Source organism: Microbacterium sp. ET2, from assembly GCF_030347395.1.
Taxonomy (GTDB): Bacteria; Actinomycetota; Actinomycetes; order Actinomycetales; family Microbacteriaceae; genus Microbacterium; species Microbacterium albipurpureum.
The window spans coordinates 3,285,244-3,398,911 of record NZ_CP128170.1; the positions used below are offsets into that span (position 1 = coordinate 3,285,244).

The 113,668-nt window shown below is 69.1% G+C and carries 110 protein-coding genes and 3 pseudogenes (1 of these 113 cut by a window edge); 72 read left to right on the forward strand and 41 right to left on the reverse strand.

The genetic code is table 11. From position 1 onward, the window contains the following. The 5 genes from QSU92_RS15905 to QSU92_RS15925 all read left to right on the forward strand — a co-directional run bounded on the left by QSU92_RS15905 (position 1) and on the right by QSU92_RS15925 (position 3,135). Positions 1 to 303, forward strand: coding sequence for a YggT family protein (locus QSU92_RS15905; protein ID WP_124293021.1), 303 nt, complete (start codon positions 1 to 3; stop codon positions 301 to 303). Positions 304 to 423: 120 nt separating this feature from the next. Next, positions 424 to 1,020 carry a DivIVA domain-containing protein gene (locus QSU92_RS15910; RefSeq protein WP_289263366.1) on the forward strand — a complete coding sequence of 199 codons (597 nt, stop codon included), beginning with the start codon at positions 424 to 426 and terminating at the stop codon, positions 1,018 to 1,020. A 3-nt stretch (positions 1,021 to 1,023) separates the two neighbouring features. Beyond that, on the forward strand, positions 1,024 to 1,605 hold the full coding sequence (lspA, locus tag QSU92_RS15915; protein ID WP_289263367.1) for a signal peptidase II: 582 nt from the start codon (positions 1,024 to 1,026) through the stop codon (positions 1,603 to 1,605). A gap of 1 nt (position 1,606) precedes the next feature. Next, entirely contained in the window at positions 1,607 to 2,527 is a 921-nt protein-coding gene (locus tag QSU92_RS15920) for an RluA family pseudouridine synthase (protein ID WP_289263369.1), read from the forward strand. 38 nt (positions 2,528 to 2,565) lie between these two features. Beyond that, positions 2,566 to 3,135: a GNAT family N-acetyltransferase gene (locus QSU92_RS15925; protein WP_289263371.1), complete on the forward strand. Its 570-nt coding sequence runs from the start codon at positions 2,566 to 2,568 to the stop codon at positions 3,133 to 3,135. A gap of 11 nt (positions 3,136 to 3,146) precedes the next feature. Here QSU92_RS15925 and QSU92_RS15930 read toward each other — a convergent pair whose 3' ends face one another. Beyond that, positions 3,147 to 3,620, reverse strand: coding sequence for an NUDIX domain-containing protein (locus tag QSU92_RS15930; RefSeq protein ID WP_289263372.1), 474 nt, complete (start codon positions 3,618 to 3,620; stop codon positions 3,147 to 3,149). A gap of 122 nt (positions 3,621 to 3,742) precedes the next feature. Between QSU92_RS15930 and dnaE the strand changes: the two genes are divergently transcribed. From dnaE to QSU92_RS15955, 5 genes are all read left to right on the forward strand, one after another. Beyond that, positions 3,743 to 7,207: a DNA polymerase III subunit alpha gene (gene dnaE, locus QSU92_RS15935; RefSeq protein ID WP_289265937.1), complete on the forward strand. Its 3,465-nt coding sequence runs from the start codon at positions 3,743 to 3,745 to the stop codon at positions 7,205 to 7,207. A 129-nt stretch (positions 7,208 to 7,336) separates the two neighbouring features. Continuing rightward, entirely contained in the window at positions 7,337 to 8,524 is a 1,188-nt protein-coding gene (locus QSU92_RS15940; RefSeq protein WP_422880389.1) for a hypothetical protein, read from the forward strand. Positions 8,525 to 8,538: 14 nt separating this feature from the next. Then, positions 8,539 to 9,837, forward strand: coding sequence for a histidinol dehydrogenase (gene hisD, locus QSU92_RS15945; protein ID WP_289263375.1), 1,299 nt, complete (start codon positions 8,539 to 8,541; stop codon positions 9,835 to 9,837). A gap of 12 nt (positions 9,838 to 9,849) precedes the next feature. Further along, a complete protein-coding gene (gene nrdR, locus QSU92_RS15950) occupies positions 9,850 to 10,335 on the forward strand; it encodes a transcriptional regulator NrdR (protein ID WP_289263376.1) in 486 nt (161 codons plus the stop codon). A gap of 10 nt (positions 10,336 to 10,345) precedes the next feature. Next, the gene (locus tag QSU92_RS15955; protein ID WP_289263377.1) at positions 10,346 to 11,386 is read left to right on the forward strand and encodes a quinone-dependent dihydroorotate dehydrogenase; all 1,041 of its coding nucleotides are present in this window, start codon (positions 10,346 to 10,348) and stop codon (positions 11,384 to 11,386) included. Position 11,387: 1 nt separating this feature from the next. On the opposite strand, the gene QSU92_RS15960 is transcribed toward QSU92_RS15955, so the two are convergent. Then, on the reverse strand, positions 11,388 to 11,987 hold the full coding sequence (locus tag QSU92_RS15960; RefSeq protein WP_289263378.1) for a DUF3043 domain-containing protein: 600 nt from the start codon (positions 11,985 to 11,987) through the stop codon (positions 11,388 to 11,390). 49 nt (positions 11,988 to 12,036) lie between these two features. Between QSU92_RS15960 and QSU92_RS15965 the strand changes: the two genes are divergently transcribed. The 6 genes from QSU92_RS15965 (at position 12,037) to QSU92_RS15990 (ending at position 17,981) form a co-directional block, all read left to right on the forward strand. Continuing rightward, positions 12,037 to 13,431, forward strand: coding sequence for a dipeptidase (locus tag QSU92_RS15965; protein ID WP_289263380.1), 1,395 nt, complete (start codon positions 12,037 to 12,039; stop codon positions 13,429 to 13,431). Positions 13,432 to 13,521: 90 nt separating this feature from the next. Further along, complete coding sequence (erpA, locus tag QSU92_RS15970; protein ID WP_124293033.1) at positions 13,522 to 13,884, forward strand: iron-sulfur cluster insertion protein ErpA; 363 nt, start codon at positions 13,522 to 13,524, stop codon at positions 13,882 to 13,884. 157 nt (positions 13,885 to 14,041) lie between these two features. Then, entirely contained in the window at positions 14,042 to 14,971 is a 930-nt protein-coding gene (gene ctaC, locus QSU92_RS15975; RefSeq protein ID WP_289263384.1) for an aa3-type cytochrome oxidase subunit II, read from the forward strand. A 2-nt stretch (positions 14,972 to 14,973) separates the two neighbouring features. Then, a complete protein-coding gene (gene ctaD / locus QSU92_RS15980; protein ID WP_289263386.1) occupies positions 14,974 to 16,737 on the forward strand; it encodes an aa3-type cytochrome oxidase subunit I in 1,764 nt (587 codons plus the stop codon). Then, on the forward strand, positions 16,738 to 17,178 hold the full coding sequence (gene ctaF / locus QSU92_RS15985) for an aa3-type cytochrome oxidase subunit IV (RefSeq protein WP_289263387.1): 441 nt from the start codon (positions 16,738 to 16,740) through the stop codon (positions 17,176 to 17,178). A gap of 2 nt (positions 17,179 to 17,180) precedes the next feature. After that, positions 17,181 to 17,981: a PP2C family protein-serine/threonine phosphatase gene (locus QSU92_RS15990; RefSeq protein WP_289263389.1), complete on the forward strand. Its 801-nt coding sequence runs from the start codon at positions 17,181 to 17,183 to the stop codon at positions 17,979 to 17,981. 27 nt (positions 17,982 to 18,008) lie between these two features. Here QSU92_RS15990 and QSU92_RS15995 read toward each other — a convergent pair whose 3' ends face one another. The 5 genes from QSU92_RS15995 to ctaE all read right to left on the reverse strand — a co-directional run bounded on the left by QSU92_RS15995 (position 18,009) and on the right by ctaE (position 22,991). Next, positions 18,009 to 18,434 carry a rhodanese-like domain-containing protein gene (locus QSU92_RS15995; protein WP_289263391.1) on the reverse strand — a complete coding sequence of 142 codons (426 nt, stop codon included), beginning with the start codon at positions 18,432 to 18,434 and terminating at the stop codon, positions 18,009 to 18,011. A 141-nt stretch (positions 18,435 to 18,575) separates the two neighbouring features. Next, entirely contained in the window at positions 18,576 to 20,372 is a 1,797-nt protein-coding gene (qcrB, locus tag QSU92_RS16000; RefSeq protein ID WP_289265938.1) for a cytochrome bc1 complex cytochrome b subunit, read from the reverse strand. Between the two features lie 44 nt (positions 20,373 to 20,416). Continuing rightward, positions 20,417 to 21,496, reverse strand: a complete 1,080-nt coding sequence (qcrA, locus tag QSU92_RS16005; protein ID WP_289263392.1) for a cytochrome bc1 complex Rieske iron-sulfur subunit — start codon at positions 21,494 to 21,496, stop codon at positions 20,417 to 20,419. A gap of 29 nt (positions 21,497 to 21,525) precedes the next feature. Next, positions 21,526 to 22,326 (reverse strand): cytochrome bc1 complex diheme cytochrome c subunit, encoded by an 801-nt coding sequence (gene qcrC, locus QSU92_RS16010; protein ID WP_289265939.1) that lies wholly within the window; start codon positions 22,324 to 22,326, stop codon positions 21,526 to 21,528. Positions 22,327 to 22,346: 20 nt separating this feature from the next. Next, the gene (ctaE, locus tag QSU92_RS16015; RefSeq protein ID WP_289263394.1) at positions 22,347 to 22,991 is read right to left on the reverse strand and encodes an aa3-type cytochrome oxidase subunit III; all 645 of its coding nucleotides are present in this window, start codon (positions 22,989 to 22,991) and stop codon (positions 22,347 to 22,349) included. 146 nt (positions 22,992 to 23,137) lie between these two features. On the opposite strand from ctaE, the gene trpD reads away from it, so the two are divergent. Genes trpD through QSU92_RS16045 form a run of 6 tightly spaced genes read left to right on the forward strand, consistent with a single transcriptional unit; the run spans position 23,138 to position 28,105 of the window. Next, a complete protein-coding gene (trpD, locus tag QSU92_RS16020) occupies positions 23,138 to 24,202 on the forward strand; it encodes an anthranilate phosphoribosyltransferase (RefSeq protein WP_289263396.1) in 1,065 nt (354 codons plus the stop codon). Then, positions 24,199 to 25,194: a PHP domain-containing protein gene (locus QSU92_RS16025; protein ID WP_289263398.1), complete on the forward strand. Its 996-nt coding sequence runs from the start codon at positions 24,199 to 24,201 to the stop codon at positions 25,192 to 25,194. The genes trpD and QSU92_RS16025 overlap by 4 nt, the downstream gene beginning before the upstream one ends. Continuing rightward, positions 25,173 to 26,489: an MFS transporter gene (locus QSU92_RS16030; protein ID WP_289263400.1), complete on the forward strand. Its 1,317-nt coding sequence runs from the start codon at positions 25,173 to 25,175 to the stop codon at positions 26,487 to 26,489. Before QSU92_RS16025 ends, QSU92_RS16030 begins: the two co-directional genes overlap by 22 nt. Beyond that, a complete protein-coding gene (locus QSU92_RS16035; protein ID WP_289263402.1) occupies positions 26,486 to 27,010 on the forward strand; it encodes a hypothetical protein in 525 nt (174 codons plus the stop codon). Before QSU92_RS16030 ends, QSU92_RS16035 begins: the two co-directional genes overlap by 4 nt. 13 nt (positions 27,011 to 27,023) lie before the next feature. Continuing rightward, a complete protein-coding gene (locus tag QSU92_RS16040) occupies positions 27,024 to 27,458 on the forward strand; it encodes a hypothetical protein (protein ID WP_289263404.1) in 435 nt (144 codons plus the stop codon). Continuing rightward, positions 27,455 to 28,105 (forward strand): DUF6226 family protein, encoded by a 651-nt coding sequence (locus tag QSU92_RS16045; protein ID WP_289263405.1) that lies wholly within the window; start codon positions 27,455 to 27,457, stop codon positions 28,103 to 28,105. Before QSU92_RS16040 ends, QSU92_RS16045 begins: the two co-directional genes overlap by 4 nt. A 16-nt stretch (positions 28,106 to 28,121) precedes the next feature. Here QSU92_RS16045 and QSU92_RS16050 read toward each other — a convergent pair whose 3' ends face one another. Genes QSU92_RS16050 through QSU92_RS16060 form a run of 3 tightly spaced genes read right to left on the reverse strand, consistent with a single transcriptional unit; the run spans position 28,122 to position 30,408 of the window. Then, on the reverse strand, positions 28,122 to 29,051 hold the full coding sequence (locus QSU92_RS16050; RefSeq protein ID WP_289263407.1) for a 5'-3' exonuclease: 930 nt from the start codon (positions 29,049 to 29,051) through the stop codon (positions 28,122 to 28,124). A gap of 41 nt (positions 29,052 to 29,092) precedes the next feature. Beyond that, positions 29,093 to 29,818 carry a hypothetical protein gene (locus QSU92_RS16055; RefSeq protein ID WP_289263409.1) on the reverse strand — a complete coding sequence of 242 codons (726 nt, stop codon included), beginning with the start codon at positions 29,816 to 29,818 and terminating at the stop codon, positions 29,093 to 29,095. 32 nt (positions 29,819 to 29,850) lie between these two features. After that, positions 29,851 to 30,408 (reverse strand): hypothetical protein, encoded by a 558-nt coding sequence (locus QSU92_RS16060; RefSeq protein WP_289263410.1) that lies wholly within the window; start codon positions 30,406 to 30,408, stop codon positions 29,851 to 29,853. Between the two features lie 153 nt (positions 30,409 to 30,561). Between QSU92_RS16060 and QSU92_RS16065 the strand changes: the two genes are divergently transcribed. The 4 genes from QSU92_RS16065 to QSU92_RS16080 are packed head-to-tail and all read left to right on the forward strand — an operon-like array spanning position 30,562 to position 34,859. Further along, entirely contained in the window at positions 30,562 to 31,497 is a 936-nt protein-coding gene (locus QSU92_RS16065) for a hypothetical protein (RefSeq protein WP_289263411.1), read from the forward strand. Continuing rightward, complete coding sequence (locus QSU92_RS16070; protein WP_289263413.1) at positions 31,494 to 32,693, forward strand: acylneuraminate cytidylyltransferase; 1,200 nt, start codon at positions 31,494 to 31,496, stop codon at positions 32,691 to 32,693. Before QSU92_RS16065 ends, QSU92_RS16070 begins: the two co-directional genes overlap by 4 nt. Further along, positions 32,690 to 33,562: an N-acetylneuraminate synthase family protein gene (locus QSU92_RS16075; protein WP_289263415.1), complete on the forward strand. Its 873-nt coding sequence runs from the start codon at positions 32,690 to 32,692 to the stop codon at positions 33,560 to 33,562. The genes QSU92_RS16070 and QSU92_RS16075 overlap by 4 nt, the downstream gene beginning before the upstream one ends. A gap of 22 nt (positions 33,563 to 33,584) precedes the next feature. Then, positions 33,585 to 34,859, forward strand: coding sequence for a DUF6716 putative glycosyltransferase (locus tag QSU92_RS16080; RefSeq protein WP_289263417.1), 1,275 nt, complete (start codon positions 33,585 to 33,587; stop codon positions 34,857 to 34,859). On the opposite strand, the gene QSU92_RS16085 is transcribed toward QSU92_RS16080, so the two are convergent. The 3 genes from QSU92_RS16085 to QSU92_RS16095 form a co-directional block, all read right to left on the reverse strand. Beyond that, on the reverse strand, positions 34,820 to 34,987 hold the full coding sequence (locus QSU92_RS16085) for a methionine/alanine import family NSS transporter small subunit (RefSeq protein ID WP_289263419.1): 168 nt from the start codon (positions 34,985 to 34,987) through the stop codon (positions 34,820 to 34,822). The genes QSU92_RS16080 and QSU92_RS16085 overlap by 40 nt on opposite strands. After that, positions 34,984 to 36,576 carry a sodium-dependent transporter gene (locus QSU92_RS16090; RefSeq protein WP_289263421.1) on the reverse strand — a complete coding sequence of 531 codons (1,593 nt, stop codon included), beginning with the start codon at positions 36,574 to 36,576 and terminating at the stop codon, positions 34,984 to 34,986. Before QSU92_RS16090 ends, QSU92_RS16085 begins: the two co-directional genes overlap by 4 nt. A 78-nt stretch (positions 36,577 to 36,654) precedes the next feature. Beyond that, positions 36,655 to 37,713 (reverse strand): FUSC family protein, encoded by a 1,059-nt coding sequence (locus tag QSU92_RS16095; RefSeq protein ID WP_289263422.1) that lies wholly within the window; start codon positions 37,711 to 37,713, stop codon positions 36,655 to 36,657. Positions 37,714 to 37,798: 85 nt separating this feature from the next. On the opposite strand from QSU92_RS16095, the gene QSU92_RS16100 reads away from it, so the two are divergent. The 8 genes from QSU92_RS16100 (at position 37,799) to QSU92_RS16135 (ending at position 46,921) form a co-directional block, all read left to right on the forward strand. Beyond that, the gene (locus tag QSU92_RS16100) at positions 37,799 to 38,455 is read left to right on the forward strand and encodes an SDR family oxidoreductase (protein WP_289263424.1); all 657 of its coding nucleotides are present in this window, start codon (positions 37,799 to 37,801) and stop codon (positions 38,453 to 38,455) included. Positions 38,456 to 38,503: 48 nt separating this feature from the next. Then, positions 38,504 to 39,001 (forward strand): MarR family winged helix-turn-helix transcriptional regulator, encoded by a 498-nt coding sequence (locus tag QSU92_RS16105; protein ID WP_289263426.1) that lies wholly within the window; start codon positions 38,504 to 38,506, stop codon positions 38,999 to 39,001. A gap of 82 nt (positions 39,002 to 39,083) precedes the next feature. Beyond that, positions 39,084 to 39,473 carry a hypothetical protein gene (locus tag QSU92_RS16110; RefSeq protein WP_289263428.1) on the forward strand — a complete coding sequence of 130 codons (390 nt, stop codon included), beginning with the start codon at positions 39,084 to 39,086 and terminating at the stop codon, positions 39,471 to 39,473. Between the two features lie 205 nt (positions 39,474 to 39,678). Next, on the forward strand, positions 39,679 to 41,133 hold the full coding sequence (gene rpsA, locus QSU92_RS16115; protein ID WP_289263430.1) for a 30S ribosomal protein S1: 1,455 nt from the start codon (positions 39,679 to 39,681) through the stop codon (positions 41,131 to 41,133). Positions 41,134 to 41,200: 67 nt separating this feature from the next. Continuing rightward, complete coding sequence (locus QSU92_RS16120) at positions 41,201 to 42,442, forward strand: MFS transporter (protein WP_422880390.1); 1,242 nt, start codon at positions 41,201 to 41,203, stop codon at positions 42,440 to 42,442. 9 nt (positions 42,443 to 42,451) lie between these two features. After that, positions 42,452 to 44,053 carry an MFS transporter gene (locus QSU92_RS16125; protein WP_289263435.1) on the forward strand — a complete coding sequence of 534 codons (1,602 nt, stop codon included), beginning with the start codon at positions 42,452 to 42,454 and terminating at the stop codon, positions 44,051 to 44,053. Between the two features lie 4 nt (positions 44,054 to 44,057). Continuing rightward, positions 44,058 to 45,743: a sensor histidine kinase gene (locus tag QSU92_RS16130; RefSeq protein WP_289263437.1), complete on the forward strand. Its 1,686-nt coding sequence runs from the start codon at positions 44,058 to 44,060 to the stop codon at positions 45,741 to 45,743. Further along, positions 45,743 to 46,921: a hypothetical protein gene (locus tag QSU92_RS16135; RefSeq protein ID WP_289263439.1), complete on the forward strand. Its 1,179-nt coding sequence runs from the start codon at positions 45,743 to 45,745 to the stop codon at positions 46,919 to 46,921. The genes QSU92_RS16130 and QSU92_RS16135 overlap by 1 nt, the downstream gene beginning before the upstream one ends. A 3-nt stretch (positions 46,922 to 46,924) precedes the next feature. On the opposite strand, the gene QSU92_RS16140 is transcribed toward QSU92_RS16135, so the two are convergent. Continuing rightward, on the reverse strand, positions 46,925 to 47,296 hold the full coding sequence (locus QSU92_RS16140; RefSeq protein ID WP_289263442.1) for a response regulator transcription factor: 372 nt from the start codon (positions 47,294 to 47,296) through the stop codon (positions 46,925 to 46,927). Positions 47,297 to 47,402: 106 nt separating this feature from the next. Here QSU92_RS16140 and coaE point away from each other — a divergent pair, with 106 nt between their 5' ends. From coaE to QSU92_RS16210, 14 genes are all read left to right on the forward strand, one after another. Then, positions 47,403 to 48,029: a dephospho-CoA kinase gene (gene coaE, locus QSU92_RS16145; RefSeq protein ID WP_289263443.1), complete on the forward strand. Its 627-nt coding sequence runs from the start codon at positions 47,403 to 47,405 to the stop codon at positions 48,027 to 48,029. 40 nt (positions 48,030 to 48,069) lie between these two features. Next, entirely contained in the window at positions 48,070 to 48,675 is a 606-nt protein-coding gene (locus QSU92_RS16150; RefSeq protein WP_289263445.1) for a hypothetical protein, read from the forward strand. Positions 48,676 to 48,712: 37 nt separating this feature from the next. Beyond that, on the forward strand, positions 48,713 to 50,791 hold the full coding sequence (uvrB, locus tag QSU92_RS16155; RefSeq protein ID WP_289263446.1) for an excinuclease ABC subunit UvrB: 2,079 nt from the start codon (positions 48,713 to 48,715) through the stop codon (positions 50,789 to 50,791). Further along, positions 50,784 to 51,221 carry a VOC family protein gene (locus QSU92_RS16160; RefSeq protein WP_289263447.1) on the forward strand — a complete coding sequence of 146 codons (438 nt, stop codon included), beginning with the start codon at positions 50,784 to 50,786 and terminating at the stop codon, positions 51,219 to 51,221. Before uvrB ends, QSU92_RS16160 begins: the two co-directional genes overlap by 8 nt. 73 nt (positions 51,222 to 51,294) lie before the next feature. Further along, a complete protein-coding gene (gene uvrA / locus QSU92_RS16165) occupies positions 51,295 to 54,249 on the forward strand; it encodes an excinuclease ABC subunit UvrA (protein ID WP_422880391.1) in 2,955 nt (984 codons plus the stop codon). A gap of 7 nt (positions 54,250 to 54,256) precedes the next feature. Continuing rightward, on the forward strand, positions 54,257 to 56,167 hold the full coding sequence (uvrC, locus tag QSU92_RS16170) for an excinuclease ABC subunit UvrC (RefSeq protein WP_289263449.1): 1,911 nt from the start codon (positions 54,257 to 54,259) through the stop codon (positions 56,165 to 56,167). A 25-nt stretch (positions 56,168 to 56,192) separates the two neighbouring features. Then, positions 56,193 to 57,071 (forward strand): RNase adapter RapZ, encoded by an 879-nt coding sequence (rapZ, locus tag QSU92_RS16175; protein ID WP_289263451.1) that lies wholly within the window; start codon positions 56,193 to 56,195, stop codon positions 57,069 to 57,071. A 74-nt stretch (positions 57,072 to 57,145) separates the two neighbouring features. Further along, positions 57,146 to 58,123, forward strand: coding sequence for a DNA-binding protein WhiA (gene whiA / locus QSU92_RS16180; protein ID WP_289263453.1), 978 nt, complete (start codon positions 57,146 to 57,148; stop codon positions 58,121 to 58,123). Between the two features lie 118 nt (positions 58,124 to 58,241). Beyond that, positions 58,242 to 58,868, forward strand: a complete 627-nt coding sequence (locus QSU92_RS16185; protein WP_289263455.1) for a superoxide dismutase — start codon at positions 58,242 to 58,244, stop codon at positions 58,866 to 58,868. 112 nt (positions 58,869 to 58,980) lie between these two features. After that, positions 58,981 to 59,991 carry a type I glyceraldehyde-3-phosphate dehydrogenase gene (gene gap / locus QSU92_RS16190; RefSeq protein WP_289263457.1) on the forward strand — a complete coding sequence of 337 codons (1,011 nt, stop codon included), beginning with the start codon at positions 58,981 to 58,983 and terminating at the stop codon, positions 59,989 to 59,991. Positions 59,992 to 59,999: 8 nt separating this feature from the next. Further along, positions 60,000 to 61,217, forward strand: coding sequence for a phosphoglycerate kinase (locus QSU92_RS16195; RefSeq protein ID WP_289263459.1), 1,218 nt, complete (start codon positions 60,000 to 60,002; stop codon positions 61,215 to 61,217). A 59-nt stretch (positions 61,218 to 61,276) separates the two neighbouring features. Beyond that, positions 61,277 to 62,023 carry a triose-phosphate isomerase gene (tpiA, locus tag QSU92_RS16200; protein ID WP_289265941.1) on the forward strand — a complete coding sequence of 249 codons (747 nt, stop codon included), beginning with the start codon at positions 61,277 to 61,279 and terminating at the stop codon, positions 62,021 to 62,023. Between the two features lie 73 nt (positions 62,024 to 62,096). Further along, positions 62,097 to 62,345 (forward strand): preprotein translocase subunit SecG, encoded by a 249-nt coding sequence (secG, locus tag QSU92_RS16205; RefSeq protein WP_124293074.1) that lies wholly within the window; start codon positions 62,097 to 62,099, stop codon positions 62,343 to 62,345. 3 nt (positions 62,346 to 62,348) lie between these two features. Beyond that, positions 62,349 to 62,702: an RNA polymerase-binding protein RbpA gene (locus tag QSU92_RS16210; RefSeq protein ID WP_289263462.1), complete on the forward strand. Its 354-nt coding sequence runs from the start codon at positions 62,349 to 62,351 to the stop codon at positions 62,700 to 62,702. Between the two features lie 27 nt (positions 62,703 to 62,729). Here the strand turns inward: QSU92_RS16210 and pgl are convergent, their stop codons facing one another. From pgl to tkt, 6 genes and pseudogenes are all read right to left on the reverse strand, one after another. Then, a complete protein-coding gene (gene pgl / locus QSU92_RS16215) occupies positions 62,730 to 63,503 on the reverse strand; it encodes a 6-phosphogluconolactonase (RefSeq protein WP_289263464.1) in 774 nt (257 codons plus the stop codon). After that, a complete protein-coding gene (locus tag QSU92_RS16220; protein WP_289263466.1) occupies positions 63,496 to 64,449 on the reverse strand; it encodes a glucose-6-phosphate dehydrogenase assembly protein OpcA in 954 nt (317 codons plus the stop codon). The genes pgl and QSU92_RS16220 overlap by 8 nt, the downstream gene beginning before the upstream one ends. Further along, positions 64,446 to 66,038 (reverse strand): glucose-6-phosphate dehydrogenase, encoded by a 1,593-nt coding sequence (zwf, locus tag QSU92_RS16225; protein ID WP_289263468.1) that lies wholly within the window; start codon positions 66,036 to 66,038, stop codon positions 64,446 to 64,448. The genes QSU92_RS16220 and zwf overlap by 4 nt, the downstream gene beginning before the upstream one ends. Positions 66,039 to 66,045: 7 nt before the next feature. Continuing rightward, positions 66,046 to 67,669, reverse strand: a pseudogene (locus QSU92_RS16230) (glucose-6-phosphate isomerase). Further along, entirely contained in the window at positions 67,666 to 68,796 is a 1,131-nt protein-coding gene (gene tal / locus QSU92_RS16235; protein ID WP_289263470.1) for a transaldolase, read from the reverse strand. Before tal ends, QSU92_RS16230 begins: the two are co-directional and overlap by 4 nt. A gap of 49 nt (positions 68,797 to 68,845) precedes the next feature. Next, complete coding sequence (gene tkt, locus QSU92_RS16240; protein WP_289263472.1) at positions 68,846 to 70,945, reverse strand: transketolase; 2,100 nt, start codon at positions 70,943 to 70,945, stop codon at positions 68,846 to 68,848. A gap of 289 nt (positions 70,946 to 71,234) precedes the next feature. On the opposite strand from tkt, the gene QSU92_RS16245 reads away from it, so the two are divergent. After that, positions 71,235 to 72,128 carry a heme o synthase gene (locus tag QSU92_RS16245; protein WP_289265942.1) on the forward strand — a complete coding sequence of 298 codons (894 nt, stop codon included), beginning with the start codon at positions 71,235 to 71,237 and terminating at the stop codon, positions 72,126 to 72,128. A 297-nt stretch (positions 72,129 to 72,425) separates the two neighbouring features. Further along, complete coding sequence (locus QSU92_RS16250; protein WP_289263474.1) at positions 72,426 to 73,277, forward strand: type IV toxin-antitoxin system AbiEi family antitoxin domain-containing protein; 852 nt, start codon at positions 72,426 to 72,428, stop codon at positions 73,275 to 73,277. A gap of 158 nt (positions 73,278 to 73,435) precedes the next feature. Here the strand turns inward: QSU92_RS16250 and QSU92_RS16255 are convergent, their stop codons facing one another. After that, on the reverse strand, positions 73,436 to 74,425 hold the full coding sequence (locus tag QSU92_RS16255) for a COX15/CtaA family protein (protein WP_289263476.1): 990 nt from the start codon (positions 74,423 to 74,425) through the stop codon (positions 73,436 to 73,438). Positions 74,426 to 74,688: 263 nt separating this feature from the next. Here QSU92_RS16255 and sufB point away from each other — a divergent pair, with 263 nt between their 5' ends. The 7 genes from sufB to QSU92_RS16290 are packed head-to-tail and all read left to right on the forward strand — an operon-like array spanning position 74,689 to position 81,290. After that, positions 74,689 to 76,107: a Fe-S cluster assembly protein SufB gene (gene sufB, locus QSU92_RS16260; protein WP_289263478.1), complete on the forward strand. Its 1,419-nt coding sequence runs from the start codon at positions 74,689 to 74,691 to the stop codon at positions 76,105 to 76,107. Next, positions 76,108 to 77,298 carry a Fe-S cluster assembly protein SufD gene (gene sufD / locus QSU92_RS16265; RefSeq protein WP_289263480.1) on the forward strand — a complete coding sequence of 397 codons (1,191 nt, stop codon included), beginning with the start codon at positions 76,108 to 76,110 and terminating at the stop codon, positions 77,296 to 77,298. Beyond that, entirely contained in the window at positions 77,295 to 77,621 is a 327-nt protein-coding gene (locus QSU92_RS16270; protein WP_289263482.1) for a non-heme iron oxygenase ferredoxin subunit, read from the forward strand. Before sufD ends, QSU92_RS16270 begins: the two co-directional genes overlap by 4 nt. Beyond that, a complete protein-coding gene (sufC, locus tag QSU92_RS16275) occupies positions 77,621 to 78,391 on the forward strand; it encodes a Fe-S cluster assembly ATPase SufC (RefSeq protein ID WP_141938250.1) in 771 nt (256 codons plus the stop codon). Before QSU92_RS16270 ends, sufC begins: the two co-directional genes overlap by 1 nt. 24 nt (positions 78,392 to 78,415) lie before the next feature. Continuing rightward, positions 78,416 to 78,745 (forward strand): metal-sulfur cluster assembly factor, encoded by a 330-nt coding sequence (locus QSU92_RS16280; protein ID WP_289263486.1) that lies wholly within the window; start codon positions 78,416 to 78,418, stop codon positions 78,743 to 78,745. Between the two features lie 8 nt (positions 78,746 to 78,753). After that, positions 78,754 to 79,905 (forward strand): MalY/PatB family protein, encoded by a 1,152-nt coding sequence (locus QSU92_RS16285; protein ID WP_289263488.1) that lies wholly within the window; start codon positions 78,754 to 78,756, stop codon positions 79,903 to 79,905. Further along, entirely contained in the window at positions 79,902 to 81,290 is a 1,389-nt protein-coding gene (locus QSU92_RS16290; protein WP_289263490.1) for an MFS transporter, read from the forward strand. Before QSU92_RS16285 ends, QSU92_RS16290 begins: the two co-directional genes overlap by 4 nt. 24 nt (positions 81,291 to 81,314) lie before the next feature. Here the strand turns inward: QSU92_RS16290 and QSU92_RS16295 are convergent, their stop codons facing one another. From QSU92_RS16295 to QSU92_RS16320, 6 genes are all read right to left on the reverse strand, one after another. Continuing rightward, positions 81,315 to 82,211, reverse strand: coding sequence for a siderophore-interacting protein (locus QSU92_RS16295; protein ID WP_289263492.1), 897 nt, complete (start codon positions 82,209 to 82,211; stop codon positions 81,315 to 81,317). Next, positions 82,208 to 83,044, reverse strand: coding sequence for an ABC transporter ATP-binding protein (locus tag QSU92_RS16300; protein WP_289263494.1), 837 nt, complete (start codon positions 83,042 to 83,044; stop codon positions 82,208 to 82,210). The genes QSU92_RS16295 and QSU92_RS16300 overlap by 4 nt, the downstream gene beginning before the upstream one ends. After that, the gene (locus tag QSU92_RS16305) at positions 83,041 to 84,117 is read right to left on the reverse strand and encodes a FecCD family ABC transporter permease (protein ID WP_422880392.1); all 1,077 of its coding nucleotides are present in this window, start codon (positions 84,115 to 84,117) and stop codon (positions 83,041 to 83,043) included. The genes QSU92_RS16300 and QSU92_RS16305 overlap by 4 nt, the downstream gene beginning before the upstream one ends. Next, positions 84,114 to 85,160, reverse strand: a complete 1,047-nt coding sequence (locus QSU92_RS16310) for a FecCD family ABC transporter permease (protein WP_289263496.1) — start codon at positions 85,158 to 85,160, stop codon at positions 84,114 to 84,116. The genes QSU92_RS16305 and QSU92_RS16310 overlap by 4 nt, the downstream gene beginning before the upstream one ends. A gap of 13 nt (positions 85,161 to 85,173) precedes the next feature. Continuing rightward, a complete protein-coding gene (locus QSU92_RS16315; protein ID WP_289263498.1) occupies positions 85,174 to 86,205 on the reverse strand; it encodes an iron-siderophore ABC transporter substrate-binding protein in 1,032 nt (343 codons plus the stop codon). 119 nt (positions 86,206 to 86,324) lie between these two features. After that, entirely contained in the window at positions 86,325 to 86,954 is a 630-nt protein-coding gene (locus QSU92_RS16320) for a biotin transporter BioY (protein ID WP_289263500.1), read from the reverse strand. 108 nt (positions 86,955 to 87,062) lie between these two features. Between QSU92_RS16320 and QSU92_RS16325 the strand changes: the two genes are divergently transcribed. Further along, positions 87,063 to 88,661, forward strand: a complete 1,599-nt coding sequence (locus QSU92_RS16325; RefSeq protein WP_289263502.1) for an ABC-F family ATP-binding cassette domain-containing protein — start codon at positions 87,063 to 87,065, stop codon at positions 88,659 to 88,661. 24 nt (positions 88,662 to 88,685) lie between these two features. Here QSU92_RS16325 and QSU92_RS16330 read toward each other — a convergent pair whose 3' ends face one another. From QSU92_RS16330 to QSU92_RS16345, 4 genes are all read right to left on the reverse strand, one after another. Beyond that, the gene (locus QSU92_RS16330) at positions 88,686 to 89,609 is read right to left on the reverse strand and encodes an SURF1 family cytochrome oxidase biogenesis protein (RefSeq protein WP_289263504.1); all 924 of its coding nucleotides are present in this window, start codon (positions 89,607 to 89,609) and stop codon (positions 88,686 to 88,688) included. Then, positions 89,606 to 89,824: a hypothetical protein gene (locus tag QSU92_RS16335; RefSeq protein ID WP_289263506.1), complete on the reverse strand. Its 219-nt coding sequence runs from the start codon at positions 89,822 to 89,824 to the stop codon at positions 89,606 to 89,608. Before QSU92_RS16335 ends, QSU92_RS16330 begins: the two co-directional genes overlap by 4 nt. Then, positions 89,821 to 90,093, reverse strand: a complete 273-nt coding sequence (locus QSU92_RS16340) for a DUF3099 domain-containing protein (RefSeq protein ID WP_289263508.1) — start codon at positions 90,091 to 90,093, stop codon at positions 89,821 to 89,823. Before QSU92_RS16340 ends, QSU92_RS16335 begins: the two co-directional genes overlap by 4 nt. Before the next feature lie 193 nt (positions 90,094 to 90,286). Then, positions 90,287 to 90,811 (reverse strand): DUF4190 domain-containing protein, encoded by a 525-nt coding sequence (locus tag QSU92_RS16345; RefSeq protein ID WP_289263510.1) that lies wholly within the window; start codon positions 90,809 to 90,811, stop codon positions 90,287 to 90,289. A 78-nt stretch (positions 90,812 to 90,889) separates the two neighbouring features. Here QSU92_RS16345 and QSU92_RS16350 point away from each other — a divergent pair. Next, positions 90,890 to 91,601, forward strand: a pseudogene (locus tag QSU92_RS16350) (beta-ketoacyl-ACP reductase). A gap of 25 nt (positions 91,602 to 91,626) precedes the next feature. Here the strand turns inward: QSU92_RS16350 and QSU92_RS16355 are convergent. The 3 genes and pseudogenes from QSU92_RS16355 to QSU92_RS16365 all read right to left on the reverse strand — a co-directional run bounded on the left by QSU92_RS16355 (position 91,627) and on the right by QSU92_RS16365 (position 94,294). Then, positions 91,627 to 92,349 carry an alpha/beta fold hydrolase gene (locus QSU92_RS16355; protein ID WP_289263513.1) on the reverse strand — a complete coding sequence of 241 codons (723 nt, stop codon included), beginning with the start codon at positions 92,347 to 92,349 and terminating at the stop codon, positions 91,627 to 91,629. 34 nt (positions 92,350 to 92,383) lie between these two features. Next, positions 92,384 to 93,145 (reverse strand): phosphoserine phosphatase SerB, encoded by a 762-nt coding sequence (serB, locus tag QSU92_RS16360; protein WP_289263515.1) that lies wholly within the window; start codon positions 93,143 to 93,145, stop codon positions 92,384 to 92,386. Next, positions 93,051 to 94,294, reverse strand: a pseudogene (locus QSU92_RS16365) (glucose-1-phosphate adenylyltransferase). The gene serB and the pseudogene QSU92_RS16365 overlap by 95 nt, the downstream one beginning before the upstream one ends. A gap of 77 nt (positions 94,295 to 94,371) precedes the next feature. Here QSU92_RS16365 and glgA point away from each other — a divergent pair. The 3 genes from glgA (at position 94,372) to QSU92_RS16380 (ending at position 96,762) form a co-directional block, all read left to right on the forward strand. Next, entirely contained in the window at positions 94,372 to 95,577 is a 1,206-nt protein-coding gene (gene glgA / locus QSU92_RS16370; RefSeq protein WP_289263517.1) for a glycogen synthase, read from the forward strand. Positions 95,578 to 95,607: 30 nt separating this feature from the next. Further along, a complete protein-coding gene (locus tag QSU92_RS16375) occupies positions 95,608 to 96,393 on the forward strand; it encodes an ABC transporter ATP-binding protein (protein ID WP_289263520.1) in 786 nt (261 codons plus the stop codon). A 117-nt stretch (positions 96,394 to 96,510) separates the two neighbouring features. After that, positions 96,511 to 96,762, forward strand: a complete 252-nt coding sequence (locus QSU92_RS16380) for a type B 50S ribosomal protein L31 (RefSeq protein ID WP_124293105.1) — start codon at positions 96,511 to 96,513, stop codon at positions 96,760 to 96,762. Between the two features lie 45 nt (positions 96,763 to 96,807). Here the strand turns inward: QSU92_RS16380 and QSU92_RS16385 are convergent, their stop codons facing one another. After that, the gene (locus QSU92_RS16385) at positions 96,808 to 97,563 is read right to left on the reverse strand and encodes an exonuclease domain-containing protein (RefSeq protein WP_289263522.1); all 756 of its coding nucleotides are present in this window, start codon (positions 97,561 to 97,563) and stop codon (positions 96,808 to 96,810) included. 53 nt (positions 97,564 to 97,616) lie between these two features. On the opposite strand from QSU92_RS16385, the gene QSU92_RS16390 reads away from it, so the two are divergent. Further along, positions 97,617 to 98,516 carry an alpha/beta fold hydrolase gene (locus QSU92_RS16390; protein ID WP_422880393.1) on the forward strand — a complete coding sequence of 300 codons (900 nt, stop codon included), beginning with the start codon at positions 97,617 to 97,619 and terminating at the stop codon, positions 98,514 to 98,516. Here the strand turns inward: QSU92_RS16390 and QSU92_RS16395 are convergent. Next, positions 98,476 to 99,039 (reverse strand): CGNR zinc finger domain-containing protein, encoded by a 564-nt coding sequence (locus QSU92_RS16395; protein WP_289263524.1) that lies wholly within the window; start codon positions 99,037 to 99,039, stop codon positions 98,476 to 98,478. The two genes, QSU92_RS16390 and QSU92_RS16395, sit on opposite strands and share 41 nt — an antisense overlap. A gap of 74 nt (positions 99,040 to 99,113) precedes the next feature. Here QSU92_RS16395 and QSU92_RS16400 point away from each other — a divergent pair, with 74 nt between their 5' ends. Next, positions 99,114 to 100,118, forward strand: a complete 1,005-nt coding sequence (locus QSU92_RS16400) for an EamA family transporter (RefSeq protein WP_289263526.1) — start codon at positions 99,114 to 99,116, stop codon at positions 100,116 to 100,118. Here the strand turns inward: QSU92_RS16400 and QSU92_RS16405 are convergent. Continuing rightward, positions 100,090 to 100,563 (reverse strand): Lrp/AsnC family transcriptional regulator, encoded by a 474-nt coding sequence (locus tag QSU92_RS16405; RefSeq protein ID WP_289263528.1) that lies wholly within the window; start codon positions 100,561 to 100,563, stop codon positions 100,090 to 100,092. The genes QSU92_RS16400 and QSU92_RS16405 overlap by 29 nt on opposite strands. A gap of 162 nt (positions 100,564 to 100,725) precedes the next feature. Here QSU92_RS16405 and pdhA point away from each other — a divergent pair, with 162 nt between their 5' ends. From pdhA to QSU92_RS16420, 3 genes are read left to right on the forward strand one after another with little or no spacing between them, the layout of a single operon-like run. Beyond that, positions 100,726 to 101,856: a pyruvate dehydrogenase (acetyl-transferring) E1 component subunit alpha gene (gene pdhA, locus QSU92_RS16410; protein ID WP_289263530.1), complete on the forward strand. Its 1,131-nt coding sequence runs from the start codon at positions 100,726 to 100,728 to the stop codon at positions 101,854 to 101,856. Positions 101,857 to 101,858: 2 nt separating this feature from the next. After that, positions 101,859 to 102,869 (forward strand): alpha-ketoacid dehydrogenase subunit beta, encoded by a 1,011-nt coding sequence (locus QSU92_RS16415; protein WP_289263532.1) that lies wholly within the window; start codon positions 101,859 to 101,861, stop codon positions 102,867 to 102,869. Continuing rightward, positions 102,866 to 104,263, forward strand: coding sequence for a dihydrolipoamide acetyltransferase family protein (locus QSU92_RS16420; protein WP_289263534.1), 1,398 nt, complete (start codon positions 102,866 to 102,868; stop codon positions 104,261 to 104,263). The genes QSU92_RS16415 and QSU92_RS16420 overlap by 4 nt, the downstream gene beginning before the upstream one ends. 18 nt (positions 104,264 to 104,281) lie before the next feature. Here the strand turns inward: QSU92_RS16420 and QSU92_RS16425 are convergent, their stop codons facing one another. Beyond that, positions 104,282 to 106,027, reverse strand: a complete 1,746-nt coding sequence (locus QSU92_RS16425; RefSeq protein WP_289263536.1) for an alkaline phosphatase family protein — start codon at positions 106,025 to 106,027, stop codon at positions 104,282 to 104,284. Between the two features lie 19 nt (positions 106,028 to 106,046). Beyond that, on the reverse strand, positions 106,047 to 106,640 hold the full coding sequence (locus QSU92_RS16430) for an SACE_7040 family transcriptional regulator (RefSeq protein WP_289263537.1): 594 nt from the start codon (positions 106,638 to 106,640) through the stop codon (positions 106,047 to 106,049). A 105-nt stretch (positions 106,641 to 106,745) separates the two neighbouring features. Here QSU92_RS16430 and QSU92_RS16435 point away from each other — a divergent pair, with 105 nt between their 5' ends. From QSU92_RS16435 to QSU92_RS16455, 5 genes are read left to right on the forward strand one after another with little or no spacing between them, the layout of a single operon-like run. After that, entirely contained in the window at positions 106,746 to 108,350 is a 1,605-nt protein-coding gene (locus QSU92_RS16435) for a carboxyl transferase domain-containing protein (RefSeq protein WP_289263539.1), read from the forward strand. Continuing rightward, a complete protein-coding gene (locus tag QSU92_RS16440; protein WP_422880394.1) occupies positions 108,347 to 110,320 on the forward strand; it encodes an acetyl/propionyl/methylcrotonyl-CoA carboxylase subunit alpha in 1,974 nt (657 codons plus the stop codon). The genes QSU92_RS16435 and QSU92_RS16440 overlap by 4 nt, the downstream gene beginning before the upstream one ends. Further along, a complete protein-coding gene (locus tag QSU92_RS16445; RefSeq protein WP_289263544.1) occupies positions 110,301 to 111,467 on the forward strand; it encodes an acyl-CoA dehydrogenase family protein in 1,167 nt (388 codons plus the stop codon). The genes QSU92_RS16440 and QSU92_RS16445 overlap by 20 nt, the downstream gene beginning before the upstream one ends. A gap of 13 nt (positions 111,468 to 111,480) precedes the next feature. Then, positions 111,481 to 112,011 (forward strand): MaoC family dehydratase, encoded by a 531-nt coding sequence (locus tag QSU92_RS16450; protein WP_289263546.1) that lies wholly within the window; start codon positions 111,481 to 111,483, stop codon positions 112,009 to 112,011. A gap of 5 nt (positions 112,012 to 112,016) precedes the next feature. Then, positions 112,017 to 112,826, forward strand: coding sequence for an HpcH/HpaI aldolase/citrate lyase family protein (locus QSU92_RS16455; RefSeq protein ID WP_289263548.1), 810 nt, complete (start codon positions 112,017 to 112,019; stop codon positions 112,824 to 112,826). Here the strand turns inward: QSU92_RS16455 and QSU92_RS16460 are convergent. Then, positions 112,816 to 113,442 carry a histidine phosphatase family protein gene (locus QSU92_RS16460; RefSeq protein WP_289263550.1) on the reverse strand — a complete coding sequence of 209 codons (627 nt, stop codon included), beginning with the start codon at positions 113,440 to 113,442 and terminating at the stop codon, positions 112,816 to 112,818. The genes QSU92_RS16455 and QSU92_RS16460 overlap by 11 nt on opposite strands. A gap of 37 nt (positions 113,443 to 113,479) precedes the next feature. Beyond that, on the reverse strand, positions 113,480 to 113,668 hold the end of the coding sequence (locus QSU92_RS16465; protein ID WP_422880395.1) for a Sir2 family NAD-dependent protein deacetylase. 666 nt of this gene lie beyond the right edge of the window; the window shows 189 of its 855 coding nt (coding positions 667-855); its start codon lies beyond the right edge, outside the window; it ends in the stop codon at positions 113,480 to 113,482.

Sequence of the window (113,668 nt, forward strand, 5' to 3'; positions counted from 1 at the left end):
GTGCCCGTCATCGCGTTCATCGCTTCCATCCTCAACGCGATCCTCTTCATCTACGTCTTCGTCCTGCTGGGGCGCCTGGTGCTCGAGTGGATCCCCTTCTTCAACCGCGAGTGGCGGCCGAAGGGCGTAGGCCTGGTGCTCGCCGAGGTCGTCTACACCGTCACGGATCCGCCGATCAAGATGTTCCGGCGCTTCATCCCGCCCCTGCGGGTGGGGCCGGTCGCTCTCGATTTCGGCTTCGCGCTGACGATGCTGCTCTGCTTCATCCTGCTCGCCGTCACCCGTTCGCTCACGATGGTCTGAGCCCCTCAGGCGCCTTCGACACGTCCGTGGCCCGGGGCTATGCTTGGCTGGATACGACCGCCGCAGGACGGTGGGAGGGCCGCGACGTCGGCCAACGACCAGCTCGAAAGAGGAATCACCATGGCATTGACCCCCGATGACGTCGTCACCAAGCAGTTCCAGCACGTCCGCTTCAAGGAGGGTTTCGACCCGGACGAGGTCGACGACTTCCTCGACGAGATCGTCGTCGAATGGCGCAAGACGATCGCCGAGAACGAGGAGCTGAAGGCCAAGCTCGCCGCCCTCGAATCCGGCGAGTCCGCCCCGGCCACGGTCGCCGCCCCGGTAGCGGAGGCCCCGGCCGCGGCCTCCGAGCCGACCTCGGCGCCCGCCGCGGACGCCGGCTCGCCGAGCGCCGCCAGCGCCGGCATCATCGAGCTCGCACAGCGTCTCCACGACGAGCACGTCGCGGAGGGTCGCGCCAAGCGTGACCAGCTCATCTCCGACGCCCAGGCTCAGGCCACGTCGATCGTCTCCGAAGCCGAGGCCCGCGGACGCGACGAGATGGCTCGCCTGGAGAAGGAGCGCGCCACGCTCGAGGGTCGCATCAGCGAGCTGCGTCAGTTCGAGCGTGATTACCGCACGCAGCTCCGCAGCTACATCGAGGGGCACCTGCGCGACCTGGACGCGTCGTCGACCGCCACCGGGTCTGCGCCCGTGCCGGCCGTCGGCCTGTAGTCCTTGACCGGTCGAACCCCGCTTCACCGGGCGGCGGCCAGCATCATCGTCGTGATCCTCGCGACGGTCGTGCTGGCCGCCGACCAGTTCACGAAGTACCTCGCCATCCAGAGCCTGCCGTACCAGGAGCCGGTGCGGATCCTCGGCGACTTCCTGATCTTCTACCTCACCCGCAATCCAGGCGCTGCGTTCTCCCTCGGTGAGGACGTCACCTGGATCTTCACCATCGCGCTGGCGGTGGTGGCGGTCGTCATCGTGTTCCTCGCCGTCACGCGCCTGCGTTCCCGCATCTGGGCGATCGTCCTGGGGCTTCTCCTCGGCGGCGTGCTGGGCAATCTCACCGACCGCCTGCTCCGCGAGCCCGGCTTCCCCGTCGGTCACGTCGTGGACTTCATCAACACCCCGTGGATGATGCCCGCCATCTACAACGTCGCCGACATCTTCATCGTCACGATGATGATCTCGGTCGCCGCCCTCGTGCTGTTCGGCCCGCACCTGGACGGGACGCGGCAGGAGCGATCGTCCCGCAAGGGAGAACCGGCATCGGCCGATTCCGCGTCTCGCTCAGAGCGCGCGGTCGACTGACGTGGAGTCGCGACACCTCCCCGTTCCGGACGGGCTCGACGGTACCCGTGCCGACGCCGCGCTGGCCAAGATGCTGGGCTTCTCCCGCACCTTCGCCGTGGATGTCCTCGACGCCGGCGGTGCGCGGATGGACGGGCGCGCCCTGGCGAAGTCGGATCGCCTCCGCGGCGGCGCCTGGCTCGAGGTCGAATGGGCGGCCAGGGAGGATCCCCGGATCATTCCGGTGGACGTTCCCGATCTCGGAGTGGTCCACCAGGACGCCGACCTGATCGTCGTGGACAAGCCGGCGGGAGTCGCGGCGCATCCGTCGGTCGGCTGGGAAGGCCCCACGGTCCTCGGTGCCCTCGCGGCGGCGGGCGTGCCCGTCGCCACGACGGGAGCGGCGGAGCGTCAGGGCGTGGTCCACCGGCTGGATGTCGGTACGAGCGGACTCATGGTCGTCGCCAAGACCGAGGCGGCCTACACCGCTCTCAAGCGCGCCTTCAGGGAGCGCGAGGTCGAGAAGGTCTACCACGCTGTCGTGCAGGGGCATCCAGATCCGTTGGCGGGCACGATCGACGCGCCGATCGGACGCCACCCGACCCACTCCTGGAAGTTCGCCGTCATCCCCTCCGGCAAAGATTCCGTCACCCACTACGAGACCCTCGAGGCGTTTCCCGGCGCATCGCTGCTGGAGATCCACCTCGAAACGGGCCGGACCCACCAGATCCGCGTGCACATGGCCGCCCACCGGCATCCGTGCGTCGGAGACCCCCTCTACGGTGCCGACCCCACCCTCGGTGCGCGGCTGGGACTGGCGAGGCAGTGGCTGCACGCGCATCGCCTGGCCTTCACCCACCCCGCCACGGGGGAGTGGGTCGCGTTCACGTCGGACTACCCCGCGGACCTCGCCGCGGCGCTGGAGATCCTCCGCGGAGAGTGAACCGCGACGATGTCGGCGGGTCGCGGCAGAGTGGAGCCATGTCGATCCACGTGAGACCGGCGACGGTGTTCGATGACATCCGCACGATGGTCGGCCCGAAGAAGCCGACGTCGAACGTCTGCTGGTGTCTGAGCTATCGCGTGCCGGGCGCCGAGAATCGTGCTCTGCACGGGCCGGCGCGCGGCGAGCGGGTGAGGGAACTGCTCGCAGGCGGCCCGCCGGGCGTCCTCGCCTACGACGGCGATGACGTGGTCGGCTGGGCGGCGGTGCATCCGCGCGCAGACACGTCGTTCGCCGCGAATCGGAAGATCCCTCACGTGGATGACCGGGATGTGTGGAGCGTGTGGTGCATCCGCGTCCGGCCCGGGTACCGCGGGCGCGGGCTCTCGCACGCACTGCTGGATGGCGCGGTTCGATTCGCGCGCGACAGCGCCGCGCCCGCCATCGAGGGATACCCCGTCGACAACCGCGGAGCGAAGGTCGACCTGACGATGGCCTACGTCGGCACCCGTGCTCTCTTCGAGCGGGCCGGTTTCGTCCACGCCGCCGACACGACCTCCGTGCTGAACGGCTTCCCACGCGTGCTCATGCGTCTCGACCTCGCGTGAGACTGCGACGATCACCCACTCTGGAGGAAGACGGTCGGACCGTCCTCGAGGGCACGACGGACGCGCTCGGCCATGTCGTCGTCGAGGAGTGACTCGACCGCGGTGATCGGGTACCAGCCGACCTCGGTCATCTCACCGTCCACCGGTGCGGGGGAGCCCGAGATCCACGCGCAGCGGAAGGTGAGATCCAGGTAATCGCTCTGATCGCCGTTGTCGTAGGTGATCCGAGGGATCTGGTGCACGAAGGCCAGTCGGACCGCGCGGACGATGACTCCCGCTTCCTCCTCCGCCTCACGGCAGGCGGCATCGGCGGGCTCCTCGCCCGGGTCGACGATGCCGGTGACGGGAGTGAGTCGGCCGTTGTCGCTGCGGCGGCCCAGCAGCACGGCTCCCTCGTGCTCGATCACGGCGGTCACGCCCACCAGGGGGAGGGGGCGGGTCCCTATGTGGCGGCGCAGGTCCAGGACGAAATCCGGTGTCGGCATCACGGTCTCCCTCTGCTCGCTGCCACGCTATCCGACACGCCGCCGATGTCCGACCCGCCGCGTACGCTGGTTCCGTGGCATCCGACTCCTTCGTTCACCTGCACGTGCACAGCGAGTACTCGATGCTCGACGGGGCGGCCAAGATCGGCGCCATGACTCAGGCGGCGGCCGACTACGGCATGCCGGCCATCGCCGTCACCGACCACGGCAACACCTTCGCCGCATTCGAGTTCTACAACGCCGCGAAGGCGGCGGGCGTCAAGCCGATCATCGGGCTCGAGGCCTACGTCACGCCGGGCACGCACCGCAGCGACAAGTCGCGGGTGCAGTGGGGCACCCCCGAGCAGCGCAGCGACGACGTCTCCGGCTCCGGCGCGTACACCCACATGACGATGTGGAGCCAGAGCACCGAGGGAATGCACAATCTCTTCCGGCTCAGCTCGTTGTCGAGCATGGAGGGGTACTACTTCAAGCCGCGCATGGACCGGGAGCTGCTCGAGACCTACGGCAAGGGGCTCATCGCGACGACGGGCTGCCCGTCGGGCGAGGTGCAGACGCGACTGCGTCTCGGCCAGTACGACGCCGCGCGGGCGGCGGCCGCCGAGTTCCAGGACATCTTCGGCAAAGAGAACTACTTCGCCGAGATCATGGATCACGGGCTCTCCATCGAGCGGCGGGTCATGACCGATCTGATCCGCATCTCGAAGGATCTCGGCATCCCCCTGGTCGCGACCAACGACTCCCACTACACCCACCAGCACGAGGCCGACGCGCACGCGGCGCTGCTGTGCGTGCAGTCGGGATCCACCCTCGACGACCCGAACCGCTTCAAGTTCGACGGCGACGGGTACTACGTCAAGACGGCGCAGGAGATGCGGCAGATCTTCCGCGAGCACCCCGAGGCGTGCGACAACACCCTCCTCATCGCCGAGCGGTGCGAGGTCGAGTTCAACACGAGCGCGAACTACATGCCGCGCTTCCCCGTGCCCGATGGCGAGACCGAGGACAGCTGGCTGGTCAAGGAGGTCGAGAAGGGCCTGCACTACCGGTATCCGAACGGCATCCCCGACAAGGTCCGCAAGCAGGCCGAGTACGAGACCGGCATCATCCTGCAGATGGGGTTCCCCGGCTACTTCCTGGTCGTCGCCGACTTCATCAACTGGGCGAAGGACAACGGGATCCGCGTCGGTCCCGGCCGTGGTTCGGGCGCGGGATCGATGGTCGCCTACGCCATGCGCATCACCGATCTCGACCCGCTCGAGCACGGCCTCATCTTCGAGCGCTTCCTCAACCCCGACCGCGTCTCGATGCCCGACTTCGATGTCGACTTCGACGACCGGCGTCGCGGCGAGGTGATCGACTACGTCACCGAGAAGTACGGCTCCGAGCGGGTCGCGCAGATCGTGACCTACGGCACGATCAAGTCCAAGCAGGCTCTGAAGGACGCGGGCCGTGTGCTGGGCTTCCCGTTCAGCATGGGGGAGCGGCTGACGAAGGCGATGCCGCCGGCCGTGATGGGCAAAGACATGCCGCTGAGCGGGATGTACGACGCACAGCATCCGCGCTTCAAGGAAGCCGGCGAGTTCCGCGCCCTCATCGACACCGACCCCGAGGCGAAGACGGTCTTCGACCGGGCTCTCGGACTCGAGGGGCTCAAGCGACAGTGGGGCGTCCACGCCGCAGGCGTCATCATGTCGTCGGAGCCCCTGCTCGACATCATCCCGATCATGCGCCGCGAGCAGGACGGCCAGATCGTCACGCAGTTCGACTACCCGTCGTGCGAGACCCTGGGCCTGATCAAGATGGACTTCCTCGGGCTTCGCAACCTCACGATCATCTCGGATGCGCTGGACAACATCCGGATGAACCGGGGAGAAGAGCTCGATCTCGAGCACCTCGCGCTCGACGATGCCGCGGCGTACGAGCTGCTCACCCGTGGCGACACCCTCGGCGTCTTCCAGCTCGACGGTGGCCCGATGCGCTCCTTGCTGCGGCTGCTGAAGCCCGACAACTTCGAGGACGTGTCGGCGGTCATCGCGCTCTACCGTCCCGGACCCATGGGCGCGAACTCCCACATCAACTACGCCCTCCGCAAGAACGGGCAGCAGGAGGTCACGCCGATCCACCCCGAGCTCGAGGAGCCTCTCAAGGACATCCTCGACATCAGCTACGGCCTGATCATCTATCAGGAGCAGGTCATGGCCATCGCGCAGAAGGTTGCGGGCTTCTCGCTCGGTCAAGCGGACATCCTCCGCCGTGCGATGGGCAAGAAGAAGAAGTCCGAGCTCGACAAGCAGTACGAGGGCTTCTCGGGCGGCATGAAGGAGCGGGGCTACGGCGATCAGGCCATCAAGGCGCTCTGGGACATCCTCCTGCCCTTCTCGGACTACGCCTTCAACAAAGCGCATTCGGCGGCGTACGGCCTCGTCTCGTACTGGACCGCCTACCTGAAGGCCCACTATCCGGCCGAGTACATGGCGGCGCTCCTCACGAGCGTGGGTGACTCGAAGGACAAGATGGCCGTCTACCTCAACGAGTGCCGTCGCATGGGCATCAAGGTGCTGCCGCCGGACGTGGGGGAGTCGATCCGCTACTTCGCCGCCGTCGGCGAAGACATCCGCTTCGGGCTGGGCGCCGTGCGCAACGTCGGCGCGAACGTGGTCGACGCCATCGTCGCCGCCCGCCAGGAGACGCGCTTCACGTCGTTCCACGACTTCCTGTCGAAGGTTCCCGTGCCCGTTGCCAACAAGCGGACGGTGGAGTCGCTGATCAAGGCGGGTGCGTTCGATTCGCTCGGGGCGACCCGTCGTGCGCTGATGGAGATCCACGAGGATGCCACCGAGCAGGCCGTCCTCGACAAGCGCCGTGAGGCCAACGGCGAGGTCGGATTCGACTTCGATTCGCTGTGGGACGAACCGCAGCAGGTCCAGAAGGTGCCCGACCGGCCGGAGTGGACCAAGAAGGACAAGCTGGCCTTCGAGCGCGAGATGCTCGGGCTCTACGTCTCCGATCATCCGCTGGCGGGGCTGGAGATTCCGCTCGCCAAGCACGCCTCGCTGTCGATCCACGATCTCCTGGCGTCCGAGGACATCGCCGACGGCGAGCAGGTCACCGTGGCCGGCCTCGTCACGAGCGTGCAGCATCGGGTGGCGAAGTCCAGCGGCAACCCCTACGGCATGATCACGGTCGAGGATTTCGACGGTGAGGTCACGGTGATGTTCATGGGCAAGACCTACACCGAATTCCAGTCGATGCTGCAGGCCGACTCGATCCTCGTGGTCCGCGGACGCGTGTCACGACGCGATGACGGCATGAACCTGCACGCCGTCTCGGCGTTCGTGCCCGATCTCGGGGCGGTGGACGCTTCCGGCCCGCTCGTTCTCCTCGTTCCCGAGCATCGGGCGACCGAGACGGTGGTGACGGAACTGGCTCAGGTGCTGACCCGACACCGCGGGGATACCGAGGTGACCCTGCGCCTGCACAAGGGCGGGGTGGCGAAGGTGTTCGAGGTCCCGCTGCCGGTGATGGTGACCGCCGACCTGTACGGCGAGCTGAAAGGTCTCCTCGGGCCCCAGTGTCTCGGTTGATCGGTGATGGGGCGATCGATGTCGCGGGTCGTCCGCGACGTCGTGATGAAGCGCACACGCCCGTGATCCGGACGAGTGGCGCGGGTAAGATCGGGAGTCGCCGTGCGGACCGCGCGGCTCCCGGGAAGGATGACTGTGACCGACGGAATCAGCAACGACGAACCGACCGTGGACACCCCCGCGACGACGCCCGCGGAGGATGACGCGCCCACCGTCGCCGACGGCCGCGCCGACACCGGGGTGCAGTACGGCGTAGGGCCGTTCTCGCTGCGCGAGGTGATCCTGGGCGGCGTCTGGCTCGTGGCCTTCGTCGTGTCCTTCTTCTCGTTCAGCACCGTGCAGTTCAGTTCGGTGTGGACCACCGGCCTGTGGTGGATCCTCACCATCGGCGTGCCGACGGTCGCGGTCTTCCTGCTGGCGCTGCGCCGGCTCTCCCCCGAGGGGATCCGCCGTGTCGGTTCACTCGGTATCGACCAGTTCGCCTCGGTGGCCTTCACCGTCTCGGCGGTCATCTGGCTGCACCTCATCTGGGAGACCGTCGCCATCGTCGTCGCCGGCGGTCCGTGGCTGCGCGGCTGGGTGATCTGGGTGGAGTTCGTCCTCATGCTCGCCGGCGTCGTCCTCACCGTCTTCGCACCGCTCATCCCCGCCCTCGCCGAGGACTTCCGGGACCGTCGGGAGGTCGTCGCCCACCGGTTCGCCCGTCCCGCGCGTCCCGTCACGCCGCGTCCCCGGACCCCTCGTGCTCCCAAGCCCGCGCCGGCACCCACCGCCGCGCCCGTCCGGGACAGCGCGTCGTCCGTTACCGGCGCCGACGACACGGGTTCGTACGACACCGGCGCCCACGGCGTGAACCCCTATGCACCCGCCTCGGCGGGCGCGCACGCCTCAGCGGGTGTTCCCGTCGGGCCCGAAGCGATGGGCCGACCGGACGTGGATGCCGACGGTGCGAACCAGCCGAGCGAGCTCGAGGAGATGTTCGGGCCCTCCCGCACCGAGCGGCTGGACGCGGATGACGCCCAGCCGAGGACGGCGGTCGCCGACACCTCCGCCTCAGACGACGCCCACGCCGACGACACTCGGGATGCCGACCAGACGGCCACCACCGTGATCGAACCCGAGACCCGCTACCAGGCGTTCTGGGCCCTCGTGCCCGAGGAGCGCGACATCGTCGACGAGAACGGCGTCGCCCTCTTCCGCATCGGTCCGACGGCGTGGGCTCTCGTCATCGAGGACCGCCAGACCCACTTCGTCGTCCGCCACGAGGACGGCCGCACGGGGTACCTGCACGACGTCTCCGGCGTCACCCGGGGCTGAGGAACTCCATCGAGATGCGCACCATCGACCTGCGCGGGCAGGCGCTCACGGCCGCCCAGCTGCTCGCCGCTGTCCCGCGGGCCGAAGGCACCCGCGAGGCGGCGTTCACCGCGGCCTCTGACATCGTCGCCGACGTGGCGGCGCGCGGCGAGGAGTCCCTGCGCGAGCAGGCGGAGCGATTCGACGGGGTCACCGGACACGAGATCCGCGTGCCGGCGTCGCACCTCGATGAGGCACTGGCGGGCCTCGCCCCCGACATCCGCGCAGCGCTGGAGGAAGCCATCGACCGCGTCCGCCTCGGCTCGGCGGCCCAGGTCCCGGCGGAGATCGTCACCATCGTCCGTCCGGGCGCGCGCATCGTGCAGCGCTGGCAGCCGGTGCGTCGCGTGGGTCTGTACGTCCCCGGGGGGAAGGCCGTCTACCCGTCGAGCGTCGTGATGAACGTCGTCCCCGCACAGATCGCCGGTGTGTCCGAAGTCGCCCTCGCCTCGCCCCCGCAGCGTGAGCACGGCGGTCGGGTGCATCCCGTCATCCTCGCCGCGGCGCGACTCCTGGGCGTCGCCGAGGTCTACGCGATGGGCGGTGCCGGGGCGATCGGCGCCTTCGCCCACGGTGTTCCCGAGATCGGCCTCACGCCCGTGGATGTCGTCACCGGTCCGGGGAACAACTTCGTCGCGGCGGCCAAGCGCGCCGTCGCGGGTCTGGTCGGAACGGACTCCGAGGCCGGAGCCACCGAGATCCTCATCGTCGCGGACGATTCCGCCGACGCCGATATCGTCGCGGCCGACCTCATCAGTCAGGCCGAGCACGACGAGCAGGCATCCGCCGTTCTCGTGACGACCTCGTCCGCCATCGCCGAAGCGGTCGCCGCATCGGTCGCCCGGAGGGCACCCGGCACGCGTCATGCGTCACGCGTTCAGACCGCCCTCCGCGGCGCGCAGTCGGCCATCGTGCTCGTGGACGATCAGGCCGCTGCGACGGCGTTCAGCAACGCCTACGCGCCCGAGCACCTCGAGCTCCACCTCGCCGATCCCCGCCCCGAGGATTTCGTCCACGCCGGCGCCATCTTCGTCGGTCGCCACACGCCGGTCAGTCTCGGCGACTACCTCGCGGGCAGCAACCACGTCCTTCCGACCGGGGGACAGGCCCGATATGCGGCGGGTCTGTCGGCATCGACGTTCCTCCGGCCACAGCAGGTTGTGACGTACGACGAGCAGGCGCTGGCCGACGTGCGCGAAGCGATCGTGACCCTCGCCGATGCCGAAGACCTGCCCGCGCACGGCGAGGCCGTGACCGCTCGGTTCTCGGCGTAACCTGTTCTCGCCATGCATTGTCCCTTCTGCCGTCATTCCGACTCCCGTGTCATCGACTCGCGAACCAGCGACGACGGGCTGAGCATCAAACGTCGCCGGCAGTGCCCGCAGTGCGGCGGCCGGTTCTCGACCATCGAGACGGCGAGCCTGAATGTGATCAAGCGCTCCGGGGTGATCGAACCGTTCAGCCGCGAGAAGGTCATGTCGGGTGTCCGCAAAGCCTGCCAGGGTCGGCCCGTCACCGAGGGCGACCTGGCGGTGCTCGCCCAGACCGTCGAGGAGTCGGTACGGCAGACCGGCGCTTCCCAGATCGACACCAACGAGATCGGCCTGGCGATCCTCGGCCCGCTCCGCGAGCTCGATGAGGTCGCCTTCCTGCGTTTCGCCAGCGTCTATCAGGCCTTCGATTCGCTGGAGGATTTCGAATCGGCCATCGCCGGCCTCCGCGCCGACCACGCCGATCGTGTGCGGGCGGGTGAGGGCGAGCCGACTCGCTAGCCTGGAGGGGATGTATCCCCTCCTGTTCCGCACGGTCCTCACGCGAATGGATCCCGAAACCGCGCACCACGTGGCGGTCGTCGTGATCCGTGCTCTCGGTGCGCCGCCGCTGTCAGCGCTCGCAGCCCGCCTCACCCGCCCCGCTCCCATGCTGGAGACCTCGGCGCTGGGCCTGACCTTTCCGACCCCGTTCGGCGTGGCCGCCGGGTTCGACAAGGACGTCCGCGCCGCGCGCGGACTCGCCGCGCTCGGTTTCGGTCACGTGGAGGTCGGCACGATCACCGCCCACCCACAGCCGGGAAACCCGCGCCCGCGTCTGTTCCGGTTGATCCCCGACCGCGCGGTGATCAACCGGATGGGCTTCAACAACGCCGGCGCCGAGGCTGCTGCCGCGCGGTTGGCGGCACTCCGCCGACGGCGGCGACGCCCTCTCATCGGGGTCAACATCGGAAAGAGCCGTGTCGTCGAGGTCGCCGACGCGACCCCCGACTACGTCCGGAGCACGCGACTGCTCGCCCCCCTCGCCGACTACCTCGTCGTCAACGTGTCCTCGCCCAACACCCCGGGCCTCCGCGACCTCCAGGCCGTTGCGAGCCTCGGGCCGCTGCTGGAGGCGGTCAAGGATGCGGCGGGCGCCACGCCGCTGCTGGTCAAGATCGCGCCGGACCTCGCGGACGAAGACATCGTCGAGGTCGCCCGCCTCGCCGTCGATGGCGGTCTTTCGGGCATCATCGCCACGAACACCACCATCGATCGCGAGGGGCTCACCACCGATCCGCAGACCGTCGCCGCCGCCGGTGCAGGCGGCCTCTCCGGGTCGCCCCTGCGCCATCGATCGCTCGAGGTGCTCCGGTTGCTGCGGCGGATCGTCCCCGCTTCCTTCGCGGTGATCTCCGTCGGCGGGGTGGAGACGGGGGAGGACGTGCGGGAGCGACTGGAGGCCGGCGCCACCCTCGTTCAGGGATACACCGGGTTCCTCTACCGCGGTCCTCTCTGGGCCCGTCAGATCAACCGATCGCTGGCGCGCTCGACGGCTCGCGCGTCGGCCTGAGTCAGGCGGTGCTCCCGCCACGGAACCCGCGGCGCTTCACCTGCGGCTTGGGGAGGCGCAGGAACCGCATCTGGATGCTGCGCATCGCGGCGTACCATCCGAGACCCTTCTCGGTCTTGTCGGCCCCGAACTTCTCCCGTGCGCCGCGCTTGACGCGGATGGAGGTGATGACCATGTCGCCGATGACGAACAGGATGAAGATCCACAGCACCACGAACGACCAGTACTGCACGGCGAGCACGGGAACGAAGGTGGCCACGATCACCAGGACCATGGCCGGCATGACCGCCTCGCCCAGGTGGAAACCCGAGTCGACGAAGTCACGGACCCAGCGACGCTGAGGCCCTTTGTCGCGGACCGGGAGGTAGCGCTCGTCTCCCGCGGCCATGCCGGCGCGCGCCTTCTCGCGCTGCGCGGCCAGGTCGGCGCGGGCGCGGGCCTTGGCCTCCTTGGTGTCGGGAACCAGGGGGCGCTTGCGGGCGGCCTCGCGCTCGGCGCGGGTCGGCGTCGCGCGGCCCTTCCCCGACGCGGATGCGGCGCCCTCGGGCGCGTCATTCGGAGTGGAAGCTGCGGGGGTGGGTGCGCCGGGAGTCTTGGCCACGGGGAGATCCTTGGAAGCGGAGAACGGGTGTCCGCTTAAGATTACCCGCATGACCTCCACCCCCACCCGGCGTGACGCCGTCCGCGACGCCGCGCTCTCCGGCATCCCCACCGCACTGGCCGATCTCGGCTCGCTCGTGCGCATCCCCTCGGTGGCCTTCCCCGGCTTCGACCACGCCGAGGTCCGGCGGTCGGCGGAAGCGGTGGCCGCGCTCGCGCGCGAGACCGGCGTCTTCGACGACGTGCGGATCGCGGACGCCGCCGTCCCCGGCACCGGAGAGCGCGGGATGCCGGCGGTGCTGGCCACGCGTGCCGCCGCGCCCGGGCGGCCGACCATCCTGCTGTACGCCCACCACGACGTCCAGCCCGTCGGGGATGAGGCGCTGTGGCAATCACCGCCCTTCGAGCCCACCGTGCGCGACGGCCGCCTCTACGGACGCGGCGCCGCCGACGACAAGGCCGGCGTGATGGCCCACATCGCCGCAGTCCGGGCGCTGCGCGACACCGTGGGCGACGACCTCGGTGTCGGCATCGCCCTGTTCGTCGAGGGGGAGGAGGAGGCGGGCTCGCGTTCGTTCTCGCAGTTCCTCTCCGATAACGCCGAGACGCTTCGGGCCGATGTGATCGTCGTCGCCGACTCGGGCAACTGGGACGCGCGGACGCCGGCCCTGACGGTGTCGTTGCGGGGCAACGTGCGCTTCACCCTGACGGTGCGCACCCTCGAGCACGCCTCGCACTCGGGCATGTTCGGCGGTGCCGTCCCCGATGCCATGCTCGCCGCCATCCGCCTGCTTTCCACCCTCTGGGACGCCGACGGTGCCGTCGCCGTCGAGGGCCTCGTTCGCCGGGAGGCGGCGACACCCGAGTACACGGAGGAGACCCTGCGCGATGAGGCCGGGCTGCTCGACGGCGTCAGCCCGATCGGCTCGGGGACCATCCTCAGCCGCATCTGGAACCAGCCGTCCGTGACGGTCACCGGCATAGACGCGCCCAGCGTGAAGAACGCGTCGAACACCCTGAGCCCGGAGGTCTCGGTCGTCATCAGCGCGCGCATCGCGCCGGGCCAATCGGCGTCGGAGGCCTTCGAGGCCCTCCGCGCCCACCTCGAGCAGCGCGCGCCCTTCGGTGCCCGGCTCGACTTCGGCGACGTCGACCTCGGCGACGGCTTCCTCGTCGACACCGGCGGCTGGGCCGTGGAGTCGGTCCGGGCCGCTTTCGCCGAAGGCTACGGCGTCGACCCGGTCGATCTGGGCGTCGGCGGTTCGATTCCGTTCATCGCCGATCTCGTCCGCGAGTTCCCCGACGCGCAGATCCTCGTCACCGGAGTCGAAGACCCCCACGCCCGCGCCCATGCGCCGAACGAGTCGCTTCACCTCGATACGTTCCGCAACGCCGTCGTCTCAGAGGCGCTGCTCCTCGAGGAACTCGATCGCAGAGTCTCTTGATGGGCGTGCTATCCCGTCCCGCACGAGGGGTCGGGGCGTAGAATCGGTTCACCGAGCCCTGTCTCGCGCACCGCACCCGGAGGATCTGAAATGACCGACACCGCTCTGTCCACCGACACCGCGCGCGCACACGGCGTGCTTCTCACCGACGCCGCCGCGCTGAAGGTGAAGAACCTGCTCGACCAGGAAGGTCGAGACGATCTGCGACTCCGCGTCGCCGTCCAGCCGGGCGGATGCAGCGGACTGATCTATCAGCTCTACTTCGATGAGCGTCTCCTCGAGGGCGACAAGACCGTCGACTTCGACGGCGTCGAGGTCATCGTCGACGACATGAGCGTCCCCTACCTCGACGGCGCGACGATCGACTTCAAGGACACCATCTCCGAGCAGGGCTTCACGATCGACAACCCGAACGCCGCCGGCAGCTGCGCCTGCGGCGACAGCTTCCACTGACCCGCCCGTGACCGGGTCACCTCACCCTCGGCGACGCATCGTCGAGGGTGGCGATGAGCGCGTCCTCGCGGTCGAACAACCTGGGCGTCAGGCCAGAACGCGCCCAGAGGTTGCCCTAGACTGGCCACGGAAACACACTGAACGGAAAGGTGCGCACGTGCCCTCGAAACGCCGTCTCCGCTGGGCGTTCGTCCCGGTCGGGATCGCCGCGGCCCTCGTGCTCGCGGGATGCACTCCGACCGAGTTGAACGGGTACCTGCCCGGCTTCGTCGAGGAGGGTACGCCGGCCACCAACCGGACCGAACTCGTCTCTGGCCTCTGGGTGAACTCCTGGATCGTGCTCCTCGCGGTCGGCGTGGTGACCTGGGGTCTCATGGGCTGGGCGGCGATCGCCTACCGCCGACGCAAGGGTCAGACCGGCCTCCCCGTGCAGCTGCGGTACAACATGCCGATCGAGATCTTCTACACGATCGTGCCGCTGATCCTCGTCGTCGGCTTCTTCGCCTTCACCGCTCGCGATCAGACGATCATCGAGACGCAGTACGAAGACCCCGACGTCTCGATCACCGCCATCGGCAAGCAGTGGGCCTGGGACTTCCAGTACAACGGCGAGAACGAGGACAACTCCGACGCCGTGTGGAGCATGGGCGTGCAGGCCGAGCCCGACGCGCGCGGCGACTACGACCAGGCAGCGCTGCCGACCCTGTACCTTCCCGTGGACCAGACGGTGAAGATCGATCTCGAAGCCCGCGACGTCATCCACAGCTTCTGGATCATCGACTTCCTCTACAAGAAGGACATGTACATCGGCAAGGACAACGAATGGTCCTTCACGCCGACCCGCGAGGGCACCTACGCCGGGAAGTGCGCCGAACTGTGCGGCGAGTACCACTCGGCGATGCTCTTCAACGTGGAGGTCGTCAGCGAGGCGGAGTACGAGCAGTACCTCGACTCGCTCCGCGGCCGCGGCCAGACCGGTGACATCACCGATGCATACGACCGGTTGCAGAACCTTCCCGGCACCGGGGTGAGCCCCGACGACGAAACAACCCCCGGTGGGGGCCCCATCACCGAGAATCAGGGCTGATCATGGCGACGACACTGCCACTGCAGGAATCCACCCCCGGCCGCTCGACCACGCTGCCGCCGCGACAGGCCGCGCTTCTGAGCTCGTCCCGCGTCGAGCAGAAGGGCAACATCGTCGTCAAGTGGATCACCTCCACTGATCACAAGACGATCGGGTACATGTACCTCATCGCATCGGTGATGTTCTTCATGTTCGCCGGCGTGATGGCCCTCATCATCCGCGCGGAGCTCTTCGAGCCGGGCATGCAGGTCGTTCCGACCAAGGAGCAGTACAACCAGCTGTTCACGATGCACGGCACCGTGATGCTCCTGATGTTCGCGACACCGCTGTTCGCCGGCTTCGCCAACGCGATTCTGCCCCTGCAGATCGGCGCTCCGGACGTCGCCTTCCCGCGGCTGAACGCCTTCGCCTTCTGGCTGTTCCTGTTCGGTTCGCTGATCGCCGTCTCGGGCTTCCTGACGCCCGCCGGCGCCGCCTCGTTCGGCTGGTTCGCCTATCAGCCGCTGGCGAGTGAGACGTTCTCACCAGGTGTCGGCGGGAACCTGTGGATGCTCGGCCTCGGCATGAGCGGGTTCGGCACGATCCTGGGCGCCGTGAACTTCATCACCACCATCATCACGATGCGGGCCCCGGGTATGACGATGTGGCGCATGCCGATCTTCACCTGGAACACCCTCGTCACCAGCATCCTGATCCTGATGGCCTTCCCGGTCCTGGCCGCCGCCATCCTCGCGGCCGGATCGGACCGCATCTTCGGCTCGCACGTCTACGACCCCGAGAACGGCGGTGTGCTGCTGTGGCAGCACCTGTTCTGGTTCTTCGGCCACCCCGAGGTCTACATCATCGCCCTGCCGTTCTTCGGCATCGTCTCGGAGGTCTTCCCGGTATTCAGCCGGAAGCCGATCTTCGGGTACAAGACGCTCGTCTACGCGACCATCGCCATCGCGGCCCTCTCGGTGGCGGTGTGGGCGCACCACATGTACGTCACCGGCGGTGTGCTGCTGCCCTTCTTCGCGCTGATGACGATGCTGATCGCCGTACCGACGGGCGTGAAGATCTTCAACTGGATCGGCACCATGTGGCGGGGGTCTGTGACCTTCGAGACGCCGATGGTGTTCGCGCTGGGCTTCCTGGTCTCGTTCGTCTTCGGCGGTCTGACCGGCGTCATCCTCTCGTCCCCGCCGCTGGACTTCCACCTCTCCGACTCGTACTTCGTCGTGGCGCACTTCCACTACGTCGTCTTCGGCACGGTCGTGTTCGCGATGTTCGCGGGCTTCTACTTCTGGTGGCCCAAGTGGACGGGGCGCATGCTGAACGAGCGGCTCGGCATCATCCACTTCTGGCTGCTGTTCATCGGCTTCCACATGACGTTCCTCATCCAGCACTGGCTGGGCGTGGACGGAATGGTCCGTCGCTACGCCGACTACTCCGCCGCCGACGGGTGGACCTGGCAGAACCAGGTCTCGACCATCGGTGCGATGATCCTCGGTGCGTCGATGATCCCGTTCCTCTTCAACGTCTGGATCACCGCGCGCAAGGCGCCGAAGATCACCGTCAACGACCCGTGGGGCTACGGTGCCTCGCTCGAATGGGCGACGTCGTGCCCGCCGCCGCGGCACAACTTCACCTCGATCCCGCGTATCCGCAGCGAGCGTCCGGCGTTCGATCTGAACCACCCCGAGGCGGGTCTTCCCGTCGGCGTGGGCCCGGCCAAGGATGCTCCGGACACGCCGGTGGTCGACCTGGCGCAGGGAGAGGTCAAGTAAGTGCGTACCAACGTCGGACTCTGGTGGCTGCTGTGCGGCTTCTTCTTCCTGGTCTTCGCGTTCTACACGGTGTGGAACATCATCTCCTACACGACCGCCGAGGTCCCGTGGTTCTCGGCGATCGAGTGGGTCGGCTCCGTCGCTCTGCTGTTCACGGCGTTCATGGCGGCCCTGATCGCGTTCTACATCCAGCGTGTGCATGTCGCTCAGGGCGGCGAGCTGCCCGAGGACGTGCTGACCGCCGACATCGATGACGGTGATCCCGAGATGGGCGAATTCAGCCCCTGGTCGTGGTGGCCCATCGTGCTGGCCTTCTCGGCGGGCCTGGCGTTCGTCGGTCTCGCCGTGGGCGCGTGGATGGTCCCCATCGGCCTCGGAGTCTTCGCTGTCGCGATCGTCGGCTGGGTGTACGAGTACTACCGCGGATACTTCGCCCGCTGACGGTGGGTTTCCGACTGGAGTCGGTCGCGGCATCCGCATCGGGTCCGCGCCCGAGCAACCAGGACTCGGCATTCGCCGCGCCCTGGGGCGCCGGCGTCGCCGACGGCGTCGGCGGTGGCCCTGCCGGAGATCTCGCGTCCGCCGCCTTCGTGCACCGGCTGGTCGCGGGGTGGCATCAGTCTCCCGACGCTGAGATGCTGACAGAGCGGACGCTGATGGCCAACTGGGACATCGCAGCCCACGCACACCGCGATCCTCGCGTCGCGGGTATGGCGACGACCTTCACGGGCCTGTTCATCGGATACCGGGACCGGCTGCTCCTCGCACACATCGGTGACTCCCGCGCATACTCGCTGCGGGCGGGCACGATGACCCGGATGACACGGGATGACTCGTTCGTCCAGGCGCTGGTCGACGGCGGTCACGTGCGAGCCGAGGACGCCATGCGCCACCCGCACCGGAACCTGATCACGGCCTCGATGTCGGGCGGACCCGACGACCTGCCGCTGGTGACGTGGGTCGATCCCCGTCAGGATGACCGCTGGCTCCTGTGCAGTGACGGTCTGACCGATTACGTCGACGACTCTGCCGTGTGCGAGGCCCTGCGTCGGGGCAATCGCGAGGATGCGGCATCCGACCTCATCAGCCTTGCGCTCGATGCGGGCGCCGCCGACAACGTCACGGTCGTGGTCGTCGACGTCGATACGTCCGACGACGCACCGGCACGGAGGGCGCCGGTGTTCGTCGGCGCCGCGGCGCACCGCTTCACCATCGACGATCCGTTCCGCGATCAGGCCGGCTGAGCGGGTGCGCGCGGCGCTGAGGGTCTTTCAGTGCGCCTCGGAGGCGAGGGACCTCACGACCATCGCCTGCGGATCGAAGGTGCGGGGGAGCGGGCCCTGGTCGTTCTCGGTGGGCTGTCCCTCTCGGACCCAGTACTCGTACCCGCCGATCATCTCCCGTACCGCGATGCCGAGACCTGCGAGCGAGGCAGCCGCCTTCGTGCCGGCGTTGCACCCGGGACCCCAGCAGTAGACGATGACCTCGGTCACCCCGGCCAGCTCTCGGGGTGCCCGAGCGGGGATCTCGCGGTACGGCATGTGCAGCGCACCACTGATGCGACCCTGCCGCCAGGCGGCGTCGCTGCGCACATCGAGGAGGACGACGTCCTGCCCCGCGCGCTGGGCGGCGTAGACGTCGGAGGCGTCGGTCTCGTAGGCGAGCTTGGCGGCGAAGTACGAAGCAGCGTCGATCATGCGCCCACGGTAGGGGTCGGGTGACGGGCGCCACGATGTGCATGACGGTCAGCCGACAGCGGATTCCTGCCGTTCCGCCGACCGGAACGATGAAGGGTCCTGCACCCCCGGGGGAGTGCAGGACCCTTCATCTGGAACTGGTCAGTCCTTACCGCTCTGGGGAGGTCGGGTCTCCTCGGCGACGATGACGTTCGAGGGACGCACCGCGGTCTCCGAGCGGCTGCCGTCGTCGATCGGCACGTGCGGAGCCTCGGGGACTCCCGCGCGCTCGTGGGCACCCTGCAGCTCGGCGTCCTTCTCGCTGGCGACGTGATCGAGCGTGTGGTGCTGGTGCTCCAGTGCCGCGTCGAGTTCCGTCTGCGTGAGCGGGGTGAGGCGGTCTTCGAAGAACCACCGCGAGATCGAGGCGCGTACGTTCTGGTGCCACGGGATGCGGCCCTTCGCGTTCGGGCGAACCACCAGAGGCTCGTAGACGTCGGTCTCGATGAGCTTCCACCGCTCGTACTCGTCGACCGGCTGATGGACCTCGATGTACTCGCCGCCCGGGAGCCGCACGATGCGGCCGGACTCGTAACCGTGAAGGAGGATCTCACGGTCCTTCTTCTGCAGCGCGATGCAGATGCGCTTGGTGACGAAGTAGGCGATGATCGGGCCGAGGATCAGCGCGACCTGGAGCGTGTGGATGACACCCTCCATCGTCAGCCAGAAGTGGGTCGCGATCAGGTCGGAGGACGCCGCCGCCCACATCACTGCGTAGAAGGTGACTCCGGCCGCGCCGATGGCCGTACGGGTCGCCGCGTTGCGGGGGCGCTGAGCGATGTGGTGCTCGCGCTTGTCACCCGTGATCCACGCCTCGATGAAGGGGTAGAGGGCTACCACGACGAGGAAGAGGCCGAGGATCGTGATCGGGATGATGATGTTCCATGACCAGGTGCGGTCGAGGAAGACCGTCTCCAGGTGCGGCGGGATCAGCCTGAGCATCCCGTCGGCGAAGCCGATGTACCAGTCCGGCTGCGTTCCCGCCGACACCGGAGAGGGGTCGTACGGGCCGTAGTTCCAGATCGGGTTGATCGTGAACAGGGACGCGACCAACACGATCACGCCGAACGTGATGAAGAAGAAGCCGCCCATCTTGGACATGTAGACCGGCATCATCGGGTAGCCCACGACATTGTCGTTCGTGCGGCCGGGACCGGCGAACTGCGTGTGCTTGTTGATGATCATCAGCATCAGGTGGGCGACCAGCAGCGCGACGAGGATCGCAGGCAGCAGCAGGATGTGCAGCGCGTAGAGGCGACCGACGATGGCGGTGCCCGGGAACTCGCCGCCGAAGAGCAGGAACGAGGTCCAGGTGCCGATGAGGGGGATGCCCTTGATCATGCCGTCGATGATGCGCAGGCCGTTGCCCGAGAGCACGTCGTCGGGAAGCGAGTAGCCGGTGAAGCCCTCACCCATCGCCAGGACGAACAGCACGAAGCCGATGACCCAGTTGAGCTCGCGGGGCTTGCGGAACGCTCCGGTGAAGAACACGCGCAGCATGTGCACGCCGATGCCGGCGATGAAGACCAGCGCCGCCCAGTGGTGGATCTGCCGGACCAGGAGGCCGCCGCGGATGTCGAAGGAGATCTCGAGGGTCGAGGCCATAGCCGCCGACATTTCGATGCCGCGCATCGGCAGCCAGGAACCGGTGTAGTGGGTCTCGACCATGGATGCGTCGAAGAAGAACGTCAGGAACGTCCCCGAGATGAGGACGACGACGAAGCTCCACAGCGCGATCTCACCGAGCATGAACGACCAGTGGTCGGGGAAGATCTTGCGTCCCAGCTCCTTGACGAAGCCGGAGACGCTCGTGCGCTCATCGACGTAGTTGGCCGCCCAGCCGACGAATCGGCCTCCCAGCGGCTTGCCGTCGGTCGTGCCCTGGGTTCCGTCCGTCATGGCCGGCTCGAGGGTCACGTTCTCTGTGGGGTGGTTCCCGGTGCTCATCGGCGCTCCCAGAAGCTCGGGCCAACGGGTTCGGTGAAGTCACTCTGGGCCACGAGGTAGCCCTCGTCGTCCACCGTGATCGGTAGCTGCGGCAGCGGCCGGGCGGCCGGACCGAAGATCACCCGGGCGCCGTTGGCCACGTCGAACTGTGACTGGTGGCACGGGCACAGCAGGTGGTGGGTCAGCTGTTCGTAGAGGGCCACGGGGCAGCCGACGTGCGTGCAGACCTTGGAGTAGGCCACGATTCCGTCGTAGGTCCAGTCCAGGCGGTTGGTCTCAGCGGGAAGGTCCTCCGGTCGCAGACGCATCAGCAGGACGATCGCCTTCGCCTTCTCCTCGAGGTATCCCTCTTCATGCGAGAGCTCGGCGAGAGGCTCGGGGATGACGTGGAAGGCGGAGCCGAGGGTGACGTCGGCGGCACGGATGGGCTCTCCGGTGGGGTCGAGGGCGAGACGCATGCCCTCCCCCCACATCGTGTGCTCGAGGAGCGCGACCGGGTTTCCGGCGATGGGGTTCTCGGTCGAGTCGAACGGAGCGAGACCCCGGAACAGTGTGATGCCCGGCAGGATCGAGGCGACGAGCGCGGCGAACAGGCCGTTGCGGATGAGAGCGCGGCGGCCGAAGCCGGATTCCTCGTTCGCGGTGCGGAACGCCTCCACGACGGCGACGCGCGTCGTGTCCTTGCCACGGGTGGCGTGGCGGGGCTCGATGTGCTCCTTGTCGGCCATGATCGCCTTGGACCAGTGGATGGCGGCGATGCCGATGGCCAGGAGCGCCAGAGCGATCCCGAGGCCGATGAAGAGGTTGTTGTACCGGATGTCGGTCAGGCGGCCGCTCTCGATCGGGAACGCGAAATACGCCACGATCGCTGCGATGCTGCCGGCGACCGACAGGTAGAACAGGGTGTAGACCGTGCGGACCGCCCGCTTCATCGCGGCGGGGTCCTTGTCCGTCATCCGCTCACGGTGGGGCGGCAGAACCGGTGCCTTCACCGGATCCTTGACGGCCACGGCAAGACCGCTCGAGGGCTGCCAGGAAGCCCTCTCGTGGGCGAGCGCGTCGTCCTCGTGTGCCATGGTGCTCCTCGTTGCTGTGTCGTGTCGGGTCAGTTGGATTTCGCCGTGACCCACACGGTGATGGCGATCAGCGAACCGATGCCGAAGATCCAGATGAACAGACCCTCGGAGACCGGACCCAGCGAACCGAGCTCGAACCCACCGGGGGACCGGTTTTCCTGTATGTAGAGCAGGTAGGTGATGATGTCCCGCTTCTCCTCGAGGGAGAGGTTCATGTTGTTGAAGACCGGCATGTTCTGCGGGCCGGTCACCATCGCGGCGTAGATGTTCAGCGGCGACGTGCCGTCCAGAGCTGGGGCGTACTTGCCCTCCGTCAGCGCGCCACCTGCGCCGGCGACGTTGTGGCACATCGCGCAGTTGATCCGGAAGAGCTCGCCACCGTGAGACGCATCGCCTTCACCGTCGAGGACTTCCTCGGCCGGGAACTCCGGACCGGGAGCAACCGACTGGACGTACTCCGCAAGCGCCTGAGTCTGCGCCTCGGTGAACTGCACGGGCTTCTGCGGAGCCTGCGGACCCTGAGCCTGCAACGGCATGCGCCCGGTGCTGACCTGGAAATGGACCGACAGCTCGCCGACGCCGTAGAGCGACGGGCCGGCCTCGGAGCCCTGGAGGTCCAGGCCGTGGCAGGTGGCGCAGTTGGCCTGGAAGAGCAGCTCACCGTCTTCGACGGTCAGCTCCTGCGTCGAACCACCGTCATCGGTGGCCGCGACGGCCGCAGAAGCGCCGGCGTAGACGCCGCCGGTGATCAGCAGGCCGATGCCGATGAGGGCTGCGGCGGCCCAGGGGCTGCGGCGACCGGTCGCGCGCTGTGATTTCTTGCGTGCCATGTCGAGGTTCAGCTCCGCTCTCACTTGAGGAAGTAGATGACGAGGAAGAGGGCGATCCAGACGACGTCGACGAAGTGCCAGTAGTACGACACCACGATCGCCGACGTCTCCTCCTTGCGTCCGAAGTTGCGGACCGCGTAGGCGCGTCCGATGACGAGGAGGAAGGCGATGAGACCACCCGTGACGTGCAGGGCGTGGAATCCGGTCGTGAGGTAGAAGGCCGACGCGTACGAGTCGGCGTCGATCGACATTCCCTCGTAGACGAGCTGGGCGTACTCCCACACCTGACCCGACACGAAGATCGCGCCGAGCGCGAAGGTGAGCCAGAACCACTCGACCATGCCCCAGCGGTTCCAGAAGCGGTTCGACTTCACCGTGTACGGCTGTGCACGCTCGGCAGCGAAGACGCCCATCTGGCATGTCACCGATGACAGCACCAGGATGATCGTGTTGACGGTCGCATACGGCACGTTCAGCAGCTCGGTGCGCTCGGCCCAGAGCTCGGGCGAGGTGCTGCGGAGGGTGAAGTAGATCGCGAACAGACCCGCGAAGAACATCACCTCCGAACCGAGCCATACGATCGTTCCGACGGCGACCGGATCGGGTCGCTTGACGGACCGCATGGCCTGGGAGTAGGTGGCAGGGGTGGTCGTCACGCTCCCCATTATGTCTGAGATCGGGCCGTCGATCGCCCAACGGATCGGGTGGATCTCTCACCGTCGAACCAATCCGTGCGCTGCGCGATCGCTGAGGTTCCCCTCACAAAACCCCGCGAAATAGCCGAGCTGCGGTCGACAGTAGGCTGAGGGCCATGGCAGAGCTGTCTTCATGGCCTGGTGTGCTGTCGAGCCTGTTGGATCGACGCGACCTCAGCGTGTCCGAATCCACCTGGGCGATGCGTCAGATCATGACGGGCGACGCGACTCCCGCGCAGATCGGCGGCTTCCTCACCGCGCTGCGCGCGAAGGGCGAGACGGTCGACGAGATCGTCGGTTTCCGCGACGCGATCCTCGAGGCGGCCGTGCCGCTCGACGTGCCTGCCGACGTTCTCGACATCGTGGGCACGGGCGGCGACAGGTTCGGCACGGTGAACGTCTCGACCATGGCTGCCGTCGTCGCCGCGGCGTCCGGGATCCCGGTCGTGAAGCATGGCAACAAGGCCGCCAGCTCGTCCTCGGGATCCTCCGACGTGCTCTCCGCCCTGGGTATCGATCTCACCCTCGACCCCGCGGCCGTGGCCGAGAGCCTCTCCCGCGCGGGCATCACTTTCGCCTTCGCCACGGCATTCCACCCGGGATTCCGGCATGCGGGTCCGGCGCGCAGGGAGCTCGGCGTTCCGACGGTGTTCAATTTCCTCGGGCCGCTGTGCAACCCCGCCCGCGCCGAGGCGAACGCCGTGGGCGTGGCGAACCTCGACCGCGTCCCTCTCATCACCGGCGTCTTCCGCACGAGAGGCGCGACCGCGCTGGTCTTCCGCGGCGACGACGGACTGGATGAGCTCACCACGACCGGTCACAGCAGGTTGTGGGAGATCAGCCTCGGCGACGTGCACGAGCACGATCTCGACCCGCGCGACCTCGGCATCCCGCTCGCAGACATCGATGACCTGCTGGGTGGACAGCCTGAGGAGAACGCCGCGGTCGTCCGCCGCGTGTTCGACGGCGAGAGCGGCCCGGTCCGCGACATCGTGCTGCTCAACGCCGCCGCCGGCATCGTCGCCTACCGGCTCTTCCGTGATCCCGGCCAGGCGGGCCGCCCGATCCTGGAGCGGCTCGCCGAGGCCCGGGATGACGCTGCCACGGCCGTCGACGACGGTGCGGCCGCCCGCAAGCTCGACGACTGGGTCGCCACCTCGCAGGCGCTCGCGGGGGCATGAACCCGCACGATGCGCTGACCGAGATCGCGCGACTTCTCGAGCGCGAGCGGTCGTCGCGGTACAAGTCCAAGGCTTTCCGGGCCGCTGCGGACGCCATCGCCGACCTCGACGACGCCCAGCTGCGCGACACCGCCTCGCTGAAGCGGCGGAAGGGCATCGGCGATTCGACCTTCGCCGTGATCCAGGAGGCCCTTGCGGGCCGGGTTCCGCAGTATCTGACGGATCTGCGCGCCAAGGCCGGGGGAGAGCGGATGTCGGCGCTGCGGCCCCTGCTTCGGGGAGACCTCCACGCACACAGCGAATGGTCGGACGGACTCACGTCGATCGACCTGATGGTCGCCGCCGCGAACGACCTCGGACACGAGTACTTCGCGCTGACCGATCATTCCCCGCGTCTGCGCGTGGCGAACGGCCTGTCGGCTGAACGACTGCGCGAACAGCTGGCGGTCATCCGGTCGCTTCCTCCCGGCGGTGTCACCGTCCTCACCGGCATCGAGGTCGACATCCTCGACGACGGCGGTCTCGACCAGGAAGCCGACCTGCTCCGCGAGCTCGACGTGGTCGTCGCGTCGGTGCATTCCCATCTGCGCATGGAGCGCGCCGCCATGACAAGGCGCATGGTCGCGGCGGTCTCGAGCGGCCGCGTCGATGTGCTCGGGCACGTCACCGGGCGGCTGGTCGAAGGATCGCGCGGGACGCGCCCGCCATCGGAGTTCGACGCGCGCGCCGTCTTCGATGCCTGCGCGGCGCACCGGGTCGCGGTGGAGATCAACTCCCGCCCCGAACGCCAGGATCCGCCCGACGACCTCATCGCGGTCGCCCTCGACGCCGGCTGTCTGTTCTCCATCGACTCCGATGCCCACGCACCCGGGCAGCTGTCGCTCCTGGACTACGGTGCCGAACGCGCCGAGAAGGCCGGAGTCCCCGCCGAGCGGATCGTCACCACCTGGTCGCGGGAGAAGCTCCGGGAGTGGACGGGCTCCCGGCGGTGAGGCGCTCGTTCCCCTGGTTCGTCATCGCCGGCGTCCTCACCGCCTCGCTGAGCCTGCGCGGACCCATCGTCTCGCCGACGCCGGTGCTGCGCGACATCGAGTCGGACCTGGGCATCACCGGCGCGACCGCCGGCCTCCTCACCACCGCGCCCGTGCTCATGTTCGCGCTTCTCACCCCGCTCGCCGCCGTCTTCGTCCGCCGCACCGGTGCGGAGATGGCCCTCCTCGTCTCGCTGTCGGGCGTGCTGTTGGGCACGGTGATCCGCGCTGTGCCGGACTTCGGGTTCATGCTGGCCGGGATGGTCGTCATCGGAGCCTCCATCACGATCGGCAATGTCGTGATCCCCGTGATCATCCGGCGCGACGTGCCGCCCGAGCGGGTCGCGGTCGTCACCGCGGGGTACGCGGCGACCATGAACGTCGGCTCGCTTCTGACGTCATCGCTCACCGCGCCCCTGGCATCCCTCATCGGCTGGCCGTGGGCGCTGCTGTCGTGGTCGCTGATCACGATCGCCGGCATCGTGCTCTGGGGTATGCATCTCGCGCGGTCACGGCGTCAGGGCGAAGACGCGCTGCGCTACTCCGGAGACGTCGCGCCTCAGCGTCACGGTCACGGCCCGGCATCCGCTCTCGACATCGACCCGGCCACGATCACGGGCCCGCTGCCGATCGTCGCCTCGCGGCGCGAGGAGAGGTCGATGATGCGCCGGCCGGTCACATGGCTGCTCGTGGCGTCTTTCGGGCTCCAGAGCTTCCTCTACTACGGCCTGTCGACCTGGATGCCCGCCATCGCCTCCGACGAGCTCGGGGTCGGGCCCGACACGGCAGGCGTGCTCGCGTCGATCTACCAGGGTGCCGGGATCCTGGGAGCGTTCGTTGTTCCCTTCCTCGCCCGGTGGACGCCACGGCTGGTGCCACCCGTGGTCATCTGCGTGTCGTGGGTCGTGCTCGGTGTCGGACTGCTCGCCGCTCCTGATCTGCTGGGTCTGTGGCTCGCGATCGGGGCGATCGGGCATGCGGGAGGGTTCGTCGTGATCTTCTCGGTGCTCGTCGCCGTGGCGCGCAGCGACAGTGAAGCGGCGGGCCTCTCGGCCTTCGTGCAGGGTGGAGGATACGTCGTCGCCGCGGCGGGTGGACCCCTGTTCGGTCTGCTGCACGACCTCACCGGCAGCTGGACGCCCGCGCTCGTGCTCGTCCTCGCTCTCGTCGGGGTCTATTCCGCGGTGCTGATCGGAGCTAGCGTCGCCTCCATGCGGAGCGGACCGCGGGGAGCGGCGAAGGGGGGACGAGGATGACGCGGCATCGGCGCCTCGGTGAAAGGGCCGGCCTCGCGATCGTCCTCGGGTGCGCGCTCTCGGTCGTCGCAGGATGTGCCGTCGGGGGAATGCAGGACTCGGGTGAATCGAGGGCGGGAAGTCCGACGCCGACGGCGGCCTGCCCGGCCGTCCCGGGAGTCGAGCTGCCACCCGAGTGCGCTCCCTACGACCCCGACGCCGCAATGGCCGCCAACGACGGCTACCGGGAGCGCATACCGTTGTCGGACGAGGCTGTCGCAGCGAACCGCGAGCTCCTTCCGAAGGTGGTCGTGGCGTTGGACTCGCTGCGAAGCGACGGGGCGGTCACCCCGGAGTCGGTCGTCGGGACGCTTCAGGACGCGGGGCTGACGGACGTGCAGACGCGAGGAGATCCGGACGGTCTGCTCTTCGGAGCGATGGGCGCGGCCGGTGGGTGCTTCTACGGAGAGATCACCGCGCAGACGGTGCAGATCGAGGTCGGCGGGCTCATTCTCGACGGCGGCTGTCTGCCGGCGCAGTGAGGAGCGTGAGCCGATGAGCATCGATGGCCCGCGTGAGATCCGCGTCCGCGCGGGGCGCGTGCAGCCGTCCGGCTCTTGGATCTATGTCTGGATCGATGTCGCGACCAAAGCGGTGGCATACGTCGGTGGCACGGGATTCGATCCGGAGCTGCGTGCCCATCTGCACGTCACCAGTAGCGAGCCCGATACCGGCCGAGTCCGCGCAACGATCCCGCGATACGACGAGACGGACTTCGACGTTCTGGCGTTCGCCGTGCCCCTCGAGATCGGCCGGACCGAGGTGAAGAACGCACTCATCGCGGAGCTCAGGAGCGGTGGGGGGCTGCCGGAGCCGGCATCGCCGGAGGTCGCGGGGTTCGTCGCGCACATCCTCAGCGAGCTCGATGATCGTGGGATCATGATGGCGTTCGAGGGCGCGGTCCGGCCGGGAGACAGATCGCCCAGATGACATACCTGCGCCCACGCCTGTCGACGCCGGCCTTCCGAGACCGTGACGGCCGCGTCATCGACTACGGCGACAGGTGGAGCGGCTCGCCGCCGGACGACACGTATTCGGTCGTCACCCATCCAGAGCGCTTCGCGCCGTTGCACGCCGTCGCCGACGCTCTCATCGAGCATCTGCGGGACACCTACGACGTTGTCGTCGAGCAGGGCGAGGACGTCGTTGCCGACCTTCTGCACCCGGTTCACCACGACGTCGTGAAGGCGGTGCGGCTCCGACCCATCGGTCCTTCGTTCGCCTCACTGACTTTCGTCCTCACCGGCCATCCGGGAGTGCATGTCCACGCGGGCCTGCTTCACGACTTCGCCTATCCCGTGTGCAGCTGCGACGCCTGCGACTCGACGTGGGAGCACGAAGCCGATCGACTGGAACGCCAGGTTCTCGCAGTGGTGAACGGGCAATACAGGGAAGGGATCTCCTTCCGGGAGGGAGACCCTTGGCTCGCATACGCGCTCGGCTCGCCGGACGGCCCATCGTCCGGCGGATTCCGAGCGCACGGCATGTCGCCGGAGAGCGTTCAGGCGGCGCAGGACGTCCTCCAGAATCTCGCCGGACCCTGGTCTGCCTGGCCGTCGGCCTCGAAGAGGGCCTGACCTCGACTGACGTGGACTACGCGTCCGCGACGCCGATCGCCGAAAGAACGCGATCCATCGATCCGCCCAGCGCCCAGCGCTCGGCGAGCTCACGCGCGGCCGCTGTCGCCGGGGAATCGAGGGGAGTCAGGTCGTCACCGGTCACAGTGACGTCGAGATCGCGCGCGACGCCGACGACTCGCGGAGCCACCTCGAGATAGGGGAGTGCGGCCAGGATCTTGGACCGCACCCCCGCGGACATCCCCGCGCCGGCCTCGGCCGCCGCGATGATGCCCGCCAGATCGTCGTGCTGCGCCAGCAGGCTGGCCGCGGTCTTCTCACCGACCCCGCTGACACCGGGAAGCCCGTCGGACGTGTCTCCGCGGAGAGTGGCGAAGTCCGCATACTGGTCGGGTCGCACACCGTACTTCTTCGCCACCACATCGCCGGTGATCACCTCGAGGTTGCTCATGCCGCGTGCCGTGTAGACGACTCGAACATCGCGATCATCGTCCACGAGCTGGAAGAGATCCCGATCACCTGTCACGATGTCGACCGGCACCGTCGCTGTCGTCGCCAGCGTGCCGATGACGTCGTCCGCTTCGTAGTCGGATGCCCCGGCGATAGGGATCCGCAGAGCATCGAGCGTCTCGCGGATCATCGGCACCTGCGCTTCGAGCGGATCGGGCACCACCTCGACATCGTGCCCGCCCGCGACGATCTCGGCGACGCGATGCGCCTTGTAGGAGGGGATGAGATCGACACGCCACTGCGGGCGCCAGTCGTCATCCCAGCACGCCACCAGTCGCGTCGGCTCGTAGGTCGTCACCAGCTTCGCGATGATGTCGAGGAAACCGCGTACGGCGTTCACGGGCGTGCCGTCGGGCGCCTTCACCGTGTCGGGCACGCCGTAGAACGCGCGGAAGTACAGGGACGCGGAGTCGAGCAGCATCAGGCGATCCGGCATGGGCACATCCTGTCACGTCGACCGCGTTCGCTCGCGCGAGATCAACAGCCCGGACCAGCGGGGTCCTCCAGGCACGTCCGGTCGACCAGTGCTGTGCGCACCTCCCGGACGTCGACCTCGTAGCCCCCCGCGGAAGAGGTCACGACCCCGGGCACCGAGCGCCACGTCGATCCGAAGGTGACGGCGGCGGTGTACTCCACCGTCACCGACACCGGATACACGCCGCGCTGGGCGTACACGTGGCTGGTGGCGGTCGGCGTGAACTGCGGCTGACCGAGAACCGACCACGACGCCCCGCCCGAAGCGGATCGTCCCGTCGTGCCGTCACCGTAGGAGAAGACGTACGCCGCCGGTTCGAACCGGACCACGACGTCCCAGCCGAGGATCTCACCGGGGATCTCCTGCGCGCCCGCGGATGCGTACACATTCGTGGGCATTCCGACGACGCCGAACCCCGCCGGTTCGCCGCCGATCCTCGGCGTCGCGGGACGGAAGGAGGCGAGATCCTCGATCGTCACCTCGGGAGGAGCCTCGACCTGGTAGTCGATGTCGCAGCGCCCCAGTTCGACGACGCAGTCGGGCTCCGCCGCCTCGGCGACGTCCACGCTCTCGGATCCGCCTCCGCGAGGAGTGACACCCGCCTGCGAGCCGCCTCCGCCGGAGCCCGTGCTGGCGCCGACGTTGACCTCGGTGCCGGTGTTCTCAATGCAAGTTGACGTCCATGTTCCGACATCGTTGCATTGCGCGGAGGTCGGCACCGGACTCATCAGCGCGGAAGCAACGAGCGCAGCAGAAAGCATCAACCGCATGAAGGTTCGCCTTCTCGCCCGGATACCGCGGAAACCTTCAGCCCGGTTTCCGAGTCCCCGTCTTCGACAAACATCACCTCAAGGCTTTGGACCGGTACGCGATCAGGGTCGACGAGCGACGATCCATTTGCGTTCTCAACGGTGACCGTCGACACGTCCAAACAAACCGCGAGGTCGACGCGACCTGCTTGGGGGTCCACCCCAATCGGTTCGATCAGGACGGGCCTGGAGGCGCCGCCGACCTCGGCGCCCGTCGCATGGTACTGACTCAAACCCTCGCGATCGCTCGCGTTGAGATCGCCGGTCGTCCACTCGTAGACGGGCTCGAAGGTCTCGGGATCGCTGAGGTCGACGGCGTTGAGGGCGTCGACGTAGTTGCGGTACGTCTCCTCCGCGGCGGCGAAGGCCTCTTCCTCCGTGGCGAAGGGGTCCTGCGACTCCGCCGGCTCGGGCTGCGGGGTGCACCCGGTCACGAGCGCCAGGCTGAGCGCGAGCCCGGCGACACCCGCCAGCGCACCGCGCGCCCTCGACCCGACCCGGCTTTCCACGGACACCACCGTAGTGCGCCTCCGCGCGGACTCCCGGAGTTATCCACACCCTCGCCGCGTACCGGACGTTCACCTGCCCGTCGTCCCACCGACCCCTGCGTGAGTACCCCCCGTTCACCCGGGCGCTCGACGCTGGTCGTTCTGGGAGGTGGCATGAACCGAGACGCCGTGCTGGCGTGGGTGGAGTCACCCCTGCAACTGATCGGCGCCGCCGAGTGGGCCGCCGCACATCGCATCACCGTGCCGGTCGCCGGGCGACTGACGCCGCAGATGTCCGAGACCGCCGACCTCCTTCTCGCGCGCGGCGCGCGCTTCGGCGAGATGGAGCCTTACCTCGGCATCCCGTGGAAGCTACTGGCGCAGCATGCGCATTGGCTCGTCGGCGACGGATTCTCCGGACAGTTCCGCCTCGCCGCCGCGGTCCTACGTCCCCGCACCCTCACCTTCCTCGATGACGGCGCCATCGCCCTGCCCTTCGCCGACACCCTCCTCCAACGCCGCCCGTACTCCCGCCCGCATGTGACCGAGCGGGGTCTGACCTCCCTCGTCGCACCGTTCACCGCCGAGACGATCGCCCGCCGCGCCCGAACGGGCGCTGCGCACCTCTTCACCGCCTTCGACCTCGGGCGAGACCGGATGTCGGCCCTCGCCGACCGCGGCTTCGCCATCGAGCGGCATCGATTCGCCTGGACGCGGGCCACCGCTCCCGCGCCGGCCGACCTCGGCACCCGCGTCATCCTCGGAAGCGCCAGACCGATCGACGGACGGATGCCGCGCGACACCTATCTGGCGTGGCTCACCGGCCTGGCCGCCGCGGCGCCGGCGGGCACGGGGCCGACGACCTACCTCCCGCATCGGCGCGAGACCGCCGAGCAGCTCGACGCGGTGCGCCGCATTCCGGGTATCGCCCTCACCGCGGCATCCGTCCCGGTCGAGCTGATCCTCGCCGGAGCGACCCGGCCCGTGCATCTTCACACTCTTCCGTCGACGACCTCGACCACGCTGCGACTCGTGCTCGCCGGTACCGGCTCGACGATCAACGGTGAGCCGGTCCCGATGGCGCCGAGCCAGGCGGGAGTCCAGCGATGAGCGATGTCGTCGCCATCATCCCCGCCCGCGGCGGATCGAAGGGGGTCCCCCGCAAGAACCTGCGCCGCGTCGGCGGCATCCCTCTCGTCGGTCGCGCGATCCAGGCCGCCCGGCGCTGCGATCTCATCGACCGCGTCTGCGTCTCGACCGACGACGACGAGATCGCCGCCGTCGCCGAAGAGTGGGGGGCCGAGGTCATCCGCCGCCCCGCCGACCTCTCTGGCGACACGGCGAGCTCGGAGTCGGCGATCCTCCACGCGCTCGACGAGCTCGAGGCGCGAGAGATCCACGTCGGAGTCGTCGCGTTCCTGCAGGCGACCTCTCCGTTCATCGACAGCGAGGCGCTCGCCGGGGCGATCCGTCTGGTGCAGCAGCGCCGTCGCGACAGCGTGTTCTCGGCGATCGAGACGTACGGCTTCCTGTGGCGCAAGGGCACCGGCGACTGCGCCGAGGCGATCAACCACCGCGCCGACCATCGTCCGCGCCGGCAGGACCGGGAACCGCACTACCTCGAAACGGGTGCGTTCTACGTCATGCGAGCCCGGGGCTTCCGCACGGTGCGGCATCGCTTCTTCGGCAGCATCGGGATCGCCGAGGTGTCCGAGCGCACCGCGATCGAGGTCGACTCGTTCGCCGAGCTCGAGGTGGCCCGCGCCCTGGCGCCTCTCGTCGACGCGCCCGAACCCCTCGATGTCGATGCGGTCGTCACCGACTTCGACGGTGTGCACACTGATGACACCGTCACCGTGACCGAGTCCGGCGTCGAAGCCGTGCGCGTCAGCCGCGCCGATGGAATGGGCGTGGCACGGCTGCGACGCGCCGAGATTCCGTTCCTCATCCTCTCGACCGAGGAGAACCCGGTCGTCAGCGCCCGGGGACGAAAGCTCCGTGTCGAGGTTCTCCAGGGGGTAGAGGACAAGGCCGGCGCGCTCCGCGGCTGGGCCGAGGCCGCACGCATCCCGCTGTCGCGGATCGCCTTCCTCGGCAACGACGTCAACGATGTGCCCGCGATGGACATCGTGGGCTGGCCCGTCGCCGTCGGCGACGCCGACCCCGTCGTCATGAGCGCGGCGCGCGTCGTCCTCGACCGCCGCGGGGGCGATGGCGCCGTGCGAGAGCTCGCCGAGCGCGTGCTCCGCGCCCGGAGCGACTCGATCTCCCTCCCCTCCCTCCACCAGAACAGGACCACCCCATGACCGTCACGATCGGCTCTCGCGTCATCGGAGGCGGCCACCCCGCCTACATCATCGGCGAGATCGGACTGAACCATAACGGCGACGTCGAGATCGCCAAGCGCCTCATCGACGTCGCCGCCGACGCGGGCGTCGACGCGGTGAAGTTCCAGAAGCGCACCCCCGAGATCTCGACCCCCGAGCACATGCGCGACATCCCGCGCGAGACGCCCTGGGGCACGATGAGCTACCTCGACTACCGTCGCCGGGTCGAATTCGACCGCGACCAGTACATCGAGATCTCCGACCACGCGATCCTGCGGGGACTGGAGTGGTTCGCCTCGCCGTGGGATGTCCCCAGCGTCGCCTTTCTCGAAGACCTCGGGGTCGTCGCGCACAAGGTGGCCTCCGCCTGCCTCACCGACCGCGCCCTCCTCGGCGCCCTCCGCGACACCGGCAAGCCGGTCATCCTCTCGACCGGCATGTCGACCATGGCGCAGATCACGGCGGCCGTCGAGGTGCTCGGCACCGATGACCTCGTGCTTCTGCACGCGACGTCGACCTACCCGATGGAGCCCGAGGAGGCCAACCTCCGCATGATCCCGGCACTGCGCGACCGGTTCCCCGGAGTGCCCGTGGGGTACTCCGGTCACGAACGCGGCCTGCAGGTCTCGCTCGCCGCTGTCGCGCTGGGGGCCGTCGCCGTCGAACGCCACATCACGCTCGACCGGACGATGTGGGGCTCCGACCACGCCGCGTCACTCGAGCCCGCCGGCCTCCAGCACCTCGTGCGCGACATCCGGATCATCGAGGCAGCCCTCGGCGACGGCGTCAAGCGCGTGTACGACAGCGAGCAGGGCCCGCTGGCCAAGCTGCGCCGCGTCACGACGTGATCGGAGCGGCATGACGGGACCGATGCCGAGGCTCCGAGTCATCGGCATCGCCGACACCGACTCGTACGTGAAGTGGACCGCGGCCCTCGTCGGGAGCGCCCCGGCCGACTGGGAACGCTCGATGCGGATCCTCGACACTCCGCTCGCCGTCTCGAACGAGCAGCAGCGCGCAGCGCTCTCCACCAGCGGTCTGTCGGCGGAAGCGGTCACTCGTGTGACCTTCGAGCAGCTGCGGCAGAGCGTGACCGCCGACCCGCCCGACGTCGTGATCCTCGGTGCTCGGGGCCCGCTCGTGCGCGTCCTGTCGAGGCTCTTCGCCGGTCTGCCTCGCAGACCGGTCATCGTCACGGGGCTGCCCGGCATCTCGATCCCCGCCACGCGGAAGGCGCTCATCTACCGCCAAGGCGCCGACCTCTTCGTCGTCCACTCGCAGCGCGAACGGGTCGAGTTCGCCGCGCTGTCGGCTCACACCGGCATCCGACACCGCTTCGCCCTCGCCACCCTCCCTTTCGCCGCCGCCGCAGCGCGAGGGAGCGCGCGTGAGCGCGACGACAGTTCGTCGGACATCGTCTTCGCCGCCCAGGCGGTGGTCCCGCGCGAGCGCGCCGACCGACTCGAGGTCGCACAGATGCTCCGACGTGCCGCTCTCGCCGACGCCGACCGCCGCGTCGTCGTCAAGCTCCGAGCCGCACAGGGGGAACACCAGACCCATCTCGAGCGCGATTCCTATCCCGATCTTCTCCGTTCGCTCGGGCCGCTCCCCGAGAATCTCGTCGTCTCGACCGAGCCGATGCAGTCGGCGCTCGATCACGCGGCCGGCCTCGTCACGATCAGCTCCACGGCGGCGATCGAGGCGATCGCCCGCGACATCCCGGTTCTCGCCCTGGATATCTTCGGTGTCTCGCCCGCCCTCATCAACGTGGTCTTCGAGGGAAGCGGGGTGCTCGGGAGCGAGGATGACCTCATCGCCGGCAGATTCCGGCTCCCGACCGAAGCGTGGCGGCGGGAGAACTACCTCCACGATCCGGACGAGGATGACTGGACCGCAGCGGTCGAGCGGTTCGTCGACCTCCGGCGGAGGGGACTCCTCGCCGAGGCGACACTGCGCACTGGCCGCGGCGGGCGGCTTCGATCGGCGTGGGAGCGGAGGACTGTGCTGGGACCGATGGACCCGTCACCGGTCGGACGGTTCGCCCTCATGGTCGGCGTTCCTGCTCGGGCCGTCGTGCAGACCGTGCAGCGCGCCCGCGCCCGGAGTCAGGTGTCGCGTTCTGCGGGGCCGATGTCTTCGCGGTGATCGTCCGTCCCGCCCGGGGGATACTCGGCGGGCTCGGGACGCGAGCGCAGGAACAGGATGCTGACGGCCAGCCCACCCCAGACGATGACGATGGACAGGATCAGAAATGCGATGGCGACACCGGTCACTTCGCGTGCTCCTTCCGGTTCGCGGCCTGACCTTCGGGCGGGAACGACGGCCACGCGCGGAAGTCGTCCGGCGAGTGGCGCCACCTCAGCGCCGACATCACGACCGCCGCGACGACGAGGAATGCGATCGTGCCCCAGCCGAAGACCAGCAGGTACCACTCCGGAAGACCGCCGTACCCTTCCACGATCAGCACGACGATGCGCTGGATCAGCATGTAGGCCAACACGATCGGAGCAAGGACGCCCACGAGCAGCACCCACACGCGTCCGACCTGGAAGGTCGACACCGCGTTGAGGTGGTACCGCAGTTCGGGCCCGCCACGGAGCACCCAGATGACCACGACGGTGGTGAGCACCGCCGAGGCGACGATGCCGACGTTGTTGGCGTACTGATCGGTGACATCGAGGGCCAGAAGGCCGGTGGTGGTCGAGAAGAGCAGGATCGACAGCACCGCCGAGACCGAGCCCACGGCGGTGGCCGCCGCGCGCGGGGTCAGTTGAAACTTCTCCTGGAACGCCGCCGAGACCACCTGGAGCACGGAGATCAGCGAGGTGAAGCCGGCGAGGGTGAGCGAGCCGAAGAACAGGCAGCCGAACAGCGGGCCGCCGGGCATCTGCGACACGATCGCGGGGAAGGTGATGAAGGACAGCCCCACGCCGGTGAGGCCTTCGAGCTCGGCGACCTGGATGCCCTGCTGGAAAGCGAAGAACCCCAGTGTCGCGAAGACGCCGATGCCGGCGAGGATCTCGAACGACGAGTTCGCGAACGCCACGACCAGGCCGGGGGAGGTCAGATTCGACCGCCGACGCCGATAGGAGGCGTAGGTGATCATGATGCCGAAGGCGATCGACAGCGAGAAGAAGATCTGGCTGTACGCCGCGATCCACACGTTGGGATCGCCCAGGGCCGCCCAGTTCGGGGTGAACAGCGCGTTCAGCCCGTCGGCTGCGCCGTCGAGGAAGAGGGCGCGGACGACGAGGATCAGGAAGGCCGCGATGAGGATGGGAAGGAAGATGACGTTCGCCCGCTGGAGGCCCTTGGCCACGCCCGCGGCCAGAACGAGGATCGCGGCGATCCACACCAGGGCGAGCGGGATGAGCACGCCCGGCACGAACTCCAGGCTCAACCCGGGGTCGCCGACCTGGAGGTAGTCGGCCTGGAAGAAGGTCGCCGTATCGTCGCCCCAGCGCAGATCGAAGGAGAAGACGAAGTAGCTGAGCGCCCACGCGATCACGGCCGTGTAGTAGAGGCCGATGACGAAGGCGATCGCGACCTGGAACCATCCGAGCGACTCGGTGAAGCGCCCCAGCGATCGGCCGATCCGGCGGAACGCAGTGGGCGCGGCGCCCCGGAAGCGGTGCCCGAGGGCGTAGTCGAGGAACAGGATCGGGATGCCCGCGGTCAGGAGTGCGACCAGATAGGGGATGAGGAACGCCCCACCGCCGTTCTCGTAGGCGACCCCCGGAAAGCGCCAGATGTTGCCGAGGCCGACCGCCGAGCCGATGGCCGACAGGATGAACCCGACCTGGCCGGTCCACTGTTCGCGGGGCCGTGCCGCTGCCGAAGAGGCGGGGGCGTTCTGGGTCACTGTCGTCCTCCGTCGTGGCTGTCGTGCATCACCGCGGTGCCCCCGCACGCTACCAGTCCCGAGGGACGCCGACACCCCCTATCGACGGCCCGTCACGGATTCCCCTCGCTGAGCCTGATCGTGGATCCGGCGCAGGTCCTCCATCAGCGAGCCCACGACGATCCAGTTCGTCGCCGACGGTGCCGTGAGCTGCAGGGGAGCGGTCAGCGCGGGGATGGTGGTCGTCGCCGTCGGCTGCGCATCGCCCGATCGGGGGGCGCGGCGCAGATCCAGACGGATGTCGTGGGCCGCTCGACGCAACTGATCGGCGATCGCAAGGACAGCGGGCTCGGTGGCGAGGCTGGCGTCGTAATGGTCGTAGACGGCACGTGTCATCCCGATCGTCTGGGTCACGACGGGTCCGAAGCGGGCGAGAAGCTGCTCGATCTCGTCGAGCTCCCGCCGGTACCGCCGGGCGCGCGGATTGAGGGAGAGCGAGTCGCGTGCCGTCGCGATCGCCTCGTCGGCGTCGGCCACCATCGGTCGCAGCAGCCGGACGGTGAGCATGAGCTCTTCGATCTGCGGACGCGTCTGCTGTGCGGTGAGCGCATCGGCGAGGCGTTCGAGCGATCGGGCGAGTTCCTCGCCCACTCTGTCGACGGCTTCGTGTGCGGGGGTCACGGCGACCGGCGGCACCATCACGATGTGCACCACCATGCCGATGATCGCGCCGATGATCGTCTCGAGGATGCGGTCGACGGCGTAATCGGGGGTGGTGGCGCCCAGGGCGAGCACGAGCACCGCGCTGATGGCGACCTGGTTCGCCGTTCCCGCGGTCACGCGGGCCGTCCATGCCACGACCAGGGCGACGATGATGGCGACCAGGACGACCCAGGTGGCGTCGCCGAACACCATTCCGAGCCCGGAGGCGATGGCCACACCGACGATGACGCCGACGCTTCGTTCGATCGCCTTCGCGAACGACTGGTTGAGGCTCGGCTGCACCACCAGAAGCGCGGCGATCGCGGCGAACACCGGGGGAGGGCCCTGGATGAGCCAGCCCGCGATGAGCCACGCTGCCACGGTCGCGATCGCGGACTTGGCCACCTGCAGCAGGGGCGCGCGACGGGGGGCGCGGATCGCCGAGGTCAGTCGCATACCTCAACGCTAGCCACGTGGGTCGGGGTTGACAGCGTCGACGGCTCCCGATGGGCTGGGGGTTCGTGAAAGTGAAGGAGAGCGGATGTCTCGGGTGCTGGTTTTCGGTGGACACGGCAAGGTCGCGATGCTTCTGGCGCCGCTGCTGGTCTCGCGCGGGGACGAGGTGACCGCGGTCATCCGGAATCCCGCCCACGCCGACGAGGTCGCGGCCACCGGTGCGACGCCCCGTGTGGCCGACATCGAGCAGCTCGACACCGTGGCGCTCGCCGAACTCGTGGCGGGGCACGACGCGATCGTCTGGTCGGCCGGCGCCGGCGGTGGGGATGCCGCGCGCACGTACGCGGTGGACCGCGACGCGGCGATCCGCTCGATGGACGCTGCGGGCCGGGCCGGTGTCGCGCGCTACGTGATGGTGTCGTGGCTGGGGTCCAAGGCCGATCACGGCGTGCCCGAGGACGACGACTTCTTCCCCTACGCCGACGCGAAGCTGGCTGCTGACGATCATCTTCGCGGCAGCGATCTGGAATGGACGGTGCTCGGACCGGGCGCTCTCCTGGACGAACCCGGCACGGGGCGCATCACCATCGATCCGGAGGGACGCGGCGCAGTACCGCGTCACGATGTCGCCGCCGTCGTCGCCGCGGCGCTGCACGAACCCGCGACCATCCGGCGGACGCTGCGCTTCGGCGGGGGAGAGCAGCCGATCGCCGAGGCCGTCGTCGGGTCAGACGCGCGGTAGCGCTTCGGGACGCGGCTCACCCCTCGTGGCGTCCGCTACGGTCGGAGTATGAGCGGGGAGGCCCGGGAGAGGGATGACGACGTCGATCTGCTGATCGACGCCTGGTCCCGTCGGCTCCCCGACATCGATCTCACGCCGCTCGACGTCATGTCGCGGTTGCGGCGCGTCGCCCTTCGGCTGGCCCGACTCCGGGCCGAGGCCTTCTTCAGCGCGGGGCTGTCGGTGTGGGAGTTCGACGTGCTGGCCGCCCTTCGCCGCGCGGAGGATCCGCACGAACTGAGCCCCGCTCAGCTGATCGAATCCACCATGATCGGCAGTGCGGCCATGACCAACCGCCTGGAGAAGCTCGCTGCCCGCGGCCTCGTCGAACGGCGACCCAACCCGCGTGACGGTCGGGGTGTGCTGGTGCGGCTGAGCGCCGAGGGGACCGAGCGGGTCGACGCTGCGATGACGGAGCTCGTCCGGCGGGAAGCCGAGGAGCTCGCGGGGCTGTCCCGCGAGGAGCAGGGTCTGCTCACCCGTCTTCTCGGGCGCCTGCTGAGCTGAGGTGCGAGCCGGCGGTGTCCTTCCGTGACATCGCGCCGCCGCATCCTTCCCTTCCCGCGACCTCTCCTGCCATTGTGAGATCATGCGCCGCCCGAAGCTCGTCCTCGCCGTCCTCTCCCTCACCGCGTTCGCCCTGGCACTCAGCGCCTGCGCGCCCGGTGAACCGAGCCCCGGGACGTCGTCCGTGATCGCCCCCGTGACCGAGTCGGCGAACGATCTGCAGGGCGCCACGGTCGATCTCATCGTCGGTCAGGTGCTGAACATCGACACCGGCGACCTCGCAGTCGACAGCTACGAGGGCGAGGTCGCCGATCCCGCCGTCGCGGAATTCGTGCAGGGCGGGGATGACGGCAGCGCCACCTTCAACCCCGGCGTGCGGGCCCTCGCCGAGGGGACGACGACGGTCACGATGACCAATCAGGACGGCGGAATCCAGCCTCTCGAGTTCACGGTCGAGGTCTCCGCCGGCTGACGCATTCTGATAACCTGAAGTGTCACGCGTGTGACGGTTCCACCATGCCCGGGTTCCGAACTCGGGATGACGCGTGGGCCGGTACGCCACAAGTGACACCGTACGACCACAATCCGCTCCGCCTCGGGGCCGGGATTCGTCCGCTTTCGCGTGCGGGTCAGGCAGCCGAGGCCCGAACACCACACCACCAAGGACAACCCACTACATGACTACCGCAACGACCGCCCCGGCCACCAAGCAGGTCGCGATCAACGACATCGGATCTGCCGAGGACTTCCTGGCCGCGGTCGAAAAGACCCTGAAGTTCTTCAACGACGGAGACCTCATCGAAGGCACCGTCGTGAAGATCGACCGCGACGAGGTGCTCCTCGACGTCGGCTACAAGACCGAGGGCGTCATCCCCTCGCGCGAGCTCTCCATCAAGCACGACGTCGACCCCAACGAGGTTGTGGGCGTCGGCGACCACGTCGAGGCCCTCGTCCTTCAGAAGGAGGACAAGGAAGGCCGCCTGATCCTGTCCAAGAAGCGCGCACAGTACGAGCGCGCCTGGGGCGACGTGGAGAAGATCAAGGAGACCGACGGCGTCGTCACCGGCCAGGTGATCGAGGTCGTCAAGGGTGGCCTCATCGTCGACATCGGCCTGCGCGGGTTCCTTCCCGCCTCGCTCATCGAGCTGCGTCGCGTCCGTGACCTCACCCCGTACCTCGGGCAGGAGATCGAGGCGAAGATCCTCGAACTCGACAAGAACCGCAACAACGTCGTCCTCTCGCGTCGGGCCCTGCTCGAGCAGACGCAGTCCGAGTCGCGCACCACGTTCCTGAACAACCTGCACAAGGGTCAGGTCCGCAAGGGCACGGTCTCGTCGATCGTCAACTTCGGTGCCTTCGTGGACCTCGGCGGCGTGGACGGCCTCGTGCACGTCTCCGAGCTGTCGTGGAAGCACATCGAGCACGCGTCCGAGGTCGTCGAGGTGGGCCAGGAGGTCACCGTCGAGATCCTCGAGGTCGACCTCGACCGCGAGCGCGTCTCCCTGTCGCTGAAGGCGACGCAGGAGGACCCGTGGCAGGTCTTCGCCCGCACCCACGCGATCGGTCAGATCGCGCCGGGCAAGGTCACCAAGCTCGTGCCGTTCGGCGCCTTCGTCCGCGTCGCGGACGGCATCGAGGGTCTCGTGCACATCTCCGAGCTCTCGGGCAAGCACGTCGAGCTCGCCGAGCAGGTCGTCTCGGTCGGTGAAGAGGTCTTCGTCAAGATCATCGACATCGATCTCGAGCGTCGCCGCATCTCGCTGTCGCTGAAGCAGGCCAACGAGTCGGTCGACCCCTACGGCACCGAGTTCGACCCCGCCCTCTACGGCATGGTCACCGAGTACGACGAGAACGGGGAGTACAAGTACCCCGAGGGCTTCGACCCGGAGACCAACCAGTGGAAGGAAGGCTTCGACGAGCAGCGCGAGGCCTGGGAGCAGGACTACGCCGCCGCCCAGGCGCGCTGGGAAGCCCACAAGGCCGCCGTCATCAAGGCCCTCGAGGCCGAGGCCAATGCCCCCGCGGCAGAGTCGACGGGATCGTCCGCATTCACCTCCGACTCTTCCGCCGGCGGCACGCTGGCCGACGACGAGGCGCTCGCCGCGCTCCGTGAGAAGCTGTCGGGTCGCTGAGCCCGCACCACCCGCGCAGAGGGCCGGAACCCGCCCAGGGTTCCGGCCCTCTGCCGTGCGCGCAGGGATGCGACGGGATGTGTCGCGTAGCGTCGGACCGGTGAGCGACGCGACCGGGCACGTACCGGGCAGTCGCGCATACCGGCGTCTCCTCATCGCCCTGTTCTTCGCCGGAATCGCCACGTTCGCGCAGCTGTACTCACCGCAGGCGGTGCTGCCGCTGATCTCCGCCGACCTCGGCGTCTCGCCGCCGACCGCCTCCCTCGCGGTCTCGGCGACGACACTGGGATTGGCTGCCGCCGTCATCCCGTGGTCCATCGTCGCGGACCGTCTCGGTCGCGTGCCGGCCATGACGATCGGGATCTGCGCCGCCACGCTCCTCGGACTGCTGGCGCCGCTGTCGGGCGACATCGGGGTCTTCCTGGCCATCCGACTCGCGGAGGGCGCGGCGCTCGGGGCGATACCCGCCATCGCCCTGGCCTATCTGAGCGAGGAGGTCGACCCGCGCCACACGGCGTCGGCGGCAGGAAGCTATATCGCCGGCACGACCGTGGGCGGGCTGTCGGGCCGGCTGGTGTCAGGCCCTGTCGCCGACCTCGTCGAATGGCGGACCGGTCTGTGGGCAGTGGCGATCCTGTGTGCTGCGTCGGCCGTCGTGTTCCTCTGGCTCGTCCCCCGAGCGCGAGGTTTCGTCGCGTACCGCCACCGGCCCGAGCGCCGACTCGGCGAGCGACTGGCCGTCGTCCTGCGCACACCGGCCCAGCTCGCGATCGACGCCCAGGGATTCCTCCTGATGGGAGCTTTCGTCGCCGTGTTCAACTACCTCGGGTTCCATCTCGCAGAGCCTCCGTTCTCGTTGCCCGGATGGCTGGCGACCCTGCTGTTCCTCTCCTACCTCGCCGGCACGGTCTCCTCTCCCTTGGCGGGGGCGCTCGCCGTGCGTCACGGGCGACTCCCGGTGCTCCTCGGCGGCATCGCGGCGATGCTCGTGGGGCTCGGAGCGCTCCTGACGCCTTCGACAGCGGTCGTGCTGATCGGTCTGCTCGTCTTCACCGCGGGGTTCTTCGCGGCCCACGCCGTGGCGTCGGGCTGGGCCCCGGTCGCGGCGTCGGCCGACACGCGGGCGCAGGCGTCGTCGCTGTACTACCTCGCCTACTACGGCGGGTCGAGCCTGTTCGGCTGGTGCCTCGGCTTCGTCTACGCCGGGACCGGATGGATGGCCTTCGTCGCGGCGCTCGCGGCGATGTGCACCGCTGCCGGGGTCATCGCCTCGGCGGTGCTGCGCTCCGCAGGTCGCGCGCCTCGATAAGGTGAGCGCGTGACTCAGACGCGCGCGGGCGACGCAGAACTCGGCACGGCCCCGCCCCGGGCACCGCTGGTGCTGACCGCCCTGATTCTGGCCGCACTGGTGTGCAACATCAACCTCGCCGCCGCCAATGTCGCCCTTCCCGACGTCGGGGACGCGTTCGGCGCGACGCAGACCGCACTGAACCTCGTCGCGGTCGGATGCGGGCTGGGGCTTGCGATGTCGGTGCTGTACCTCGGCGCGCTCGCCGACCGCTACGGACGCAAACAACTCCTCCTGCTCGGTCTGACGCTCACCGTCGTCGCGAGCTTCCTCTCCGCCTTCTCCCCGTCGGTGGAGATGCTCATCGCCGCGCGGATCTTCACCGGCGTCGCGGCGGGAATGGCCTTTCCCACGACCCTGTCGCTGATCACGGCTCTCTGGGCTCAGGGGCCCCGTCGCACCGTGGCCATCGCCCTGTGGTCGGGTGTCAGCGCCACGGCTGCGGTCATCGGCTCCGTGCTCGCCGGGCTGCTGCTGACGATCTGGTGGTGGGGCTCGGCCTTCCTGCTGGCCGCGCCCATCGCGGCGATCGCACTCGTGCTCGTCGCACTCTTCGTGCCGTCTCATGTCAAGGAGTCGGAAGAACCCGTCGATCACCTCGGGGGCATCCTCGCGACCCTCGCGATCGCGGCGCTCGTCCTCGGGGTGAGTCTCGTCTTCGCGCCGGGCCAGACCTCGCTCGGGCTCATCCTGCTGGGCGCCGCGGTGGTGCTCCTGGCACTCTTCGCCTGGCGCCAGGTTGCGGCGCGGCATCCGATCTACGAACTGAAGGTCGCTCGTCGGAGGATGTTCTGGGTGCCGGCGACCGGCGGCACCATCGTCTTCGGCTCGCTGATGGGCGCGATGTTCGTCGGGCAGCAGTTCCTGCAGAACATCCTCGGCTACACCACCCTCGAAGCGGGGCTCGCGGTGGTGCCGGCCGCGGTCGGGCTCCTCCTGTGCGCACCGCTGTCAGCACGGCTGCTCACCTCGCGCGGGTCGCGCGCGACCATGCTCGCGGGGTACGCGCTCGTGCTCCTGGGCTTCCTCACCACCCTGCTATGGGGAGAGTCGACGCCGTACGTGCTCGTCGGCGCCGGCTTCCTCTTCATCGGCAGCGGAGCCGCGTTCGCGATGACGCCGGCCTCGCGTGCGCTCACCGAGAGCACGCCGGTGAGGCGGGTCGGTATGGCATCCGCGACCTCGGACCTGCAGCGCGACCTCGGCGGATCGATCATGCAAGCCCTGCTCGGCGCGGTTCTCGCGGCCGGCTTCGCTGCCTCCTTCGCCCGACAGATCGCCGCGTCGGCGGAGGCGCAGTCGGTGAGCGCCGAGGTGACGCAGGCGCTGCAGGCCTCGTACGCGTCGGCGATGCGGGTCGCCGAGCAGTACCCGCAGTACGCCACCGAGATCGCCCAGGCCGCGACGCAATCCCTGCTCGACGGGGCGTTCTTCGCCTATCTCATCGGTGCGGTCGCGATCGTCGTCGGCGCGACGGTGGTCGCGGTCTTCCTTCCCGGATTCGCCCGCGAGAAGGAGCTCGTCGCAGGATATGCGCGCGCAGACGCCGAGCTGCCGGCGGGGCGGACGTAGGCGCATGGACGTCACCCCCACCGCATCCGTGCCCTCTGCCGCCGTCGAGACGCGACGTTGGGTCGACGTCGTACTCGCCGATCGCGCACGTGGACGTTCGCCCGCCCTCACACAGCTCCTTCTCGGTGCCCTCGTGCTCGCGGTGGCGATCGCGGTGCTGGCCACCGAGCACGTCGGAAGCATGGCGGTCTTCTTCGGGGGTGTGATCGGCGTCTTCATCCTCACCGGGCTCGCCCTCGTGGTGCCGTGGGAGCGGATGTCCTCCTGGTGGCTGATCGCGATCCCCCTCGCCGACATCATCGCCGTCGGCGTCATCCGAGGCGCCGCGCCGGCACTGGGAACGGGGCTGCTGTTCATCTTCCCGGTGATGTGGCTGGCCGCCGGTTTCGGATTGGTGGGGCTCATCTCCGGGGTCGCGACCGCCACGGTGACCTACTGGGTGACCGTCGCCATCGGGCCCTCGAATCCCGTGATCCTCAGCACGATCCTGCTTCCGGTCGTGCTCGTCGCCGTCGGGCTCACCTCCTTCATCGCCGCACGCCGGGCGGCGGCGCAACGGATGCTGCTGGACAAACAGGCAGCGCTGCTGAGACAGTCGGCCGAGCGGGCCCGGCGCCAGGAGCAGCTCGTGACCGAGGTGCTGGACGCCGTCGACTTCGGCATCATCCGCATCGATGAGACCGGGGCGGTCACGGTGACCAATGATGCCCATGCGCGCCTGCAGCAGGTGCTCGCCGACGTCGAGGGCGAGGACCAGCTCGAGGCCTATCGGATCGATCGCACGACCCGTCTCCTCAGGGAGGAACTCCCGCTCGAGAGGGCGCGGCGCGGCGCGGTGTTCCAAGACGAACGCGTGTGGTTCGGCACGCCGGGGGGTCTGCAGCGGGCGCTGAGCTTCACAGCGCGGCGACTGCGCGATTCCGACGGTCGGGATGCCGGGGCCGTCGTCGTCTCCCGGGACGTCACCATCGAGATGCTGGCGGCGCGGGCGCGCGACGAGGTGATCTCGTCCGTGTCGCACGAGCTGCGCACGCCGCTGACGTCGATCCTCGGCTACATCGAGCTCGCCATCGACGATCCCGAGACGCCCTCCCGGATCCGGTCGAACCTGCAGATCGCCGACCGCAACGCCGAGCAGCTGCTCGAACTCGTCTCCGATGTCCTGACCGCTTCGGCGGCGGCCGACGACCGCGTGGAACTGGTGATGGAGCCGGAGGTGGTGGAGGTCTCCGCGGTCGTCCGGGCTGCGGTCGAGTCGCTGGTGCTCCGCGCCGGCGAGCGCGGTGTCACGATCGACACGGCCCGACTGCGCCCGGCGCAGGCTTACGTCGACCCCCGTCGGCTGGCGCAGGTGATCGACAATCTGCTCTCCAATGCCGTCAAATACAACCGCGAGGGCGGACGAGTGTCCCTGCAGTCCGCCACCACCGGGCGATGGACCGCGATCGTCGTCGAAGACACCGGGGTGGGGATGACCGAGGACGACGTCGAGGCGCTCTTCCAGCGCTACTACCGCGGCGTTGCGGTGCGCTCCTCGACGGTGTCGGGTACGGGACTCGGACTGGCGATCAGTCGCGACATCGTGCGGGGACACGGCGGTGACATCACCGTCAGCAGCGTGCTCGGCGTGGGTTCGACGTTCACCGTGACCCTTCCCGCCACGCGTCCCGGCGGGGCGGTGGAGGGCTGATGCTCGCGCATCTCGATCTGGTGACGACAGCGGTGATGACCGCCCTCGTCGTCTTCGTCGCAGGCACCGTCTTCCTCCTGGAGACCGTGCTCCGCCGGGACGATGCGGCCGGGCGCGCGTGGGCTCTCGGATTCCTCGGCGCCATCCTCACGTCACTGCTCTATCTCGCCTGGGCAGCCGATCCCACCGCCCTCTGGGCGGTCGTGGCGGGAAACGCCGCATTCATCGCCGGAACCGGCGCCATGTGGATCGGCTGCCGCCTCTACAACGGTCGCCGGAACGGAGCGGCCATCGGCGTGATCGCGGGGCTCACCGCGGCCGTCGCCGTGGCGACCCTGCTCGAACAGCCGGTCCTCGCCGACTGGGCGGGATCGGCGTGGACCTTCGGCGCTCTTGCCGTCGTCGCCGCGGCGGCGGCGACCGAGTGCTTCCGCGGCTCTCTCGGTGGGATGCGGACGGCCTGGGTGCTCGGGGCGGTCTTCGCCATCGAAGCCGTGTACTTCTTCTTCCGTCTTGTCGCATTCCTTCTGCTCGGCCCCGACGACCCGTTCTTCCAGACGTGGTTCGGCAGCGCTGTCGTCGGGATGCTGACCGTGCTCCTGATCATCGTCGCCGTGGTGGTGACGTCCGTGCTGCGCGCCGGACGGGCGGAGCTGCGTCACCAGCGCGCACTGGCCGGGGTGGAGGACGTGGTGACGGGGATCCTCACCGAGAGACGTTTCCGAGCCGCCCTGGCCTCCCTGACGTCCACGGCGCAGGCCCGGGGAGTGCCGCTCGCAATCATCGAGGTCAGACTCGACGACCTCGCGCACATCGCCACCGCCTTCGGCGAGGAGGCGCGCCGCGAGGCGATCGAGGTGTGGCGCGAGGCGGTCCGAAGCCACGGGCCGCTGTTCTCGGTGATGGGGGAGGATGGCGACGGCGGGATCGTTCTCGTCACCCCCGCGACCTCGCCGAGCACCGCCCGCCGAGAGGCCATGACGCTCTATCGCGGCAGTTTCGACGCCCTCGGTCAGCTCTCGGGCGTGGGCCTCCCCGTCGTCGGCGTCGGCGTGGCGCTGACGGAGGTCGTCGGATACGACGCCGAGGCGCTCCTGCGTGTGGCGCGCACGAGCGCCGTGAGCGGATTCTCCAGCGCCGACTCGGCCGTGGTGGTCGCACGCACCGCCGAAGGCTGAGGACTACTCGGGACGGCGGGTCGTCGTGAGGGCCTCGATGCGGGCCCGCAGCTCCCGTGGACGGAAGGGCTTGCGCAGATACTCGTCGGCGCCGGCGTCGAGCCCCTGCTGCGCGTCGGCCTCCTGCACGAAGGCCGTGATCATGATGATGTGCGTGGCGCTGAATCGACGGATCCGCCGGGCGGTCTCATACCCGTCGATGCCCGGCATGCTGATGTCGAGTGTGACCACTTCGGGTGATACTCGGCGCACCAGCTCGACGCCGTCCAGGCCGTTGTCGGCGGCGTGGACGACGTAGCCCGCCGACTCCAGGACGAGCGAGATGAGCGACCGGATGTCGTCCTCATCTTCGATCACGACGGCTGACTGTGTCACCGCGCTGCCTCGCTTGCTTCGGTCGCGTTCGGGGGTGCGGCCGCCGGCCCAGTCTAGAGTGCGCACCTCCCCGGTGTCCGAGCGGGCGACGTGGCATGCTCGGAGAATGCCTCTGCTCGCGCTCACCGGGGGGATCGCCTCGGGCAAGTCGACCATCGCCCGAAGACTCAGCGACCACGGTGCCCTCGTCGTCGATGCCGACGCGATCGTCCGCGACGTCCAGGGTCCAGGAACTCCGGTCCTCGCCGCTCTCGCCGCGGAGTTCGGCGACGACATCCTCCGTGAAGACGGGGCACTGGACCGGGCCGCGCTGGCCGGTCGCACATTCGGCGATCCCGCGGCGGTCGGGCGCATGAATGCCATCGTGCACCCTGCGGTCCGGGCGGAGTCGGCCCGACGCTTCTCCGAGGCGTTCGCGGAAGACCCCGCGGCGGTGGTCGTCTACGACGTCCCGCTACTGGCCGAGGCCCGCGCCGGCGACCCGTGGGACCTCGTCGTGGTGGCCCACGCGCCCGCCGAGATCCGACGGCGGCGGCTGATCGAGCTGCGGGGCTTCACGGAGCAGGCCGCGACCGCCCGCATCGCCGCGCAGGTGACCGATGACGAGCGCCTCGCCCTCGCCGACGTCGTCGTCGACACGGCCGTGCCGCTCGCGGACACGCTCTCCCAGGTCGACCGGCTCTGGCGGGACCTGCCTCGGTTGATCGCGGAGAAAAGCGCCGCACGCCGCTGAGTCCGGCGTACTCTGTCGCTACCGATCAGGAGGAGCCGACATGGGTGTGCTCTCGAGATTCCGTCGGCGACGGAGGGCGCCGTACCGCGCGGTCACCGAGGAGGAGCAGATCTCGCGGTACGTCTACCTGCTGAACACGCTGCCGGCAGCGGTCATCGAGAGCGCCCACGCGACGGCGTTCCGCGATCTGCCTCTCGAGCGCCGGCGCGAGATGCTCGCCGAGCTCCGACCGTTCCTGAACGACGCCGAGCGGCGGGATGCCGAGGCTGAGCCGGGTCTGCTGGCCACGCTCGTCCGTCGCGCCGAGCACTACCGCCGCGAGCGCTCGGACGGTCTGATGACGCCTGAGGGGGCCGATTCCTGGGAGGCAGCCGACCCCCGGTCGATCCTGATGAGCGCCGGGGTGATGACGGTCGTCGCGCAGCAGTTCCTCCTGACGCAGGCGGTCACGGCGTACTTCACCGTGGGCGCGGGATCCCTCATGCTCGCCGAGCAGCCGGGATGGCTCGTCGACACCGTCGACCCGACGGCGGGGTCCGTCGACGCGGCCGGGTGGGGCGGCGACGGGGGATTCGGCGGCGGCGGCTTCGGCGACGGTGGCCTCGGCGGGATGGACGCGGGGGGATTCAGCGGCGGTTTCGGCTGAGGGACCGGATGTCGGAGGGCGCGCCTACCCTGGAACAGTGCAGACCACACGATCCGTCAGGCCCTTCGAGGTCGTCAGCGAGTACGAGCCGTCCGGTGACCAGCCGCAGGCGATCGCCGACCTCGCCGCTCGTATCAACGCCGGCGAGACCGACGTCGTCCTCCTGGGAGCGACCGGAACGGGGAAGTCCGCCACCACCGCGTGGCTGATCGAGGCGGTGCAGCGGCCCACGCTGGTGCTGGCGCACAACAAGACCCTGGCCGCACAGCTGGCCAACGAGTTCCGCGAGCTCATGCCGCACAACGCGGTGGAGTACTTCGTGTCGTACTACGACTACTACCAGCCCGAGGCCTACGTGCCGCAGACGGACACCTTCATCGAGAAGGACTCCTCCATCAACGCCGAGGTCGAACGACTGCGCCACTCCACGACGAACTCGCTGCTGTCCCGTCGCGACGTCGTCGTCGTCTCCACCGTGTCGTGCATCTACGGTCTCGGCGCCCCCGAGGAGTATCTGCGTGCGATGGTGGCGCTGCAGGTGGGGGAGGTCTATGATCGCGACTCGCTGATCCGCAAGTTCATCTCGATGCAGTACAACCGCAATGACGTGGACTTCTCGCGGGGGAACTTCCGCGTACGGGGCGACACGATCGAGATCATTCCGGTGTACGAGGAGTACGCCATCCGGATCGAGATGTTCGGCGATGAGATCGAGGCGCTCTACATGCTCCACCCCCTCACGGGTGACGTCGTGCAGCGCATGGACTCGGTCCCGATCTTCCCCGCTTCGCACTATGTCGCGGGCACGGAGACCGTGCAGCGCGCGATCGGCACGATCGAGCACGAGCTCGCCGAGCGCTTGAAGGAGCTGGAGTCGCAGAACAAGCTGCTCGAGGCCCAGCGGCTGCGGATGCGGACGACGTTCGACCTCGAGATGCTCCAGCAGCTGGGGTTCTGCTCGGGAATCGAGAACTACTCCCGTCATCTGGACGGACGGATGCCGGGGGAGCCGCCGCATACTCTGCTGGACTTCTTCCCCGACGACTTCCTCATGGTCATCGACGAATCGCACGTGACCGTTCCCCAGATCGGCGCGATGTACGAGGGTGATGCGTCGCGCAAGCGCACGCTGGTGGAGCACGGGTTCCGGCTTCCCAGCGCGCTGGACAATCGCCCGCTGCGCTGGGATGAATTCAAGGAGCGCATCGGGCAGACGGTCTACCTCTCCGCGACCCCGGGACGCTACGAGATGGGCATCGCCGACGGGGTGGTCGAGCAGATCATCCGGCCCACCGGACTGATCGACCCGCAGATCGTGGTCAAGCCCTCGAAGGGTCAGATCGATGATCTGCTCGAGGAGATCCGTCTGCGGGTGGAGCGCGACGAGCGCGTGCTCGTGACGACCCTCACGAAGAAGATGGCCGAGGAGCTGACCGACTTCCTCGGCGAGCACGGCGTGCGTGTGCGGTATCTCCACTCCGACGTCGACACCCTTCGTCGAGTGGAATTGCTGACCGAACTGCGCGCCGGCGTGTACGACGTCCTGGTCGGTATCAACCTCCTCCGTGAGGGTCTCGACCTGCCGGAGGTGTCGCTGGTGTCGATCCTGGATGCCGACAAAGAGGGCTTCCTCCGGTCCGGCACCTCGCTCATCCAGACCATCGGCCGTGCGGCGAGAAACGTCTCCGGTGAGGTGCACATGTACGCCGACACCATCACGGACTCGATGCGCAACGCCATCGACGAGACGAACCGTCGACGTGACAAGCAGATCGCGTACAACCTCGAGCGCGGCATCGACCCGCAGCCGCTGCGCAAGCGGATCGCCGACATCACCGAGGTGCTCGCCCGTGAGGCTGATGACACGAAGGCCCTGCTGAACCGCAAGGACTCTCGCGTGAAGTCCGGGAAGGGCAAGTCGCCCACGCCGCAGCTGCGACGTGAGGGCATCGCAGCCGAGGGTGCAGAACAGCTGGAAGCCACGATCGCCGATCTCTCCGGCCAGATGCTCGCGGCCGCCGGCGAACTGAAGTTCGAGCTCGCGGCGCGCCTGCGCGACGAGGTGCAGGACCTCAAGAAGGAGCTTCGCGCGATGGAGCGAGCCGGTCATGCCTGACTCGTCGATGGCGCAGCGTGTCAGCCTGATCACCCTGGGTGTCGCAGACCTCGAGCGCGCGCTGGCGTTCTACGGCGCACTCGGATGGACGCCGCACGCTCAGTCGATCGACGATGTCGTCGCCTTCTTCCAGCTCGACGGCTTCGTGCTCGCGCTCTGGGGGAGAAGCGAGCTCGCCGAGGACTCCGGTGTCGTGGACTCCGGCGGATGGGGCGGGGTGACCCTGGCGCACAACGTCTCCTCCGCCGCCGCTGTCGATGCCGTCCTCGACGCAGCCGCAGACGCCGGAGCACGGATCAGTCGTCCAGCCGGGCCGACCCCGTGGGGCGGCTACTCCGGCGTCTTCGTCGACCTCGACGGGCATCCGTGGGAGGTCGCGCACAATCCCGGGTGGCAGCTCGACGGTGCGGGGCGGGTGTCGATCGGCTGAGACGAGCGTGCCACCGGTCTCGCTCCGCGCGAACGCCGGACTCCATGTCGGAGGCCCCACCTACACTTGACGGGTGCCCATCGTTCCCGTCGCCCTGCCCGGTTCTCCCGCTTCCTCAGGCCTTCCGACCGGCTCCGCATCCGGCGGAAACCACTCCTTCGGCTCGTCCGGAAAGCTCAGCGTCCGCGGCGCTCGTGTCCACAATCTGAAGGACGTCGATCTCGACATCCCGCGTGACTCGCTCGTCGTCTTCACCGGCCTGTCCGGGTCGGGGAAGTCCAGCCTCGCCTTCGACACCATCTTCGCCGAGGGCCAGCGCCGGTACGTGGAGTCGCTGAGCGCCTACGCCCGCCAGTTCCTCGGCCAAGTCGACCGTCCCGACGTCGACTTCATCGAGGGGCTGAGCCCCGCCGTCTCGATCGATCAGAAGTCGACCAACCGCAACCCCCGGTCGACCGTGGGCACCATCACCGAGATCCACGACTACATGCGGCTGCTGTGGGCCCGAATCGGCATACCCCACTGCCCCGAGTGCGGCGAGATCATCCAACGACAGACCGTGCAGCAGATCGCCGATCAGCTCATGGAACTTCCCGAGCGCACCCGCTATCAGATCGTCGCGCCGGTGGTCTCGCAGAAGAAGGGCGAGTTCGTCGACCTCTTCAAGGAACTGAGCGCGAAGGGTTACTCGCGCGCCATCGTGGACGGCGACATGGTTCAGCTCGCCGATGCCCCGGCGCTGAAGAAGAGCTACAAGCACGACATCGCCGTCGTCGTCGACCGTCTGGTCGCGAGCCCCGACATCCTCTCCCGGGTCACCGACTCGGTGGAGACGGCGCTGGGGCTTGCCGGCGGAGTCATGCAGGTCAACTTCGTCGACCGCGAGGGCGATGAGGCCTGGCAGTCCTTCTCCGAGAAGTTGGCGTGCCCCAACGGGCATCCCCTGCAGCTCACCGAGATCGAACCCCGCACGTTCTCCTTCAACGCCCCCTTCGGCGCCTGCCCCGCGTGCTCGGGCCTCGGCACCCGGATGTCGGTGGATGTCGAGCTCATGATCGGCGACGAAGACCTCTCGATCCGAGAGGGTGTGCTGATCCCGTGGACGACGCAGGGCAAAGGGCTCTTCCAGTACTACGAACGGCTGCTGGAAGGACTCGCGCGCGACCTGGATTTCTCGCTCGACACCCCGTGGCGCAAGCTCCCCGCCGACATCAAGGACGCGGTCCTGCGTGGCGAGAACTACAAGGTCACCGTCCGGTGGAAGAACCGGTACGGGCGGGAGATGCGGTACTCGTCCGGCTTCGAGGGCGTCGTTCCCTACATCGAGCGGCAGTACCTGCAGGCCGAGTCCGACACGCAGCGACAGCGGTGGGCGGAGTTCCTCCGCGAGGTTCCCTGCCCGGTCTGCGACGGCGCGCGCCTGAAGCCCGAGGTGCTCGCGGTGCAGGTCCACGGTCACTCCATCGCCGATGCGTCCCGGCTGAGCCTGGGTGACGCCCACGCCTTCTTCGCCGATCTCGAGCTGACCCCGCGTGAAGCCAAGATCGCCGCGCAGGTGCTGCGCGAGATACGGCTCCGACTGGACTTCCTCATCCAGGTGGGCCTGAACTATCTCAACCTCAGTCGGTCCGCAGGCTCGCTGTCGGGTGGAGAGGCGCAGCGCATCCGTCTCGCGACGCAGATCGGCTCGGGCCTGACCGGCGTGCTCTACGTCCTCGACGAGCCCTCGATCGGTCTCCACCAGCGTGACAACCGTCGCCTGATCGAGACGCTCGTCAAGCTCCGCGATCTCGGCAACACCCTCATCGTCGTCGAACACGACGAGGAGACGATCCATGCGGCGGACTGGATCGTCGACATCGGGCCGCGCGCGGGTGTCGACGGCGGCGAGGTGGTGCACTCCGGGCCGCTGGACGCGCTCCTGGCCGACCCGCAGTCCATCACCGGCGACTATCTGTCGGGTCGCCGTGCGATTCCGACCCCCAAGAAGCGACGTCGGATCGATCGCTCGCGCAAGATCAGCGTCGTGGGCGCCCGGGCGAACAACCTCCGCAACGTCACCGTCGACTTCCCCCTCGGCGTGCTCACCGCGGTGACCGGCGTCAGCGGCTCGGGAAAGTCTTCCCTCGTGAACGACATCCTCTACCAGGTGCTGGCGTCCCGGCTCAACGGTGCGCGCACCGTCCCGGGCAAGCACACGCGGGTGACGGGTCTGGACAACCTCGACAAGGTCGTCCACGTCGATCAGGCGCCGATCGGCCGTACGCCCCGCTCGAACCCCGCGACGTACACGGGTGTGTTCGACCGCATCCGCACCCTCTTCAGCGAGACGCCCGAAGCCAAGGCACGGGGGTACCAGCCGGGCCGGTTCAGCTTCAACGTCAAGGGCGGTCGCTGCGAGGCATGCTCGGGGGACGGCACCATCAAGATCGAGATGAACTTCCTCCCCGACGTGTATGTCGACTGCGAGGTCTGCCACGGCAAGCGGTACAACCGCGACACCCTCTCGGTGCACTACAAGGGCAAGAACATCGCCGAAGTGCTCGAGATGCCGATCTCCGAGGCGGCGGAGTTCTTCGAGCCCATTCAGGCGATCCACCGCTACCTGAAGACCCTCGTCGATGTCGGGCTCGGCTACGTGCGGCTGGGACAGTCGGCGACGACCCTTTCCGGGGGCGAGGCGCAGCGCGTCAAGCTCGCAACGGAACTGCAGAGGCGCTCGAACGGCCGGAGCATCTACGTCCTCGACGAACCGACGACGGGTCTGCACTTCGAGGACGTGCGACGCTTGCTCGAGGTGCTGAACGGGCTGGTCGACAAGGGGAATTCGGTCATCGTGATCGAGCACAACCTCGATGTCATCAAGTCCGCCGACTGGGTGATCGACCTCGGTCCCGAGGGCGGATCGGGCGGGGGTCAGGTCATCGCCACGGGTACACCCGAGCAGGTCGCGCGCATCGAGGAGAGCCACACCGGCGCCTTCCTTGCCGAGGTGCTCGGCGAGTCGGCGGTCCGCAAGGCCGGCTGAGTCGGCCGTGACGACCACCGAACGTGCCCCACGACGGGGCAGACCGCAGCTGTCCTACCGGCCGAAGGCCGGGGAGATCCCCACCAACCCGGGGGTCTACCGGTTCCGCGATGCGCAGGGTCGCGTGCTCTATGTCGGCAAGGCGAAGAACCTCCGCGCCCGGCTGTCGAACTACTTCGCTCCCCTGCACACACTCCACGAGCGCACGCGACGGATGGTGACCACGGCCACCTCGGTGGAGTGGACGGTCGTGGCCACCGATGTGGACTCCCTCCAGCTGGAGTACCAGTGGATCAAGGAGTTCGATCCGCCCTTCAACGTCCGCTACCGCGACGACAAGTCCTACCCGTTCATGGCCATCACCCTGGGTAACGAGGCGCCGCGCGTCATGGTGACCCGCAACCACCGCATCTCGGGAGCCAAGTACTTCGGTCCCTATCCCAAGGTGTGGGCCGTCCACGACACGATCGACCTGCTCATCAAGGTCTTCCCCATCCGCACGTGCAGCGACGCGTCGTACAAGAAGGCGATGGCCTCGGGTCGCCCGTGCTTCCCCGGACAGATCGGCCGCTGCGGCGGACCGTGTTCGATGAGGGTGACGATCGAGGAGCACCGCGCCATCGTCGAGGACTTCATCGCCTTCATGGCCGGCGGGGACCAGCGTTTCACCCGGGAGATGACCGCCCGCATGAACGAGGCCTCGGCGGCCATGGACTACGAATCCGCCGCGATGTACCGCGACAAGCTCCAGGCCATCGACGCGGTGCTCAAGCGCAGCGCCCTCGTGCTGCCCGCCGACACCGACGCCGACCTCTTCGGCATCGCCGAGGACGAACTCGCCGCCGCCGTGCAGCACTTCGTCGTCCGCGGTGGCCGGGTGCGCGGCGTGCGCGCGACGACCATCGAGAAGGAGATCGACATCTCCGGCGCAGACCTCGTCGACCAGGTGCTGCAGCGCACCTACGGCGACGCCGCGGCGGCAGACATCCCGCGCCAGGTGCTCGTTCCCGAGCTGCCCGATGACGCCGAGGAACTCGAGGAGTGGCTCCGCGAGAGGCGCGGCAAGAGGGTCTCGATCGGAGTCGCACAGCGGGGCCAGAAGGCGGAGCTGATGAAGACGGCCACGCTGAACGCCCAGCAGGCACTCATGCTCCACAAGACCCGGCGCACGAGCGACTACGTGGCCCGCACCCAGGCGCTGACCGACCTGCAGGAGGCGCTGGGGCTGGAGGAGGCGCCGCTGCGGATCGAGTGCTACGACGTCTCCCATCTCGGCGGGACCAACGTCGTCGCCTCCATGGTCGTGTTCGAGGACGGACTGCCACGCAAGGACCAGTACCGCTCGTTCAAGGTGGAGCAGACCTCGGATGACACGGACTCGATCCATCGAGTGCTGACACGCAGACTGGCTTACCTCGATCGACCGGAGGAGCCGGATGAGCCGACCGAGGAGGGCGTCGTCACGCGCAAGCGTCCGCGCTTCGCCTACCCGCCCCAGCTCCTCCTCGTCGACGGCGGCCAGCCGCAGGTCGCGGCCGCGGCTCGCGCTCTCGCCGACGCCGGACACCCCGAGATCGCTCTGGCGGGAATCGCCAAGCGGCTCGAGGAGGTGTGGCTCCCCGGCGATGACTTCCCCGTCATCCTGCCGCGCACGAGCGAGGCACTCTATCTCCTCCAGCGCCTGCGTGACGAAGCCCATCGGTTCGCGATCAGGCATCAGCGCAGCCGACGTCGTCGCGACATCCAGTCCGTGCTGACCGAGGTGCCCGGCCTCGGCGAGGCACGCATCCGCGCACTCCTCCGCCACTTCGGGTCGGTGAGCGCGCTGAAGAAGGCGACCCCCGAGGAGATCACCGAGCTCCCCGGCGTGGGTCCCAAGCTCGCCGCGGCGATCGTCGACCACCTCGCCGATGGGTAACCTGGAGGAGACGACGGGGGAGGGCATGGCCGACCAACAGACGGCGCCGGGCGAGATGCTCATCGTCTCGGGGATGTCCGGAGCGGGCCGCTCCACCGCGGCGAACGCCCTCGAAGACCTCGAATGGTACGTGGTGGACAACCTGCCGCCGCAGATGCTCAAGCCCCTGCTCGATCTGACCGAGCTGGCCGCCCACGCGCTGCCGAAGGTGGCCGTGGTCGTCGATGTCCGCGGCCGCAATCTCTTCGCCGAACTTCCGCAGGCCCTCCACGAGCTCCGCGATCGACGCCAGCTGCGCGTGCTCTTCCTCGACGCCTCCGACGAGGTGCTCGTCCGCCGATTCGAGGCCGTGCGTCGTCCGCATCCGCTGCAGGGCGAGGGCACGATCCTCGACGGGATACGGCGCGAACGGCAGCGTCTCGCCGCCATCCGTGAGAACGCCGACCTCATCATCGACACCTCGCGGTTCAACGTCCACCAGCTCGCGACCCACATGGTCGACCTCTTCTCCGAAGAGGGCGCGGCACGACACGTGGTGACCATCATGAGCTTCGGATTCAAGTACGGTCTTCCTCCCGACGCCGACCTCGTCGCCGACATGCGCTTCCTCCCCAACCCCTACTGGAACGATCAGCTGCGTTCGCTCACGGGGGTCGACGAGAATGTGCGTGACTACGTCCTCGAACAGGAGGGCGCGGTGGCGTTCATCGACGCGTATGCCGCCGCACTCCGACCGGTCCTCGAGGGATATCAGCGCGAGAACAAGCGGCACTCGGTCGTCGCGATCGGCTGCACCGGTGGAAAGCACCGCTCGGTGGTGATGGCCCGCGAACTTGCCGCACGATTGGCCGAAGTACCCGGTGTCGCGGTCCGCGTGAAGGATCGCGACCTGGGACGCGAGTAGCCGCAGCCGTGGTCGTGGTCGGCGGAGCGCCCGAGTAGGCTGGAGCGTCGTTCCGACCCACGCTGAGGAGTCCCGTGTCGCTGACCGCTGAGGTGAAGGCCGAATTGACCGCTGTCCGCGACCCGCGGCCGACGGCACGAGTGGCCGAGCTGACGTCGCTGCTGAGGTTCGCCGGCGGTCTGCACTCCATCGCCAATCGGGTCGCGGTCGAAGCCGAGGTCGACACCGAGGCCCTCGCGCGTCGGGTGGCGCGTGATCTCGTCGAGCTGTACGGCGTGCGTCCTGAACTCGTCCACGTCCACGGCTCGGGAGCGCGCAACGGCAGCCACTACGCCGTGCGGGTCATCGACGGCGGCGAGACGCTCGCGCGTCAGACCGGACTCCTCGACCAGCGACGCCGACCCGTTCGCGGTCTCCCGAACCGTCTCACCACCGGCGCCCGTCCCGACCTCGCCGCGATCTGGCGCGGTGCCTTCCTCGGCGCCGGCGCGCTCAGCGAGCCGGGACGATCCGCGGCGCTCGAGATCAGCTGCCCCGCCTCGGAGGCCGCCATGGCGCTCGTGGGCGCCGCTCACCGCTTGGGCATCCCGGCGAAGGCGCGCGAAGTCCGCGGCATCCCGCGCGTGGTCGTCCGTGAGGGGGAGGGCATCCGCGTCGCCTTGGCCGAGATGGGCGCAGCGCGTGCGGCGGCGCAATGGGATCAGCTCCGTCAGCGCCGCGAGGTGCGCGCCGGGGTGAACCGGCTGGTGAACTTCGACGACGCCAACCTCCGTCGCTCGGCGCAGGCGGCAGTCGCCGCGTGCGCGCGTGTCGAGCGGGCGCTCGAGATCCTCGGCGATGAGGTGCCGGACCACCTGCGTGAGGCCGGTGAACTCCGTCTCGCGCACCGCGACGCGAGCCTCGACGAGCTCGGTCATCACGCTGACCCGCCGCTGACCAAGGACGCCGTGGCCGGCCGCATCCGTCGTCTGCTGGCGATGGCCGACAAGAAGGCGGAAACCGACGGGATCCCCGGCACCGAGTCCGCGGTACCCGCCGGCGTCGACGACTGATACAACGTCTGCCCGCGGGGAACAACCCCGGAGACCGATTGTTGGGTCTCAGTAGGATGAACCCGTCACCCTCGCTGCGCCGGGGAGCCTCGGCGCGCGCCGATAGGAAGAAGAGAATATGGCGAAGTACACCTTGCCCGACCTCCCCTACGACTACGCCGCGCTGGAGCCGCACATCAGCGGCAAGATCATGCAGCTGCATCACGACAAGCACCACCAGACGTACGTCACCGGTGCGAACACCGCGCTCGACCAGCTCGCAGAGGCGCGCGAGAGCGGCAACCTCGCGAACGTGAACAAGCTCGAGAAGGACCTGGCGTTCAACCTCGGCGGCCACGTGAACCACTCCATCTTCTGGACCAACCTCTCGCCCGAGGGCGGCGGTCAGCCCGAGGGTGAGCTCGCGGCCGCGATCGCGGAGTTCTTCGGTTCGTTCGAGAAATTCCAGGCCCACTTCACCGCCGCCGCGACCGGCATCCAGGGTTCGGGTTGGGCCGTCCTCAGCTGGGACCCGATCGGCGAGCAGCTGATCATCCAGCAGCTGTTCGATCAGCAGTCCAACACGGCTCAGGGAACGGTGCCGATCTTCCAGCTGGACATGTGGGAGCACGCCTTCTACCTCGACTACCTCAATGTCAAGGCCGACTACGTCAAGGCGGTGTGGAACATCGCCAACTGGCAGAACGTCGCCCAGCGCCTCGACGCCGCCCGCGAGAAGACCTCGGGCCTGCTGGTACTGTCATAGCAAGCGCGGCGTCCCGGCGGGATCGTCCGCTGGGACGCCGTTGTTCCATTTCCCTTCCTCACCTTCGCAACCCCTCGCGCTCGCGCGCACGACACATCAGGAGTCCTCTCTCGTGGCTGTCAAGATCGGAATCAACGGCTTCGGCCGCATCGGACGCAACTACCTTCGCGCGGCTCTCGCGCAGGGCGCTGACATCGACATCGTCGCGGTCAACGACCTCACCGACAACAAGACCCTCGCGCACCTCCTGAAGTACGACTCCGTCGGCGGGGTACTCGACGCCGAGGTGTCGTACACCGAGGATTCCATCACCGTCGGCGACAAGACCATCAAGGTCTTCGAGGAGCGCGACCCCGCCAACCTGCCCTGGGGCGAGCTGGGCGTCGACATCGTCATCGAGTCCACCGGACGCTTCACCAAGGCGGATGACGCCAAGAAGCACATCGCCGGCGGTGCCAAGAAGGTGCTCATCTCGGCTCCCGCCACCGGCGACGACGCCACCATCGTCATGGGTGTGAACGAAGAGACCTACGACCCCGCGTCGGACGTCATCATCTCCAACGCCTCGTGCACCACCAACTGTCTCGCGCCGCTGGCGAAGGTCTTCAACGATGCCTTCGGCATCGAGCGCGGCTTCATGATGACCGCGCACGCCTACACCGCAGACCAGAACCTCCAGGACGGCCCGCACGGCGACCTGCGGCGCGCACGTGGTGCCGCCATCAACATCGTTCCGGCCTCGACCGGCGCGGCAAAGGCCATCGGCCTGGTGCTGCCCGAGCTCAACGGCAAGCTGAGCGGCTCCTCGTACCGCGTTCCCGTCCCCACGGGCTCCATCGTCGACCTGACGATCGTCACCCCCACCGAGGGACTCACGGTCGACCAGATCAACGCCGCCTACAAGGCCGCGGCTGCCGAGGGACGCCTCGAGGGAATCCTGGAGTACACGGAGGACCCGATCGTCTCCAGCGACATCCAGGGCAACCCGCACTCGTCGATCTTCGACGCGGAGCTGACGAACGTCAGCGGCAACCTGGTGAAGGTCTCCGCCTGGTACGACAACGAGTGGGGCTACTCCAACCGCCTGGTCGACCTCACCGAGTACGTGGCCGAGCGTCTCTGAGTCGACGGATGGCACTGCGTACCCTCGGGTCTCTCGGCCCGCTGGCCGGCAAGCGCGTCCTCGTCCGGTGTGATCTGAATGTCCCGCTGCGGGACGGTCGCATCACCGACGACGGGCGCGTCCGCGCCTCGCTTCCGACCCTGAACGCGCTCATCGATCAGGGAGCCCACGTGGTGGTCTGCTCGCACCTCGGGCGTCCCGACGGCGCGCCTGACGAGAAGTACAGCCTCGCGCCGGTGGCCCAGCGCCTGTCGGAGCTCCTCGGCAAGCCTGTCGCGTTCGCGCGCGACACGGTGGGGGAGTCCGCTCACGAGGCGGTCGCCGCCCTGGAGGACGGCGACGTGGCGGTGCTGGAGAACCTGCGATTCCAGCCCGGCGAGACGGCGAAGGATGACGCGGAGCGTCACGCGTTCGCGGCGGAACTCGCGAACCTCGCCGACGCCTTCGTCTCCGACGGGTTCGGCGTCGTCCACCGGAAGCAGGCGAGCGTATACGACGTCGCGGAGCTGCTGCCCTCGGCAGCGGGGCTCCTCATCGAGAAGGAGCTCGACGTCCTCGACCGCCTCACCGAGAACCCCGAGCGTCCCTATACGGTCGTCCTCGGCGGCTCCAAGGTCAGCGACAAGCTGGGCGTCATCGAGCATCTCCTGCCGCGTGTGGACCGTCTTCTGGTCGGTGGGGGGATGATGTTCACCTTCCTCGCCGCCGAGGGTCACCCGGTGGGTAAGAGCCTCCTCGAGGAGGATCAGCTCGACACCGTCCGCGCTTACGTCGCCGATGCCCGCGCTCGCGGCGTCGAGCTGGTGCTTCCCGTCGACGCGGTGGTCGCCGCCTCGTTCTCCGCCGATGCCGACCATGTCGTCGCACCGGCGTCGGCGCTCGAAGAGACGCCGTTCGGCGCCGATGGGCTCGGCCTGGACATCGGCCCCGACACCGCCGCGCTCTTCGCCGACCTCGTCGCCGACAGCCGGACGGTCTTCTGGAACGGCCCGATGGGCGTGTTCGAGATGCCCGCCTTCGCCGCCGGCACCCGACGTGTCGCCGAGGCGCTGACGAAGGTCTCGGGGCTGAGTGTGGTCGGGGGCGGCGACTCGGCCGCAGCAGTGCGCCAGCTCGGCTTCGCCGACGACCGTTTCGGCCACATCTCCACCGGAGGTGGCGCGAGCCTCGAATTCCTCGAGGGCAAGAAACTTCCCGGACTGGAGGTCCTCGGATGGCAGGCGTGAGTACTGATGCGGCTCGGTCGCAGACCCCCCGCACCCCGTTCATCGCCGGCAACTGGAAGATGAACCTCGACCACCTGCAGGCGGTGGCCTTCGTGCAGAAGCTGCACTGGACCCTCAAGGATGCCGGTCACGAGACCGACGCCGTCGAGGTCGGCCTGTTCCCGCCGTTCACCGCCCTCCGCACGGTCCAGACGCTCGTCGACGCCGACAAGATCCCGTTCGCCCTCGGAGCCCAGGACGTCTCGGCCCATGACTCCGGTGCCTACACGGGTGAGATCTCGGGGGCGTTCCTCGCCAAGCTCGAGTGCCGCTACGTCATCATCGGTCACTCGGAGCGACGGCAGTACCACGGCGAGACAGACGAGGTCGTCGCCTCGAAAGTCGCGGCGGCCCTCCGTCACGGGCTCGTGCCGGTCATCTGCGTCGGCGAGACCGCGGAGGACCTCGAGACGCACGGTGCCAGCGCCGTACCCGTGGCTCAGCTCGAGAAGGCCCTGGCCGGCCTTGCCGCAGGGAGCGAGGTCGTCGTGGCCTACGAGCCGGTCTGGGCGATCGGTTCCGGGCAGGCGGCGACCCCCGACCAGGCGCAGGAGGTCTGCGCGAAGCTGCGTGCCGTGGTCGCCGAGTCTCTCGGTGCCGAAGCTGCCGCGCGCACCCGCGTGCTCTACGGGGGATCCGTGAAGTCCGGCAACATCGCGCGCTTCATGCGCGAACCCGATGTCGACGGTGCGCTGGTGGGCGGTGCCAGCCTCGTCGTGGATGAGTTCGCCGCCATCATCCGCTATCAGAAGCACGTCGGGGTCTGACTTCGCCGGGAACCCGACCTATACTTGACCCCTGTGCGGTTCGCCCGGATCGCGCTGAAAGGCCTCTACGACTGTGCAGATCCTCGAGTTCGTCCTGCAGGTGCTCCTCGGCATCACGAGTCTCCTGCTGACTCTTCTCATCCTCCTTCACAAGGGACGGGGTGGGGGGCTCTCCGACATGTTCGGGGGAGGCATGACCTCGGCGCTGGGATCGTCCGGGCTCGCAGAGCGCAATCTGAACCGCTTCACGGTGGTCCTCGCCTTGGCGTGGTTCGCCTCCATCGTGGCCCTCGGCCTCATCACCAAGTTCCAGGGACTGTAAGACATGGCAACCGGAGGAAACGCGATCCGTGGCACCCGAGTCGGTGCCGGCCCGATGGGCGAGCAGGATCACGGGTATCACGCAGAACGCATCGCCGTCTCGTACTGGGACGCGCTGGGCAACGAGACGGTTCGGTACTTCGCCGCGGGCATCCCCGACGAGGAGATCCCCGACACGATCGACTCGCCGCACTCCGGTCTTCCGGCCGGCCGTGACCGCGAGAACCCTCCGGCTCTGGCCAAGACCGAGCCGTACAAGACGCACCTCGCCTACGTGAAGGAGCGTCGCACCGAGGAGGAGGCCGATGCCCTCCTCGAGGATGCGCTGAATCAGCTGCGCGAGCGTCGCGGCCAGTAGTCCTGCGCTTCGGCTCTGCCGGGGTTCTCAGTAGTCCTGATCGATCAGCTCCGGCGGCACCTGGGCTGCGGCTGCCTGATCGACGAAGAACACCGTTCGTCGCGTGCCCTTCGCGCCGGCCGCGGGGACGCTGGCGTAACTGGCGCCTGCCAGAGCGAGGCCGAGCGCGGACGCCTTGTCGGTTCCCGACAGCACCAGCCAGACCCGCTGCGACGAGTTGATCACCGGCCGGGTGAAGGTCAGCCGCTGCGACGGCGGTTTCGGAGAGTCGCGGACGGGCACCACCGACGCGTCGGTGACGAGGATCTCGGGGCGATCGGGGAAGAGCGACGCGATGTGACCGTCGGGCCCGACGCCGAGGAAGCTGATGTCGAAGGTCGGCCACTGCGGATGATCCGGCGACCCGTACCGCGCGAGCTCGGCAGCGTACACATGTGCGGCCTCATCGAGATCCACGCCCTCATCACTGGCCGGGGCCGCGTGGATGTGCGCGTCCGGGAGAGCATCCAGCAGCGCCTCCCGGCTCTGACGTTCGTTCCGCTCAGGGTGGAGGCGCCGTACGAAGCGCTCGTCACTCCACCAGAAGTGGACCCGGCTCCAGTCGATCCGATACCGGGGAGCCTGCGCTGCGGCGGCACGCAGCACGGCGGCGCCGCTGACACCACCCGTCAGGGCGACGTGTACGTCGCGTGACGTCGACTTCTTCGCCACCCGGGTGAGGAAGCGCTCGGCGACGGACCCGGCCAGCGCGGCGGCGTCGGGGGTGATGACGACGCGCTTCTCGCCGGACGAATCAGCCATGTGTCTCCTGCGTCGTGGGCGGGTCGAGCAGCGCCCAGCCCTCGGTGATCACTCGACCGTACAGGACGTCGGGGTCCAACCGCCGCAGCTCCTCCGCGAGGCACTCCCGCAGGCTACGGCGAGGGAAGGCGAGGTCGTGCTGGGGCTGCCCGGGCTGGGTGAGGAGAGCCACTTCAGGACTCGGCCGCTCCAGGACGACATCGCCGCTCTCGCGCACGAGTGTCACCGACTTGATGCCGTGGGGCCACTCCGCGGTGGGGAGGTAACCCCAGTCGACGGGCACGTCGAGGGCGAGACGGAGCCATGCCGCCAGGAGCGCCGTGGACGGTGAGTCGGAAGCCCCGCGCACCATGATACTCGTGACGGTCTCGAACGGCGGCTGATCCAGGATGGCCGCGAGCTGCTCGCGCCAGCGGGTGAGGCGGGTCCAGGCGAGGTCGGTGTCCCCGGGGCGATACTTCTCCCCGAGTGAGGCGACCCACGCCGACGGATCGGGTTTGGTGGCGGCATCCGTGATCCGCCGCTGCGCGATCTTGCCGATCGAAGTCTGAGAGGGGATGTCGGGGGTGTCGTCCGGCCACCACACCACGACCGGTGCGTCGGGGAGGAGGAGCCCTGTGACGAGACTCTCCAGGTTCGTCGACCCCGCCTCGCCGAGCGCGTGGAGGGTCACGACCTCGCTGGCGCCGGCGTCGCCGCCGACGCGGATCTGCGCGTCCAGCCGGGGCGGCGAGTCCTCGCCGTTCGTCATCACGACGATGACACGCATCGGATGCTCGCGCGAGGCGGCGTTTGCGACGTCGATGACCTCTTCCTGCGCACCCTGACGGGTGACGATGATGAGGGTCAGCACACGTCCGAGGGCGACCGCGCCGCCCTCTTCGCGAACGTTGACCAGGGCGCGCGAGATCTTGCTGACGGTGGTGTCGGGCAGGTCGACGATCATGGACGCCTCCAGGTGCGGCCGTCGCGGGCGAGCATCGCCTCGGCGGATTCCGGGCCCCACGAGCCCGGGGCGTACTGCTCGAGCGGTCCGTCCTGAGTGGCCCAGAACTGCTCGATCGGATCGAGGATCCGCCACGACAGCTCCACCTCCTCGTGCCGCGGGAACAGCGGAGGATCGCCCAGCAGGACGTCGAGGATGAGGCGCTCGTAGGCCTCCGGGCTCGCTTCGGTGAAGGCGTGCCCGTAGCCGAAGTCCATCGTGACGTCCCGGACCTGAAGGCCCGCGCCCGGCACCTTCGACCCGAATCGGATGGTCACGCCCTCATCGGGCTGCACCCGGATCACCAGGGCGTTCTGCCCGAGCCCCGACGTCTGGTTGCGGGAGAAGAGCAGCTCAGGCGCGCGCTTGAACACCACCGCGATCTCGGTGACGCGCCGGCCGAGTCGTTTTCCGGTACGCAGGTAGAACGGCACTCCCGCCCACCGGCGCGTGTTGACCTCGAGCGTGATGGCGGCGTAGGTCTCGGTGGTGGACTCGGGGTTCATCCCCTCCTCCTCGAGGAAGCCGAGCACGCGCTCGCCCCCCTGCCAGCCTCCCGCATACTGCCCGCGCGCGGTGGAGCGGGCCAGGTCCTCGGGGAGGGTCACGGCGGCGAGCACCTTCTCCTTCTCCGCACGCAGATGCTGTGCGTCGAAGGAGATCGGCTCCTCCATGGCGGTGAGTGCGAGGAGCTGCAGAAGGTGGTTCTGGATGACGTCGCGGGCGGCCCCGATCCCGTCGTAGTAGCCGGCGCGACCGCCCACACCGATGTCCTCGGCCATGGTGATCTGCACGTGATCGACGTAGTTGCGGTTCCAGATCGGCTCGTAGAGCTCATTGGCGAACCGCAGCGCGAGGATGTTCTGGACCGTCTCCTTGCCCAGGTAGTGATCGATCCGAAAGATCGAGTCGGTCGGGAAGGCGCTGCGCAGCGCGTCGTTCAGAGCCTGAGCCGAGGCCAGATCGTGTCCGAAGGGCTTCTCGATCACCACGCGTCGCCAGCGTTCAGGGCGGTCGGCGGTGTCGTCGACGAGTCCCGAGGCCTTCAGCTGCTCGGCAACGACCGGGAAGTCCTTCGGCGGGATCGAGAGGTAGAACGCGTGATTGCCCATCGTTCCGCGCTCGGTGTCGAGCTGGTCCACCGTCTCGCGCAGGCGCCGGAACGCGTCGGCGTCGCCGAATTCGCCGGAGACGAACCGAATGCCCTCCAGCAGCTGCGACCAGGTCTCCTCGCGGAATTCGGTGCGGGCGTTCGCCCGCACCGCGTCGTAGACCACCTTGGCGAAGTCCTGATCCTCCCAGTCGCGCCGTGCGAAGCCGACGAGCGCGAATCCGGGAGGAAGCAGCCCGCGATTGGCGAGGTCGTAGACCGCGGGCATCAGCTTCTTGCGGGACAGGTCGCCGGTGACTCCGAAGATCACCAGTGCGCTCGGCCCGGCGATGCGATTGAGGCGCCGGTCTTCGGGATCGCGGAGCGGGTTGCGTCCGCGGGAGATCTCGACACCCGACGCCGCTGCGCCGCTGCTCGATCCGGGGATCTCGTCGGTCATGAACGTCCTACTGGGCGGCTTCGAACAGGGAGAGGATTTCGGCCTGCGGGTCGGTCAGCGTCAGCGTCACGACCGGGCGGCCGTGGCCGTCGGCCAGAACGCTCGCGTCACCGGCGGCCTGTGCCTGGATCAGCTGGCCGAAGGTGAAGGGGCGACCGGGGATCTCGAGGTCGACGTCGGTCTGCTCGAGGATCTGCAGGTACACGCCCGTGGCCGGGCCGCCCTTGTGGTACTGACCCGTGGAGTGCAGGAACCGAGGACCCCAGCCGAAGGTGGTCGGGCGACCGGAGTCGGCGGCGACGAGCTCGCGCAGACCCTGCAGCTGCGGAAGATCGAGACGATTGACGTACGCCTGGATGGAGACGTAGCCGTCGGCGGGGAGCCTGCGCCCACAGGGCATCGAGCACGCCGGCGACGGTTCCCGATGCCGCGAGGGCGGGATCGGAGACCCGCACCTCGACGCCGTCCAAGGTGAAGGCGGGTGCCGAGGGCTCGGGACGCGCATCGAGCAGACCGCGGGCGGCGGTCTTCGCCGACTCCACGTCGGGCTGATCGAAGGGGTTGATCCCCAGCATCCGTCCCGCGATCGCCGTGGCGTACTCCCACACCATGAATTGCGCGCCGAGCGAACCGCTCACGAGGACCTCGCCCTCGTGACGCTCACGCAGGTGGAAGGCTCCCGCCTCGTCGACCAGGCGCACGATCTGCAGATCCTCCGGCCGGGATTCGAGCTCGGGCGAGACGGGGAGCAGGACGACGGGGAGGATGCCGGTGCCCTGCTTGCCGGTCGATTCGGCGATGAGCTGTTCGATCCAGTCGGGGAGCCCGACGATGTGCGTGCCGTCGGTGACGAGACCCAGCTTGTCGCGACGCGGGGTTCCCCCCGCTATCGCCGCGGCGAGGACGAGAGCGGGATTCTCGGGACTGTCCACGGCGACCTCGAGGAGCGTCGCCTCGGCCTCGTCGAGAAGCTCGCCGATGTCGACGCCCGCAAGTCCCGCGGGCACCAGCCCGAAGGCCGTCAGCGCCGAGTAGCGACCTCCGACGTCGGGGTCGGCATTGAAGACGCGGTAGCCGTCGGCGCGCCCGGACTGATCCAGCGGCGAGCCGGGGTCGGTGACGATGACGATCCGCTCGGTCGGGTCGATCCCGAGGTCGCGGAAGGCAGCCTCGAAGGTGCGCTTCGCCGAGTCGGTCTCGACGGTCGACCCGGACTTGGATGACACCACGAGGACGGTCTGGCTGAGGCCACCGGCCTCGCTGTCACCGTCGATCGCAGCGAGCACCTGGCCGGGAGCGGTGGAGTCCAAGATGACCAGGGGGACTCCCGAGGTCTGGGCGATCACCTCGGGCGCGAGGGACGATCCCCCCATGCCGGCGAGGACCACGCGGGTGACTCCCCGTGAGCGCAGCTCATCGCGAAGCGCCACGATCTCGGCCACGAGCGGACGCGACACCGACACCGCCTGCACCCAGCCGAGGCGCTTGGACGCTTCGGGCTCGGCATCCGGGCCCCACAGCGACGCGTCGCCGGCCGTGATCCCCGATGCGACGAGGCTCGCGACCAGGCCCGGGAGCGTCTCGTCCACGACGGACTTCACACGCCCTGAGACGTGGATGTCGAAGGTCACTGGGCCGCCTCCTCGACGCTGGCCGGCGCCGCCTCGAGAGCCGCGGCGACCGTTCCCTGCAGCTCGTGCCAGGAGGCCATGAACTTCTCCACGCCTTCCTTCTCCAGCACATCGGTGACATCGTCGAAGTCGACGCCGACGGCCTTCAGCTGATCGAAGACGGCGTGCGCGTCGGCGTACTCACCGGTGACGGTGTCACCGGTGACCTCACCGTGGTCGAACGTCGCCTCGAGCGTCTTCTCCGGCATCGTGTTCACGGTGCCGGGAGCGACGAGCTGGGTCACATAGAGGGTGTCGGGAAGGGCGGGATCCTTGACGCCCGTGGACGCCCAGAGGGGCCGCTGGACCCGGGCGCCGGCTTCGATGAGCGCCTTCGCGCGGTCGGTGGCGAACTCCCGCTCGTACAGTTCGTAGGCCAGACGCGCATTGGCGACGCCGGCGCGGGACTTCAGCGCCCGTGCCTCATCGGTGCCGATGGCCTCGAGGCGCTTGTCCACCTCGGTGTCCACGCGGGAGACGAAGAACGACGCGACGGAGTGGATGGTGGAGATGTCGTGTCCGGCCTCTCGTGCCTTCTCGATACCCGAGAGGTAGGCATCGATGACCGCGGCGTATCGCTCCAGACTGAAGATCAGCGTGACGTTGACCGAGATCCCTGCCGCGAGCACTTCGGTGATCGCGGGGAGGCCGGCCAGGGTCGCGGGGATCTTGATGTGCACGTTCGGGCGGTCCACCCGTGCCCACAGCTTCTTGGCCTCGGCGACGGTCGCGGCGGTGTCGTGCGCCAGGTCGGGGGAGACCTCGATCGAGACGCGGCCGTCCACTCCTTCGGTGGCGTCGAACACCGGCTGGAAGACGTCGGCGGCCGAACGGACGTCATCCGTCGTGATCTCGAAGATGGCGCGATGGACGTCGGCACCGTCCTCCGACAGCGTGGTGACCTGCGCGCGGTAGTCCTCGCCCTTGGCAAGGGCTCCGGCGAAGATCGTCGGGTTGGTGGTGACACCACTGACGTTGCGGTTCTCGATCAGCCCGGCCAGGTTGCCGGATTCGATGCGCTGGCGGGACAGGTCGTCCAGCCAGATGCTGACGCCCTCTTCGACAAGACGTGCGGTGGGGGTGGTCATGGGATCTCCTCAGTGCCTCGGGGGCTCAAGAGCGCAGTGGCTCAGTGGATCAGTGGGTCGCGGCAGCGATGGTTTCGCGGGCCGCCTCGACGACGGCCTCGGCGGTGATGCCGAACTTCTCGAACAGCGTCTTGTAGTCGGCCGACGCGCCGAAGTGCTCGATCGACACCGAGCGCCCGCGATCGCCGACGATGCCACGCCAGGGGAGCGCGATGCCGGCCTCGACCGAGACCCGTGCAGTCACGGCGGCGGGGAGCACGGATTCGCGGTAGGCCTCGTCCTGCTCGGCGAACCACTCCAGCGACGGCGCCGACACGACCCGGGCGTTCACGCCTTCACTCCGCAGCGTCTCGCGGGCTGCGACGGCCAGCTGCACCTCGGAACCTGTGGCGATGAGGATCACGTCGGGCTCGCCGTCGGGGGCGTCGGCCAGCACGTAGGCGCCGCGCGCGGCACCGTCGGCCGAGGCCAGGGTGTCGCCGGAGGCATCGCCCTCGCCGCGCTCGAACACGGGGATGTTCTGTCGGGTCAGGGCCAGGCCCGCCGGCCCGGCGTGGCGACGAAGCAGTTCCAGCCAGGCCACGGCGGTCTCGTTGGCGTCCGCCGGACGCACCAGCGTGAAGTTCGGGATGGCGCGGAGTGCGGCGAGCTGCTCGATCGGCTGGTGCGTCGGACCGTCCTCGCCGAGCGCGACCGAGTCGTGGGTCCACACGAACAGCGACGGGATGTCCATCAGGGCTGCCAGACGCACCGATGGGCGCATGTAGTCGCTGAAGATGAGGAAGGTGCCGCCGAAGGCGCGGGTGGGGCCGTGGAGCACGATGCCGTTGATGATCGCGCCCATGGCGTGCTCGCGGATGCCGAAGTGCAGCACACGGCCGTACGGGTCGCCCGACCACTCGTGCGTGGACCACACCTCGGGAATGAAGGACTTCGTGTCCTTGATCGTGGTCAGGTTGGACTCGGCGAGATCCGCGGACCCGCCCCAGAGCTCGGGAAGCCGTCCGGCCAGCGCGTTGATGACCTGTCCGGAGGCGGCTCGCGTGGAGACGTCCTTCCCGGCGGCGAACACGGGCAGCGCCTCGCGGATGTCAGCGGGGAGTTCGCGAGCCTGAACGCGGTCCCAGAGGGCCTTGCGCTCGGGGTGGGCGGCGGCCCACGCGTCGAACTTCTCCTGCCACGCGGCGCGCGCCGCGGCGCCCCGCTCACGAAGCGCGCGGGTGTGGGCGAGCACGTCGTCCGGCACCTCGAAGGTCTCGTCCGGGTTCCAGCCGAGCACCTCTTTGGTCGCGCGCAGTTCGTCGGCGCCCAGCGCCGAGCCGTGGATCTTGCCGGTGTTCTGCTTGCCGGGGGAGGGCCAGCCGATGATGGTCTTCAGGATGATGATCGACGGCCGGTCGGTTTCGCCCTTGGCCTGCTCGATCGCGTCGTAGAGCGCAGCGGCATCCTCGACGTACTGACCGGTCTTCTTCCAGTCCACCGTCTGGACGTGCCACCCGTAGGACTCGTAGCGCGCCGCGACATCCTCGGTGAAGGCGACGTTGGTGTCGTCCTCGATCGAGATCTGGTTGGAGTCGTAGATGACGACGAGGTTTCCGAGGTTCTGATGCCCGGCCAGTGACGACGCCTCGGACGTCACGCCCTCCTGCAGGTCGCCGTCGGAAGCGATGACGTAGATGTGGTGGTCGAAGGGAGACTCGCCCGCCGGGGTCTCAGGGTCGAACAGCCCGCGCTCGAAGCGCTGCGCATAGGCGAAGCCGACGGAGGAGGCCAGGCCCTGCCCCAGCGGTCCTGTGGTGATCTCCACACCGTCGGTGTGACCGAACTCGGGGTGTCCCGGAGTCTTCGACCCCCAGGTCCGCAGCGCCTTCAGGTCGTCGAGCTCGAGGCCGAAGCCGCCGAGATACAGCTGCACGTACTGCGTCAGCGAGCTGTGGCCGGCGGAGAGGATGAAGCGGTCACGGCCGGGCCAGTGCGTCTCGGCCGGGTCGTGGTTCATCACCCGCTGGTAGAGCAGGTACGCCGCCGGGGCCAGGCTCATCGCGGTGCCGGGATGACCGTTGCCGACTTTCTCCACGGCGTCCGCCGCCAGGACTCGGGCGGTGTCCACCGCGCGTCGATCGATCTCTTCCCACCGCAGTTCCGACACCGGGCCGCCTTTCTCGAGGGTGCGTCCCGACGCCAGGCAATCCACGGCGAGGACCAGTGAGGTTCGGGGGATTGGGCGCGGGGCGCTCGTGTGGCTTCAGCATAGCGAAGCGGCACATCCGGGCGAGAGAGTGTGACAGGTCGTGACGGGGCGTTGACATCCCTCGACGTTCGCGGTAACGCTCCCGCGTCGGTCGGAGCCCGCGCACCATGACCTAGACTCGAGAGGGACTTTTCGAGGCTCGCAACGGGGGACGATGGACATCTCAACGGCCGCCGGTGGCGCGATCATGCGCCACCGCCCGTCTCCGGGTCGCACCGTCCGTGCGTACATCGCGCTGACCAAGCCTCGCGTCCTCGAGCTGCTGCTGGTCACCACCGTCCCCGTGATGATCCTCGCGCAGAACGGACTGCCGAATCTCTGGCTGGTCCTCGCCACGGTGATCGGCGGCTCGTTGAGCGCGGGATCGGCCGCCGCGTTCAACATGTATCTCGACCGCGACATCGACGCTCACATGCAGCGGACCGAGAACCGTCCCCTGGTGACGGGCGAGGTCACCCCGCGCGGCGCGCTGGTGTTCGCGTGGTCGCTCGCCGTGGCATCCACCCTCTGGCTCCTGTTCACGACCAATGTTCTCGCCGCCGGGCTGTCGGCGGGTGCGATCTTCTTCTACGTCGTCATCTACACGATGATCCTGAAGCGTCGCACCGAGCAGAACATCGTCTGGGGCGGCATCGCCGGGTGCTTCCCCGTGCTGATCGGATGGACCGCGGTGACGGGCTCGCTGTCGTGGGCGCCGTTCGTGCTGTTCCTGCTGGTGTTCCTGTGGACGCCGCCCCACTACTGGCCGCTGTCGATGAAGTACCGCGGTGACTACGCCGAGGTCGACGTGCCGATGCTCGGTGCCACCCGCACCGGCTCGCAGGTCGGACTGCAGGTCATCCTCTATGCCTGGGCGACCGTCGCGTGCTCGCTGCTGCTGATCCCCGTCGCGGGGATGGGGCTGGTCTACACCGTGTCGGCCGTGGTGTTCGGCGGCTGGTTCATCTACGAGTCCCACCGCCTGTACAACCGCGCGGTGCGCGGCACCGAGCCGCGGCCGATGCGCGTCTTCCACGCCTCGATCTCCTACCTCACCCTCCTCTTCGTCGCGATCGCCGTCGACCCGCTCCTCCCCTTCTGACGCGCGGGCGCGGGTGCCTTCTGACGGGTGAGCGCGGGTGCGCGCCGGCCCCGCGCTCCGGCACTGCGTCCGGCCTCGCGCGTCGCCGGCGCCGCCACCGACCGGCGCTGCGCGTCCCTGCCGCGGGGAATCGAGCCTTCCACGGTTCGTTGAGCGGCATCCGACCGAGCGAAGGGAGAACGCCGCATGCGCCGCGCCCGCGTCTGTTCCTGCACAGGGGAGGGTGGGCGCCCAACCGTCCCCAGGTCGGCCTGCGCCCCGATCTCGCCGGCACTGGCGGAGCAGTATCGAGCCGTGATGACCATCAAGACAGCGCGCCAGCTCGACCATCTCGCGCAGACATTCATCGCGCTCGGAGGTGTGGCCCGCACCGCCCGCCTACTGGATGAAGGGGTGAGCCGCCACACGTTGAGGACCGCGCGAGACGAGGGACTGCTTCAGCCGCTGCGCCGCGGTTGGGTTGCCGCGCCCGGCGCCGATGCGGAGCTGGTTGCGGCCGCCCGATGGGGCGTCGTCCTCACCTGCGTGACAGCCGCACGACGCCACGGGCTGTGGGTGCTCACCGAGGATCGCCGCCACGTCGCGTGCGGGCCTCACGCCACCGGCCCGCGGCCCCACCGTGCCACGGTGCACTGGGCGCGACCCATGGTGCAGCGAGATCCCGATGACCTCGTCGATCCTCTCCCGAACGCCCTCGTCCTGGTCGCGACGTGCGTCCCGCACGAGCAAGCTCTTGTGATCTGGGAATCGGCGCTCCGGCTGCGCCGCGTCGATCCCGCCGTCCTGGCCCGAACCCCTCTTCCTCCGGCTGCCCGCCGCCTCCTCGCCGAAGCGCGGCCGTTCGCGGACTCCGGTCTCGAAACGCTCTTCGTCGTCCGGCTTCGCTGGCTGCCGATCCCCATCACGCCGCAGGTGTGGCTCGCGGGCCGGCCGGTGGACTTCCTCATCGGCGACCGCCTGGTGGTCCAGCTCGACGGAGGACACCACGTCGGCGCCCAGCGTTCGGGGGACAACGCCCACGATGCCGAGTTGATGCTCCTCGGCTACCACGTCATCCGGGTGGGGTACTCCGAGATGCTCGACGACTGGCCGGCGGTGCAGCGCCGGATCCTCGACGCGATCGCGCAAGGTCTGCATCTCGCACGGTGACTCGGAGATCGGCCCTCGCGCGGTCGTCGTCGGCGGACACGACCGAGCATCGGTGAATCCCCGTGGGGCGGAAGGAGGAGGGGAGCGGCTCCGGTAAAGGACGGCCGGCGAGCGGGAGCGGCCCGCGAAGAGGGCAGTGAGAAGGCTGGGAGCGCGGGTCAGCGGCCGGCGAAGGATGCCGCGGGCTCCGCGTCGACCGTCGGCTCGACCATGGCGACGGGGAGCTTCAGGTGCATCACCACCGCGGTCATGGCGGCCACCAGCACGACCGCGAGAACCATGTGGATGTTGACCAGCACGATCGGCAGACCCGCGCGGGCCTGCCAGACTCCCACGACGATCTGCACCACCTCGACCGCGAGGAGAAGCGTCGTCCAGAACGTCAGGCGAAGCGCCGACGGGGTCCGACGGGCCCCGATGATCAGGGCGAGCGTGAGGGCGAAGGTGAGGTAGGCGGGCCAGGAGTGCACGTGCTGCATGAATTCCGAGTCCAGGCCGTTGCGCGCGGCTCCGCCGTCACCGGCGTGCGGACCCGATCCCGTGACCAGGATGCCCACGACCACCGTCACCAGCACGAGGGCGCTCGTCAGATGGGTCAGTCCGGCGTACCACCCCGGCACCGCGCGCACCCGCGGGCCCGGCACCGCGTAGACGCGGGCGACGAACACCGCGGCGAGGGCGACCAGGATCACCGAGGCGAAGTAGTGCAGCCCCACGACGTACGGATTGAGGTTCGTCAGCACCGTGATGCCGCCGATGATCGCCTGCACGGGGACGTAGAGGCCGATGATCAGAGCGAGCCAGAACAGGTCGCGCCGCCGGCGCCGCATCCGCACGACGAAGAGGAACGTGATGATCGCGACCGCCACCAGCACGAAGGTGAGCAGGCGGTTGCCGAACTCGATCACCCCGTGGAGCCCCATCTCGGGGGTCGAGACGAACGATTCCGGGGTGCAGCGCGGCCACGTCGGACATCCCAGCCCCGAGCCGGTCAGGCGGACGAGTCCGCCGGTTCCGACGATGCCGATCTGCACGACGAGGGTCGCCCACGCGGCCGCGATCACCCGCCGGTCGACCTGCGACGGCAGCCACGCGCGGAACCGTCCGAAAAGACCGGGCCGGGTGGGTGCGGAAGCCTCGGCGGACATCGTCGCGTCCTCTTTTCCTCGTCTTTTCCTCGTCGTCGGCTCGCCGGCGAGGGGATGCCGGCACCGCCGGTGGGGGTGGGGAGCCTGTAGAATCGAAATCGTGTCGGCGCGGGCTGAGAACGCCGCGCACGGACAGTCTATTCGCGCCGTACGGGCGCGAGTCTGAAAGGACCCACCCAGCGACATCCCTGCCGTATCTCCCCGAGGCAGAGGGAATGTCGGAATGGAGACATTCGTTGGGGCCCCTAGAGGAGAGTGTGACGATGTCGGATGTACTGATCGATCGCCCGGAGCTCGAAGGCCTGGGGGTGTACGAATTCGGATGGCACGACACCGACGCCGCCGGAGCGAGCGCCCGCCGTGGCATCAGCGAGGCGGTGGTGCGTGACATCTCCGCGATGAAGAGCGAACCCGAATGGATGCTGAAGAACCGCCTGAAGGGGTTCCAGCTGTTCGGGCGCAAGCCCATGCCCACATGGGGCGCCGACCTGTCGGAGATCGACTTCGACAACATCAAGTACTTCGTGCGCTCGACCGAGAAGCAGGCGCAGTCCTGGGAGGACCTCCCCGAGGACATCAAGAACACCTACGAGCGGCTCGGCATCCCCGAGGCGGAGCGGGCCCGTCTGGTCGCCGGTGTCGCGGCCCAGTACGAGTCCGAGGTCGTGTACCACCAGATCCAGGAGGATCTGGAGCGCCAGGGTGTCATCTTCATGGACACCGACACCGCGCTGCGGGAGCACCCCGAGTTCTTCGAGGAGTACTTCGGAACCGTCATCCCCGCCGGCGACAACAAGTTCGCCGCCCTGAACACCGCGGTGTGGTCGGGCGGATCCTTCGTCTACGTCCCCAAGGGCGTGCACGTCGACATCCCGCTCCAGGCGTACTTCCGCATCAACACCGAGAACATGGGGCAGTTCGAGCGGACGCTGATCATCGCCGACGAGGGCTCGTACGTCCACTACATCGAGGGCTGCACCGCGCCGATCTACAAGAGCGACTCGCTCCACTCGGCCGTGGTCGAGATCGTCGTGAAGAAGAACGCCCGCGTGCGGTACACGACCATCCAGAACTGGTCGAACAACGTCTACAACCTCGTCACCAAGCGCGCCGTCGCCCACGAGGGCGCGACGATGGAATGGGTCGATGGCAACATCGGCTCCAAGGTGACGATGAAGTACCCGTCGATCTTCCTGGTGGGCGAGCACGCCAAGGGCGAGACGCTCTCGGTCGCCTTCGCGGGTCCCGGCCAGCACCAGGACGCCGGCGCGAAGATGATCCACATGGCGCCGTACACCCAGTCGTCGATCGTGTCGAAGTCGATCGCCCGGGGTGGTGGTCGCGCCGGCTACCGCGGCGAGGTGCGGGTGGACGCCAACGCGCACCACTCGGCCAACACCGTGCGCTGCGATGCACTGCTGGTCGACACGATCTCGCGCTCCGACACCTACCCGGCGATCGACATCCGCGTCGACGACGTGCAGCTCGGTCACGAGGCGACGGTGTCGAAGGTCAGCGAGGAGCAGCTGTTCTACCTCATGAGCCGTGGGCTCCCCGAGGACGAGGCGATGGCCATGATCGTGCGCGGCTTCATCGAGCCGATCGCGCGGGAACTGCCGATGGAGTACGCGATGGAACTGAACAAGCTCATCGAGATGGGCATGGAAGGCAGCGTCGGCTGAATGAGCTCCACCACGCAGGCGCCCGTCGTGGTGCCGGGATCCGCAGCGCACACCGACGGGGGATGGGGCCTGGTTCCCATCCAGACCCGCTCCGAGCGTCCGCAGTCCTACGATCCGGCTGACTTCGGTGTCCCGACGGGCCGTGAGGTCAACTGGAAGCACACCCCGCTCGAGCGTCTGGCGCCGCTGTGGCAGACGGATGCTGCGGCTGCCCGGCCGGCGGGCATCACCGTCGGTGAGCACGTCGGCGTGAAGGTCGACACCCTCGCCGCCGGCGCTGCGCCGCGCGGTGAGGTGTTCACGCCCGAGGATTACCCCGCAGCGCTGGCGTGGGTGCGCACACCCGAGGCGACGCGCATCCGGCTCAGCTCCGGCGCCGAGCTGTCCGAGCCCGTCGTCGTCGACGTGGTCGCTGAGGACGCGGCCACCTTCACGCACCTGGTCATCGAGGCCGAGCCGAATTCCCGCGGCACCGTCCTGCTTCGGCACGCCGGGCCCGCCCTCCTCGCGCAGAACGTCGAGATCATCGTCCGTGACGGCGCCGCGCTGACCGTGGTGTCGGTGCAGCGCTGGGACGACGACGCGGTGCACGCGGCGGCGCACCAGGCGCGGGTCGACCGCGACGGCTCGCTCACGCATGTCGTGGTGAGCCTCGGTGGCTCCGTCGTCCGGGTGAACCCGTCGGTCGAGCTGGCCGGCCCGGGGTCTCGTACTCAGCTCTACGGTGTGTCATTCTCCGACTCGGGTCAGCATCTCGAGAGCCAGGTCTACCTCCACCACAAGGGTCCGCACACCGTCGGAGACGTGCTCTACAAGGGTGCGCTCCAGGGTGAGAGCGCCCGGAGCGTCTGGATCGGCGATGTGCTCATCGGCCGCGACGCGGTGGGAACGGACTCGTACGAGGCCAACCGCAACCTCGTCCTCACCGACGGCGCCCGCGCCGACTCGATCCCGAACCTGGAGATCGAGACCGGTGACATCGCCGGTGCCGGACACGCCAGCGCCACCGGTCGCTTCGACGACGAGCAGCTGTTCTACCTCCAGGCTCGGGGCATCCCCGAGGCGGAGGCGCGGCGACTGGTCGTTCTCGGCTTCCTCGGTGAGATCGTGCAGCGCATCGGCATCCCGTCCCTGGAGGACGAGCTGATCGCGGCCATCGAGCGCGAACTCGAGGAAGGAGCGGCGGCGTGAGCGCGACTCGCGTCTGCGCCCTCAGCGACCTCGAGCAGGACTCCGCCGTGCGCGTGGAGGTGGAGGGGGTGGCCATCGCCGTCGTCCTCGACGCCGCCGGCGAGGTCCATGCCATCGGTGACACCTGCACGCACGGCGACATCTCCCTCGCCGAGGGGTTCGTCGACGGCGACACGCTGGAGTGCTGGGCCCATGGCTCGGCCTTCTCGCTGCGCACCGGCAAACCCCTCAACCTCCCTGCGTACGAACCCGTCCCGGTCTTCGAAGTGACCATCGACGGCGACGACGTGCTCATCGACCCGAATGTGAAGAAGGACATCTGATGACTGTGCTCGAGATCCGCGACCTCCATGTCACGGTCGAGACCGACGCCGGGACCACTCCGATCCTCAACGGCGTGACCCTGACCGTCCGAACCGGCGAGACCCACGCCATCATGGGCCCCAACGGCTCCGGCAAGTCCACGCTTGCGTACACCATCGCCGGACACCCGAAGTACACCGTCACGAGCGGTTCGATCACCCTCGACGGTGAAGACGTCCTCGAGATGTCCGTAGACGAGCGTGCCCGCGCCGGCCTCTTCCTGGCCATGCAGTACCCGGTGGAGATCCCGGGCGTGACGGTGACCAACTTCCTGCGCACCGCCAAGACCGCCATCGACGGCGAGGCGCCGGCGATCCGGACGTGGACGAAAGACGTCAAGGCGTCGATGAAAAGCCTGCGCATCGATCCGAAGTTCGCTCAGCGCAACGTCAACGAGGGATTCTCCGGCGGTGAGAAGAAGCGCCACGAGATCCTCCAGCTCGAGCTGCTGAAGCCGCAGATCGCCGTCCTCGACGAGACCGACTCCGGTCTCGACGTCGACGCGCTGAAGATCGTCTCCGAAGGTGTCAACCGCGCCAAGCAGGACACCGATCTCGGAGTGCTGCTCATCACGCACTACACCCGCATCCTCCGTTACATCCGCCCCGACTTCGTCCACGTGATGGTCAACGGCCGGATCGCGGAAGAGGGCGGACCGGAACTCGCGGAGCGGCTCGAGGAAGAGGGCTACGACCGCTTCATCGGCGACGAGACGCCGGTCGACGCCTGAAATGACCCCGCGTAGGATGCAGCCATGACCGCGACGCTCAGCCCGGAGAAGTACGACGAGGTCACCGAAGCCCTCAAGGACGTGATGGACCCCGAACTGGGGATCAACGTCGTCGACCTGGGTCTCATCTACGACCTCGCCTGGGATGACGAGAACGATGCCCTCGTCATCCACATGACCCTCACATCGGCCGGATGCCCGCTGACCGACGTCCTCGAGGAGCAGACCGCTCAGGCGTTGGACGAGGTCGTCGAACGGTTCCGCATCAACTGGGTGTGGATGCCGCCGTGGGGCCCGGAACGCATCACCGACGACGGGCGCGACATGATGCGCGCCCTCGGCTTCGCGATCTGACGCCGGGGGTGCAGCCCCTCGAAGCCCTTCCGCTGGCCGATCTGCGGGAGCGATCCAGTGCGAAATGGCGGGCGTACCCCGCCGACGTGCTGCCGCTCTTCGTTGCGGAAACCGATTTCGCCCTCGCCCCGGCGATCTCTTCGCGGCTCCGTCGCGCGGTCGAACTCGGGGACACCGGCTACACCGCGCCGGGATCGGGTGTCCGCGACGCATACGCCGGATTCGCGGGGCGGCGCTTCGGGTGGCATCCGGATCCGGCCCTCATGCGCACCACCTGCGATGTGATGATGGGAGCCGTCGAGATCCTCCGTCAGGTCACCCGGCCGGGTGACCGCGTGGTCGTCATGCCGCCGGTGTACCCGCCCTTCTTCGATGCGGTGGTCGAGGCCGGCGCTGTGGTGGAACGGGTCCCTCTCATCCAGGGACAGGACGGGCCGGAGATCGACCTCGCCGGTGTCGAGGCGGCTCTCGCGGCGGGAGCCCGCGCAGTCCTGCTCTGCCATCCTCACAACCCCACCGGGACCGTCCATGCCCGGCACACCCTGGAGCGACTGGCCGCCCTCGCCGCCGCCCACGATGCCGTCGTCATCAGCGACGAGATCCACGCGCCGCTGGCCCAGCCCGATGCCGGCTTCGTCCCGTTCCTGGCGGTCTCGGACACCGCCGCGGCGGTCGGATTCGCCCTCGTGAGCGCCAGCAAGGCCTTCAACCTCGCGGGCCTCAAGTGCGCGATCATGGTCGCCGCGACCCCCGAACGCTTCGGCACGCTCCGGTCGCTCCCCGTCGAGGTCGAGTGGCGGACAGGCATCTTCGGTGCGCACGCGGCGATCGCGGCGTTCACCGACAGCGACGACTGGCTGGACGCGCTCCTGGCCCGCCTCGACATCAACCGCCGGCTGCTCGACGCTCTCCTCTCCGATCACCTCCCGCTCGCCCGTTTCCGCATTCCTCCCGCGGGATACCTCGGCTGGGTGGATCTGAGCGCATACCGATGGGGAGATGACCCGGCGCGCCGGATCCTCCGAGACGCCCGGGTGGCGTTCCACTTCGGTCCGCAGTTCGGTGCCGAGGGCACAGGCCACGTGCGGATCAACTTCGGCTGCGATCCCGACGTACTGCGCGAGGCTGTCGCGCGGGTCGGCGCACTCGCACACGCATGACCGCTTCCCGCGCGTCACTCGACGTCGCACCCTCCTCCGTCTGGAGCCCGCCGTTCCTCTGGGTGACCGTCGGCGCGGTCGCCCTGATCTTCCTGGCGGCGACTCAGGCGCTCGCGGTGACGACGGTCATGCGGGTGGTCAGCGCCGATCTCGACGGCGACCGCCTGTATGCCGTCGCCTTCGCCGGAACACTCGCAACCAGTGTCATCGGCATGGTGGCGGTGGGCGCCTGGTGCGACCGCGGCGGTGTGCTGGCGCCCCTCAGCGCCGCGGTCGGGCTGTTCGTGATCGGTCTTCTGATCGCCGGGTTCGCCCCTGACATGTCCGCCCTCGTCGCCGGCCGCCTCGTGCAGGGTCTGGGCACCGGTGGGCAGACGGTCGCCCTGTACGTCGTCGTCGCGCGGGTGTACCCCGGAATCGTGCACGGACGCGTCTTCGCGGCCTTCTCGGCCGCGTGGGTCGTCCCCTCGCTGATCGGACCCTTCCTGGCAGGTGCCGTGGCGGAGTTCCTGCACTGGCGCTGGGTGTTCCTCGGGGTCGCCGTGCTCACCCTCATGGCCTACGTGCTCGTGATGCTGCGTCTGCACGGTCTTCCGCTGGGCACCGACGAGCCCGCCACGGGGCGGGTGTGGCCGCGGCTCGCGTGCGCCCTCGTCGTGGCCGTCGGCGCGCTGGGGCTCAGTCTCGCCGGAGAACTGGGCGTGTGGGCGTGGGCAGCCGTGGCCGCCTCGGTCGTCGTCATCGCGGCCGCAGCGCGCCCGCTCCTGCCCGTCGGCGCGCTGCGCGCCGCCCGCGGGCTGCCCAGCGTGGTCCTGATGCGCGGACTGATCGCGGGGGCGCTGTTCGGGGCTGAGATCTACATCCCCTATCTGCTCATCGGCGATTACGGCTTCTCGCCGACCTGGGCGGGTCTGGGGCTCACCGCGGCCGCATTGGCGTGGGCGGGGGCGGCGGAGGTCCAGGGTCGCGTCGGAGACCGCCTCGGCAACACCCGGATCACGCTCATCGGCTCGGCGCTGCTGGTCGGTGCACTCCTCATCGCGGTGGCGACGGCGCTCCTGGGCCTCACGCCCGCGATCCTCATCGCCGGGTGGAGCTTCGCGGGCGCGGGGATGGGATTGATGTATCCGCGACTGACGGTGCTGACTCTGGCGTACTCGTCTCCGCAGAACCAGGGCTTCAACTCCTCGGCGCTGTCGATCTCCGACGCCGTGGGGTCGGCGTCATCCATCGCGGTGATGGGGCTGGTCTTCACCGTCCTGGCCGGGACGGATGCCGGCTTCACCGCCGTGTTCGCGATCGGCGCGCTTCTCGCGCTCGCCGCGCTGGTTCCGGGGCTGCGCCTCGGTCACGCGCACGAGGCGCGGTCGGCGAGCAGGACCTGAGACCGTCGCCGACGTTCGAGCGGCTCAGTTCTCGGCACGACCGAGGCGCCAGTAGCCCATGAAGGCCACCGCACGCCGGTCCACTCCCTGCTCGGCGACGAGATGACGCCGGAGGGCCTTGATCGCGCTCGCTTCACCGGCCAGCCAGGAGTACAGCGGCGCGCTCTTCAGCGCCGCACCCCCCTTGGCGGTACGGGGAACCTCCCAGAGGATCCCCTCGTCGATGTCGATCTCCTCGATCTCGCCCCCGCGCCCCGCCGGGGCGAGACGCTCGACCGCGTCTTCGACGGCGGTGACGAGGTGGGAGTGCCGGGGACCGTCGCCTCGGGCGGCGACGAGGTAGTCGAAGCCCGGATGACGCGGAAGGTAAGCGACATCCTCCGCATGCGGCACCTCCACCGCCACCACCCCTCGGGCGTCGGGGTCGAGCTGCTCGAGGATCACCGCGATGGCGGGGGCTGCGGTCTCGTCGCCGGCCAGCAGCAGATTCTCGGTGTGCCGGGGCGGAACGAAGTCGATACCGAGGCTGACGCCCTGATGCGCGATCGTCGGGGCGAGGATCAGCACTTCGTCGCCCTCCGACGCGGCGGCGATCCATGCCGATGCCGGACCGGAGACCTCGTGGGCGACCATGTCGATGTCGACCTCCCGGTCGGCGTGGCGCACGGCGCGGGTGGTGTAGGTGCGAAACGGCAGACGGCCGTCCTCGGGCTGTGCCCGCCAGCGGGTGTACCAGTCCTCGCCGGTGGGCATCGCGTCGAGGGGGAGACCCGCCGTGGGGAAGACGACTTTGATGCGCTGGTCGTAGCCCGGGTCGCCGTATCGGTCGAGGTCGTCGCCGACGAAGGTGAACCGACGGAAGCTCGGGGTCAGGTCGGTGATGCGCGAGACGCGGGCGCGGAAGAAGCGCATGGCGGTCATCGGGAAGCCTCCGTGATGGGGTGGGTGGCGGTGCGAGTGGAGTGGTGGCGACCGCGGGGCAGGACGATCGGAGCTCCCGAGACGGGATCGTCGATGACGACGGCGTCCAGATCGAAGACCTCATCGATCAGTTCCCGCGTGAGGATGTCGCGCGGTCGGCCCTCGGCGATGACGCGGCCGTCCCGGAGGGCGAACAGGTGATCGGCGTAGCGTGCGGCGAGATTCATGTCGTGCAGGACCATCACGATCGTCGTGCCCCGTTCACGGTTCAGGTCGGTGAGCAGGTCGAGCACTTCGATCTGGTGGGCGACGTCGAGGAATGTGGTCGGTTCGTCCAGCAGCAGGATGTCGGTCTCCTGTGCCAGCGCCATCGCGATCCACACCCGCTGACGCTGCCCCCCGGACAGCTCCTCCATCGACCGGTCGGCGAGGTCGCTGGTGCCCGTGGCTTCCAGGGCCTCCGCGACCACCTCGTAGTCGCGGGCGCTCCAGCGCGCGAGCGGGCGCTGGTGGGGGTGGCGGCCTCGGCCGACGAGGTCGGCGACGGCGATCCCCTCGGGGGCGACGGGACCCTGAGGGAGCAGTCCCAGCATCCTCGCGACCTCTTTGGCCCCGCGGCGGTGGAGAGCCCTGCCGTCGAGGACCACCTGGCCCGCGCGGGGTGCGATGAGCCGGGACAGCGCCCGCAGAAGCGTGGACTTGCCGCAGCCGTTCGCGCCGATGATCGCCGTGACCTGCCCGGGCGGGACGACGAGGTCGAGCGTCGAGATGATCGTGCGATCCCCGTACGAAAGGCTCAGCCCCTCGGCCGTGAGGCGATGCGTGGTGGTCATAGCGAGCCTCCGGAGCGGTTCGTCCTGATGAGGAGGTAGACGAGGTAGGGGGCGCCGAGGACACCGGTGACGACGCCGACCGGCAGACGGTTCTCGAACGCGAACTGGCCGACGAGGTCGGCGCTCAAGACAAGGAGCGCGCCGACGAGACCTGCGGGCACGAGGAGCGACCCGGCCGGCCCGATGAGACGTGCGGCGATGGGGCCGGCCATGAATGCCACGAACGCGATCGGTCCGGTGGCCGCTGTCGCGAACGCCAGCAGCGCGACGGCGGCGACGATGAGGAGAAGGCGGCTTCGCGTCAGCGCAACGCCGAGCCCTGCGGCGGTGTCGTCCCCCAGGCGCAGCACGCCGAGGTTGCGGGACTGGCCGATCATCACGGGGATGAGGATGACGGCGGCGATGATGACCGGTGCGAGAGTCTGCCAGTCTGCGCCGTTGAGGCTGCCGGTCAGCCACCGCATCGCGACCTGCAGGTCCCAGGCCGCAGCGCGGGACAGGACGTAGGTGATGACGCTGTCGAGCATGGCCGCGACGCCGATGCCGATGAGGATCAGCCGTGTGCCGGCGAAACCGTTCGTGTGGGAGAGCAGCCAGATCGCCAGGGCGGTCACCAGCGCTCCGCCGAGGGCGAGGAGCGACACCGCCGTCTCGGAGAGCGACAGCACGACGATGCCGATGACCGCGGCCGCACTGGCGCCGGAGCTGATGCCGATGATGTCGGGCGAGGCGAGCGGGTTGCGCAGCAGGGATTGGAAGGTGACCCCCGCCATCCCGAACGCCACACCGGCGACGAGACCCAGGAGGGCTCGGGGCAGCCGGAGCTCTCCCACGGTGAAGGACGCACCCGTGACCTGTTCGCCGAGGATGACGCGGATGACCTCTACGGGCCCGTAGAAGGTGTTGCCGATCATGAGCGAGACGAGGAAGACCGCCGCGATGACGATCGCCAGCGCCCCCACGACGCCGGCGCGGCGGCGAGCTCGGCGCCGCCGGCCGCGGACGATCGCCGCGGCGGTGGTTCCATCCGGGAGCGCGGAGAGAGCCGCGGGTGCGGTGCGGACATCGATCACAGTTCGCGCACCCGCTGTCGACGCACGATCCAGATGAAGAAGGGAGCTCCGATGAGAGCGGTGAGGATGCCGACCTCGATCTCCTCGGGACGCGAGACGACGCGCCCGACGACGTCGGCGAGGACGAGGAGGTCGGCGCCCAGGAGAGCCGACAGGGGGAGGAGCCAGCGATGGTCCGTGCCGATGACGAGGCGGCACAGATGCGGGATGACGAGGCCCACGAAGCCGATCGGGCCCGCGACCGCTGTCGCGCCGCCGCAGAGGATGACCGCGCCCGCGGAGGACAGCAGACGGGTGCGGCCGACATTCTCGCCGAGTCCGGCGGCGAGGTCGTCGCCCAGCGCGAGGGAGTTCATGCCGCGGGCTGTCACGAGGCAGATGAGGGCGCCGACGGCGAGGACGGGGAGGACAGCGACAAGGCGATCCCAGGTCGCTCCGCCGACGCCGCCGATCTGCCAGAAGCGGAAGCTCTCCATGACATCCAGGCGGGGGAGGAGGATGGCGCTCACCAGCGAGGCGAAAGCGGCGGACACCGCTGCGCCGGCGAGCGCGAGTTTCAGCGGCGTCGCGCCGCCGCGGCCGAGCGATCCGACGGCGTAGACGAACACCGCGGCGGCACCCGCGCCGGCGATCGCAAGGCCCATCGTCACCCATGAGTCGCTCAGCCCGAAGAACGCCAGCCCGATGACGACCGCGAGGGCCGCCCCGCCGGAAACGCCGAGGATCCCCGGGTCGGCGAGGGGATTGCGGGTGACAGCCTGCATGGTCGCCCCCGCGAGGGCGAGCGCGGCGCCGACGAGGACGGCGAGGACAGTCCGCGGGATGCGCGCGACCACGGCCGCCTCACCGACGGTGCCGGTGCTGCCCCAGAGGGCGGCCCAGAGCTCCGACACGCTGACGTCACGAGCGCCGAACGCGATCGACGCGGCGCACAGCACCACGAGCAGAGCGATGGACGCGCCCAGCCACGCCCACCGCACCCCGATCGGACGCCGCGAGGACGCGACATCCGATCGAGGTGCGGGGGCGAGCGCGGTCGTCACGAGTCAGCGGCGATCAGTTCCGAGCTTCGGAGAGCAGCGAGAAGTACTCCTCGATGCCCCAGCCGATCGAGAGCGGGGAAGGGTTCGCGGAGGCGGCGAGGGGGGTGCTGTTCTCGAGGACGGCGATCTGGCCGTTGGCGATGGCGGGGATCTGCGACAGCAGCGGATCGGCCTGCAGTTGTGCGATGAGGGCCCCATCGGCATCGCCGTACGTGACGAAGACGTCGACATCGTCGAAGCGGTCGGCCTCCTCGGCGCTGACGCTCAGGTAGAACTCCTCCGTGTCGGCCGACATCTCCTCCACGGTCGTCGGCAACGGCATCCCGAGCGAGGCGAGGAATCCGGGGCGGGTGTCCAGTGCGGTGTAGAACCCGACCTGGCTGAGGTCTGCCGGGTCGAGGTAGGAGAACAGCACCTTGGCGTCGGCGAGGTCGGGGTGCGCTGCCAGGGCCTCATCCACCTGCGCGTGCAGGTCTTCGATGAGGGCGGCGCCCTCGGTCTCGCGCCCGAGAGCGGCGGAGTTGAGCTCGATCATCTCCTCGTAGGACGTGCCCCACGCCACCTCCGGATAAGCGACGACGGGCGCGATCTTCGACAGCGTGTCGTAGTCCTCCTGCGTGAGGCCGGAGTAGGCGGCGAGGATCACATCCGGCTGGGTGTCGGCCACGGCTTCGAAGTCGATCCCGTCGGTCTCATCGAACAGCACGGGCGTCTCGGCACCGAGCTCCGAGAGTTCGTCCTCGACCCAGGGCAGCACCCCATCGCCGTCGTCGTCGCCCCAGGTGGCCTTGCTCATGCCGACCGGAACGATTCCCAGTGCGAGCGGCACCTCGTGGTTCCCCCACGCGACCGTCGCGATGCGCTCGGGCTGGTCGGTGATCGTGGTCTCGCCGAAGGCGTGGGTGATGGTCACCGGAAAGGCGCCGTCGGCCGACGTGGCGGCATCGGAGGTGCCGTCGGTGGCGGCCGAACCGGCGCAGCCGGCCAGCGAGAGGGTGACGACGAGGCCGGCGCTCAGCGCTGCGGCCATGCGGGTGCGAGTCAAGGTTCCTCCAGAGATTAGGACAGCCTTACTTTACCTGAAGCTTCGTGCGCGCCCGTTCCGAATGACGAAACCCCGGCCACGGGGCCGGGGTTTCGCTCGATGTCGAGAGATCGGGTGGGTCAGGGACGATCCAGTCTGCGGACGAGCGCCCACGCGGCCGGGATGAGGGCGGCCGCGATCGCCGCCTTGATGATCCCCCCGACCACGAAGGGGAACAGACCCGCTTCGAGGACCTGCCAGAACGTCAGATCCATTCCGAGGAAGACGTTGAGGATGAGGGCCATGTAGGGGATGCCGAAGAGGAACGGGATCGCGCTCGCACCCGCGAAGCCGAGGAACGCCAGGACGGGCCGTCGGTCCCAGGCGCGCTCGGCGAACCATCCCGCGACGGCCGCCGCGGCGATGAAGCCGACGATGAATCCGAAGCTCGGTTTGGCGACCGCCGCGATCGTCCCCGTGAAGTCGGCGAAGACGGGCAGGCCCGCGAGTCCGGCGAGCAGGTAGACGGTGAGGCTGGCCGCGCCGCGGCGGGCTCCGAGAGCGGCGCCCACCACGATCACCCCGAGGGTCTGTCCGGTGATCGGGACGGGCCAGAGTGGGATCGACACCTGCGCCAGCACGGCGACGAACAGCGCGCCGGCGGTCACCAGGGTGGCGTCGACGGCGAAGGCACGGGCGCGGGACGAGGGGCGCGCCACGACGTCTGCGAGGACGCGATGAGGGCGGGGAGCGGCGGCGATCGATGACATGCGCTCAGCCTAGAAGACACCGCCGGCTGAGGCGAAGCCGGTGCGGCCGTATACTGGGACGCTGGCCACTCGGCCTTCCCCTCCCCGCTGACCGATCGGACGTTCGCCGTGCTCGCCGTACACGACCTCGAGATCCGCGTGGGTGCCCGCGTGTTGATGTCCGAGGTGTCGTTCCGGGTGTCAGGCGGTGACAAGGTGGGCCTCGTGGGCCGCAACGGCGCCGGGAAGACCACGCTCACCAAGGTGCTCGCCGGTGATCTGCTCCCCTCCGACGGCCGCGTCGACCGCTCGGGAGAGATCGGCTATCTTCCCCAGGATCCTCGCTCCGGTGACCCGGAGATGCTCGCACGCACGCGCATCCTCGATGCGCGCGGCCTCGGGACGATAGCGATCGGCATGCAGGAGGCGTCGATGGCGATGGCCTCCGACGATGCCGACGTCGCCGCGCGGGCCATGCGTCGGTACGCCCAGCTCACCGAGCGTTTCGAAGCTCTCGGCGGGTACGCCGCCGAGGCCGAGGCGGCCTCGATCGCGCACAATCTGTCGCTGCCCGACCGCATCCTCGACCAGCCGCTGAAGACCCTGTCCGGCGGTCAGCGCCGGCGCATCGAGCTTGCTCGCATCCTGTTCTCCGATGCCGGCACGATGATCCTCGACGAGCCGACGAACCACCTCGACGCCGACAGCGTGGTGTGGCTCCGTGAATTCCTGAAGAGCTACAAGGGCGGGCTCATCGTCATCTCCCACGACGTCGAGCTGGTCGGCGAGACGGTGAATCGGGTGTTCTACCTCGACGCCAACCGGCAGGTCATCGACGTCTACAACATGAACTGGAAGAACTACCTCCGTCAGCGGGTGGCCGACGAGGAACGCCGGAAGAAGGAACGCGCGAACGTCGAGAAGAAGGCCACCGTGCTGCAGCAGCAGGCCGCCCGGTTCGGCGCGAAGGCCTCGAAGGCGGCCGCCGCCCACCAGATGGTCGCGCGGGCGGAGAAGATGCTCGCCGGCCTCGACGAGGTCCGCCAGGAGGATCGGGTCGCGAAACTTCGCTTCCCCAAGCCCGCCCCGTGCGGGAAGACGCCGTTGACGGCGGCCGGACTGTCGAAGTCGTACGGGTCGCTGGAGATCTTCACCGACGTGGACCTCGCGATCGACCGCGGCTCCAAGGTCGTCGTCCTGGGGCTCAACGGCGCCGGCAAGACGACACTGCTGCGGATCCTCGCCGGGGTGGACGCACCCGACACCGGGCAGGTCGACCCGGGGCACGGGCTGAAGATCGGATATTACGCACAGGAGCACGAGAACCTCGACGTCTCGCGGTCGGTGCTGGACAACATGATGTCGGCGGCGCCGAACATCACCGCCACCGAGGCGCGGAAAGTCCTCGGATCCTTCCTCTTCACCGGTGACGACGTGCTCAAGCCCGCCGGCGTGCTCTCGGGTGGAGAGAAGACCCGGCTGTCGCTGGCGACGCTCGTCGTCTCGAGCGCGAACGTGCTCCTCTTGGACGAGCCGACCAACAACCTCGACCCCGCATCTCGTGAGGAGATCCTCGATGCCCTCGCGCACTACGAGGGCGCCGTCGTCCTCGTCTCGCACGACGAGGGGGCGGTCCACGCACTGAACCCCGAGCGGGTGCTCATCCTGCCCGACGGCGTCGAAGACATCTGGGGTCGCGATTACGCCGAGCTGATCTCTTTGGCGTGATCGATGCCTCGTCCGCTCCGAGCCTCAGGTCCGACGATCGGAGCCCGCAGCGTCGAGCAGGGCGTCCTCTTCGCTCGCGTCGGGATCGCTGCGACGACGTCCTCGGGACGGTCGGGCAGGGTCGCTTCTTCCGGTGATCGCGGGGGACGGTGCGTCGGCCTGGGCTGAGGGCGCCTCGGTGCCGTCATCCTCCCGGTCTTCCCGCCGATGACGAAGCTCGGTGCGGATGATGTATCCGATGAAGATGAACCCCATGATGGCGAAGAGGATCCACTGGATCGCGTAGGACAGGTGGGGGCCGGGGTCTTCGGAGGGGACCTCGAGAGCCGACGGCGCAGGGGAGGCCGCCGGATCTTCGCTCGACATCAGAGCGAAGAGGGACGGCTGGAGGGCACTCGCCGTGTCGGCGGGGAGGCGCTCCGCGACGAGCCCGATGTTGATGGTCGGCACCTGACCCTCCGGCGCCGACCGACCCGACCGTGGCGCCGCCTCCTCGGGACGAAGGCGAGCCTCGACCGTCACCGTCCCCTCCGGGGGGGCAGGGACCGCGTCGGGCACGGCCTGATCGTCGCCCGGGGGAACCCAGCCGCGATTGATCAGGACGACTTTGCCGTCCTCCAATCGGAAGGGCACGAGGACCTCGAAAGCGGCCGTGCCGCCGTGGGGTCGATTGCGCACAAGGAGCTGCTCATCGCTGAGGTACTGCCCGATGAGCTCGACCGGGCGCCACTCGTCGTCGGGGTCGAGGGCCGATCCGGCCGGGACGATGTCCTCGAGCGGCACCGCGGTGGCGTCGTAGTTCTGTTCCACGACCCGGAGCTCGGTGGCGCGCTCGGCGTTGCGCGAGAACTGCCAGTGGGACAGGAAGGCGCACGCGATCGCGAAGAGCACGGCCACGAGCGCGTACCCGGTCCATCGGACGAGTGGGGAGGATCGCGTCGCCGTCACGGTTCGCTGACCGCACGGTCGAGGCGGGAGACGTCGAGGGGGAAGGAGCGGGCGGCGAGGAACTCGCGCAGATAGTCTCGATGCTCGTCGCAGGCCACCCACGACTTCCATCGATCAGCGCTGTGGATGCGGGGATTGCGCCAGCGGATCAACCAGGACGCCGGGGCGCGGCATCCCGCGCGTGAGCACTGAGCCGGTGATCCGTCGCCGCTCACTCGCCCTCTCCGCGCCGTGGCGGCGGGGCGGACTCCTGGATGCGCAGGACCCGCTCGGGTGGGGCGGGTGCGGGTTCCGCGTCGACCGGGGCCGCGATCTCGCGCTCCGGGTTCTCCGAGCGTGCCACGCGGTCGGTCGCGCCGACGTTGGCGAACACCACGGCCACGTAGGGGAGGAAGACCGCGCCGAGGGCGAACACCCACGTGTACCAGCCGTACGGGGTGATGAGCACCATCAGCACGAAACACAGGACGCGCACGCCCATCATCGCCAGATAGCGCGCTGATCGCGCGCCGGAATCGTCACGAGGTGCACGGGGCAGCGACGTGGCGGACGGAGGCCTCGACGAGCGGTTCACGATGGGACCAGGGTACGCCGCGTGGAGGGAGGCGGCTCCGGCCTGGATCAACACTTTCTCGATCGCAAGAGATCTCTGCGGCGGCGACGCGCGACCTGGGGGCTCAGGAGAGCGTGCCGGTGGTGGCGCTGCCGATGATCAGCGGCAGGAAGGAGAGGAAGAACAGCACGAGCAGGAGGATGAATCCGAGGCCGACGTACCCGACGATGGTGCCGGCGAGCGCGAGACCGCGGCCCTGCTCGCCGGTGCGCTTGATCTGGGAGAGGCCCATGTGGCCCGTGATCACGCCGACGAGGGATCCGATGAAGGGGAGGACGACGAACGAAGCGATGGACGAGATGAGGGAGACGATCGCCAGGACATTCGTCTTGGGTGCGGCGTACGCGCCGTAGGGCGCGGCGCCGTACGGCGAGGAGGCACCGTAGGGCGCGGCCGAACCGTAGGGCGCGGTCGATCCGTAGGGTGCCTGGCCGGGGTAGGCACCCGGCGTCGGCTGCTGACCGTAGGCCGCTGACTGCCCAGGGGCAGGCGGCTGCGCCGGGGCCGGCGAGCCCTCGGGCGTCCCCGGATACGGCGGAACGGAAGGGGTGGCCGGATCGGTGCCCTGCGGGTTGTCGGGAGTGCTCACGGTGCGCCCTTTCTCGTCTTGCTCCAGCGTTCCAGGCCGTCGTCCCGGGTGTCAAACCGGTCTGGCTAGGCTGAGGGGATGAGCAACGAACGTGTCGTCCTGGTCACCGGCGGAAACCGCGGTATCGGGCGGGCCATCGCCGAGCGCTTCGTGTCCGACGGCTACCGGGTGGCCGTCACCGCCCGGTCGGGCGAGGGACCCGACGGCGTTCTCACGGTTCGCGCCGATGTCACCGATGCCGCCTCCCTCGATGCGGCGATGGCAGAGGTCGAGCAGGCACTCGGTCCGGTGACGATCGTGGTGGCGAACGCGGGAATCACCCGGGACACCCTCCTCATGCGGATGAGCGAAGACGACTTCGACAGCGTCGTGGCGACCAACCTCGGGGGCGCGTTCCGGGTGGTCAAGCGAGCGTCGAAGGGGATGATCCGCGCACGGTTCGGGCGCATCATCCTCATCTCCAGTGTGGTCGGTCTGTACGGCTCCGCCGGGCAGGTCAACTACGCCGCCTCCAAGAGCGGGCTCGTGGGGTTCGCGCGGTCGCTCACCCGTGAGGCTCGGGGGGCGGGGGATCACGGCGAACGTCGTCGCCCCCGGGTTCATCGAGACGGACATGACAGCCGAGCTGCCCGCCGACACCCAGGCCGAGTACAGGAAGAACATCCCCGCCGGGCGCTTCGGCGACGCGGCCGAGGTCGCGGGGGTCGTCGCGTGGCTGGCCTCCGACGATGCGGCCTACATCTCCGGCGCGGTCATCCCGGTCGACGGAGGTCTCGGGATGGGGCACTGACCCGTCGGGTCGCCGCCGAGACGGATCACCGTCCGAGCGCGTCCGCGATCGCGCGGGCGACGGTATCGGGCTTGGAGAACTGCGGCCAGTGGCCGCCCGCCTCACCGGGGGCACGGAGTGAGACGGCGCGGAGGGGGCCGTGCGCTGCGAGGCCCGCGGCCCAGGCGGGTGGATCCTGACGGATCGCCTCGATCTGCTCGGGCGGGACGGTGTTGGTGAGGATCGTCGCCGGGATCTCACGGCGTCGGTCGTCGGTGAGGGAGACGGGGTCGGTGGGGACGTTCCGGGGCACGACGCCGATGTGTCTCATGGCTCGGTCCCGCATATCGGGATCGAGGTCGTCGACGTCATCGTCGTCGAAGAAGTCCCATCCCGGGAAGGGCACGGTGTCGCCGTCGACGGGGAACTCGGAGATCATGCCGCCATCGGGCGGCGGGAAGGTGTCGAGGAACACCAGGTGCGCCACCTTCGTCGGCCGGAGATCGGCGGCGCCATAGATCACATTGCCGCCTCCGCTGTGCCCGACCAGCGCGACGGGGGTCTCCCGTCGGTCGATCTCGGCGACGACGGCATCGATCCACTCGCCGATGCCGATCTCGGCCATCGCAGGGTCGGGGGGCGTGTCACCACGCCGGACCCCCGGCATGGTCAGGGGAACGGGTTCGAGCCCGGTGTCCCGGAGCCCGGGCACCACCTCATCCCACGACGACGCGGTCAGCCAGAGTCCGGGAACAAGGAGGACGTCCATGGCCGCCACCGTACTCCCCCCGTCCGACACCGCCCTAGGGAAGCAGGGGGATGACCTCGCGGAGATCGACCGGACCGATCACGAGGTCGGCCCGTTCCCGGACGAGCGGCTTGGCATTGAACGCCAGGCCGAGACCGGCGACCGACATCATCGTGAGGTCGTTCGCACCGTCGCCGATGGCGAGGGTCCCCGCGCGGGGAACCCCATGGTCGCCGGCCCACGCCGTCAGGGTGTCTGCTTTCCCCGCGGCGTCGATGATGGGACCTGAGATCCGCCCCGTCAGTGCGTCGTGTGAGACGCCGAGTCGGTTGGCCCGCCACAGATCGACACCGAGAGACGGCGCGATGTGGTCGAGGATCTCGTGGAAGCCGCCGGAGACGACGCCCACGACTCCGCCGCGTTCGTGCACCGCGGCGATCAGCTCCGCCGCGCCCGGGGTCGGCTCGACCCGCGCGCGCACGCGGTGCAGGGCCGCCACGGGGACTCCGGCGAGCGTCTCCACCCGCGCACGCAGGCTCGTGGCGAAATCCACCTCGCCGCGCATCGCCGCCTCCGTGGCGGCGGCGACCTCCGCTCCGCGGCCGGCCTCATCTGCGATGAGCTCGATCACCTCGTTGCGGATCAGGGTCGAATCGGCGTCGAGGACGACGAGGAATCGCGCGGGCTCGCTCACCTCTCCACCGTAGCGGCGGGGCGAGGGGTCACCGATCGACGAAGACGCCCTTGCCGACCACGGTGATCCCGCTGTCGGTGACGGTGAACCCGCGGGCGAGGTCGCGTTCGCGGTCGACTCCACCGTGGCGCCGTCTGCCATGACGACGTTCTTGTCGAGGATGGCGCGATGGATCCTCGCACCGGCACCCACCTGAACGTGGTCGAACAGCACGGCATCGGTGATCGTCGAGCCGCCCGCGGCGAGTGTCCACGGCCCGACGACGCTCCGCTCCAGATGCGTACCGGAGAGGACGGAACCGAGCGAGACGATCGAATCGATCGAGTTGCCGATCCGGCCCACCGAGTCTCGGACGAACTTCGCCGGCGGCGAGTTGACGGCCTGCGAGTGGATCGGCCACTGCATGTTGTAGAGGTTGTAGATGGGCAGGGTGGAGATGAGATCCTGGTGGGCCTCGAAGAACGAGTCGATCGTGCCGACGTCGCGCCAGTACGACCGGTCGCGATCGGTCGACCCGGGAACGTCGTTGCGGACCATGTCGTAGACGCCCGCCTCGCCGCGACCGACGAAATAGGGGACGATGTCCCCGCCCATGTCGTGGTTGGAGGTCGGGATCTCGCCGTCGGCCTCGACCGCCTCGATCAGCGCGTCGGCGTCGAAGATGTAGTTGCCCATGGACGCGAGCACCTGATCGGGCGCGTCGGCCAGGCCCTCGGGCTGCTGCGGTTTCTCGAGGAAGTCGCGGATGCGGCTCGGGTCGTCGGGATCGACGTCGATGACTCCGAACTGGTCGGCCAGGGAGATCGGCTGGCGGATGCCTGCCACCGTCGCCCGGGCGCCCGAGTCGATGTGCGCGGCGAGCATCTGTCGGAAGTCCATGCGGTACACGTGGTCGGCGCCGATCACGATGACGATGTCGGGCTGCTCGTCGTTGATGAGGTTCAGGCTCTGCAGGATCGCGTCCGCCGACCCCGAGAACCATCGCTTGCCGAGCCGCTGCTGAGCGGGAACGGAGGCGACGTAGGAGTCCAGCAGGGCCGACATGCGCCAGGTCTGGGAGACATGACGGTCGAGGCTATGGGACTTGTACTGCGTGAGGACGACGATCTGCCGGAGCCCGGAGTTGATGAGGTTCGATATCGCGAAGTCGATGAGCCGGTACTGACCGCCGAACGGCACGGCGGGCTTGGCGCGGTCGGCGGTCAGGGGCATGAGTCGCTTCCCCTCGCCGCCGGCGAGGATGATTCCGAAGACCTTCGGCGCTGCAGGCATGGCACCACCCTAGGCCCGGTTTCGCGCTGGAACCCAGCGACTGTCCAGAGATGCCCGCGTGTACTAGGTTTCGAGCCATGCGCGTCGACATGATCACCAAGGAATACCCGCCGGAGATCTACGGAGGCGCCGGGGTGCACGTGACCGAACTGGTCCGGGCGCTGCGAGACGGAGGCTCCGGATCCCCGGTGGATGTGCGCGTGCGCGCGTTCGGGGCGGAGCGCGAAGAGCCGGACACGACCTCGTATCGCGTGCCCGCGGAGCTCACCGCCGCCAACGCCGCCGTGCAGACCCTCGGCACCGACCTCGAGATCGTGACGGATGTCGCCGGTGCCGACGTCGTGCACAGTCACACCTGGTACGCCAACTTCGCCGGCCACCTCTCCTCGCTCCTGCACGGCATCCCGCACGTGCTCACCGCTCACAGCCTCGAGCCGCTTCGACCGTGGAAGGCCGAACAGCTGGGCGGGGGATACGCGGTGTCGAGCTGGGTGGAGAGGGTGGCCTACGAGCACGCCGCGGCGATCGTGGCGGTGAGCGAGGGGATGCGCGCGGACATCCTGCGCAGCTACCCCGCCGTCGACCCGGGAAAGGTGCGGGTGATCTACAACGGAATCGACACCGACTCCTGGCACCCGGTCACCGACGATCCGCTCCTGGCCCGGCTGGGCGTCGACCCGGCGCGGCCCTCGGTCGTCTTCGTCGGCCGCATCACCCGTCAGAAGGGCCTGCCGTATCTTCTGCGCGCTGCCGCCCAGCTGCCGCCGGAGGTGCAGCTCGTGCTGTGCGCCGGAGCTCCGGACACCCCGCAGATCATGGCCGAGGTGAAGGAGCTCGTCCGAGGCCTCCAGCAGACGCGCGATGGCGTGGTGTGGCTGGACCGCCTCCTCTCGCGCCACGAGCTGTGCACGGTGCTCACCGCCGCGACCGCCTTCGTCTGCCCCTCGGTGTACGAGCCCCTCGGGATCGTCAACCTCGAGGCGATGGCGTGCGGCGCCGCGGTCGTCGGCACCGCCACCGGCGGCATCCCCGAGGTCGTCGTCGACGGGGTCACCGGCCGGCTCGTCCCCATCGAGCAGATGGATGACGGCACGGGGACGCCCCTGGACCCCGACCGATTCGTCGACGACCTCGCCGCCGCCCTCACCGAGGCCGTCAGCGACCCCACTCGCGCCCGTGCGTGGGGGGAAGCGGGGCGCCATCGGGCGATCTCCGACTTCAGCTGGCAGAGCATCGCCGCCCAGACGGCGGCTCTGTACCGCGAGGTCGCCGCGGCGCCGTGACCGTCGGTGCCCGGCCGATAGGCTGGGGTCATGCCGCAGGTGCTGGAGTTCTCCGACGTCGTCGTCCGCAGGAACGCCCGTGACATCGTCGATCACCTCGACTGGGAGGTCAGCGATGATCAGCGGTGGGTGGTGCTCGGCCCGAACGGCGCGGGGAAGACAACGATCCTGCAGCTCGCGGACACCCTGATCCATCCGACCTCCGGCGCGGTCACGATCCTCGGTGAGCGCCTGGGTCGGACGGATGTCTTCGAGCTGCGTCCGCGCATCGGCTTCGCATCGAGCGCCATGGCGCGGCGGATTCCCGCCGAGGAGACCGTCCTCGACGTCGTCCTGACCGCGGCGTTCTCGGTGGTCGGACGCTGGCGCGAGGACTACGAGGACATCGACGAGCGCCGAGCGCTGCGGGTCCTTGCCGAGTGGCGTCTGGATGAGCTGGCCGATCGCACGTTCGGCACGCTGTCGGACGGCGAGCAGAAGCGTGTGCAGATCGCGCGCTCCATCATGACCGACCCCGAGCTGCTGCTCCTGGACGAGCCGACCGCCAGCTTGGATCTGGGTGCGCGGGAGGAGCTGCTGACGTTGCTGGGCGGTTACGCACAGGCACCGACCACGCCGGCGATGGTGATGGTCACGCATCACGTGGAGGAGATCCCCGTCGGCTTCACCCATGTGCTCCTCCTCCGGGAGGGGCGCGCCGTGGCCGCCGGGCCGCTCGCCGAGGCGCTGACCGGGGAGTCGCTGACGGAGACCTTCGGAGTACCGATCACCCTCCGCGAAGAGGACGGGCGCTTCACCGCTCGCGCTGCGGGGTGACGGCCTCGCGGGCCGTGTCCGGCGGAGCCCGGTTCGGCGGTCCGGGCCGGCGCCTGGTAGACTCGTCCGCTGGTGCTCTCGCACAACAGACTTTCCGTCGCTCCCGCAAGGATTCCCATGAAGACTGACATCCACCCCGACTACCGCGCGGTCGTGTTCCGCGACCTCGGCTCGGGCGAGACCTTCCTCACCCGTTCGACCGTCACCAGCGACAAGACGATCGAGCTCGATGGTGTCGAGTACCCCGTCATCGACGTCGAGATCTCGTCGGCCTCGCACCCGTTCTACACGGGCAAGCAGCGCATCCTCGACTCGGCCGGCCGCGTCGAGAAGTTCAACCAGCGCTTCAAGAACTTCGGCGGCCGCTGAGCCACCGCGCAGAAGCCCCCGACCACGGTCGGGGGCTTCTGCGCGTCACCGCACCGGCCACGTGCCTTCGACCGGCTCGCCCGGATCGATGCGACCGATCCTCACGAAGTACTCGGTGAGGCTGGCAGCCTGATCGCGTGCCCAGGCGATCTGCTCGACGTGGATCCCCCGAGCGGTCGACGGGAGCAGGCCCCGATAGCGACGGGCGAGCGCCTGCGCCACGCGTCCTGCCGCCCGCGCGTCCGCAGCCGCTTCATGCGCCTCGTCGAGCCGGACGGCGTAGTGCTCGGCAACCCTCGTGAGCGTTCGCTTCCCCCGCCGGTAGCGGTCGTAGTGCCGGTCGATGACGAGTGGATCGAAGACCGGATGCGGGTGCTCCAGCGGCACGACGTCGTGACGCAGAGCTTCGTGACGCAGCAACGTGAAGTCGTAGGCGGCGTTGTAGGCCACCACCGGGATGCCCGCGTCGAGGATGCCGCGGAGACACCCGACGACCTCGGCGACGACCTCCGCCGCGGGCCGGCCCGTGGCACGCGCCTGGGCCGTCGAGATCCCGTGCACGGCCGTTGCCGCCGCGGGGATCTCCACGCCTGGGTCAGCCCGCCAGGATCGGCCGCACACCGCCGCCCCCGTGGCATCCAGCAAGCCGACGTGAGCGGTGACCACCCTGTCGGAGCGCACGTCGATCCCCGTCGTCTCGAGGTCGAACACGCCCACGACGCGCAGCCACGGCGGGGGATCGTCGCGGAGGGGGGCCGGAGTCGATCCAGCGGGTTCGGGGGCGGGGCGAGGGATGGTCATGGCTCCGCACCGTACGCGCCGGTCCCGACATGGACCGCCGGTTAGACTCGAACGTGTCGATTCCGCACCCCGAGGTCCCCGCCCCGCGCGCCCTGACGCCCGAGGGAGACCGGGTGGAGATCCTCGGTGGTCAGACCGCCTACTGGACGTACGGGCCCGCGGACGCCGAGGCCACGGTGCTCGCGGTGCACGGATTCCGCGGTGACCACCACGGTCTGACCGCGATCATCGGGCTCCTTCCCGACGTGCGCGTGATCGTGCCGGACCTCCCCGGTTTCGGCGACTCGACCCCGCTTCCCGGGCGCCGTCACGACATCGACGCCTACCGTGCCTGGCTCACGAAGGTGCACGCGGCGCTCGCCCCGGAGGCGGTGATCCTGGGGCACTCGTTCGGCTCGATCGTGGCGGCGGCGGCGGTGGCGGGGGGCCTGCCGACACCCCGGCTCATCCTCATCAACCCCATCGGCGCGCCGGCGCTGGAGGGTCCCCGCGGCGTCCTCACGCGTCTCGCGGTCTTCTATTACCGGATGGGTGCCCGCCTGCCGCGGCGGGCAGGGGAGTGGGTGCTGCGGCAGCGCGCGATCGTCCGCGGGATGAGCGTGGCGATGGCCAAGACGCGCCGGCGCGATCTGCGCCGCTACATCCACGACCAGCATGATCGGTACTTCTCGCGCTTCGCCGACCGCGACGTGCTCCGCGAGGCGTTCGAAACGTCCGTCCGCAACGATGTGCGGGTCTTCGCGCCCGAGATCGCCCAGCCGACGCTCCTCATCGTCGCCGAGCGCGACGACATCACCCCTCTGGGCGCGCAGCGGCGGCTCACGACGCTCTTCCCTCAGGCCGAGCTGGTCGAGATCCCCGAGGTGGGGCACCTGATCCATTACGAAACGCCGGGGCCCGCGGCCGCGGCCATCACTCGCTTTCTCGCGCCTTCCGCTGCCGGTACGCGATGACGTTCATCCGGTTCCCGCAGTTGCCGGTGTCGCAGTAGAGCTTGGACTTGTTCTTGGAGAAGTCGACGTAGACGCCGTCGCAGTCATCTGCGGCGCACCGTCGCACGCGGTCGTACTCGTCGGCGCGGATGACGTCCACGAAGGCCATCGCGGCTTCGACCAGCACCCGCGTCGCCAGGGGGGCATCGTCCGACGTGGCATGGATATGCCAGTCCATCCCGTCGTGCTTCATCAGGCGGGGGAGAGCGTGTCCGCGTCGCAGCATCTCGTTGACGAGGGGCACCGCCCCATCCCGGTCGACGTCCCAGAGGCCCTGCAGTGGCCGGCGCACCGCGCGCAACGCCGAGAGCTCGGCGTCATCGCGACGGATCACGCCGGTGTAGGGGTTGATCCGAAGATACTCGTCGAACTGCTCACGGCTCGTGAGGGTGTCCGCGGCGTCGGCGCCGCCCACACCGGGCAGGGTGTTGACGAGGTACGCGGCGGCGCGCAGATTGCTCTCGGTGTCATGGATGAAAACCACGTTGACTCCTGACATTCACCGGCACTAGTGTCACCAGTTTACGCATGCTTGACTCCTGACAGACGGATGATCCGATGACCGCGACCGCGCCGCTGCCCGTGCTCTCCCTCGGCGTCCCCGCCGCCGCGTCGCGAACGGCCACGACGGGTCTGGTGATGGCTCTGGCGTCGGCGCTGGCGTTCTCCTCGAGCGGCCCCCTCATGAAGCCGCTGCTCGAGGCCGGGTGGTCTCTCGGAGCCGCGCTCCTGGTGCGGATGGGTGTCGCAGCCCTCGTGCTCTCGCCGGCGCTTGTGATCGCGATCCGTCGCCAGCGGCGGTTCGTCCGACGGCACTGGCCCCTCATCGTCGCCTTCGGTCTCATGCCGGTACTCGGATGTCAGCTGCTGTTCTTCTCGGCGATGCAGCGGATGCCGGTGGCCGTGGCGCTGCTCATCCAATACCTCGCGCCGGTTCTGCTCGTCGTCGCGGTCTGGATCCGCACCCGCCGGCGGCCGTCGTACCTCGTCCTCGCCGGGTCGGTGGTCGCGGTCGTGGGTCTGGTGCTCGTGGTGGACGTCTCGGGCGCCGCATTCGACCCGATCGGCGTGCTGTTCGCGCTCGGCGCGGCCGTGTGTGTGTGCGCGTACTTCGTCATCGCCGAGCGCGCCGGAGACGACCTGCCGCCCCTCGCGCTGGCCGCAGCCGGCCTCCTCTTCGGCGGTCTGGTGATGGCGGGGCTGTGCGCCACCGGCGTGCTGCCGTTTCATGCGGTCGCGGTGACGGTCACGCTTGCGGGGGCGGAGGTGGCGTGGTGGCTGCCCCTGCTGTGGGTCGCCGCAGTGGCGACCACGATCGGTTACGGGCTCGGCGTGATGGCCGTTCCACGGATCGGGTCTCGCGTCGGTTCCTTCGTCGGCCTGTCCGAGGTGCTGTTCGCCCTGGCCTTCGCCTGGATCTTCCTCTCGGAGATCCCGGCCGCCGTCCAGTTCGCCGGCGGAGCGCTCATCCTTGCGGGGGTGATCCTCGTCCGACTCGACGCGGCATCGTCGGCCGATGCGCGCGGACAGAGGGCTACGAGTCCCGTCGTGCCAGCTCCATGAGGGGTCGAACGCGATAGCCGATGACCTCTCCCATGACCAGGGAGGTCTCGGTGCGCTCGACGCCCTCGATGGCGAGGATCCGGGCGTCGGTGTCGAAGAGGTGCTGGGTGTCGCGACACGCCACACGCACCAGCAGGTCGACCTGGCCGCTCAGGCCATGGACCTGCACGATCTCGGGCACGCGTCCGAGCTCGGCGGTGATGCGGGGCAGGTCGGCCTGACGCACCGTAACGCTGAGGAACGCCTCGATCGGAAAGCCGAGGGCCTCCGGGGAGATCGCGCGTTCGTACGAGAGGAACACGCCCGTCCGCTCGAGCCGCGACATCCGCGCCTGGACCGTGTTGCGCGACAGGCCCAATCGCTCCGCCAGCGCGACGACCGTGGCGCGCGGATCGTCCGAGAGGGCCGCGAGGAGCTCGAGATCGACGTGATCGAGAGTGCTCATACTGCGAAAGATTAGCAGGCTGATCTCGCCCCGTCTGCGCATGTTGCTCAACAATCACGAACATGCTTGAGCTAGGTGACAGAACGAGTAGCCTCAGGCTTGTCGGCGACGCTGCCGGCGACTCACGCGCGACGCTTCACGAGAGCATCGCCTCGAGGAGGGATGACAACGGTGCGCACCCTGAACCCCATGGCCGATCCGGCCACCGATGTGGACGACGTCGCTCGTCTGCTGACCCCCGCCGGCGAACGCGTGAGCGACGCGGATCTGCAGCAGTGGATCGAGGATGTCGACACCACCGCCATCCAGCGGCTCTACCGCGACATGGTGCTGCTGCGCCGCATCGATGCGGAGGGCGTAGCTCTCCAGCGGCAGGGGCAGGTGGGTCTGTGGCCGCCGTGCCAGGGGCAGGAGGCGACGCAGATCGGCACGGCCCGTGCGCTGCGTGCCGACGACTTCGCCTTCCCGAGCTACCGCGAGACCGGCGTCGTCTACGCGCGGGGCGGCAAACCGTCAGACTACGTCCTCGCATGGCGCGGCGAGGGCCACTCCACCTACGACCCCCATGAGCTGCACACGGCGACCCAGCAGATCATCATCGGGGCCCAGTCGCTCCACGCCGTCGGCTACGCGATGGGCGTGCAGCGCGACGGCGGCGACCAGGTGGCCGCGGCCTACTTCGGAGATGGCGCGACCAGCCAGGGCGACGTCAACGAGGCGATGGTGTTCGCCTCCTCGTTCGGTGCGCCGGTGGTCTTCGTCTGCACGAACAACCAGTGGGCCATCTCCGAGCCGGTGAGCGTCCAGGCCCGCTTCCCGATCGCGGGGCGGGCGCCCGGGTTTGGGATCCCCAGCATGCGCGTGGACGGCAACGACGTGCTGGCGTGCCTGGCTGCGATGCGATGGGCGATCGACCACGCCCGGAAGGGCCGGGGCCCGGCCTTCATCGAGGCCGTCACCTATCGCATGGGTCCGCACACCACCTCGGACGACCCCACCCGCTACCGCGACAAGGAGGAGGTCGAGATCTGGCGTCGCCGCGACCCGATCGACCGGGTGGAAGCCCTGCTGCGCACCGAGGGTGCGTTCGACGACGACCTCGTCGCCGAGGTCGCCGCGGACGCCGACGCGCTCGCCGACGAGGTCCGCCAGGCCGCGATGGGGGCGGTGACGCGTCCCCCGCTGTCGATCTTCGATGCCGTCTACGCCGAGCCCCACTCCGGCATCGACGCACAGCGTGCCGCGTACGCCGCGTACCTCGACGGGTTCGCCGCGGTGGCGGAGGAGGGCTGACCATGGTGCAGTTGACGATGGCGAAGGCGATCAACGAGGGTCTGCGCCGTGCGATGGCGGATGACCCCAAGGTGCTGGTGCTGGGGGAGGACATCGGCAAGCTGGGCGGCGTCTTCCGCGTCACCGACCGCCTCCAGGAGGAGTTCGGTGCGCAGCGCGTCATCGACACCCCGCTGGCCGAGTCGGGCATCGTCGGCACCGCTGTCGGCCTCGCCCTCCGGGGCTTCCGGCCGGTGGTGGAGATCCAGTTCGACGGCTTCGTTTATCCGGCCTTCGACCAGATCGTCTGTCAGGTCGCCAAGCTCCACTACCGCACCCGCGGCAATGTCCGGATGCCGCTGACGATCCGCATCCCGTGGGCGGGGGGCGTCGGCGCGGCGGAGCATCACTCGGAATCACCGGAGGCGTATTTCGTCCACACGTCGGGCCTGCGCGTGGTGGCGGTGTCCAACCCGCAGGACGCCTACGTCATGCTCCGCCAGGCGATCGCCTCGGATGACCCGGTGGTCTACTTCGAGCCCAAGCGGCTCTACCACACCAGGGCCGAGGTCCACCTCGACGTCGACCCCGCCGATGCCCCGCCGATGGGCCTCGCCCGTGTCGCCCGCGAGGGCACCGACGTCACCGTGCTGACCTACGGTGCCCAGGTAGCCACGGCGTTGGACGCCGCCCTGGCCGCCGAGGAGGACGGGATCTCGCTCGAGGTGATCGACCTGCGTTCGCTCTCACCGGTGGACTACCGGACGATCGGCGCGTCGGTGCGCAAGACAGGACGCGTCGTGGTCACCCATGAGGCCGCGCGCGAGGCCGGGGTGGGCGCCGAGCTGGTCGCCAGTGTCACCGAGCGGTGCTTCCACTATCTGGAGTCGCCTCCCGTCCGGGTGACGGGACACGACATCCCCTACCCGCCCGCGAAGCTCGAGAAGCACCATGTTCCCGACCTCGACCGCGTCCTCGACGCCGTCGACCGCGTGCTCGAGCGCCCGAACAGCCTGACGGGGGTGGAGCTGTGATCCAGGAGTTCCGCCTCCCCGATCTCGGTGAGGGACTGCCCGAGGCCGAGCTCGTGCAGTGGCTCGTCGCCGAGGGCGACCGTGTCGCCCTGAACCAGACCATCGCCGAGGTCGAGACGGCGAAGGCCGTCGTGGAGCTGCCCTCGCCGCATGCCGGGGTCGTGCAGGTGCTGCACGCTGCGGCGGGCGACGTGGTGGAGGTCGGTTCACCGCTGATCTCCTTCGAGGTGGGCGCGGAGGCTTCCGGAAGCCCCGCACCGCCGGACGCGTCCTCGGCGACACGCGACAAACCCGCGGCGGGTGAGGTCATCGCCGCCGACGCACCGGCCGACGACGCCGCCGGGCCGAACCTCGTCGGCTACGGCGCCGGGCCGCGCAGCGGGAACCGTCCGCGGCGTCGGCCGCGGATCGCGGCGTCGACATTCCCGTCGGCGGCGACGGACACCGCGGTCCTCGCCGTCGCGCCGCACGACGACATCCGTCTCGTGGAGGACGTGGAGTCCCTGCAGGAACGGCCGAGGTCGACCCCGCCGGTCCGCAAGCTCGCCAAAGACCTCGATGTCGACATCGCGCTGGTGACGGGGACCGGCCCGGGCGGTCTCATCACCCGCGACGACGTCCGCGGCTATGCAGAGACGACGACCCGCGCCGCCCAGCCGGCGAGCGACGTCCGCGCGCAGGACACGGCGGATACGGGGGAGACCCGGATCCCGATCCGGGGCGTTCGCAAGCACACCGCGGAGGCGATGGTGACGAGCGCCTTCACTGCGCCGCACGTCACCGTCTTCCTCACCGTCGATGTCACCGAGACGACCGAGCTCGTGGCATCCCTGCGCGAGGACCGCTCGCTCGCCGACCACCGCATCGGCGTCCTCGCCGTGGCGGCCAAGGCCGTCTGCCTGGCGCTGCGTCACCACCCGACTCTGAACTCGAGGTGGGACGGCGAGCGCGGTGAGATCGTGCAGCATCACGGTGTGCACCTCGGGATCGCGGCCGCGACCGAGCGCGGCCTCGTCGTGCCGAACATCCGCCATGCCGACCGGATGACCCTGCCCGTTCTCGCCGACGCGATCCGCGACCTTGCGACCACGGCCCGTGCCGGCAAGACCTCGCCCGAAGCGATGCGCGGGGGGACCTTCTCCATCACCAACGTGGGCGTCTTCGGCGTGGATGCGGGAACACCGATCCTCAATCCCGGCGAAGCCGGCATCCTCGCCATCGGCGCGGTACGTCGCCAGCCGTGGGAGCATCGCGGCCAGATCGCGCTCCGCGAGGTGGTCACCCTCGCCCTGTCCTTCGATCACCGTCTCGTCGACGGCGAACAGGGGTCGCGGTTCCTCGCCGACGTCGGGGCGGTGCTGCGGGAGCCCGGGCGGGCGATGCTGCTGACCTGAGCGTCGCTGCGGGAACCGTCACGCCTGCGTGAACAGGCCCCTGCCGCGTCGTCGCAGATAGTCGTAGGCCTCCGCATACGTCTGCGGTTCGTCCTGGGACCCCTCGCCGTACCGCGCCTGGAGGAGGCCGAGCAGCCCTCGTCCGGGGGGACTGAGCGGTTTGTCGCGGTGCGGCGACGACGTCACGTCGATCGGCTCCTCGGCCTGAGGGTTCGGCGGGTGGTACATGGGGTGGACCGTCGGCCAGGTGGCGGGATGACGGGGCCTGCTGAGGTTGAGAACGGAGAAGAGCGTGTTCGCCCCTGCATCCCGGCGGTTCAGCGGCTGGAGGCCATGGCGGCGGGCGAGGGTCGCGATCACCGAGCCGTGGTGCATCTCGTCGTTGATGACGGTGCCCGCCCGGGTGTACGCCGACACCGCGATCGCGGGGACGCGACCTCCCAGCCTGTCGAAGGCGAAACCCATCTCTCCCGGCGCAGCGTCCGCCACCGGGGGCACGGCCCTGGGCGGCGCGACATGGTCGTAGGTGCCGCCGTGCTCGTCGAAGGTGATGAGGAGCAGGGTGTTCAGGGCGTTCGACCCGGTGGCACTGGCGCTCGTCCGGATCGCGTCGTAGATGCTCGCCACGAGCTTCTCGCCGGCGCGGACGTCGGAGACGGCCGAGTCGATGACCATCCGGCCGTCGACCTCGCTGGAACGGTAGACGCCGAATGGGGGGTGGAAGTCGTTGTGGTTGTATGTCAGGCGCGGTTCGATGAACGCGTAAGCGGGCAGAGTGCCGTTCTCGACGTCCCTGTAGAACTCCGGCATGAAGGCGAAATGCTCGGTGCGCCAGAACTGCTCCAGCACCGGCGCGTGAAGCACGCCGGTCAGTGAGACCAGCTGCATCTCATCGAAGTAGACCTTCCAGGACAGTCCGGCGTCCTCGAGTCGATTGAAGATCGTCGGTGTCGGGGGCGCGTTCAGCCACTTGTCGTATCCGCCGCCGTGCTTGTTCGTCACGAAGCCGTGGGAGGTCGAGGCGTGGAAGAACGACCGGTTGCAGTACGTCTGGGACGGCACACCCGCGAACCAGGCGTCGAACACGGCGAACTCCCGGGCGAGGGTCGACAGGACCGGGAGTTGCTCGGGTGAGAACCCGCCCATGATCTGCGACGCCTCCTCGAGCGTCGGCTCCGTGCCGCGGCGCAGTCGCGTGAAGTTGTTCCAGTAGTCTTGGACGAAGCCCTCCATCGTCGGTCGGGTCCCCGGCGGGGGCGCATTGAACGGGGAAGCCATCTGTCCCACCTGCGCCGTGGCATTGCCCGGCGGGTCGACGCGGCCGAAGAGCTGGGTGTTGACGTGCGGGAACTCCTCGCCCGGGTCGGGGTTGGGAAGTCCCATCACGACATCTGTCGCTCCGGAGTACACGTGCGCGGCGACGCGGTCGCCGTGCGGCGAGCGGTTCGCATAGTCGCCGAATGCGAGCCCGTCGAACCGCGACCGCTCGGGCAGGGTGTCGGGGGTGTAGAGCCACCCGAGCATGTTGTCGAACGACCGGTTCTCGCCCATGAACACCACGATGTGATCGAAGCCGGGTTCGGAGCGTGCGGCGAGCGCGGGGAGGTCCTGCGTTCCCTCCTGCACACCGACGGCGTGGCCGATCGCCGCGCCGCCGGTGGCGCCGACGGCCCCGCCCACGGCGAACCCTGCCGCCGCCAGGCCGCCGACCTTGAGGAAGTCACGGCGTGAGGTGACGGCCTCTTCTTCGAGGTTCTCGCGCATCGTGCTGTGAGGATACCGCTCAGACGGCCAGTGCGGCTCCTGCCATGTCCGTCAGGATTCCGCGGACGAGCGCCTGGTCGGGTGCGTCCAGACCCGTGCGGATGCTGTGCGGCGTGGAGTTGATGAGGCCGAAGCACGCGTAGGCCCGCACGCGGAGGTCCTGCTCGCTGCGGTCCGGGTGGACCGCGGCGAGGACACCGACCCACATCTCGACGTATTCGCGCTGCAGACGGCGCACGGCCCGACGATCCTCGACGCCGAGGTTCGCCAGGTCGCGGTCCTGCACGCGGATGACGTCCGCGTCGGTCAGGGCGAAGTCGACGTGGAAGGCCACCAGCTGCGCGAGGCGCGCGTCGGGGTCATCCGTCCGCTCGATCACCGCTCGTCCGCCGTCGCGCAGCCGTTCGCTCACGCCGATGAGGATCGCCGCGAGCAGCGCCTGCTTGTTGGCGAAATGGCGGTAGATCGCCGGTCCGCTCACGCCGACCGCCGACCCGAGGTCTTCGAGGCTGACGCCGGTGAACCCCCGCTCGGCGAACAGGCGCGCCGCCTCGGCGAGGAGAGCGGAGTGTCGATCCGCCTTGGCTCGATCGCGACCCGTGGTGCTTGCCATTTCAGTTAATCCCCGCTAACGTGAGAGCTCGGTTAACGCACACTAACCGTCCCCGGCGCGCCGCGACAACGGGCGTGACCGGATCGTGACGTCGACGGAGATGACATGGCCAGGCTCACCACCACTGTGCGTCGTGACGACGACTTCCGCCGTGCCGACGCCGCGCAGCGGGACCTCGCCGACGACCTTCGCCGCCGGTTGGCCGAGGCCGCCCTCGGCGGGCCTCCTGCGTCGCGGGAGCGCCACGTCGCCCGGGGGAAGCTCCTGCCCCGAGACCGGGTGGACCGACTCCTCGATCCGGACAGCCCGTTCCTCGAGATCGCCCCGCTGGCCGCCGAAGGACTGTACGACGGTGAGGCTCCCGCGGCAGGAGTCGTCGCCGGAATCGGGCTGGTGCATGGGCGACACGTCATGATCGTCTGCAACGACGCGACAGTGAAGGGCGGCACCTACTTCCCGCTCACGGTGAAGAAGCATCTTCGCGCCCAGGAGATCGCCCTGGACAATCGCCTCCCGTGCGTCTATCTGGTCGATTCGGGTGGAGCCTTCCTGCCGATGCAGGACGAGGTCTTCCCCGACCGCGACCACTTCGGACGCATCTTCTTCAACCAGGCCCGGCTCTCGGCCGCGGGGATCCCCCAGATCGCCGCCGTGCTGGGGTCGTGCACGGCCGGAGGGGCCTACGTGCCGGCGATGAGCGACGAGACCGTCATCGTCCGGGGGCAGGGCACGATCTTCCTCGGCGGACCGCCGCTGGTCAAAGCCGCGATCGGCGAGATCGTCACGCCGGAAGAGCTCGGCGGCGGAGAGCTGCATGCCCGCCGGTCGGGTGTCGTCGACCACCTCGCCGACGACGACGAGCACGCCCTGGAGATCGTCCGCGACATCATCGCCACGCTCCCCGCCGAGGCCGATCCCGTCTGGCAGGTCGATGCCGCAGTCCCGCCGGCCGTCGATCCCGCGGAGCTCTACGGAGTCGTCCCGGTGGACGTGAATCAGCCCTACGACGTGCGCGAGGTGATCGCGCGCCTGGTCGATGGCAGCGACTTCCACGAGTTCAAGCGCGAGTACGGCGACACCCTCGTCACCGGATTCGGGCGCATCCACGGGCATCCGGTCGGCATCGTCGCCAACAACGGCGTCCTGTTCTCCGAGTCGGCTCAGAAGGGCGCGCACTTCATCGAGCTGTGCGATCAGCGCGAGACCCCGCTGCTGTTCCTGCAGAACATCACCGGCTTCATGGTGGGGCGCGAGGCCGAGGCCGGCGGCATCGCCAAGGACGGAGCGAAGATGGTCACCGCTGTGGCGACCACGCGCGTGCCCAAGCTCACGGTCATCATCGGCGGATCCTTCGGCGCCGGGAACTACTCCATGTGCGGTCGCGCCTACTCGCCCCGTTTCCTCTGGAGCTGGCCGGCGAGCCGGATCTCGGTCATGGGCGGGCCCCAGGCCGCCGCCGTGCTCGGCACGGTGAAGCGGGATCAGCTCCAAGCGCGAGGTGAGGAGTGGAACCCCGCCGACCAGGAGGCGTTCGAAGCGCCGATCCGCGCGCGCTACGACGAGCAGGGAAGCCCCTACTACGCCACGGCGCGGCTCTGGGACGACGGCGTCATCGACCCCGCCGACACCCGCGACATCCTGGGTCTGGCCCTCGATGTCATCAGTCGCACGCCGCTGCCCGCGCCGCAGTTCGGCGTCTTCAGGATGTGATCGCCGTGACGACCGACCACCCCGCTCCGATCTTCGGCACCGTCCTCGTGGCCAACCGCGGCGAGATCGCCCGTCGCGTCATCCGCACCCTCCGCGTCCTCGGAATCCGCGCCGTCGCCGTGTTCAGCGACGCCGATGCCGATGCACCGCACGTTCGCGAAGCCGATGACGCCGTGCGGATCGGACCGGCCGCCGCGTCGGCGTCCTATCTCGACGTCGCAGCCGTCATCGACGCCGCCCGTCGGTCGGGGGCGGAGGCGATCCACCCGGGCTACGGCTTCCTCTCCGAGAATGTCGCCTTCGCACGGGCGTGCGCCCAGGCCCGCATCGTCTTCATCGGCCCGGGTGAGCGGGCCCTGGAGATCATGGGGGACAAGATCCGGGCGAAGGAGCACGTCGCAGGCTTCGGCGTTCCGACCGTTCCGGGCTTCTCAGCCGCTGGGATGGACGACGCCGAGATCGCCCGCTCCGCCGACGCGACCGGATTCCCGCTGCTGGTGAAGCCGTCCGCGGGCGGTGGCGGCAAGGGCATGCAGATCGTGCACGCCGCCGGCGACCTCTCCGCAGCGGTGGAGAGCGCCAGGCGCGTGGCGCGTGCGGCATTCGGCGACGACACGCTGCTCCTCGAGCGGCTCGTGGAGAACCCTCGGCACATCGAGGTTCAGGTGCTCGCCGACGATCACGGCCACGTGGTGCACCTGGGTGAGCGTGAATGCACCCTGCAGCGCCGTCACCAGAAGGTCATCGAAGAAGCTCCCTCTCCGGTCATCGACCCGACGACGCGCGAGCGCCTCGGGCAGGCGGCCTGCGCCGCCGCGGCGAGCGTCGGCTACCGCGGTGCGGGAACGGTGGAGTTCCTCGTCGCCGCGTCTCGGCCCGAGGAGTTCTTCTTCATCGAGATGAACACCCGCCTGCAGGTCGAGCACCCCGTCACCGAAGAGGTCACCGGGATGGATCTCGTCGCCGAGCAGGTGCGCATCGCCGCCGGCCTCCCGCTCTCCGTGGCGCAGGATGAGGTGCGGATGCGCGGTCACGCCATCGAGGCGCGCGTCTACGCCGAAAGCCCCGAGCGGGGCTTCGTCCCGTCGGTGGGGGAGATCCTCGCGTGGCGGCCCGCTCCCGGCATCCGCACCGACGCGGCGGTCGAGACCGGGTCGCTCGTGACCGCCGATTACGACCCGATGATCGCCAAGGTGATCGCCCACGCCGTCGACCGGTCGGCGGCGCTGCGGTCTCTCGATGAGGGGCTGGCGGCGACCGTCATCGCCGGCGTGGAGACGAACGTGCCGTTCCTTCGGACCCTGCTCGCGCGCGAGGACATGCGGGCGGGTGACCTCGACACCGGCATCATCGACCGGATGCCGGCGCTGGAGCCCTCCGCCCCGGATGACGTCGAGCTCGCGGCCGCGGCGGCGGTGATCCGGACGGCGGGTGATGTCGCTGCGCAGACGCATTTCCGGCCCGGGGCGGGGCGGGTGTGGCAGAGCCTGCGCGGATGGCGCGGTGGGCGAGGCCCGGTGCCCGCGACCGTCTCTTTCACCGTCGACGGAATCGGTGTCATGTCCGCGTCGCCGACCGACGCGGTTCCGGCGACGGAGGTCGTCGTCGCACGCGCGGATGACGGAGCGTTGTGGACGTGGCGGAACGGGGCCACGCACCGGCTGACTCCGATCGACCGGCGTGAGGCGATGACGCGTCGCCTGGCCGCGCAGTCGCGTCGGGTCGCGGTCTCGACTCCGCAGGTGCGCGCTCCCATGCCGGGGGCGGTCGTCGCCGTGCACGTCGCGGACGGCGCGAGGGTCGCCGCGGGCGACCGACTCGTCAGCATCGAAGCCATGAAGATGGAGCACATCGTGATCGCGCCCCACGACGGCGCGGTCCGGATCCACGTCGCGATCGGCGACCAGGTGAACCGCGACCAGATCGTCGCGGAGGTCGAGGAGGACCAGGATGACCATTCCGCTCAGTGAGTACGCACTGGAGGAGACCGAGCTCGAACTCGCGCAGCTGGTGCGCCAATTCGCCGACGAGGTCGTCGCGCCGGTCTCCTACGAAGCCGATCGAACCCATACGCTGCCGCTGGACGTGGTGGCGCAGATGGGGGAGATGGGGCTGTTCGGACTGCCTTTCCCCGAAGACGTCGGCGGGCAGGGTGGGGACTACGTCGCGCTGTGTCTGGCGATCGAGGCGCTCGCCCGCGTCGATCAGTCGATCGCCATCACGCTGGAGGCGGGGGTGAGTCTCGGGGCGATGCCGATCCACCGCTTCGGCACCGACGCGCAGCGCGCGGAGTATCTCCCCGACCTCCTCGCCGGGCGCGCGCTCGCCGGGTTCGGCCTGACCGAACCCGAGGCGGGCTCGGATGCCGGAGCCACCCGCACCACCGCCCGCCGTGACGGCGAGGAGTGGGTGATCAACGGGTCGAAGCAGTTCATCACCAACTCCGGGACGGACATCACCCGCTTCGTCACGGTCACCGCTGTCACCGGCGAGGCCGGCGGACGCAAGCAGATTTCGACGATCATCGTTTCCAACGGCACTCCCGGATTCTCCGTCGAGCCCGGGTACGACAAGGTGGGGTGGCGCGCGTCGGACACCCACCCGCTCACCTTCGTCGACGCGCGGGTTCCCGCCTCGCACCTCCTCGGCGAGGAGGGGCGGGGTTTTGCGAACTTCCTCCACATCCTCGACGAGGGGCGGATCGCCATCGCGGCGCTCTCGACCGGCGCAGCCGAGGGGTGCCTGGAGGCCGCGGTGGAATACGCCCGGTCGCGCACCGTCTTCGCCGCGCCGCTGGCGAGCCGGCAGGGCATCCAATTCATGCTCGCCCGGATGCAGGCGCGGGTGCACAACTCCCGCCTGGCCTGGCTGCACGCAGCCCGCCTGCGGGACGCCGGCAAGCCCTTCAAGACCGCGGCCGCCATCGCGAAGATCACGGCGAGCGACGCCGCGATGGACAACGCCCGCGACGCGACCCAGATCTTCGGCGGCAACGGGTTCATGAACGAGTACCCGGTGGCGCGCCACTATCGCGACTCGAAGATCCTCGAGGTCGGCGAGGGCACGACCGAGGTGCAGCTGCTCGTCATCTCGCGAGCGCTGGGGCTCGGCGGGTAGCGTGGGCCTCACTGTGAACGACGATCCCGAGCACCCCGGCGTCATCCAGCGCGGACTCTACTTCGAAGAATTCGATGTCGGAGCCCGCTACCTGCACCGACCCGGGCGGACGGCGACCGAGACCGACAACGTGCTGTTCTCGGCATTGACGATGAACTCCCAGCCGCTCCATCTGGATGCCGCCTGGGCCGCCGACAGCCCGTTCGGCGAACGGCTGGTGAACTCGATGTGGACGCTGGCGACGATGGTCGGTGCATCGGTGTCGCAGCTGACGCTGGGAACCCTCGTCGCGCAGCTCGCCATGACCGACATCACCTTCCCCGCTCCGCTCCGCCATGGTGACACCCTCTATACCGAAACCGAGATCCTCGACGCGCGTCGCTCTGCGTCCCGCCCGGGTCAGGGGATCGTCACCATGCGGCATACGGGGAGGAATCAGGACGGCGTGACGGTCGCCTCCGCCACCCGGGTCGCCCTGATGTGGTGCCGGGATGCCGCAGGCGCGAGGGTGAGCGACGACTCCGAGACCGCAGAGGAGGTGTGAGGAGGATGCTGCCCGCTCCGGCTCTCCTGTTCTGCCCGGCCGACCGCCCCGAACGGTTCGGCAAGGCGCTCGAGCGCGCCGACGCCGTCATCCTCGATCTGGAGGACGCCGTCGGCGCCGATCGCAAGACCGCCGCGCGTGGCGCCGTGATCGACGCCGACCTCGACCCGTCCCGGGTCATCGTGCGGGTGAACCCGGTGGGCACCGAGGCCTTCGCCGCCGACATGGCGACCCTGTCGCAGACCGACTTCCGCACCGTGATGCTCGCCAAAGCCGAAAGCGCCAAGGCGCTGCGCGCCATCGACCGGCGGTTCTCGATCGTCGCCCTGTGCGAGACGGCCGGCGGTGTGGCCGCCGCGGAGAAGCTCGCCGCCCATGACCAGGTGGTCGGTCTCATGTGGGGCGCGGAGGACCTCGTCGCCAGCCTCGGCGGCACATCCAGTCGCAAGCCCAGCGGTCGCTACCGCGACGTCGCCCGGTACGCGCGGGCGCGCGTGCTGCTGGCGGCGGGCGCCCAGGGCAAGGCGGCCGTCGACGCGGTGCACCTGGACATCGCAGACGTGAAGGGACTCGCGCGGGAGGCCGCCGACGCAGCGGCCTCGGGGTTCGCCGCCACCGCCTGCATCCACCCCTCCCAGGTACCCGTCATCCGCCGGGCGTACCGGCCCGATGACGCGACGATCGCGTGGGCCCGAGGCCTCCTCGCCGCCGCCGAGGATCGGCCCGGGGTGTTCACCCACGAGGGGCGCATGGTCGACGAGCCGGTCCTCCGGCACGCCCGCTCGGTGATGGACCGCGCCACCCTCACCGGGTGAGGTCGACCGGCAGCATCAGCCGGAGTGAGCCACGCTCGATATCGAAGCGGTGCAGCGAGCCGTTCGGCAGGCGGACGCCGGGTTCGGGCAGACGGTCCTGGGTGGCGTGTCCGATGACCTCGCGGATGAGCGCTCCGTGCGCGACCGCGATGAGCGGGGGGATGGTCCCGTCGACGCTCGCGTCCTGCCGCACACGCAGAAGCGCGTCGATCGCCCGGGCGCGGAGATCCGCTCGCGTCTCGGCACCCGGGACGTCGGCGATGTGCCAGTGACCCCAGCGGCGCTGGAACTCCGCGGTGACGAGTCCCTCGGCCTCCCCGTACGCGCGCTCGCGGAGGCCCGGGTATCGGCGCGGCGTGCCGAGACCCAGGGCCGCGGCGATGATGTCGGCTGTCTCGGACGCCCGCTGCAGATCGCTGGAGACGATGACGGCGTCCTCCGCGGCATCCCTCCCGGCGTCCGGAATCGTGCCGGTGAGCTCTGCACGCAGCCGGTCCGCCGCCTCACGGGCCTGCGCGCGGCCGGTGTCGTTCAGAGGGATGTCGGTGAGCCCCTGAATGCGACCGGCGCGGTTCCAGTCGGTCTCGCCGTGGCGGACCAGGATCAGTGAGCTCACCGGAAGAGCGTACCGGGACCCGGCCGACGGTCCGCCGTCAGCGGGTGTCGGGCACCGGAAGGTTGTCGGCGAGGAAACGCAGGACCGGCGAGGTGCCGGCGTCGATCTTCACCGTGGCGCGCGCATCGCCGCGCGTCTGCCCCCGATTGACGATGACCACGGGAAGTCTTCGGCGACGGGCGCGCTCGAGCAGACGGATGCCGGAATTGACCACCAGCGATGACCC

Bases quoted from the DNA above. Each gene is read 5' to 3' on its own strand.
- QSU92_RS16105 (WP_289263426.1), top strand. From the start codon at position 38,504: ATGAGCGGGGAGGCCCGGGAGAGGGATGACGACGTCGATCTGCTGATC.
- QSU92_RS16210 (WP_289263462.1), top strand. From the start codon at position 62,349: ATGGCAACCGGAGGAAACGCGATCCGTGGCACCCGAGTCGGTGCCGGC.
- sufC (WP_141938250.1), top strand. From the start codon at position 77,621: ATGACTGTGCTCGAGATCCGCGACCTCCATGTCACGGTCGAGACCGAC.
- trpD (WP_289263396.1), top strand. From the start codon at position 23,138: ATGGCAGAGCTGTCTTCATGGCCTGGTGTGCTGTCGAGCCTGTTGGAT.
- pdhA (WP_289263530.1), top strand. From the start codon at position 100,726: ATGACAACGGTGCGCACCCTGAACCCCATGGCCGATCCGGCCACCGAT.
- QSU92_RS16250 (WP_289263474.1), top strand. From the start codon at position 72,426: ATGACCATCAAGACAGCGCGCCAGCTCGACCATCTCGCGCAGACATTC.
- QSU92_RS16080 (WP_289263417.1), top strand. From the start codon at position 33,585: ATGCCGAGGCTCCGAGTCATCGGCATCGCCGACACCGACTCGTACGTG.
- pgl (WP_289263464.1), bottom strand. From the start codon at position 63,503: ATGGCTGATTCGTCCGGCGAGAAGCGCGTCGTCATCACCCCCGACGCC.
- QSU92_RS16300 (WP_289263494.1), bottom strand. From the start codon at position 83,044: ATGACCACCACGCATCGCCTCACGGCCGAGGGGCTGAGCCTTTCGTAC.
- QSU92_RS16320 (WP_289263500.1), bottom strand. From the start codon at position 86,954: ATGTCATCGATCGCCGCCGCTCCCCGCCCTCATCGCGTCCTCGCAGAC.
- QSU92_RS16100 (WP_289263424.1), top strand. From the start codon at position 37,799: ATGTCTCGGGTGCTGGTTTTCGGTGGACACGGCAAGGTCGCGATGCTT.
- nrdR (WP_289263376.1), top strand. From the start codon at position 9,850: ATGCATTGTCCCTTCTGCCGTCATTCCGACTCCCGTGTCATCGACTCG.
- QSU92_RS16150 (WP_289263445.1), top strand. From the start codon at position 48,070: ATGGGTGTGCTCTCGAGATTCCGTCGGCGACGGAGGGCGCCGTACCGC.
- QSU92_RS16110 (WP_289263428.1), top strand. From the start codon at position 39,084: ATGCGCCGCCCGAAGCTCGTCCTCGCCGTCCTCTCCCTCACCGCGTTC.
- QSU92_RS15995 (WP_289263391.1), bottom strand. From the start codon at position 18,434: ATGATCGACGCTGCTTCGTACTTCGCCGCCAAGCTCGCCTACGAGACC.
- QSU92_RS16405 (WP_289263528.1), bottom strand. From the start codon at position 100,563: ATGAGCACTCTCGATCACGTCGATCTCGAGCTCCTCGCGGCCCTCTCG.
- QSU92_RS16455 (WP_289263548.1), top strand. From the start codon at position 112,017: ATGCTGCCCGCTCCGGCTCTCCTGTTCTGCCCGGCCGACCGCCCCGAA.
- rpsA (WP_289263430.1), top strand. From the start codon at position 39,679: ATGACTACCGCAACGACCGCCCCGGCCACCAAGCAGGTCGCGATCAAC.
- QSU92_RS16355 (WP_289263513.1), bottom strand. From the start codon at position 92,349: ATGGACGTCCTCCTTGTTCCCGGACTCTGGCTGACCGCGTCGTCGTGG.
- tal (WP_289263470.1), bottom strand. From the start codon at position 68,796: ATGACCACCCCCACCGCACGTCTTGTCGAAGAGGGCGTCAGCATCTGG.
- QSU92_RS16135 (WP_289263439.1), top strand. From the start codon at position 45,743: ATGCTCGCGCATCTCGATCTGGTGACGACAGCGGTGATGACCGCCCTC.
- qcrA (WP_289263392.1), bottom strand. From the start codon at position 21,496: ATGGCACACGAGGACGACGCGCTCGCCCACGAGAGGGCTTCCTGGCAG.
- ctaD (WP_289263386.1), top strand. From the start codon at position 14,974: ATGGCGACGACACTGCCACTGCAGGAATCCACCCCCGGCCGCTCGACC.
- QSU92_RS16430 (WP_289263537.1), bottom strand. From the start codon at position 106,640: ATGGCAAGCACCACGGGTCGCGATCGAGCCAAGGCGGATCGACACTCC.
- QSU92_RS16065 (WP_289263411.1), top strand. From the start codon at position 30,562: ATGAACCGAGACGCCGTGCTGGCGTGGGTGGAGTCACCCCTGCAACTG.
- QSU92_RS15955 (WP_289263377.1), top strand. From the start codon at position 10,346: ATGTATCCCCTCCTGTTCCGCACGGTCCTCACGCGAATGGATCCCGAA.
- QSU92_RS16185 (WP_289263455.1), top strand. From the start codon at position 58,242: ATGGCGAAGTACACCTTGCCCGACCTCCCCTACGACTACGCCGCGCTG.
- QSU92_RS15910 (WP_289263366.1), top strand. From the start codon at position 424: ATGGCATTGACCCCCGATGACGTCGTCACCAAGCAGTTCCAGCACGTC.
- QSU92_RS15925 (WP_289263371.1), top strand. From the start codon at position 2,566: ATGTCGATCCACGTGAGACCGGCGACGGTGTTCGATGACATCCGCACG.
- QSU92_RS16160 (WP_289263447.1), top strand. From the start codon at position 50,784: ATGCCTGACTCGTCGATGGCGCAGCGTGTCAGCCTGATCACCCTGGGT.
- QSU92_RS16055 (WP_289263409.1), bottom strand. From the start codon at position 29,818: ATGAGTCCGGTGCCGACCTCCGCGCAATGCAACGATGTCGGAACATGG.
- QSU92_RS16400 (WP_289263526.1), top strand. From the start codon at position 99,114: ATGACCGCGACCGCGCCGCTGCCCGTGCTCTCCCTCGGCGTCCCCGCC.
- zwf (WP_289263468.1), bottom strand. From the start codon at position 66,038: ATGACCGACGAGATCCCCGGATCGAGCAGCGGCGCAGCGGCGTCGGGT.
- dnaE (WP_289265937.1), top strand. From the start codon at position 3,743: ATGCTCGACGGGGCGGCCAAGATCGGCGCCATGACTCAGGCGGCGGCC.
- sufB (WP_289263478.1), top strand. From the start codon at position 74,689: ATGTCGGATGTACTGATCGATCGCCCGGAGCTCGAAGGCCTGGGGGTG.
- rapZ (WP_289263451.1), top strand. From the start codon at position 56,193: ATGGCCGACCAACAGACGGCGCCGGGCGAGATGCTCATCGTCTCGGGG.
- qcrC (WP_289265939.1), bottom strand. From the start codon at position 22,326: ATGGCACGCAAGAAATCACAGCGCGCGACCGGTCGCCGCAGCCCCTGG.
- qcrB (WP_289265938.1), bottom strand. From the start codon at position 20,372: ATGACGGACGGAACCCAGGGCACGACCGACGGCAAGCCGCTGGGAGGC.
- tpiA (WP_289265941.1), top strand. From the start codon at position 61,277: ATGAACCTCGACCACCTGCAGGCGGTGGCCTTCGTGCAGAAGCTGCAC.
- QSU92_RS16035 (WP_289263402.1), top strand. From the start codon at position 26,486: ATGACGCGGCATCGGCGCCTCGGTGAAAGGGCCGGCCTCGCGATCGTC.
- hisD (WP_289263375.1), top strand. From the start codon at position 8,539: ATGCGCACCATCGACCTGCGCGGGCAGGCGCTCACGGCCGCCCAGCTG.
- QSU92_RS16290 (WP_289263490.1), top strand. From the start codon at position 79,902: ATGACCGCTTCCCGCGCGTCACTCGACGTCGCACCCTCCTCCGTCTGG.
- QSU92_RS16050 (WP_289263407.1), bottom strand. From the start codon at position 29,051: ATGCCGGATCGCCTGATGCTGCTCGACTCCGCGTCCCTGTACTTCCGC.
- QSU92_RS16445 (WP_289263544.1), top strand. From the start codon at position 110,301: ATGACCATTCCGCTCAGTGAGTACGCACTGGAGGAGACCGAGCTCGAA.
- QSU92_RS16375 (WP_289263520.1), top strand. From the start codon at position 95,608: ATGCCGCAGGTGCTGGAGTTCTCCGACGTCGTCGTCCGCAGGAACGCC.
- QSU92_RS15930 (WP_289263372.1), bottom strand. From the start codon at position 3,620: ATGCCGACACCGGATTTCGTCCTGGACCTGCGCCGCCACATAGGGACC.
- coaE (WP_289263443.1), top strand. From the start codon at position 47,403: ATGCCTCTGCTCGCGCTCACCGGGGGGATCGCCTCGGGCAAGTCGACC.
- QSU92_RS16070 (WP_289263413.1), top strand. From the start codon at position 31,494: ATGAGCGATGTCGTCGCCATCATCCCCGCCCGCGGCGGATCGAAGGGG.
- QSU92_RS16040 (WP_289263404.1), top strand. From the start codon at position 27,024: ATGAGCATCGATGGCCCGCGTGAGATCCGCGTCCGCGCGGGGCGCGTG.
- QSU92_RS15965 (WP_289263380.1), top strand. From the start codon at position 12,037: ATGACCTCCACCCCCACCCGGCGTGACGCCGTCCGCGACGCCGCGCTC.
- QSU92_RS16425 (WP_289263536.1), bottom strand. From the start codon at position 106,027: ATGCGCGAGAACCTCGAAGAAGAGGCCGTCACCTCACGCCGTGACTTC.
- QSU92_RS16045 (WP_289263405.1), top strand. From the start codon at position 27,455: ATGACATACCTGCGCCCACGCCTGTCGACGCCGGCCTTCCGAGACCGT.
- QSU92_RS16195 (WP_289263459.1), top strand. From the start codon at position 60,000: ATGGCACTGCGTACCCTCGGGTCTCTCGGCCCGCTGGCCGGCAAGCGC.
- QSU92_RS16255 (WP_289263476.1), bottom strand. From the start codon at position 74,425: ATGTCCGCCGAGGCTTCCGCACCCACCCGGCCCGGTCTTTTCGGACGG.
- QSU92_RS16385 (WP_289263522.1), bottom strand. From the start codon at position 97,563: ATGACCATCCCTCGCCCCGCCCCCGAACCCGCTGGATCGACTCCGGCC.
- QSU92_RS16245 (WP_289265942.1), top strand. From the start codon at position 71,235: ATGCGCCACCGCCCGTCTCCGGGTCGCACCGTCCGTGCGTACATCGCG.
- QSU92_RS16380 (WP_124293105.1), top strand. From the start codon at position 96,511: ATGAAGACTGACATCCACCCCGACTACCGCGCGGTCGTGTTCCGCGAC.
- QSU92_RS16095 (WP_289263422.1), bottom strand. From the start codon at position 37,713: ATGCGACTGACCTCGGCGATCCGCGCCCCCCGTCGCGCGCCCCTGCTG.
- QSU92_RS16435 (WP_289263539.1), top strand. From the start codon at position 106,746: ATGGCCAGGCTCACCACCACTGTGCGTCGTGACGACGACTTCCGCCGT.
- sufD (WP_289263480.1), top strand. From the start codon at position 76,108: ATGAGCTCCACCACGCAGGCGCCCGTCGTGGTGCCGGGATCCGCAGCG.
- QSU92_RS15940 (WP_422880389.1), top strand. From the start codon at position 7,337: ATGACTGTGACCGACGGAATCAGCAACGACGAACCGACCGTGGACACC.
- QSU92_RS16130 (WP_289263437.1), top strand. From the start codon at position 44,058: ATGGACGTCACCCCCACCGCATCCGTGCCCTCTGCCGCCGTCGAGACG.
- ctaE (WP_289263394.1), bottom strand. From the start codon at position 22,991: ATGGGGAGCGTGACGACCACCCCTGCCACCTACTCCCAGGCCATGCGG.
- QSU92_RS16340 (WP_289263508.1), bottom strand. From the start codon at position 90,093: ATGATGGGCGTGCGCGTCCTGTGTTTCGTGCTGATGGTGCTCATCACC.
- QSU92_RS16220 (WP_289263466.1), bottom strand. From the start codon at position 64,449: ATGATCGTCGACCTGCCCGACACCACCGTCAGCAAGATCTCGCGCGCC.
- QSU92_RS16295 (WP_289263492.1), bottom strand. From the start codon at position 82,211: ATGACCGCCATGCGCTTCTTCCGCGCCCGCGTCTCGCGCATCACCGAC.
- QSU92_RS16415 (WP_289263532.1), top strand. From the start codon at position 101,859: ATGGTGCAGTTGACGATGGCGAAGGCGATCAACGAGGGTCTGCGCCGT.
- erpA (WP_124293033.1), top strand. From the start codon at position 13,522: ATGACCGACACCGCTCTGTCCACCGACACCGCGCGCGCACACGGCGTG.
- glgA (WP_289263517.1), top strand. From the start codon at position 94,372: ATGCGCGTCGACATGATCACCAAGGAATACCCGCCGGAGATCTACGGA.
- QSU92_RS16025 (WP_289263398.1), top strand. From the start codon at position 24,199: ATGAACCCGCACGATGCGCTGACCGAGATCGCGCGACTTCTCGAGCGC.
- QSU92_RS16075 (WP_289263415.1), top strand. From the start codon at position 32,690: ATGACCGTCACGATCGGCTCTCGCGTCATCGGAGGCGGCCACCCCGCC.
- QSU92_RS16120 (WP_422880390.1), top strand. From the start codon at position 41,201: ATGCGACGGGATGTGTCGCGTAGCGTCGGACCGGTGAGCGACGCGACC.
- QSU92_RS16280 (WP_289263486.1), top strand. From the start codon at position 78,416: ATGACCGCGACGCTCAGCCCGGAGAAGTACGACGAGGTCACCGAAGCC.